General features: G+C 39.3%; 111 protein-coding genes, 2 pseudogenes, 3 riboswitches and 1 other annotated feature (2 of these 117 running past the window's edge). Of the genes and pseudogenes, 37 read left to right on the top strand and 76 right to left on the bottom strand.

What is annotated here, in order from left to right; translation table 11 throughout:
* Nucleotides 1-2,605 carry the 3' portion of a transglycosylase domain-containing protein gene (locus KSU66_RS05610; protein ID WP_329958776.1) on the top strand. Its footprint begins 350 nt before the window's first position, so 2,605 of the gene's 2,955 nt are visible here — the last part of the coding sequence; its start codon lies off the left edge, out of view; its stop codon occupies nucleotides 2,603-2,605.
* Nucleotides 2,606-2,678: 73 nt separating this feature from the next.
* Here the strand turns inward: KSU66_RS05610 and acsA (KSU66_RS05605) are convergent, their stop codons facing one another.
* Nucleotides 2,679-4,400 carry an acetate--CoA ligase gene (gene acsA, locus KSU66_RS05605; protein WP_269050434.1) on the bottom strand — a complete coding sequence of 574 codons (1,722 nt, stop codon included), beginning with the start codon at nucleotides 4,398-4,400 and terminating at the stop codon, nucleotides 2,679-2,681.
* 173 nt (nucleotides 4,401-4,573) lie between these two features.
* On the opposite strand from acsA (KSU66_RS05605), the gene KSU66_RS05600 reads away from it, so the two are divergent.
* Genes KSU66_RS05600 through KSU66_RS05590 form a run of 3 tightly spaced genes read left to right on the top strand, consistent with a single transcriptional unit; the run spans nucleotide 4,574 to nucleotide 7,037 of the window.
* Complete coding sequence (locus KSU66_RS05600; RefSeq protein ID WP_269050433.1) at nucleotides 4,574-5,206, top strand: GNAT family N-acetyltransferase; 633 nt, start codon at nucleotides 4,574-4,576, stop codon at nucleotides 5,204-5,206.
* Between the two features lie 20 nt (nucleotides 5,207-5,226).
* Nucleotides 5,227-5,874 carry an acetoin utilization AcuB family protein gene (locus tag KSU66_RS05595; protein WP_269050432.1) on the top strand — a complete coding sequence of 216 codons (648 nt, stop codon included), beginning with the start codon at nucleotides 5,227-5,229 and terminating at the stop codon, nucleotides 5,872-5,874.
* Nucleotides 5,871-7,037, top strand: coding sequence for an acetoin utilization protein AcuC (locus KSU66_RS05590; protein ID WP_269050431.1), 1,167 nt, complete (start codon nucleotides 5,871-5,873; stop codon nucleotides 7,035-7,037). Before KSU66_RS05595 ends, KSU66_RS05590 begins: the two co-directional genes overlap by 4 nt.
* A gap of 106 nt (nucleotides 7,038-7,143) precedes the next feature.
* On the opposite strand, the gene ccpA is transcribed toward KSU66_RS05590, so the two are convergent.
* The 11 genes from ccpA to KSU66_RS05535 all read right to left on the bottom strand — a co-directional run bounded on the left by ccpA (nucleotide 7,144) and on the right by KSU66_RS05535 (nucleotide 18,662).
* Nucleotides 7,144-8,142, bottom strand: a complete 999-nt coding sequence (gene ccpA / locus KSU66_RS05585; RefSeq protein WP_269050430.1) for a catabolite control protein A — start codon at nucleotides 8,140-8,142, stop codon at nucleotides 7,144-7,146.
* Nucleotides 8,143-8,229: 87 nt separating this feature from the next.
* Nucleotides 8,230-9,312: a bifunctional 3-deoxy-7-phosphoheptulonate synthase/chorismate mutase gene (locus tag KSU66_RS05580; RefSeq protein WP_269050429.1), complete on the bottom strand. Its 1,083-nt coding sequence runs from the start codon at nucleotides 9,310-9,312 to the stop codon at nucleotides 8,230-8,232.
* Nucleotides 9,313-9,620: 308 nt separating this feature from the next.
* Nucleotides 9,621-10,241 carry a YtxH domain-containing protein gene (locus KSU66_RS05575; RefSeq protein ID WP_269050428.1) on the bottom strand — a complete coding sequence of 207 codons (621 nt, stop codon included), beginning with the start codon at nucleotides 10,239-10,241 and terminating at the stop codon, nucleotides 9,621-9,623.
* A 72-nt stretch (nucleotides 10,242-10,313) separates the two neighbouring features.
* Nucleotides 10,314-10,763 (bottom strand): DUF948 domain-containing protein, encoded by a 450-nt coding sequence (locus KSU66_RS05570; protein WP_269050427.1) that lies wholly within the window; start codon nucleotides 10,761-10,763, stop codon nucleotides 10,314-10,316.
* 152 nt (nucleotides 10,764-10,915) lie between these two features.
* Nucleotides 10,916-12,229 carry a UDP-N-acetylmuramate--L-alanine ligase gene (gene murC / locus KSU66_RS05565; protein WP_269050426.1) on the bottom strand — a complete coding sequence of 438 codons (1,314 nt, stop codon included), beginning with the start codon at nucleotides 12,227-12,229 and terminating at the stop codon, nucleotides 10,916-10,918.
* Nucleotides 12,230-12,348: 119 nt separating this feature from the next.
* Nucleotides 12,349-14,805 (bottom strand): DNA translocase FtsK, encoded by a 2,457-nt coding sequence (locus KSU66_RS05560; protein WP_269050425.1) that lies wholly within the window; start codon nucleotides 14,803-14,805, stop codon nucleotides 12,349-12,351.
* 125 nt (nucleotides 14,806-14,930) lie between these two features.
* Entirely contained in the window at nucleotides 14,931-15,542 is a 612-nt protein-coding gene (gene ytpR / locus KSU66_RS05555; protein ID WP_269050424.1) for a YtpR family tRNA-binding protein, read from the bottom strand.
* Nucleotides 15,539-16,354, bottom strand: a complete 816-nt coding sequence (locus KSU66_RS05550) for a DUF1444 domain-containing protein (protein ID WP_269050423.1) — start codon at nucleotides 16,352-16,354, stop codon at nucleotides 15,539-15,541. Before KSU66_RS05550 ends, ytpR begins: the two co-directional genes overlap by 4 nt.
* A 35-nt stretch (nucleotides 16,355-16,389) precedes the next feature.
* Complete coding sequence (locus tag KSU66_RS05545) at nucleotides 16,390-16,917, bottom strand: hypothetical protein (protein ID WP_269050422.1); 528 nt, start codon at nucleotides 16,915-16,917, stop codon at nucleotides 16,390-16,392.
* 77 nt (nucleotides 16,918-16,994) lie between these two features.
* Complete coding sequence (locus KSU66_RS05540; RefSeq protein WP_269050421.1) at nucleotides 16,995-17,516, bottom strand: DUF84 family protein; 522 nt, start codon at nucleotides 17,514-17,516, stop codon at nucleotides 16,995-16,997.
* A gap of 72 nt (nucleotides 17,517-17,588) precedes the next feature.
* Entirely contained in the window at nucleotides 17,589-18,662 is a 1,074-nt protein-coding gene (locus KSU66_RS05535) for a M42 family metallopeptidase (protein WP_269050420.1), read from the bottom strand.
* 395 nt (nucleotides 18,663-19,057) lie between these two features.
* Between KSU66_RS05535 and KSU66_RS05530 the strand changes: the two genes are divergently transcribed.
* The gene (locus tag KSU66_RS05530; RefSeq protein ID WP_269050419.1) at nucleotides 19,058-19,372 is read left to right on the top strand and encodes a hypothetical protein; all 315 of its coding nucleotides are present in this window, start codon (nucleotides 19,058-19,060) and stop codon (nucleotides 19,370-19,372) included.
* A gap of 43 nt (nucleotides 19,373-19,415) precedes the next feature.
* Here the strand turns inward: KSU66_RS05530 and KSU66_RS05525 are convergent, their stop codons facing one another.
* Genes KSU66_RS05525 through dat form a run of 3 tightly spaced genes read right to left on the bottom strand, consistent with a single transcriptional unit; the run spans nucleotide 19,416 to nucleotide 21,833 of the window.
* The gene (locus tag KSU66_RS05525) at nucleotides 19,416-20,270 is read right to left on the bottom strand and encodes a YtnP family quorum-quenching lactonase (protein ID WP_269050418.1); all 855 of its coding nucleotides are present in this window, start codon (nucleotides 20,268-20,270) and stop codon (nucleotides 19,416-19,418) included.
* A 28-nt stretch (nucleotides 20,271-20,298) separates the two neighbouring features.
* The gene (trmB, locus tag KSU66_RS05520; protein ID WP_269050417.1) at nucleotides 20,299-20,946 is read right to left on the bottom strand and encodes a tRNA (guanosine(46)-N7)-methyltransferase TrmB; all 648 of its coding nucleotides are present in this window, start codon (nucleotides 20,944-20,946) and stop codon (nucleotides 20,299-20,301) included.
* A 35-nt stretch (nucleotides 20,947-20,981) separates the two neighbouring features.
* The gene (gene dat / locus KSU66_RS05515; RefSeq protein ID WP_269050416.1) at nucleotides 20,982-21,833 is read right to left on the bottom strand and encodes a D-amino-acid transaminase; all 852 of its coding nucleotides are present in this window, start codon (nucleotides 21,831-21,833) and stop codon (nucleotides 20,982-20,984) included.
* Nucleotides 21,834-22,263: 430 nt separating this feature from the next.
* Here dat and KSU66_RS05510 point away from each other — a divergent pair, with 430 nt between their 5' ends.
* Entirely contained in the window at nucleotides 22,264-22,485 is a 222-nt protein-coding gene (locus KSU66_RS05510; protein ID WP_269050567.1) for a DeoR family transcriptional regulator, read from the top strand.
* Between the two features lie 42 nt (nucleotides 22,486-22,527).
* Here KSU66_RS05510 and KSU66_RS05505 read toward each other — a convergent pair whose 3' ends face one another.
* Together KSU66_RS05505 and KSU66_RS05500 are read right to left on the bottom strand one after the other, a co-directional pair.
* Nucleotides 22,528-23,247, bottom strand: coding sequence for a pseudouridine synthase (locus KSU66_RS05505; protein WP_269050415.1), 720 nt, complete (start codon nucleotides 23,245-23,247; stop codon nucleotides 22,528-22,530).
* Between the two features lie 11 nt (nucleotides 23,248-23,258).
* Nucleotides 23,259-24,869, bottom strand: coding sequence for a putative polysaccharide biosynthesis protein (locus KSU66_RS05500; RefSeq protein WP_269050414.1), 1,611 nt, complete (start codon nucleotides 24,867-24,869; stop codon nucleotides 23,259-23,261).
* Between the two features lie 118 nt (nucleotides 24,870-24,987).
* Between KSU66_RS05500 and KSU66_RS05495 the strand changes: the two genes are divergently transcribed.
* A complete protein-coding gene (locus tag KSU66_RS05495) occupies nucleotides 24,988-26,268 on the top strand; it encodes an NAD(P)/FAD-dependent oxidoreductase (protein WP_269050566.1) in 1,281 nt (426 codons plus the stop codon).
* A 46-nt stretch (nucleotides 26,269-26,314) separates the two neighbouring features.
* Here the strand turns inward: KSU66_RS05495 and leuS are convergent, their stop codons facing one another.
* From leuS to KSU66_RS05475, 4 genes and pseudogenes are all read right to left on the bottom strand, one after another.
* On the bottom strand, nucleotides 26,315-28,732 hold the full coding sequence (leuS, locus tag KSU66_RS05490) for a leucine--tRNA ligase (protein ID WP_269050413.1): 2,418 nt from the start codon (nucleotides 28,730-28,732) through the stop codon (nucleotides 26,315-26,317).
* A gap of 47 nt (nucleotides 28,733-28,779) precedes the next feature.
* Nucleotides 28,780-28,995: a binding site (T-box leader), on the bottom strand.
* A 103-nt stretch (nucleotides 28,996-29,098) separates the two neighbouring features.
* Nucleotides 29,099-29,758 (bottom strand): 3-oxoacid CoA-transferase subunit B, encoded by a 660-nt coding sequence (locus KSU66_RS05485; RefSeq protein WP_269050412.1) that lies wholly within the window; start codon nucleotides 29,756-29,758, stop codon nucleotides 29,099-29,101.
* Nucleotides 29,759-29,783: 25 nt separating this feature from the next.
* A complete protein-coding gene (locus KSU66_RS05480) occupies nucleotides 29,784-30,470 on the bottom strand; it encodes a CoA transferase subunit A (protein ID WP_269050411.1) in 687 nt (228 codons plus the stop codon).
* Nucleotides 30,471-30,658: 188 nt separating this feature from the next.
* Nucleotides 30,659-31,379: pseudogene (locus tag KSU66_RS05475) on the bottom strand (MFS transporter).
* Nucleotides 31,380-31,499: 120 nt separating this feature from the next.
* On the opposite strand from KSU66_RS05475, the gene KSU66_RS05470 reads away from it, so the two are divergent.
* Nucleotides 31,500-32,459, top strand: coding sequence for a TIGR01212 family radical SAM protein (locus KSU66_RS05470; RefSeq protein WP_269050410.1), 960 nt, complete (start codon nucleotides 31,500-31,502; stop codon nucleotides 32,457-32,459).
* On the top strand, nucleotides 32,456-33,034 hold the full coding sequence (locus KSU66_RS05465; protein WP_269050409.1) for a tRNA (mnm(5)s(2)U34)-methyltransferase: 579 nt from the start codon (nucleotides 32,456-32,458) through the stop codon (nucleotides 33,032-33,034). Before KSU66_RS05470 ends, KSU66_RS05465 begins: the two co-directional genes overlap by 4 nt.
* 77 nt (nucleotides 33,035-33,111) lie before the next feature.
* On the opposite strand, the gene KSU66_RS05460 is transcribed toward KSU66_RS05465, so the two are convergent.
* From KSU66_RS05460 to KSU66_RS05450, 3 genes are all read right to left on the bottom strand, one after another.
* Nucleotides 33,112-33,834, bottom strand: coding sequence for an SDR family NAD(P)-dependent oxidoreductase (locus tag KSU66_RS05460; RefSeq protein ID WP_269050408.1), 723 nt, complete (start codon nucleotides 33,832-33,834; stop codon nucleotides 33,112-33,114).
* Entirely contained in the window at nucleotides 33,835-34,392 is a 558-nt protein-coding gene (locus tag KSU66_RS05455; protein WP_269050407.1) for a DUF4825 domain-containing protein, read from the bottom strand.
* Between the two features lie 169 nt (nucleotides 34,393-34,561).
* Entirely contained in the window at nucleotides 34,562-35,140 is a 579-nt protein-coding gene (locus KSU66_RS05450; RefSeq protein WP_269050406.1) for a 3D domain-containing protein, read from the bottom strand.
* Between the two features lie 123 nt (nucleotides 35,141-35,263).
* On the opposite strand from KSU66_RS05450, the gene KSU66_RS05445 reads away from it, so the two are divergent.
* The 4 genes from KSU66_RS05445 to KSU66_RS05430 all read left to right on the top strand — a co-directional run bounded on the left by KSU66_RS05445 (nucleotide 35,264) and on the right by KSU66_RS05430 (nucleotide 38,573).
* A complete protein-coding gene (locus KSU66_RS05445) occupies nucleotides 35,264-35,770 on the top strand; it encodes a GNAT family N-acetyltransferase (protein ID WP_269050405.1) in 507 nt (168 codons plus the stop codon).
* 16 nt (nucleotides 35,771-35,786) lie between these two features.
* The gene (locus tag KSU66_RS05440; protein ID WP_269050404.1) at nucleotides 35,787-36,980 is read left to right on the top strand and encodes an RtcB family protein; all 1,194 of its coding nucleotides are present in this window, start codon (nucleotides 35,787-35,789) and stop codon (nucleotides 36,978-36,980) included.
* 31 nt (nucleotides 36,981-37,011) lie between these two features.
* Complete coding sequence (locus KSU66_RS05435) at nucleotides 37,012-37,587, top strand: VanZ family protein (protein ID WP_269050403.1); 576 nt, start codon at nucleotides 37,012-37,014, stop codon at nucleotides 37,585-37,587.
* A 320-nt stretch (nucleotides 37,588-37,907) separates the two neighbouring features.
* Nucleotides 37,908-38,573 carry a GntR family transcriptional regulator gene (locus KSU66_RS05430; RefSeq protein ID WP_269050402.1) on the top strand — a complete coding sequence of 222 codons (666 nt, stop codon included), beginning with the start codon at nucleotides 37,908-37,910 and terminating at the stop codon, nucleotides 38,571-38,573.
* Between the two features lie 51 nt (nucleotides 38,574-38,624).
* On the opposite strand, the gene KSU66_RS05425 is transcribed toward KSU66_RS05430, so the two are convergent.
* The 5 genes from KSU66_RS05425 to KSU66_RS05405 all read right to left on the bottom strand — a co-directional run bounded on the left by KSU66_RS05425 (nucleotide 38,625) and on the right by KSU66_RS05405 (nucleotide 46,616).
* On the bottom strand, nucleotides 38,625-40,058 hold the full coding sequence (locus KSU66_RS05425) for a carbon starvation CstA family protein (protein ID WP_269050401.1): 1,434 nt from the start codon (nucleotides 40,056-40,058) through the stop codon (nucleotides 38,625-38,627).
* Nucleotides 40,059-40,310: 252 nt separating this feature from the next.
* Nucleotides 40,311-41,669 carry a branched-chain amino acid transport system II carrier protein gene (brnQ, locus tag KSU66_RS05420; protein WP_269050400.1) on the bottom strand — a complete coding sequence of 453 codons (1,359 nt, stop codon included), beginning with the start codon at nucleotides 41,667-41,669 and terminating at the stop codon, nucleotides 40,311-40,313.
* A 184-nt stretch (nucleotides 41,670-41,853) separates the two neighbouring features.
* Nucleotides 41,854-44,931, bottom strand: a complete 3,078-nt coding sequence (locus KSU66_RS05415; RefSeq protein ID WP_269050399.1) for an AAA family ATPase — start codon at nucleotides 44,929-44,931, stop codon at nucleotides 41,854-41,856.
* The gene (locus KSU66_RS05410; protein ID WP_269050398.1) at nucleotides 44,928-46,085 is read right to left on the bottom strand and encodes an exonuclease SbcCD subunit D; all 1,158 of its coding nucleotides are present in this window, start codon (nucleotides 46,083-46,085) and stop codon (nucleotides 44,928-44,930) included. Before KSU66_RS05410 ends, KSU66_RS05415 begins: the two co-directional genes overlap by 4 nt.
* Nucleotides 46,086-46,241: 156 nt before the next feature.
* On the bottom strand, nucleotides 46,242-46,616 hold the full coding sequence (locus KSU66_RS05405) for a nucleotide excision repair endonuclease (RefSeq protein WP_269050397.1): 375 nt from the start codon (nucleotides 46,614-46,616) through the stop codon (nucleotides 46,242-46,244).
* Nucleotides 46,617-46,991: 375 nt separating this feature from the next.
* Between KSU66_RS05405 and KSU66_RS05400 the strand changes: the two genes are divergently transcribed.
* Genes KSU66_RS05400 through KSU66_RS05390 form a run of 3 tightly spaced genes read left to right on the top strand, consistent with a single transcriptional unit; the run spans nucleotide 46,992 to nucleotide 51,037 of the window.
* Entirely contained in the window at nucleotides 46,992-48,161 is a 1,170-nt protein-coding gene (locus KSU66_RS05400) for a M20 metallopeptidase family protein (RefSeq protein ID WP_269050396.1), read from the top strand.
* A gap of 24 nt (nucleotides 48,162-48,185) precedes the next feature.
* Nucleotides 48,186-49,718 (top strand): AbgT family transporter, encoded by a 1,533-nt coding sequence (locus KSU66_RS05395; RefSeq protein WP_269050395.1) that lies wholly within the window; start codon nucleotides 48,186-48,188, stop codon nucleotides 49,716-49,718.
* A 20-nt stretch (nucleotides 49,719-49,738) separates the two neighbouring features.
* Entirely contained in the window at nucleotides 49,739-51,037 is a 1,299-nt protein-coding gene (locus tag KSU66_RS05390) for an amidohydrolase (RefSeq protein ID WP_269050394.1), read from the top strand.
* Nucleotides 51,038-51,081: 44 nt separating this feature from the next.
* On the opposite strand, the gene KSU66_RS05385 is transcribed toward KSU66_RS05390, so the two are convergent.
* Nucleotides 51,082-52,518 carry a M20 family metallopeptidase gene (locus KSU66_RS05385; RefSeq protein WP_269050393.1) on the bottom strand — a complete coding sequence of 479 codons (1,437 nt, stop codon included), beginning with the start codon at nucleotides 52,516-52,518 and terminating at the stop codon, nucleotides 51,082-51,084.
* 674 nt (nucleotides 52,519-53,192) lie between these two features.
* Here KSU66_RS05385 and KSU66_RS05380 point away from each other — a divergent pair.
* A complete protein-coding gene (locus tag KSU66_RS05380) occupies nucleotides 53,193-54,044 on the top strand; it encodes an SAM hydrolase/SAM-dependent halogenase family protein (protein ID WP_269050392.1) in 852 nt (283 codons plus the stop codon).
* 377 nt (nucleotides 54,045-54,421) lie between these two features.
* Here KSU66_RS05380 and KSU66_RS05375 read toward each other — a convergent pair whose 3' ends face one another.
* Complete coding sequence (locus tag KSU66_RS05375; protein ID WP_269050391.1) at nucleotides 54,422-54,751, bottom strand: YkvA family protein; 330 nt, start codon at nucleotides 54,749-54,751, stop codon at nucleotides 54,422-54,424.
* Nucleotides 54,752-54,840: 89 nt separating this feature from the next.
* Nucleotides 54,841-55,725: a D-alanyl-D-alanine carboxypeptidase family protein gene (locus tag KSU66_RS05370; RefSeq protein WP_269050390.1), complete on the bottom strand. Its 885-nt coding sequence runs from the start codon at nucleotides 55,723-55,725 to the stop codon at nucleotides 54,841-54,843.
* A gap of 147 nt (nucleotides 55,726-55,872) precedes the next feature.
* Here KSU66_RS05370 and KSU66_RS05365 point away from each other — a divergent pair, with 147 nt between their 5' ends.
* Nucleotides 55,873-56,484 (top strand): DUF3298 and DUF4163 domain-containing protein, encoded by a 612-nt coding sequence (locus KSU66_RS05365; RefSeq protein WP_269050389.1) that lies wholly within the window; start codon nucleotides 55,873-55,875, stop codon nucleotides 56,482-56,484.
* A gap of 58 nt (nucleotides 56,485-56,542) precedes the next feature.
* On the opposite strand, the gene KSU66_RS05360 is transcribed toward KSU66_RS05365, so the two are convergent.
* Together KSU66_RS05360 and KSU66_RS05355 are read right to left on the bottom strand one after the other, a co-directional pair.
* Nucleotides 56,543-57,091: a hypothetical protein gene (locus KSU66_RS05360; RefSeq protein WP_269050388.1), complete on the bottom strand. Its 549-nt coding sequence runs from the start codon at nucleotides 57,089-57,091 to the stop codon at nucleotides 56,543-56,545.
* Between the two features lie 68 nt (nucleotides 57,092-57,159).
* Entirely contained in the window at nucleotides 57,160-57,879 is a 720-nt protein-coding gene (locus KSU66_RS05355; protein WP_269050387.1) for an NAD-dependent deacylase, read from the bottom strand.
* Between the two features lie 131 nt (nucleotides 57,880-58,010).
* Between KSU66_RS05355 and KSU66_RS05350 the strand changes: the two genes are divergently transcribed.
* Nucleotides 58,011-58,445, top strand: a complete 435-nt coding sequence (locus KSU66_RS05350; protein WP_269050386.1) for a protein-tyrosine phosphatase family protein — start codon at nucleotides 58,011-58,013, stop codon at nucleotides 58,443-58,445.
* A gap of 55 nt (nucleotides 58,446-58,500) precedes the next feature.
* On the opposite strand, the gene KSU66_RS05345 is transcribed toward KSU66_RS05350, so the two are convergent.
* The 4 genes from KSU66_RS05345 to KSU66_RS05330 form a co-directional block, all read right to left on the bottom strand.
* Entirely contained in the window at nucleotides 58,501-60,111 is a 1,611-nt protein-coding gene (locus tag KSU66_RS05345) for a BCCT family transporter (RefSeq protein ID WP_269050385.1), read from the bottom strand.
* A gap of 136 nt (nucleotides 60,112-60,247) precedes the next feature.
* Nucleotides 60,248-61,435: an MFS transporter gene (locus KSU66_RS05340; RefSeq protein WP_269050384.1), complete on the bottom strand. Its 1,188-nt coding sequence runs from the start codon at nucleotides 61,433-61,435 to the stop codon at nucleotides 60,248-60,250.
* A 7-nt stretch (nucleotides 61,436-61,442) separates the two neighbouring features.
* Entirely contained in the window at nucleotides 61,443-61,847 is a 405-nt protein-coding gene (locus KSU66_RS05335) for a MarR family winged helix-turn-helix transcriptional regulator (protein WP_269050383.1), read from the bottom strand.
* Nucleotides 61,848-61,956: 109 nt separating this feature from the next.
* The gene (locus tag KSU66_RS05330) at nucleotides 61,957-63,132 is read right to left on the bottom strand and encodes an MFS transporter (protein ID WP_269050382.1); all 1,176 of its coding nucleotides are present in this window, start codon (nucleotides 63,130-63,132) and stop codon (nucleotides 61,957-61,959) included.
* 280 nt (nucleotides 63,133-63,412) lie between these two features.
* Here KSU66_RS05330 and KSU66_RS05325 point away from each other — a divergent pair, with 280 nt between their 5' ends.
* Nucleotides 63,413-65,266: an LTA synthase family protein gene (locus tag KSU66_RS05325; RefSeq protein ID WP_269050381.1), complete on the top strand. Its 1,854-nt coding sequence runs from the start codon at nucleotides 63,413-63,415 to the stop codon at nucleotides 65,264-65,266.
* Nucleotides 65,267-65,321: 55 nt separating this feature from the next.
* Here KSU66_RS05325 and KSU66_RS05320 read toward each other — a convergent pair whose 3' ends face one another.
* Both KSU66_RS05320 and KSU66_RS05315 read right to left on the bottom strand, forming a co-directional pair.
* Complete coding sequence (locus KSU66_RS05320) at nucleotides 65,322-66,536, bottom strand: MFS transporter (protein WP_269050380.1); 1,215 nt, start codon at nucleotides 66,534-66,536, stop codon at nucleotides 65,322-65,324.
* Nucleotides 66,537-66,714: 178 nt separating this feature from the next.
* Nucleotides 66,715-67,278 (bottom strand): annotated as a pseudogene (locus KSU66_RS05315) (methionine ABC transporter permease); the annotation flags it as partial.
* A gap of 84 nt (nucleotides 67,279-67,362) precedes the next feature.
* Between KSU66_RS05315 and KSU66_RS05310 the strand changes: the two are divergent.
* On the top strand, nucleotides 67,363-67,710 hold the full coding sequence (locus KSU66_RS05310) for a PadR family transcriptional regulator (RefSeq protein WP_269050379.1): 348 nt from the start codon (nucleotides 67,363-67,365) through the stop codon (nucleotides 67,708-67,710).
* Entirely contained in the window at nucleotides 67,697-68,716 is a 1,020-nt protein-coding gene (locus KSU66_RS05305) for a hypothetical protein (protein ID WP_269050378.1), read from the top strand. The genes KSU66_RS05310 and KSU66_RS05305 overlap by 14 nt, the downstream gene beginning before the upstream one ends.
* Nucleotides 68,717-68,765: 49 nt before the next feature.
* On the opposite strand, the gene KSU66_RS05300 is transcribed toward KSU66_RS05305, so the two are convergent.
* On the bottom strand, nucleotides 68,766-69,374 hold the full coding sequence (locus tag KSU66_RS05300) for a YitT family protein (protein WP_269050377.1): 609 nt from the start codon (nucleotides 69,372-69,374) through the stop codon (nucleotides 68,766-68,768).
* Nucleotides 69,375-69,560: 186 nt separating this feature from the next.
* Here KSU66_RS05300 and KSU66_RS05295 point away from each other — a divergent pair, with 186 nt between their 5' ends.
* The 3 genes from KSU66_RS05295 (at nucleotide 69,561) to KSU66_RS05285 (ending at nucleotide 73,047) form a co-directional block, all read left to right on the top strand.
* Nucleotides 69,561-71,159 carry a catalase gene (locus KSU66_RS05295; RefSeq protein ID WP_269050376.1) on the top strand — a complete coding sequence of 533 codons (1,599 nt, stop codon included), beginning with the start codon at nucleotides 69,561-69,563 and terminating at the stop codon, nucleotides 71,157-71,159.
* A 177-nt stretch (nucleotides 71,160-71,336) separates the two neighbouring features.
* Nucleotides 71,337-72,371, top strand: coding sequence for an ABC transporter permease (locus KSU66_RS05290; RefSeq protein WP_269050375.1), 1,035 nt, complete (start codon nucleotides 71,337-71,339; stop codon nucleotides 72,369-72,371).
* A 1-nt stretch (nucleotide 72,372) separates the two neighbouring features.
* A complete protein-coding gene (locus KSU66_RS05285) occupies nucleotides 72,373-73,047 on the top strand; it encodes an ABC transporter ATP-binding protein (RefSeq protein ID WP_269050374.1) in 675 nt (224 codons plus the stop codon).
* A gap of 85 nt (nucleotides 73,048-73,132) precedes the next feature.
* Here KSU66_RS05285 and KSU66_RS05280 read toward each other — a convergent pair whose 3' ends face one another.
* Together KSU66_RS05280 and KSU66_RS05275 are read right to left on the bottom strand one after the other, a co-directional pair.
* A complete protein-coding gene (locus KSU66_RS05280; protein WP_269050373.1) occupies nucleotides 73,133-73,819 on the bottom strand; it encodes a hypothetical protein in 687 nt (228 codons plus the stop codon).
* A 30-nt stretch (nucleotides 73,820-73,849) separates the two neighbouring features.
* A complete protein-coding gene (locus tag KSU66_RS05275) occupies nucleotides 73,850-74,056 on the bottom strand; it encodes a hypothetical protein (RefSeq protein ID WP_269050372.1) in 207 nt (68 codons plus the stop codon).
* A 48-nt stretch (nucleotides 74,057-74,104) separates the two neighbouring features.
* Here KSU66_RS05275 and KSU66_RS05270 point away from each other — a divergent pair, with 48 nt between their 5' ends.
* Entirely contained in the window at nucleotides 74,105-74,260 is a 156-nt protein-coding gene (locus KSU66_RS05270; RefSeq protein WP_269050371.1) for a hypothetical protein, read from the top strand.
* Nucleotides 74,261-74,406: 146 nt separating this feature from the next.
* Here the strand turns inward: KSU66_RS05270 and KSU66_RS05265 are convergent, their stop codons facing one another.
* From KSU66_RS05265 to KSU66_RS05240, 6 genes are all read right to left on the bottom strand, one after another.
* Nucleotides 74,407-74,961, bottom strand: coding sequence for a GyrI-like domain-containing protein (locus tag KSU66_RS05265; protein WP_269050370.1), 555 nt, complete (start codon nucleotides 74,959-74,961; stop codon nucleotides 74,407-74,409).
* A gap of 218 nt (nucleotides 74,962-75,179) precedes the next feature.
* Entirely contained in the window at nucleotides 75,180-76,403 is a 1,224-nt protein-coding gene (locus KSU66_RS05260; RefSeq protein ID WP_269050369.1) for a dicarboxylate/amino acid:cation symporter, read from the bottom strand.
* Between the two features lie 143 nt (nucleotides 76,404-76,546).
* On the bottom strand, nucleotides 76,547-77,560 hold the full coding sequence (locus KSU66_RS05255; protein WP_269050368.1) for an NADP-dependent oxidoreductase: 1,014 nt from the start codon (nucleotides 77,558-77,560) through the stop codon (nucleotides 76,547-76,549).
* 115 nt (nucleotides 77,561-77,675) lie between these two features.
* Nucleotides 77,676-78,917, bottom strand: a complete 1,242-nt coding sequence (locus tag KSU66_RS05250; RefSeq protein WP_269050565.1) for a dicarboxylate/amino acid:cation symporter — start codon at nucleotides 78,915-78,917, stop codon at nucleotides 77,676-77,678.
* A 154-nt stretch (nucleotides 78,918-79,071) separates the two neighbouring features.
* Nucleotides 79,072-79,380: a DUF4870 domain-containing protein gene (locus KSU66_RS05245; RefSeq protein ID WP_269050367.1), complete on the bottom strand. Its 309-nt coding sequence runs from the start codon at nucleotides 79,378-79,380 to the stop codon at nucleotides 79,072-79,074.
* A gap of 67 nt (nucleotides 79,381-79,447) precedes the next feature.
* Complete coding sequence (locus tag KSU66_RS05240) at nucleotides 79,448-79,681, bottom strand: hypothetical protein (RefSeq protein WP_269050366.1); 234 nt, start codon at nucleotides 79,679-79,681, stop codon at nucleotides 79,448-79,450.
* 142 nt (nucleotides 79,682-79,823) lie between these two features.
* Between KSU66_RS05240 and KSU66_RS05235 the strand changes: the two genes are divergently transcribed.
* Nucleotides 79,824-81,086, top strand: coding sequence for an erythromycin esterase family protein (locus KSU66_RS05235; protein ID WP_269050365.1), 1,263 nt, complete (start codon nucleotides 79,824-79,826; stop codon nucleotides 81,084-81,086).
* Between the two features lie 66 nt (nucleotides 81,087-81,152).
* Nucleotides 81,153-81,449 carry a hypothetical protein gene (locus KSU66_RS05230; RefSeq protein ID WP_269050364.1) on the top strand — a complete coding sequence of 99 codons (297 nt, stop codon included), beginning with the start codon at nucleotides 81,153-81,155 and terminating at the stop codon, nucleotides 81,447-81,449.
* A gap of 79 nt (nucleotides 81,450-81,528) precedes the next feature.
* Here KSU66_RS05230 and KSU66_RS05225 read toward each other — a convergent pair whose 3' ends face one another.
* Nucleotides 81,529-82,011, bottom strand: coding sequence for a PaaI family thioesterase (locus tag KSU66_RS05225; protein WP_269050363.1), 483 nt, complete (start codon nucleotides 82,009-82,011; stop codon nucleotides 81,529-81,531).
* Nucleotides 82,012-82,180: 169 nt separating this feature from the next.
* Here KSU66_RS05225 and KSU66_RS05220 point away from each other — a divergent pair, with 169 nt between their 5' ends.
* The gene (locus tag KSU66_RS05220) at nucleotides 82,181-82,630 is read left to right on the top strand and encodes a hypothetical protein (protein ID WP_269050362.1); all 450 of its coding nucleotides are present in this window, start codon (nucleotides 82,181-82,183) and stop codon (nucleotides 82,628-82,630) included.
* A 55-nt stretch (nucleotides 82,631-82,685) separates the two neighbouring features.
* Here the strand turns inward: KSU66_RS05220 and KSU66_RS05215 are convergent, their stop codons facing one another.
* Entirely contained in the window at nucleotides 82,686-83,132 is a 447-nt protein-coding gene (locus tag KSU66_RS05215; protein WP_269050361.1) for an NUDIX hydrolase, read from the bottom strand.
* Between the two features lie 138 nt (nucleotides 83,133-83,270).
* Between KSU66_RS05215 and KSU66_RS05210 the strand changes: the two genes are divergently transcribed.
* Entirely contained in the window at nucleotides 83,271-83,576 is a 306-nt protein-coding gene (locus KSU66_RS05210; RefSeq protein WP_269050360.1) for a hypothetical protein, read from the top strand.
* 97 nt (nucleotides 83,577-83,673) lie between these two features.
* A complete protein-coding gene (gene pepF, locus KSU66_RS05205) occupies nucleotides 83,674-85,488 on the top strand; it encodes an oligoendopeptidase F (RefSeq protein WP_269050359.1) in 1,815 nt (604 codons plus the stop codon).
* 411 nt (nucleotides 85,489-85,899) lie between these two features.
* Here the strand turns inward: pepF and KSU66_RS05200 are convergent, their stop codons facing one another.
* Genes KSU66_RS05200 through KSU66_RS05190 form a run of 3 tightly spaced genes read right to left on the bottom strand, consistent with a single transcriptional unit; the run spans nucleotide 85,900 to nucleotide 88,405 of the window.
* A complete protein-coding gene (locus tag KSU66_RS05200) occupies nucleotides 85,900-86,712 on the bottom strand; it encodes a MetQ/NlpA family ABC transporter substrate-binding protein (protein WP_269050358.1) in 813 nt (270 codons plus the stop codon).
* 18 nt (nucleotides 86,713-86,730) lie between these two features.
* Entirely contained in the window at nucleotides 86,731-87,402 is a 672-nt protein-coding gene (locus KSU66_RS05195) for a methionine ABC transporter permease (RefSeq protein WP_269050357.1), read from the bottom strand.
* Nucleotides 87,392-88,405, bottom strand: coding sequence for a methionine ABC transporter ATP-binding protein (locus tag KSU66_RS05190; protein WP_269050356.1), 1,014 nt, complete (start codon nucleotides 88,403-88,405; stop codon nucleotides 87,392-87,394). The genes KSU66_RS05195 and KSU66_RS05190 overlap by 11 nt, the downstream gene beginning before the upstream one ends.
* A gap of 70 nt (nucleotides 88,406-88,475) precedes the next feature.
* Nucleotides 88,476-88,587: riboswitch (SAM riboswitch) on the bottom strand.
* A gap of 180 nt (nucleotides 88,588-88,767) precedes the next feature.
* On the opposite strand from KSU66_RS05190, the gene KSU66_RS05185 reads away from it, so the two are divergent.
* On the top strand, nucleotides 88,768-89,931 hold the full coding sequence (locus KSU66_RS05185) for a pyridoxal phosphate-dependent aminotransferase (protein ID WP_269050355.1): 1,164 nt from the start codon (nucleotides 88,768-88,770) through the stop codon (nucleotides 89,929-89,931).
* An 83-nt stretch (nucleotides 89,932-90,014) separates the two neighbouring features.
* Here KSU66_RS05185 and acsA (KSU66_RS05180) read toward each other — a convergent pair whose 3' ends face one another.
* The 17 genes from acsA (KSU66_RS05180) to KSU66_RS05100 all read right to left on the bottom strand — a co-directional run bounded on the left by acsA (KSU66_RS05180) (nucleotide 90,015) and on the right by KSU66_RS05100 (nucleotide 105,001).
* Nucleotides 90,015-91,727: an acetate--CoA ligase gene (gene acsA, locus KSU66_RS05180; protein ID WP_269050354.1), complete on the bottom strand. Its 1,713-nt coding sequence runs from the start codon at nucleotides 91,725-91,727 to the stop codon at nucleotides 90,015-90,017.
* Between the two features lies 1 nt (nucleotide 91,728).
* Nucleotides 91,729-92,442 (bottom strand): ABC transporter ATP-binding protein, encoded by a 714-nt coding sequence (locus KSU66_RS05175; protein ID WP_269050353.1) that lies wholly within the window; start codon nucleotides 92,440-92,442, stop codon nucleotides 91,729-91,731.
* Nucleotides 92,443-92,456: 14 nt separating this feature from the next.
* Complete coding sequence (locus KSU66_RS05170; protein WP_269050352.1) at nucleotides 92,457-93,299, bottom strand: ABC transporter permease; 843 nt, start codon at nucleotides 93,297-93,299, stop codon at nucleotides 92,457-92,459.
* 12 nt (nucleotides 93,300-93,311) lie between these two features.
* Complete coding sequence (locus KSU66_RS05165; RefSeq protein WP_269050351.1) at nucleotides 93,312-94,301, bottom strand: aliphatic sulfonate ABC transporter substrate-binding protein; 990 nt, start codon at nucleotides 94,299-94,301, stop codon at nucleotides 93,312-93,314.
* 163 nt (nucleotides 94,302-94,464) lie between these two features.
* Nucleotides 94,465-94,577: riboswitch (SAM riboswitch) on the bottom strand.
* A gap of 114 nt (nucleotides 94,578-94,691) precedes the next feature.
* Nucleotides 94,692-95,042: a hypothetical protein gene (locus tag KSU66_RS05160; RefSeq protein ID WP_269050350.1), complete on the bottom strand. Its 351-nt coding sequence runs from the start codon at nucleotides 95,040-95,042 to the stop codon at nucleotides 94,692-94,694.
* Between the two features lie 227 nt (nucleotides 95,043-95,269).
* Nucleotides 95,270-95,593, bottom strand: coding sequence for a DUF2691 family protein (locus KSU66_RS05155; RefSeq protein ID WP_269050349.1), 324 nt, complete (start codon nucleotides 95,591-95,593; stop codon nucleotides 95,270-95,272).
* 41 nt (nucleotides 95,594-95,634) lie between these two features.
* Entirely contained in the window at nucleotides 95,635-96,078 is a 444-nt protein-coding gene (locus tag KSU66_RS05150) for a hypothetical protein (protein ID WP_269050348.1), read from the bottom strand.
* 8 nt (nucleotides 96,079-96,086) lie between these two features.
* A complete protein-coding gene (locus KSU66_RS05145; RefSeq protein WP_269050347.1) occupies nucleotides 96,087-96,434 on the bottom strand; it encodes an ASCH domain-containing protein in 348 nt (115 codons plus the stop codon).
* Nucleotides 96,435-96,606: 172 nt separating this feature from the next.
* Nucleotides 96,607-97,077 (bottom strand): 6,7-dimethyl-8-ribityllumazine synthase, encoded by a 471-nt coding sequence (ribH, locus tag KSU66_RS05140; RefSeq protein ID WP_269050346.1) that lies wholly within the window; start codon nucleotides 97,075-97,077, stop codon nucleotides 96,607-96,609.
* 12 nt (nucleotides 97,078-97,089) lie between these two features.
* A complete protein-coding gene (locus tag KSU66_RS05135; RefSeq protein WP_269050345.1) occupies nucleotides 97,090-98,283 on the bottom strand; it encodes a bifunctional 3,4-dihydroxy-2-butanone-4-phosphate synthase/GTP cyclohydrolase II in 1,194 nt (397 codons plus the stop codon).
* 14 nt (nucleotides 98,284-98,297) lie between these two features.
* Complete coding sequence (gene ribE / locus KSU66_RS05130; RefSeq protein ID WP_269050344.1) at nucleotides 98,298-98,948, bottom strand: riboflavin synthase; 651 nt, start codon at nucleotides 98,946-98,948, stop codon at nucleotides 98,298-98,300.
* 6 nt (nucleotides 98,949-98,954) lie between these two features.
* Nucleotides 98,955-100,037 carry a bifunctional diaminohydroxyphosphoribosylaminopyrimidine deaminase/5-amino-6-(5-phosphoribosylamino)uracil reductase RibD gene (gene ribD / locus KSU66_RS05125; RefSeq protein ID WP_269050343.1) on the bottom strand — a complete coding sequence of 361 codons (1,083 nt, stop codon included), beginning with the start codon at nucleotides 100,035-100,037 and terminating at the stop codon, nucleotides 98,955-98,957.
* Between the two features lie 60 nt (nucleotides 100,038-100,097).
* Nucleotides 100,098-100,245, bottom strand: a riboswitch (FMN riboswitch).
* A gap of 343 nt (nucleotides 100,246-100,588) precedes the next feature.
* Entirely contained in the window at nucleotides 100,589-101,836 is a 1,248-nt protein-coding gene (locus tag KSU66_RS05120; protein WP_269050564.1) for a glutamate-5-semialdehyde dehydrogenase, read from the bottom strand.
* Nucleotides 101,837-101,919: 83 nt separating this feature from the next.
* Nucleotides 101,920-103,020 (bottom strand): glutamate 5-kinase, encoded by a 1,101-nt coding sequence (gene proB, locus KSU66_RS05115; protein WP_269050342.1) that lies wholly within the window; start codon nucleotides 103,018-103,020, stop codon nucleotides 101,920-101,922.
* Between the two features lie 135 nt (nucleotides 103,021-103,155).
* Nucleotides 103,156-103,623: an OsmC family protein gene (locus KSU66_RS05110; RefSeq protein WP_269050341.1), complete on the bottom strand. Its 468-nt coding sequence runs from the start codon at nucleotides 103,621-103,623 to the stop codon at nucleotides 103,156-103,158.
* A 255-nt stretch (nucleotides 103,624-103,878) separates the two neighbouring features.
* Nucleotides 103,879-104,349: an S-ribosylhomocysteine lyase gene (locus KSU66_RS05105; RefSeq protein WP_269050340.1), complete on the bottom strand. Its 471-nt coding sequence runs from the start codon at nucleotides 104,347-104,349 to the stop codon at nucleotides 103,879-103,881.
* A gap of 13 nt (nucleotides 104,350-104,362) precedes the next feature.
* Nucleotides 104,363-105,001 (bottom strand): class I SAM-dependent methyltransferase, encoded by a 639-nt coding sequence (locus KSU66_RS05100; RefSeq protein WP_269050339.1) that lies wholly within the window; start codon nucleotides 104,999-105,001, stop codon nucleotides 104,363-104,365.
* Nucleotides 105,002-105,214: 213 nt separating this feature from the next.
* Between KSU66_RS05100 and KSU66_RS05095 the strand changes: the two genes are divergently transcribed.
* Nucleotides 105,215-105,802: a manganese efflux pump MntP gene (locus KSU66_RS05095; protein ID WP_269050338.1), complete on the top strand. Its 588-nt coding sequence runs from the start codon at nucleotides 105,215-105,217 to the stop codon at nucleotides 105,800-105,802.
* Between the two features lie 74 nt (nucleotides 105,803-105,876).
* On the opposite strand, the gene KSU66_RS05090 is transcribed toward KSU66_RS05095, so the two are convergent.
* The gene (locus KSU66_RS05090) at nucleotides 105,877-106,617 is read right to left on the bottom strand and encodes a FixH family protein (protein ID WP_269050337.1); all 741 of its coding nucleotides are present in this window, start codon (nucleotides 106,615-106,617) and stop codon (nucleotides 105,877-105,879) included.
* 161 nt (nucleotides 106,618-106,778) lie between these two features.
* On the opposite strand from KSU66_RS05090, the gene KSU66_RS05085 reads away from it, so the two are divergent.
* The 3 genes from KSU66_RS05085 to KSU66_RS05075 are packed head-to-tail and all read left to right on the top strand — an operon-like array spanning nucleotide 106,779 to nucleotide 109,436.
* Complete coding sequence (locus tag KSU66_RS05085) at nucleotides 106,779-107,453, top strand: response regulator transcription factor (protein ID WP_269050336.1); 675 nt, start codon at nucleotides 106,779-106,781, stop codon at nucleotides 107,451-107,453.
* A gap of 2 nt (nucleotides 107,454-107,455) precedes the next feature.
* Entirely contained in the window at nucleotides 107,456-108,862 is a 1,407-nt protein-coding gene (locus KSU66_RS05080) for a sensor histidine kinase (RefSeq protein ID WP_269050335.1), read from the top strand.
* Between the two features lie 16 nt (nucleotides 108,863-108,878).
* On the top strand, nucleotides 108,879-109,436 hold the full coding sequence (locus KSU66_RS05075) for an SCO family protein (RefSeq protein WP_269050334.1): 558 nt from the start codon (nucleotides 108,879-108,881) through the stop codon (nucleotides 109,434-109,436).
* A 32-nt stretch (nucleotides 109,437-109,468) separates the two neighbouring features.
* Here KSU66_RS05075 and KSU66_RS05070 read toward each other — a convergent pair whose 3' ends face one another.
* The 4 genes from KSU66_RS05070 to KSU66_RS05055 form a co-directional block, all read right to left on the bottom strand.
* The gene (locus KSU66_RS05070; protein ID WP_269050333.1) at nucleotides 109,469-110,242 is read right to left on the bottom strand and encodes a DUF2935 domain-containing protein; all 774 of its coding nucleotides are present in this window, start codon (nucleotides 110,240-110,242) and stop codon (nucleotides 109,469-109,471) included.
* Nucleotides 110,243-110,312: 70 nt separating this feature from the next.
* Nucleotides 110,313-112,319 carry a penicillin-binding transpeptidase domain-containing protein gene (locus KSU66_RS05065; protein WP_269050332.1) on the bottom strand — a complete coding sequence of 669 codons (2,007 nt, stop codon included), beginning with the start codon at nucleotides 112,317-112,319 and terminating at the stop codon, nucleotides 110,313-110,315.
* A gap of 100 nt (nucleotides 112,320-112,419) precedes the next feature.
* Nucleotides 112,420-113,484 carry a 23S rRNA (adenine(2503)-C(2))-methyltransferase RlmN gene (gene rlmN, locus KSU66_RS05060; RefSeq protein WP_269050331.1) on the bottom strand — a complete coding sequence of 355 codons (1,065 nt, stop codon included), beginning with the start codon at nucleotides 113,482-113,484 and terminating at the stop codon, nucleotides 112,420-112,422.
* A gap of 80 nt (nucleotides 113,485-113,564) precedes the next feature.
* Nucleotides 113,565-114,761: a CynX/NimT family MFS transporter gene (locus KSU66_RS05055; protein WP_269050330.1), complete on the bottom strand. Its 1,197-nt coding sequence runs from the start codon at nucleotides 114,759-114,761 to the stop codon at nucleotides 113,565-113,567.
* A 462-nt stretch (nucleotides 114,762-115,223) separates the two neighbouring features.
* Here KSU66_RS05055 and KSU66_RS05050 point away from each other — a divergent pair, with 462 nt between their 5' ends.
* Nucleotides 115,224-115,343: the start of a hypothetical protein gene (locus KSU66_RS05050; protein ID WP_269050329.1), read on the top strand. The gene runs 261 nt beyond the window's last position; 120 of the gene's 381 nt are visible here — the first part of the coding sequence; it begins with the start codon at nucleotides 115,224-115,226; its stop codon lies beyond the right edge, outside the window.

Genomic DNA, 115,343 nt, shown 5'->3' with positions numbered 1-115,343 from the left:
CATTGACGCGGTACTTGCTACCGAAGATGAATATTTTGAGACACATAACGGAATTGTTCCTAAAGCCATTTTTCGTGGACTGCTTCAAGACGTTACGAACTCCGATAGCCAAACCGGCGGATCGACATTAACCCAACAACTCATAAAGAACCAAATCTTAACGAATGAAGTATCCTATGAAAGAAAAGCGAAAGAAATTTTACTAGCGATGCGACTTGAACACTTCATGAGCAAAGATGAGATTCTCGAGGCATATTTGAATATTATTCCATACGGTCGTAATGTCGTTGGTCAAAACATCGCCGGAATCGAAACAGCGGCTGAAGGTCTTTTTAACGTAAAAGCAAAGGATTTAACACTACCACAAGCGGCTTATATCGCGGGTATTCCTCAAGCACCTTTTGCTTACACACCTTTTTACAGCCAAAACCAAGGGCTAAAAGAACCTGAAAATTTAAAGCCAGGCATTAATCGAATGAAAACAGTTCTTTTCCGTATGAAAGAAACAAATTACATTACAGAACAAGAATATAACGAAGCAATCGCTTATGATATCGTACAAGATTTCCGAAAACCTTCTCTACGCGCAAATGAAAGATATCCTTATTTAACGCAAGAAATCCAAAATAGAACTATTGAAGTTCTCACAAAAGTACTTGCAGAAAAAGATGGAATTGATCCTGAACGACTTAATAACGAAAAGAAAATCAAAGAAAAATATACAATTTTAGCCGAACGTTCAATGAGAATTGATGGGTATCGTATTTATTCGACAATTGATTTGGCTTTATATGACGAATGGCAAAAAATTAAAGATAATTTCCAGAACTACGGTCACACATATGTTTCAACAAAAATAGATCCTGATACAAAAGAAGATAAAGAAGTTTTAGATCCCGTACAAGTAGGTAGTATAGCGATTGAAAATAGTACCGGGAAAATCCTTGCATTTGTAGGTGGACGAGACCCTAAAATTGAGGCGATGAATCACTCAACACAATCGTTCCGCCAAAATGCATCTACGATGAAACCACTACTCGTCTACGCCCCCGCAATTGAATATGGGGTCATTGGAGCAGGAAGTCCTGTGGCAGACGTCTGGTTTGAAACGTATAAATACGGAGGTAAATACTCGCCCGTAAACTTTTTAAACAGACAACAGCTCGGCGTTATACCAGCACGAGAAGCGTTAGCGAGGTCCCAAAACGTTGCAACGACGAGATTATATGAAAAAATCATTGATAAAAGACCTGCAGACTTCTTGAAGAAGATGGATTTCTCAAGACTTATTCCGAAAGATTACGGAACTCTTACATTATCTTTAGGTTCAATTACAAATGGAGTATCCGTAGAAGAAAACACAAACGCATTTGCTACTTTCGCTAATGGCGGAAAGTTTATCGATGCGCATATGATTGACAGAATTGAAGATATGAATGGAAATATTGTTTTCCAACATGAATCCGTGCCAGTTGATGTATTTAGTCCACAAACATCTTATATCATTACAGATATGATGCGTGATGTACTCTCAAGGGGTACTGCACAAATTGCGAAACGCAACTTAAATTTCAATATTGATTTGGCAGCAAAAACCGGAACATCCCAAGGTGCCCGTGATGCTTGGCTCGTTGGATATAATCCAAACATCTCAGTTGGCGTATGGCTCGGTTATAAAGACCAAACAATGGGACTTGACGTCTATTCAAATCACTATGGGACACCAAGTGCACGAGTAAATACATTATTCGCCAAACTTATGAATGGGCTTAATGCCACATCTCCTGATGTTGTCAATGCCCAAGATAAATTCATAAGGCCAGAAGGTGTTGTAAACCGATCGTTTTGTGGTATTTCAGGTTTAGCTCCTTCAAAAGCATGTTCGGCTGCTGGACTTGTAAGGTCCGATCTTTTCAACGCAAATGCGTTCTTACCAAACAAAGCAGATGATAGTATCATTTCATCTTCGTTTGTCTCAATGAATGGCGCGAAATACCAAGCACTTCCTTCGACACCATCTGAATTCGTAGGCTCTGGTGGAGTTGGAATTAGCCAAAAGTATATCGATAGAATTCTTGCACCATTTGGCGGTAATCCAGCCTATTTATTCCCTGAAAACTCATCCTTTTCGAGAAATGTTGTTGCGGGCAGAGCATTCAATGCAGATAATGTTGCACCTGAAGCTGTTCAAGCATCGATAACGAACTCGACGATGACATGGAGTAAATCAGCATCCAATGACGTTATCGGTTATTATGTCTATACAGGAAACGGTAAAAAAGTTGCTACAATTCGAGACGGTCAATCAAATTCCTTTACGATTGGCGCTGGTTCATACTTTGTACGAGCTGTTGACATTACTGGTTTACAATCAGCACCATCGAACACAATTACGATTGAAAAAGCAGTAGAAAAAGAAGAGGACGTTAAAGAGGAAGTTACACCACCTGATTCCGAAACGCCCGTTGCTCCACCATCTGTTACACCTACACCACCCGTTACACCGCCTGTCACTCCACCCGTTGCACCAGCTCCTGGTGGCGATGATAGTGGGGATAAAACTCCACCAGACAGCGATGATAGCGACAAAGAAGATAAGGAATAAAGAAAAGAGCTTGTCCCCACACTATAAAGTGTGGGGACAAGCTCTTTTTCGCGCCTAAGCGCTTATGTTGTTTTTAGTCGTTATCCATTGTCGACAAGTCTCCCGATGGCAAGTTCAATTCCCACGCTTTTAAAACACGTCTCATGATTTTCCCGCTTCGGGTTTTAGGTAATTTATCTTTGAATTCGATTTCTCTTGGTGCTGCATGTGCAGCGAGCCCTTTCTTAACGAACTGTCGAATATCTTCTTTCAATTCGTCTGATGGCTCATACCCTTCATGCAGTGCAACAAAAGCTTTTATAATTTCTCCACGTACCGGATCTGGTTTCCCTATAACCCCGGCCTCAACAATTGCAGGATGCTCAAGAAGCTTACTTTCAACTTCAAATGGCCCTACTCTTTCACCACTTGTCATAATGACATCGTCGACACGACCTTGGAACCAATAGTACCCTTCCTCATCTACATAGCCGGAATCCCCCGTAATATACCACTCATCATTCATGAATGATGACTCATACTTTTCAGGGCTATTCCAGATTTTCCGCATCATTGCCGGCCATCCTTTTTTAATGGCGAAGTTCCCCATTTCATTTGGTGGCAATATATTTCCCTGATTGTCGATAATTGCCGCTTCAATACCCGGGACGGCTTTACCCATGGATCCTGGCTTTATCGGTAATGATTGGAAGTTACAAATCATATGCGCCCCTGTTTCAGTCATCCACCATGTGTCGTGGATTCTAAGTTTGAATGTATCAGATCCCCAACGAATGACTTCCGGATTTAACGGTTCGCCTACAGAAAGAATATGTCGCAGTGAAGACACATCAAATTTTTCAAGTTGTCCAGCTCCTGCACCCATCAACATACGGAATGCCGTCGGCGCGCTATACCAAACGGTTACGCTATACTCTTCTATAGCTTCGTACCAATTGTCTGCCGAGAATCTTCCACCAAGAACGAGAATCGTTGTCCCTACCAACATAGGGCCAAATATTCCGTATACTGTTCCCGTAACCCACCCCGGGTCTGCAGTACACCAAAAAACATCTTCGTCATTTAAATCGAGTACCCATTTTGTCGTTTGAAGTTGTTGTACCATTGCCTCTTGCACAAGTACAATGCCTTTCGGTTTTCCAGTTGAGCCAGACGTATAGTGAAGAAGTGTCGGATCTTCCCTCTCCATCCATTCAATATCGAAATGCTGTGAAGCACTAGCTAAATGCTTATTGAAATCTAATGTAGTCGAATTTTCTTCAATATCTTCGCCCACAAGGAAGATGGTTTCAAGATGTGGTAATTTTTCAACGGGAACCCGTTTTAATAGTTCAGGTGTTGTCACAATCGCTTTTGCCTCACTATCAAACAAACGATCAAAAACGGCACCTTCCATGAACGCCTCAAAAAGCGGGCCTACAATGACACCTAATTTTAAAGCGCCGAGTAATGAAAAATATAATTCTGGAGAACGTGGCATGAAAATGAACAGCCGATCCCCTTTTTCGAGTGTCGATTGGTTTTTCAAAACATTCGCTGCTTTATTCGTCATTTTTTTCATTTCATTATACGTATATGCTTCTTTTCGATTCGCATCTTTATAATAAAGTGCAACTTTGTTTTTTCGGAATGATTCTGCATGGCGATCTACCGCTTCATAAGCAATATTTACTTTTCCTGTTTCAAACCAACTGAATTCTTTTTCAACGTCTTCCCATTTAAATTGAGACGCTGTACGATCATAATCTTTCAACTGATAATTCCCTTTAACAACCGGTAACGTTCTTAATTCCATTCCTATCACCCTTTCAAAACTGCTACAAATTCTATTCTACAATATTAGAAGCTAGTTTTGTCAATTATTTTATTTTTCCAATAGATTTAAATTTGTAATAATCAATACACTTCTCCACATCCTTTTTGTTGTATACTAAAGCTATTAACACTTACTTTAAAGGCGGTGTATTATTGGAACATTCTAAAACGTATAACGCAATGGAAATTAAGCACAGAAATGGAAACATTATCGTTGAAGGACCTGTTTCACAAGAAGAGTTAAAAAAGCTGGACTTTCATGAAGATTTAATAGCGTTTAGACCTTCACCCCAACAACATAAAGCACTTATAGAAATTTCCGGGCTTCCAGAGGCAAGGATTATTATCGTGCGCGAATTAAACGAGATTGTCGGCTACGCTACATACTTATACCCGGATCCGCTTGAACGATGGTCTGAAGGTAAAATGAAAAATCTAATTGAACTTGGTGCAATCGAAATCATTCCGAAATTTCGTGGGGGCGGAGTTGGAAAAACAGTATTACAAGTTTCAATGATGGACGATGCAGTAGAGGATTATATTATTTTAACTACTGAGTATTACTGGCACTGGGATTTAAAAGGTACTAAGCTAAACGTATGGGAATATCGAAAAATGATGGAAAAAATGATGCAGGCTGGCGGGCTCGAATACTACGCAACAGATGATCCGGAAATAAGTTCACATCCAGCAAATTGCCTAATGGCAAGAATCGGAAGTAGAGTAGATCCAGAATCCATTCAACAATTTGATAGCCTGCGTTTTATGAATCGATTTATGTACTAAATTGATAGGGGGAGTTTTATATGTTAATCGAAGAAATCATGATTCGAGATGTTATTACACTTTCACCTGAAAATAGTGTAAAAGATGCACTTCAAGTAATGAGAGATAAAAAGATTCGGCATTTACCCATCGTTTCAAAAAGCGGAGAAGTTGTAGGGATTGTAACCGATCGCGATATGAAAGAAGCTGTTCCATCGGTATTTGCGGACAATGTTGATCATAATGTATATGCGATTCCTCTATCCGATGTTATGACAAAAAATCCAATACTGGGGCACCCAATGGATTTCGTCGAAGAATCGGCGGTCACTTTTTATGACAACCAAATTGGCTCGTTACCAATTGTTTCAAACAACAAACTTGTTGGTATCATTACAGAAACAGACCTTTTATACAAATATATTGAACTAACGGGTGCACACCAACCCGGCTCACAAATTGAAGTGCGGGTCCCCGATGTCCCAGGTATTCTTTTCGAAGTTTCCAAAGTTTTTCACGAACAAAAGACCAATGTCTTAAGCGTTCTTGTTTATCCCGATAAAGAAAAAAAAGCAAGTAAAATACTCGTTCTTCGAATAAAGACGATGAATCCACTTAATGTTATTGCTGGTCTAAAAGATAGTGGCTTTGATGTCTTATGGCCAAATGTACCAGGAATAGACATATGAAAAAAGATGCCGTCTTCATTTATTCAAAAGAGCAGCTAGATTATTCGTTTTCAGACACCCATCCATTTAATCAAAAAAGAATTGTTCTTACTTTAGATCTTTTGAAAAAAATAGGCGCGATAAACGAAAATAATATTATAGCCCCGCGAATGGCAACTGATGAAGAATTACTCCTTGCTCATGATTCCAAGTTTATTGAGATTGTGAAGAAGGCTGGAAAAGGAGAAATCACTTCAGATGTCGGAGAAGTTTACGGCATTGGTACGGAGGATACGCCTATTTTTGAAAATATGCACGAAGCAAGCGCCATGCTTGTCGGTGGAACCCTTACAGCCGTAGACGAAGTGATGCAAGGTCGTTCAAAATATGCGCTCAATTTAGGCGGCGGTCTTCATCATGGCTTTAAAGGACGTGCATCCGGATTTTGTGTATATAATGACAGTTCCGTTGCCATTAGATATATGCAGGAAAAGTATGGTGCGCGCGTACTTTACGTTGATACAGACGCCCATCACGGGGACGGGGTCCAATGGAGTTTTTATGATGATCCGACAGTTTGCACGCTTTCTATTCACGAAACTGGCCGCTACTTATTCCCTGGTACGGGAAGCATAACGGAACGCGGAAATGGCCAAGGTTATGGCACATCATTCAACTTCCCTATTGATGCATTTACCGAAGATGAATCATTTCTTGATGTTTATAAAAGCTCGATGACAGAAGTAGCTAATTTTTTCAAACCCGACGTTATTTTAACTCAAAATGGCGCGGATGCACATTATTTCGATCCACTTACTCATCTGTACGGAACGATGAATATTTTCGAACAAATACCACGCATTGCACGGGAAATCGCCGAGAAGCATTGCAATGGCCGCTGGATTGCCGTTGGTGGTGGTGGCTATGACATATGGCGTGTCGTTCCAAGAGCATGGGCACATATTTGGTTAACAATGACAGGGCATTCTAAGCCTTCTGGACGCCTGCCGGAAGAGTGGTTAACAAAGTGGCAAGAGCAGTCCCCTGTCCCTTTAATAGAAACGTGGCAAGACCCGGAACCGCTGTATGAATCCATCCCAAGAAAAGATGAAATTACGGAGAAGAATGCCCAAATGTTAAGCCGCGCTTTGCATTTAATAAGAAACGAACACAGTGCGAACTAAGCAAAGGCATCCCCAAGCGTCAAGCAAATTTTAGCAGGATTTTTTAACATATGTATGTAATAATAAAAATGGTACTGCCCTTTTGAATCGGGCAGTACCGTTTTTGTTATTTTACTGAATCTCGATTTTCAAATCTAAATGGCAGTATAACTTCTTCTTCTTCAACATCTTCATCATTCATTAACTTCGTTAGTAAACGCATGGCAACTGCCCCGAGGTCATAAAGAGGAACAACTACCGACGTAAGTTGTGGTCGAACAATTCTCGTTAAAATTGTATGCTCAAAACAAATAAGTTCAAAATCATCAGGTACAGAAAAACCGTCGTCTTTAATACCATTTAATACGCCAACGGCAAGATCGTCATTCCCCGCAAAAATTGCAGTAGGTCTATCGGAAAGTTGTCGAATCTGCTTCCAACTTTCATATGCACTGTCATATGTCGTCTCAATTTCAAAAACAAGATCCTCATCGATAGGAAGATTCGCTTCTTTCAACGCCCGTTCGTAACCAACTTTTTTACATTCGCGGTTAATGTCTTTCGATAATGTACCCGTGAGGAAAATAATTCGCTTATGACCATTTGAAACGAGTTTTTTTACAGCTTGATATGAAGCTTCTTCATAATCAATATTTACTGTTGCAAATTCATCTTCTTTATCCAACGTGCCAGCAAGTACGACAGGAACATCTGCTATCGACATTTCCTTTCTTGCTTCTTCAGAAATTGAGTCGCTCATAAAAATAAGGCCATCAACTTGTTTTCCAAAAAGGTCAATAAGTAACTCTACTTCCCTCTCTGCCCTTTTATCGGAATTCGACAAAATAATGTTATATTCATACATCGTTGCGACGTCGGCAATTCCACGAGAAAGTTCCGAATAAAATCTATTTGATATATCGGGAACGATAACTCCAATTGTCGTCGTTTTTTTACTTGCCAATCCCCTTGCAACCGCATTCGGTCTATAGCCAAGTCGTTCAATACAATCCATAACTCGTTTCCTCGTTGCAGGTTTCACATTCTGATTGCCGTTAACAACCCGGGACACTGTCGCCATTGAGACATTTGCTTCTCTTGCGACGTCGTAGATAGTTATAGCCATAACGCTTCCTCCTTTACTAAAGATTAAATCAATTACTAAACGATATAAAACGACGCCGGAACCATAAAAGGTCCGGCGTCGAAATCATCAGTTAGTAACGTGAGTATTCATGAATTTTAACATCTCTGCATAAAATTCGTCAAACTCTTTGAAATTCATTTGTTGCGCGGAATCAGAAAGAGCAACTGCTGGATCCGGATGTACTTCCGCCATAACACCATCTGCTCCAACTGCAATTGCAGCTTTTGCCGTAGGAATTAGTAAATCTTTTCTACCTGTTGAGTGAGTAACATCAACATAGACAGGTAGATGCGTTTCTTGTTTCAAAATCGGAACGGCTGAGATATCTAATGTATTACGAGTTGCTTTTTCGTATGTACGAATACCGCGTTCGCATAAGATAATTTGGCTATTTCCTTTTGAAATAACATACTCAGCAGCATGGATGAATTCATCAATTGTTGCTGCTAGTCCACGTTTTAATAGGACTGGCTTGTCAATTGAACCAGCCTCTTTCAATAGTTCAAAGTTTTGCATATTACGAGCGCCGATTTGAACGACATCGATATATTCAAGAGCTTCCTCGAGATGCCCTGGTGTAACAATTTCCGTTACAACCGAGAGCCCTGTTTCATTAGCTACTCGCTTCAATATTTTCAAACCTTCTAAACCAAGGCCTTGGAAATCATATGGTGAAGTACGAGGTTTGTACGCCCCGCCCCTAATCATTGTAAGTCCTTTTGCTTTAATCTCTTTAGCAACTGCTAATACTTGCTCATACGATTCAACCGCACATGGACCAAATATAAAAGATGGGTTACCATCACCTATTTTTAAACCATTAACATTCACAATTGTATCTTCTGCTTTTCTCTTACGGGAAACGAGCAATGCATTTCGCTGATCGTCTTCCTGTATTTCAAGGGCAGACATGAAAATTCCTTTAAAAATCTGTTCTAAAACGCCATTGGGAACTGGACCTTTATTCGATTCTTTTAAGAAATTAAGCATTTCTCGTTCGCGAATAGGGTCGTATCTGTTAACACCTTGCTTTTCTTTCACTTTACCAATTTCTTGAACAAGTGAAGTTCTTTCATTGATCAAATCCAATACCTTCATGTTTAAATCATCTACACGGCCACGTAACTTATCAAGATCATGCTGTTTCATTGTCCGTCTCCTCTCCTGTCCATATCATTCCTTTTCAATAGATTGGAATGTATAGTACATTTTTAGATAATAGACTCATTATAAGGATAACAATTTGAAAAGTCACGCATTACCGCACAAATTGTTTAAAATAATTCAATTCCGTCTGTAAAAACAAAAAAACATACTTCTTAGGGTCATATTTAGCATGTCGACTGAATAATTATTCGTCCCATTCCTTAACTATTATAATATAAAAGTAAAAAAGCTTGGCCGCTTATATTGAGTAGCCAAGCTTCAGTAAGCTGTATTGCGCTCTTATATAATAATTAGTTTTTTTCGTTTGTTACTGCATCTTTTAGCGCTTCCGCCGTGGCGGTTACATTTTCTTCACCATCTTCAAGAATATCTTGGGCTTTATCGGCAACTTTGTCTATAAATTCAGTAGCTTCCTCACCTTCAGAGGATGCCGTACCGTCATCCATCGGCATAGATGTTTTCGATGTCATCGATTTTACTTTATCGACAAGTTGCTCCGATTGTTCTTGGATTACTTTTGTCACTTCATCTGTTTTTCCTTTCGCCGCCACACCAAATTCTGTTGCTTTTTCTTTTGCCACAGTCGTATACTCTGTCGCTTTTCCTTTCGCCGCGGATGTATATTCCGTTGCTTTCTCTTTTGCGACGGTACTAATTTCAATCCCTTTATCTTTTAGATGCACGGCCTGTTCAGATAAGTCATCCCGCATTTCTTTCCCAGTTTTAGGAGCTAGGAAAAGTGCAGCTGCAGCCCCGATCACACCACCAACTAGTGCGCCTGCAAGGAAGCTACCTGCGCTTGAACTTTCATACTCATCGTAAAATGAATCCGTGTATCCTCGATTGACATCATAGTTATTCACATACTCTGCTTCTGTATAATTGGATTTACCATTTCGGTTTTCACTCATATTATGTTCCTCCTATTTTTTAAACATACATTTTAGTTAACATTAGTTTTAAAGTTATATTTTATCGTCCAGTTACTTTACTGGGCGATAAACGGTCCACCCAGAACTGTCCGTTTTACGTTCTTTCACCTTGTCCAAAATTCCAATAACAACGCTACTCCACTGAATTGCTTGAGCAATTTTTTCGCTATTCTTCTCTGCCTCAGTCGTTATTGAATTTGTAACGCGGTGAACAGAAGTGTTTAGTCCACTCATTGAATTGCCAACATCTTTTACAGCATCGACAACTGAATTGAGTTTTTCTGATTTTAACTGGATATCTTCTGCCAAGCTATTCGTTTTGTTCAGAAGTTCAGCCGTTTCAGTCGTTACTCCTTCAAGTTGCACAGCTAAGCCGTCCATCGTTCCTGAAACAGTTTGCAAAGTTTTCTTCACAGAGAACAAAGTCATCGACAAACTTACGCATAATATTAAAAATGCGATCGCAGCAACAATCGCCGCTATATACAACAAATTCTCCAAAACATATCCTCCTTTACAAACTAACCATAACTATTATTTACCTTATTTCTGATAAAATAAACGTTATGCTTATAGATTGTATTCGACACTATTGCACAATATCCTTCTCTATTATAAATGTTTTTTAACAAAACAGCCTAACCCGTAAAGGGTTAGGCTGTTTCATTTTCATCCAAAAATAAATTAAAAGCAATTAGATACTTTTGGATATCTCCCGCCCCCATGAACAAATAGGCCGCGCGTCCATGTTTTTCTAATAGTTCAATATTTTCAAGTTGAAGATACTTAGTATTAGGTATTTTCTGCCCCAATTCTTCAATCGTCGTGCTTCCGGCTTGTTCACGTGCTGAACTAAAAATATCACATAAATAAACGTGATCGGCTGATTTCAAGCTTGCCGCAAATTCCTCGAGCAATGCAGCCGTTCGAGTAAACGTGTGAGGTTGAAAAATCGCTACGATTTCTCGATCAGGATATTTCTGTTTTGCCGTTTGAAGCGTTGCTTTAATTTCGGTTGGATGGTGTGCATAGTCGTCCACAATAATACGATCACCGTTTTCCATAATTGAAAATCTTCTTTTCACACCATTGAAAGTTAAAAGTCGTTCCTCAACAACAGTTGCTGACACACCTTCATAATGACAAAGTGCAATTACACCAAGTGCATTCAATATTGCATGATCACCAGCAAGTAGAATTGTAAAGGTATGATAAAATTCATTGCGAACAAATACGTCAAAAGTCGTTCCTTCAGACTTTTTCACAATATTCTTTGCGGCAAAATCATTTGATTCATCAAAACCATAATAAACAATAGGTACGTTTGCTTGGATTTTCTGCAAATTGATATCATCACCACAAGCAATAATTCCTTTTTTTACACGAAGTGCCATATCACCGAAGGCATCTAGCACATCATTTAAGTCTTTAAAATAATCGGGATGATCAAAGTCAGCATTTGTCATAATTAAGTAATCCGGTTCATAAGCCAGAAAATGCCTTTTATATTCACACGCTTCAAAAACAAAATACTCCGCGTCTTCCGTCCCTTTGCCGGTACCATCACCTATTAAATAGGATGATGGTGCATGCCCCGATAATACATGTGCAAGCAATCCCGTTGTCGATGTCTTACCATGAGTGCCTGTTACTCCAACTGAAATGAAATCCTGCATATACTTCCCTAAGAAGTCATGATAGCGAACCACATTCACTCCAAGTTCTCGTGCTTTTTCAAGTTCAAGATGACTGTCAGGGAATGCATTTCCCGCAATTACTGTCATACCTGGTTTAATATTATTTTCATCAAATGGAATTACTTTTATTTCTCTTTCGTGTAAAGGGTCTTCAGTAAAAAAGTATTTTTCTACGTCTGATCCTTGTACATCATTGGCGGAATCATGCAAGATTTGTGCAAGTGAACTCATTCCTGCTCCTTTAATTCCCGTAAAATGAAACAATGTCATAATGCAACCTCCTGGGACCTTTTTGGTTCCATTTCTTCAATTCTTTAATATTCATACCCTATTATATCATCAAATATGCATTACTGAAATCAGATTAGAACAATGTAATTGTATAGTATTTATACGTTCAATTCCAACGATTCTGTAAGCCGTCCAAGATCTTTTTCAGTTAGGTACACATCTCTTGCTTTACTACCCCTTTGACCTGAAATAAATCCTTTCTTCTCCATCCGATCCATCAATTTTGCAGCACGATTATAACCTATGCTGAAATTTCGTTGCAACAGGGATGTTGAAGCGCTGTCTTGTTCGTAAATAAACAGACATGCATCTTCAAAAAGTGGATCTGAATCTTCTTCTACAACACTTGCCAATAATTCTTCTTGGCCAAATAAGTACGTGGGCGTAGCTTCACTTTGAACATGTTCTATTATACGTTCTATTTCATCATCCGTGACAAATGTCCCTTGCAATCGAACAGCAGAGGACTTCCCGTTGCCAATGTATAACATATCACCTTTTCCAAGGAGTCGTTCCGCTCCTTGGGTATCAATAATTGTACGGGAATCGATTTGCGAAGACACAGAAAAAGCAATCCGTGTCGGTATGTTCGCTTTGATCGTTCCTGTAATTACATCAACGGAAGGTCGCTGCGTTGCAATAATAAGATGGATACCACAGGCTCTAGCTTTTTGTGCGATTCGACTAATCGATACTTCGACGTCTGCGGGTGCCATCATCATTAAATCTGCAAGCTCATCAATGACAATTAAAAGATAGGGCATCTTCATTGAAAAGCGTCTACTTTCAATAGCCGCCTTATTATATCGCTCGATATCTCTAACACCAGCATGTGCAAGCAACTCGTAACGACGTTCCATTTCCCCAACCGCCCATTTCAATGCCGCAGTTGCTGCCTTTACGTCTGTAATCACTGGACTAATGAGATGTGGAATTCCATTAAACGGCGCAAGTTCTACCATTTTAGGGTCAATAAGCATCATTTTTAAGTCCGACGGCGATGCTTTATAGAGAAGGCTAACAAGTATTGAATTAATGCACACAGATTTACCAGAACCAGTTGCACCAGCAATCATTCCATGTGGCATTTTTCGAAGATCCAAAGTTAGCGGTGTTCCCGTTAAACTTAGCCCAAGTACCGCTTCAAGCGGTGAAGTGGAGTCTTGGAACTTTTTTGTCGAAATGACTTCCGAAATTCGAACGGGTCTAGTCGTTCGATTTGGAATTTCGATGCCTATCGAACTTTTCCCCGGTATTGGAGCCTGTATTCGTATATCTTCGGCAGCCAAAGCAAGTTTTAAATCATCTGTTAAGTTCCTAATTTTACTTACTTTCGTCCCTTGCCCCACTGTCAATTCAAAACGGGTTACTGTTGGTCCTTGCATCGCCTCTATAATATTCGCTTTTACAGCAAAGTGGGATAGCGCCTCTACCAATTTAGTAGACTGTGATTCCAACCATTCCGTATCTTCAATTTGAGTTTCCGGCGGAATTAGAAAGTCGATAGAAGGTAAGACGTAATGTGGTAGTTCTTCATCCATTACATCATTTTCTTTTGGAACTTTTTTTTTGACATCCACTTTTTTCTCAATCGGTTTAGGCATTTGGTTCATAATCTTTTCTTTATCAGATTTCAACATCAATACGTTAAACGGAACCGTTTTCTCTTTTTTCTTTTCGACAACTACTTCCTCAGTTAGTTGCTCATCTTCTTCGACTACTATAACTGGTTCAGTAGCAGGTATATCTCTCACTTTATCCGAGTCGCTATCTACTGCCGTAAACTCTTCTTCCACTGAATCCTCTACTAATGCTTCTAGTAACGGCTCCTCACTTTTTATCTCTTCATCAATTGATTGTATACTTTCTTCTACTGGTTGATTGAATTTAACGGGTTCAACTTGTTCCTCTTCACGGATAATCACTGGTTCAGCAACCTCTTCAGCCAATGAATAATTTTCCAACAGTTCTTGTTCAGTTTTATTCACCACAACTGGTTCATCTTTTTCAGATAAACTTACCTTTTCAACTTCTTCAATAGACGGTTTTTCACTAGGAACATTAAATCCATGAATGGGTGATGGAACAGCAGTTGGTGTAAATGGTCTGTTTGAACGCTTTTGAATAACAGTTTTCTTAGTCAGCGGCGACTCCGGTTTGACAACTTTTCTATCTGTTGAAGTTGGACCTTTCGGAAGTGCGATATCCACTCTGTATTTCGGTTCTGCACCCGCCCTAAATACTCTACCGCCTGACTGCTCACTAGGCCATCTTTCATTTTCATATAAAGGTGTTGGTTTATACAAATCTGGGTCTGTTTCTAAAACGTTTATAAGATTTTCTGGATGTTCTTTTTCAATTGTCGGCTCATTTTCATCCCAGCCATATATTTCCGAGTCAGTAATAATCGGGAAACGAAATGCTGGTTTTTCAATTCGGATTTTTTCATCTTCAATTTCATTGAAATTTGTTTCGTAGTCATCAATCTCATTATTTTCATTTTCATCTACATCATTATCAAAAAAACGGTTTAGTAATTTTTTATACCACTTCAAAACAATCACTCTTTCTACTATCAATCTTTTCATTTTAACAGTAATAAGATGATGAAATCAAATGATTACATCAAAAAGAAAAACGCACCACAAATGGCACGTTTACTTTTCGTACTTTTGAAGAATCAATCCATTCCAGTAAATGCTTCACCGATAAGTGCATTATCTTCTAATACGAGTATTCCTTGTCCTTTTTCTGCTTTTGGTAAATTAAGCTCTGTCGCTGAACAAATCATTCCAGATGAAGCAACGCCGCGTAGTTCCGCGTCACGAATTGCCATTCCAGACGGCATGACAGCCCCGACTTTTGCCACGACCACTTTCTGTCCCGCGTCAATGTTTGAAGCACCACAAACAATTTGTAATACTTCGCTTCCTACGTCGACTGTGCATACAGATAATTTATCTGCATTTGGGTGACTTTCCTTCTTCACTACATGACCAATAACGAACTTCGGCGTCAAATCTACGTCAAATTCGATGTCTACATTATTTTTAATAAGCGTTTCTTTTATTTCTGTAACAAGTGTTTCAGTCAAAGTAACTTGTCCTTCTGCATCCAATTTCATGTACGAAGACGCTTTAAATATATTAAAAGCAACTAGTTCGCTTGATGATTCATCTTGAATTAATGTGACATCTCCAATAGATTCTGTCTTAATGTCTTTCGGTCGTGCCGTCGCAAGTTGTACAAGAAGCACATCCCCAACACCATTTTCATTGTAAAATATATTCATTTTTTTCTTTCCCTTCTTGCTACACGATTTTTAGCCATAATAAAGATTGGCTCTAAGTTTCCATCTTCATAAATAAATGACAATGACGTTACTGGTACAGTCCCTGTCGTAAAGAAATGCATAGTCATTTGTGCAAGTACATCATAACCCGTGTCGTTTCTAATATCACCAATAATAAGGACATCTTGATGCGGAACGGAAACCGTCATATGACCTTCAACTTTAGCTTCCATTTCTTTCAAAAAGGAGTTATTTAAAATTCTACTTGCATCATAGCCGTCATTATTATTAACAAAATAATAGAAGTTACCGTCTACTTCGTCTTTCTTCGTCGCTGTCGGTAATGATCTTACACGGAAAAGTGCTGATTCCATAAGTTCTATTTCCGTTAAGCCCATCTTCTCTAACATGCTTTTATCAATTAAGCGGTATGTAGTACCCAAATCAAGCGCATAATAAATACGTGTTTCAACCGTATGATCTTTCATAACAAATCGATGCCCATTAGATGTTTCTTCTGGAAATGAAGTAGATCGAATAACAGGATAAATAACCGTGTCACCTTCAAAACCTTCATTATGCTCCCGCTCCATCGCCTTAAATGTCTCATCAATTGTATAAACTATTTCATCGATTGCAGCATCTTTTTTCCTCTCATATCTTGCGATTATTTCAGGAAGTGAAATATCCATTCCATTCCTCAATACTTTATGTTCGAGACGTACTTTATCCGCTCTTCTGTCAAAGTCCCACTTAAATTTTTCTGAAGGGAGACGTTTTTTCAACAATTCTACTAGTTGGCTAGAATTCATTTATTCATTTCCTCCATTCAATAATCGTACCTTATTCATTCAGAACGTTGTTTTATCGAACGGACGACTTCTACCATTCGCACTAAATTATCTTCGATTTTACTTTTTTGGGCGATTGTAGTCATTTTGACTCCACCGATACTTGCAATAAGCTCCACTTTCTCTTTATCGGCATCGTTTTTAACGACCGCTACAAAACCAAAAACACCATTTTCGTCGATTACTTCCATTTGAATGATTTCTTTACTTATATCGTCTACTAGTAATTCATAAAATAATCGACTGTCATCGGACTCATTTGGATTTACAAATAAAATAAATGTCTCGTTGTTTCGATTAAAAACGATATTTTGTGCATCCGATTTATCATTCACTTTAAATCCAGTTGGTTTATATAATTCGAGGCCTTCAATCTCTGCAGTACGATTTTTAGGTTCTGAAAGAAACTTTTCTTTTGCCGCTTTCACACCAGCTATCGACGCGTCCTCTAGCGATGCTGTACATCCTACTAATAGGAAAACAGACATCATTGATAGGAATATGAATTTCCAAGTACGGAACATTCGATTTCCCCCATTCGATAAATTTAACTCCTTTATCATTTTAATGAAGTTAAGGAGTAGTTGCAACTGTTGCGGTCTTAAGACCTTTGTTGAAAGTACTTGAATTGGCCGATAAGCAGGTTGCAAACATGCTTAAATAATTCATCTCTATCTACCGCTCCGGCAGTCAACATACCAATGGCACCTTCTTTGTTTCGAATGCCTGTCGCTTTAAAATAGTGATCGATTACAGGTCCAAGCTCTTTTCCAGCAAGCAATTCTTTCGCTATTTGTTCTGGCAATGGAATTTGTGCACCACTCGCTGTAAATTTTGTTCCATCTGGCAAGTAAATTGCTCCCCAATTACAAAGATACATCTGCCCTTCAAAAATGCGGACGCCGCCTTCCAAACCTATACCAATTGCTCCTTTTTTCATAGTACTTGCGCGCAGCGCTCGATTAATCGCACCTAGCCTCGTTTCTTCTTCACCAAATGGTTGCTCAGCAACACCAGAACCAACTTCTGAGGTCAGTATCTTTGCTTCCGGAAAATGAATAGCAAGTGTATCTTTAGCTGCTTTTATTTTCGCTTTGTTTTGCGACCCTACGATAAATTCCATTCGTATTCCCCCTCGTACTTAATAGTCAAAAACCGTCCGGCACACCAATCAGGGGTAAGGACGGTTTTTGAATTATACGTTGCTTTTAATTGTGGTCACAGTTGTTTTATCGCAAGCCTTAACTAATTTCACAAGTAATTCTTTTGCTGCCGCGTAATCATCTGTATGAATAATTGAACCCGACGTATGAATATAACGAGAACAAATTCCGACAACCGCACTTGGTACACCTTCATTCGACATATGGACTCGTCCAGCATCTGTACCACCTGGCGAAATAAAATATTGATAAGGTATATTATTTGTTTCTGCCATATCAAGGATAAATTCACGCATGCCACGATGGGTTACCATTGTCCGGTCCAAAATACGAAGTAATGTTCCCTTCCCTAGTTGGCCAAATTCATTTTTATCACCCGAAGCATCATTGGCTGGACTTGCGTCGAGCGCAAAAAACAAATCAGGGTTAATCATAGTGGCGGCCGCTTGAGCTCCACGTAAACCGACTTCTTCAAGAACATTCGCACCCGAGTATAGTGTGTTCGGGAGTTCTTCGCCATGGACTTCTTTTAACAAATCAATCGCGAGTCCACACCCATATCGGTTATCCCATGCTTTGGCTAATATTTTTTTGTCGTTTGCCATTGGTGTAAATGGACAAATAGGTACGATTTGTTGCCCCGGACGAATGCCGATTTTAACGGCGTCTTCTTTGTTATCCGCACCAATATCAATTAGCATATTTTTAATGTCCATTGGCTTATTTCTAACTTCATCACTTAATAGATGCGGCGGTATCGAACCGATCACACCAATGACAGGGCCATGAGCCGTTATAATTTCAATGCGTTGTGCCAGAAGCACTTGGCTCCACCAGCCACCTAGAGGTTGAAAACGAATCATTCCGTTGTCCGTAATCGCACTTACCATGAAACCGACTTCGTCCATATGTCCTGCCACCATAATACGAGGTCCATCAATAGGTCCGTTTCTCACGCCGAAAATACCACCGAGATTATCTTGAATGACGTCGTCCGAATACTTCTCAATTTCACTTCTCATATATTTTCGAACCGCATGCTCATTACCCGGTGCCCCAGGAAGTTCTGTCAACGTTTTAAACATCGCTAATGTTTCATTATTCATGGATTTCTCCTCCTAAAATTATCAATATCCACAAGTCACAATAAAAATCTTCACTAAAAAAGTAGGTGAAACAGCTCCCTTTCGGCGGGATCTTCGGATCACGCCATTCCCCCACAGAAGTGTCGCCTTATTCAACAATTTTCCGGGCGTGCTAAAATAAAGTGTCCCTGTTTAAAAGCCAATCCAGCGAGAGGCACCTCTCCTAGTGCCGAAACGAGCTCCAATGGGATTCTTTATTTAAACGCTATATAGTAAACAGTGTAGACGAGTTTTTTGAAATTTTCCATCTTTTTTATTTCGTTAATCTAATTATTAAATTGTCTACCTACTGTAATGTGGATTTTCATTGGGGTGTGGTACACTAAAATAAAGATAGATTTGGAGGTTGATTACGAATGGATTTGAAAAACTTTATTGCCGGTGTTCTTACTGGGGTCGCTACTGGTATTGTTGTCAGCGAATGCATTAGCCGAATGGATCGAAACGTTGCTCCAGATTCGGTTTTAGCGAATGTAAAAGATGCCTTTAAAAAAGAAGGACCTATCGATGGCTCTTGGATTGTTATGAAAACAGAACCATTTTCAAACGAAGTGATTACGATGGATGTTTATCGCGGAGGAATTTCACGCATTAAAAATGGTGAAGTTGAACAATATGAGTTCGCGGCCGATGCGTCGACTGGTACTGTCGTTGAACTTTCAAAAGCATAAATTAAAAGTCGTTCCAATGCATTTTAGCATTGGAACGACTTTTTTATTTTTCGGAACTTGTACGTTTCACGTATTCCAACATTTCTTTGCCACTCTCGTCCCATTTTACGATTCGATAAAAAGCGTCGTGATAGAAGCTAAAAAAGTAACCATTTGAAAGTGCTTCTTTCATCAGCTTTTCTTTCGCAAAAATTGAGTCCATTGGATAATCATCATAGGCAAGTACCCAAAGTGGATTTGTATGCGCATGAGTTGGCATAATATCGCCCATATGAAGTATCGTGTCACCATTGCTCGTTAGTTTAATGACGCTGTGCCCATTGCTATGGCCGCCTGTATGAATCATTTCAATACCCGGAAGGACGATTTCACTTCCTTCAAACGTTTTGATTTGATGTTCCACGGGCTCCCAGTTCTCTTTCCAATACGTATTTCTCGAACGGATATTCGGATTACGCATTTCATACCATTCCACTTGTGACACATGAATTTCAGCATTTCCGAAAACCGAAATAAGTTTCCCATCTTGCCATTTTGTTAAACCAGCCGCATGATCATTATGTAAATGCGTCATCAAAATCACATGAATATCGGCGGGTGCAAGTCCTAGTTTTTCTAGACTTTCTTCCACCATCGACTCTTCTACTACTCCAAGGTTACGCTTCATTTTATCGTCCAGCTTCCCTTTACCAATTCCAGTATCAATTAGGATGTTTTTACCCTCGTATTGAATTAAAATCGGTTCTGTAGCTAGCTCGATTAAATTTTGTTCATTTGGCTCATATTTCCTAGACCAAAGCGCTTTAGGTACAACACCGAACATTGTACCGCCATCTAGAAAAGTTACCCCACCTTTAAGCCAAGTTAATTGCATATTATGAAATTTAAATTCATCCATTTTACTTCCCCCTTTTGGAAATAATGAATTACTGTTCCCCGTATTGCGCCTCTAATCGGTAAATCGGATATCCTTTCGAAGAAAACTTCTCTTCATATTCTGTCATAATATTGTCTTCAAGATTTTCCTTATGCAAATCAAGTGATACGTAGTTTAATTTCATATTGTATTGGGACATCGTAACGAGAGAATACTCAAACAATGAACGGTTATCTGTTTTAAAATGGATTTCTCCGCCCGGTCGCAATACTGATTCATATAATTCAAGGAACATTTCCGATGTTAATCTGCGCTTTTCATGCCTTGTTTTAGGCCATGGATCAGAAAAGTTCAAATAAACACGGTCGATTTCTCCCTTATGAAAAATATTTAAAAGATCTACTCCGTTTGCACGAAAGAGCTTTAAGTTAGATGGTTTGTCCGCTTCAATTGCTTTTTCCAATGCAACGACGATTACATTGTCAAAGTGTTCAATACCGATATAATTGACATCGGGATTAGCAATCGCCATTCCGATAATAAACTGACCCATTCCTGTTCCAACTTCGATATGGATTGGATTATCATTTCCAAACAGTTTATTCCATCCGTTATTCATTTTTTCAGGTTCTGCCACGAGGACATCGGGATGTTCTGACATGTAATCCCGTGCCCATGGTTTGTTGCGAAGACGCATTCTATACACTCTTTTCTCTTCAATTTATTTCTTGTTTATTTTGTTGCAGTTACTGGAATCTTCTTATTAAATGCTTTTTGCAAACTTTTTGTGATAAGGCCTGGCGTTCCGTCCCCAATGGTATGCTCGTCTATTGTTAGTACAGGCATCACTTCTGCAGTAGTAGACGTGTAGAAAAACTCATCCATCTCCAATGCTTGTTCAAGCGTAAACTCTTTTTCACTCACCGGGATTTGTAACTCCTTGCACAAACCAAGAACTACTTGCCTTGTGATCCCGTTTAAAATAAGATTTGTGACCGGATGTGTATGAACCACACCATCTTTTATGCCAAACATATTTGTCGAAGCGCCTTCCGTTACAACCCCGTTGCGGTGAAGGATTGCCTCCGCATAACCGCCTTCATGAGCCTCCTGCTTTGCCAATACACTACCGAGCAAGTTAAGGCTTTTAATATCACAGCGGAGCCAGCGTATATCTTCGATTGACTTAATGGCTACACCTTTTTCTATATTTCCTAAAGGTCTTGGGGCTTCCACAGCATATGCAGTTACAATTGCGGGTACTGTTGGATCTGGGAATTGATGTTGCCTCGGGGAATCGCCTCGTGTTACTTGCATATAAATATGACCTACTGAAATGCTATTTTGTGCAACCAATTCCTTTGAGATATTTATTAGTTGTTCTTCAGTAAAAGGAATCGACAATTTAATTTTCATCGCGCTTTCGAATAATCGGCTTATATGCTCGCGCACGGTAAATAGTTCGCCGTTATATACTTTCACAACTTCATAAACACCGTCACCGAAGTAATACCCTCTATCATCAATAGAAATATTCAAACCATCACGTTTAGTAAATCGTCCATCCATAAAATAAAGCGTCATTGTCATTCTTCCTCCATTACTTTTTATATTCACTTACTTATAGCATATGATTATTATCTTCTTTAATCCTGTACAGTACATAGTATATCTTAACTAAATGCTTCTATGTAGGTTGACCATATGAATACATCCACAAAGTGCCGAAACAGATTCGACAGGATTCTTTATTTCAATTATATACTTTTTAATCTCTCCCTATTTTTACATGTTCACGCGCGAAAATAAAGGATAATTCATTATTTAATTTTTTCGCGTGCAAAAATTATCCATATAAGCTATAATGGAATTATCGGAATACTCAATCCGGTAATTCTGCTATTCGGGAAGGATGTGCAGCATCAGGAATAGTTTCAAAGTGCTTACGGCACCATTCATAAGTCTCATGCCCATGACTTTTTTGGAATATGACGATGAAGGAGTGATTCCACACTTGAAAGCGACCACTGATCGTATGCTTACCCGCATAAAAGGTATTTACATGTATATCCTCGAAAACGGTGTTGTAACTACCGAAAACTTAGCTAAAGAATTTGATATTACGCATCGCACTGTACAAAGGGATTTAAATGTTCTTGAGTACAACGAGCTCATTACAAGTCCCGTACGCGGTAAATGGACAACAACAACTAAAAAAGTCAAAGTACCTACGTAATAAAAAAAGAGCTGAGCCGCTCCCAGCGACTTCAGCCCTTTTTTATGCTCCCGATGTTTCAATAAGCAAATCTAATTCTTCCGTAGTCAATTCCCGGTATTCCCCTAAAGCAATCTCCTCGTCTAGAACAAGTGGACCCATCGATAGCCGTTTTAAGTAAACAACTTTTTTATCGACAGCTTCAAACATTCTTTTCACTTGATGAAATTTCCCTTCCGTAATTGTCAGTTCGATTTCAGATAGCTCAGCCGATTTAAGTATGCGAAGCTGACCGGGTTTCGTGACATATCCATCATCAAGCATAACTCCTTCAGCAAAACTAATCGCATCTTCTTCTGTCACAACTCCTGATATATGAGCGTAATACGTTTTAGGAACACCTTTTTTCGGTGACAATAAATTATGCGCAAGTTTTCCGTCATTCGTCAAGAGTAGGAAACCTTCTGTATCTTTATCCAAACGACCTACTGGGAACGGCTTAAAATGCTGTGCTTCCCCATCAAGTAAATCAATAACGGTTTGGTCTTTCGAATCTTCTGTCGCAGAAATCACACCTTGCGATTTGTTCATCATTAAGTAAATAAACTCTTTGTAAATAACCGGTTCACCTAGAATTGTTACTTTATCAACATCAGTGTTGATATGTATAGCAGGCGATTTTATCGTTTCGTCATTCACTCGTACGGCACCTTTTTTTAATAGCACTCGCACTTCTTTGCGGGTACCAAAACCCATATTGGACAATAATTTATCTAAACGCATAATACATCTCCTTAAAAACCAAGTTTACTCGTATATTTTGTTAATCGTTCGCCGAACATTTTTTGGGCAAGGCCTGTTTTCAAAGATAAATACCCGTAAACTACCGCACCAACAAATGCACATATTGCAATATATAAAAATGCATGTGCTTTGCCGTCAACTACGCTGATTGCAGTCAATCCTTTTAATGTAACAAAAACAGCAACAAGCATGACCAAATTCAATAAGCCAATGAGAATAATTCTTCTGATTACCATTTCCGATTTGTAATTCAAGGCCTTCTTAATAACTACGATATTCAACCCTACTGCAATTGTATAACCAATTGTAGTTGCTAAAATGGCACCATTTGTTTCAAACAATTTAATAAGCGGTATATTAAGCGCAAGTTTACATAATAGCCCAAGCATTGAACTAAGGACAATCCATTTATGTCGGTTAATACCTTGAAGAATGGCGGCCGTTATCGTGTATAAACCAAATAAAATTGCAACTGGTGCATAGTTTGCAAGTACTTCTGCACCCATTGCACTTTTCTCATATAGCAATTCATAAAATTCGTCCGCAAGTACAATTAGTCCAATTACAATTGGAGCCGTTAAAAAAATCATAATTTGGTAAGTCTGATCCAAAGAACGAGTAATTCCTTGTTGATCGTTTTTTGTATGATAACTTGTGATAAAAGGAATTAGTGCCATCGAAAAACCCGTCGCAATCATCACTGGAATCATCACAAGCTTATGTGTCGTAAAGTTAAGCATTGTAAAATATACATCCGTTACTTTTGCTAGCCCCATAGATCCCATCGTATCGTTAAATGTCATCATATCGACAAATTGATAGATTGGGTTAATGACCCCAACAAGAACAAATGGGAAAATATAAACAAGTAACTCCTTATATATTTCACGATATGAAATCTCCCCCGCGGGTGGACTTTTCATCAGATAACTATCGAATTCCGGCTTATACTTCCTCCAATACCAATACAGAACACCACAACTCGCAAGCGCACCTATAAACGCCGCAAATACTGCAAAGTTCACTGCGACTCTTGGAGATTCTTTCATGAAATTCACAACAACATAAGCTCCAACTAGCACGACAATAATTCGAACGATTTGTTCAATTAATTGCGAAACCGAAGTCGGCATCATTTTTTGATACCCTTGGAGGAATCCACGAACTAAACTCATAACAGGTACGACGAGTAAAGCAAAACTCACCCAACGAATGACACCCGCTATTTCCTCAATTGTAAAGATTTGCTCATCCTTTGTTCGTACACGATGGGCAATCGGTTCAGCTAAAAAGTATAAGGCTAGGAATGATAGAACACCCGTGATAGCCATAATTAGCATTCCAGATTTCATTAACTTTCGCCCGGTCGCATAATCTCCGAGCGTATTATATTTCGACACATATTTAGAAAATGCAAGTGGCAATCCCGAGATTGCGACAGATAACGCAATATTGTATGGGATGTACGCATATTGGTATAAACCAATGTTCTCTTCTCCGACAATTGCGTAAAAAGGAATTACATATAAAAGTCCAAGCGCTTTCGATAAAAATAACCCAATTGTAAGTATGGCAGTACCTTTAATAAGATTCGATGACATTTTAATCCTTCCATTCTCAATAAATCTACTTATTAGTTTAACCTCGCACGCCACTTTTCACAACGAATAACAGCCACTTGTGTATAATGAAAGAAAAATGAAAGCGTGGGTTCCAAAAATGTATGACGTAATCGTAATCGGAGCGGGTCCATCTGGATTGATGGCGTCTATCGCTGCCGCAGAGAACGGTAGAAAAGTTCTACTGCTTGAAAAAGGAAAAAAACCTGGTAACAAACTTGCCATTTCTGGAGGCGGCAGATGTAACGTAACCAATCGGTTGCCGCAAGAAGAGATCATTAAAAACATCCCTGGAAATGGTCGATTCCTTTACGGACCTTTTTCTGTATTTAATAATGAACACATTATTAACTTCTTCGAAGGTCTTGGTGTCGCCTTGAAAGAAGAAGACCACGGACGAATGTTTCCCGTATCAAACAAAGCAAAAGATGTGGTCAACGCTTTACTTACCGAAATGGATCGCCTCCATGTCGACATGAAACTTGAGACACGTGTTCAAAAACTTCTTATGAATGATGAAAAAATACTCGGTGTACGATTAGAGTCCGGTGAAGAAATTCTATCGGGTGCTGTCGTCCTTGCGGTTGGTGGAAAAGCAGTTCCCCAAACAGGTTCTACCGGTGACGGGTACCCATGGGCGGAGAAAGCTGGCCATACAATTACGGTATTATATCCGACGGAAGTACCTCTTTTGTCAAACGAACAATTCATCCTTTCAAAAGAGTTGCAAGGTCTCGCACTTCGGGATGTTGCGGTCTCTGTATTAAACGCAAAAGGAAAAATACTAATTACCCATCAAATGGACATGCTCTTTACCCATTTCGGGCTTAGCGGTCCCGCTATCTTACGCTGTAGCCAGTTTGTCGTCAAAGAGCGCATGAAAAATAAGAACCAACCTGTTGATATGCGAATCGATTCCATGCCTGATATGCATGAAGAAAAAGTTTACCAAATGCTGAATGCGAAAATAAAAGAAGATCCAAAAAAAGCAGTGAAAAATGCTTTAAAAGGAATCGTACAAGAACGATGGCTCCTTTTTTTATTCGACAGAGCTGAAATTGATCCCGCTGAAACAGGGGCGACTATGCTAGCGGAAAAAGTTCGAGCATTAGCCAAATTACTAAAAGCCTTCCCGATGACAGTAAACGGAACACAACCAATCGAAAAAGCATTCGTCACTGGCGGTGGTGTATCTGTAAAAGAAATCGTTCCAAAAACGATGGCTTCCCGTAAAAAAGACGGGCTTTACTTTTGCGGCGAAATTTTGGACATTCACGGATATACAGGCGGTTATAATATTACGTCTGCACTTGTTACAGGTAGAATTGCCGGGATGAATGCCGGCGCGTATGCGACTGACAGAAAACCAAACGGTGAATGAAAAATCCGCGGGGAGATTAATTCTAATCTCTTCCGCGGATTTTTAATTAACCAACTGCTACAATATTGACGAGTCTTCCTGGAATTCCAATAACTTTCTTCACTTCTTTTCCTTCAAGGAACTCCTTCACTCGCTCGTCATTCAATGCGACTGTTTCAAGATCTTCTTTCGAAGCATCTTTTGCCACAACGATTTTCGTACGCACTTTCCCATTAATCTGTACTGCAATTTCAACCGTTTCATCGACAAGTTTCGATTCATCGTATGTTGGCCATGATTCATATGTGATCGTATCTGTATGACCTAACATTTCCCATAACTCTTCAGACAAATGAGGAGTAACCGGCGATAGCATCTTAACAAAACCTTCAACATACTCTGTAGGAATTGAATCCACTTTGTACCCTTCATTAATGAAAACCATCAGTTGAGAGATTGCTGTATTATTACGCATTCCTTCAAAGTCTTCTGTCACTTTCTTCACAGTTTGATGATACACTTTTTCCAGTTCTCCACCAGCTTCTCCGCCGACTTTTGAACTTAACGTACCATCTTCGTTAGCAAATAGGCGCCATACTCGGTCTAAGAAACGACGAGCCCCGTCAAGACCATTTGTTGACCACGCTTTCGATGATTCTAGTGGCCCCATGAACATCTCGTAAATGCGAAGTGTATCAGCACCATGTGAGTGAACAATATCATCTGGATTGACAACATTACCTTTTGACTTCGACATTTTTTCATTGCCTTCTCCGAGGATCATCCCTTGGTTAAATAACTTCTGGAATGGTTCTTTTGTTGCAACAACGCCAATATCATAAAGTACTTTATGCCAAAATCTTGCATATAGAAGATGAAGAACCGCATGTTCTGCGCCGCCGACATATATGTCCACTGGTAACCAACGTTTCGCAAGCTCCGGATCAATAAGCATTTCATCGTTATTCGGATCTATGTAGCGAAGGTAATACCAACAGCTACCCGCCCATTGTGGCATCGTATTCGTCTCGCGGCGACCTTTCATACCCGTTTCAGGATGAACGACGTTAATCCACTCTTCGATGTTGGCAAGAGGCGATTCACCTGTTCCACTCGGTTTAATATTATCTGTAACCGGAAGTACAAGTGGTAAATCTGATTCTTCAACAGGTGTCATTGTGCCATCTTCCCAATGAATAATTGGAATCGGTTCGCCCCAATAACGCTGTCTAGAAAATAACCAATCGCGAAGACGGAACGTAACTTTCTTCTCGCCTTTTCCTTTTTCTACAAACCATTCAATCGATTTTTCGATAGCTTCATCTGTTTCAAGACCGTCTAAAAATCCGGAATTAATATGTTTTCCGTCGCCAACATAAGCTTCTTTTGAAACATCCCCACCTGCAACGACTTCGATAATTGGAAGGTTGAATTCCGTCGCAAACTCATAGTCCCGCACATCATGAGCAGGAACCGCCATAATGGCTCCAGTTCCGTATGTAGCAAGAACATAATCTGCAATCCATATTGGCATTTTATCGCCACTTGCCGGGTTAATTGCGTAAGCACCTGTAAATACGCCCGTCTTCTCTTTTGCAAGATCCGTTCGTTCCAAGTCACTCTTCATTTTCACTTCATCGAGATATTTCGCAACCGCATCTTTTTGCTCCGTTGTCGTAATTTCTTGAACAAGGCTATGTTCTGGCGCAAGAACTGCATACGTTGCACCGAAAATTGTATCTGGACGTGTTGTGAATCCATCAAATGATAAATCTGTTCCATCTATTTCGAATGTAAGCTGCGCACCTTCTGAACGACCAATCCAGTTGCGTTGCATGTCTTTCAAGCTCTCCGGCCAGTCAAGGTCATCCAAGTCTTCAAGAAGTCGATCTGCGTAATTTGTAATGCGTAGAACCCACTGGCGCATCGGACGGCGCTCAACTGGGTGCCCACCACGCTCAGACAACCCGTCAATCACTTCTTCGTTTGCAAGCACTGTACCAAGTGCGGGGCACCAGTTTACTGCAACTTCATCCACATACGCTAACCCTTTATTGTACAGCTGGATGAAAATCCATTGTGTCCATTTATAATAGCTTGGATCGGTTGTATTGATTTCACGATCCCAATCATATGAAAATCCGAGGTCATTCATTTGACGTTTAAATGTCTCGATATTTTTCGCTGTAAATTCAGCAGGATCATTTCCTGTATCCAGTGCATACTGTTCTGCTGGTAGACCAAACGCATCCCAGCCCATTGGATGAAGAACATTATATCCTTGCTTCCGTTTAAACGAACTTAAAATATCAGTTGCTATGTAGCCAAGGGGATGTCCAACATGAAGCCCAGCCCCCGACGGATATGGGAACATATCTAGTGCGTAAAATTTGGGTTTCGACGGATCATCCGTCATCTTGAACGTTTTCTCTTCTTTCCAATATTGTTGCCATTTCTTCTCAATTTGTCCGTGATTATAACTCATTACCTATTCCTCCTCATTCAAATGAAAAACTCCCGTCCCTTAACAAACTAAGGGACGAGAGTTCTATGTACTTCCCGCGGTGCCACCCAAATTGACGGTAAACCGCCCAACTTGATTCCTTAACGCGGAAAACGGCACCGGCTACTAGTTTTCACCATTGCAGACTCAAAGGCGAGTTCAATTCATCGCATCATCGGCTCCCACCCAAATACCGACTCTCTGTAGACACATTGTAATTTACTATTCCTTCTCTTCGTCAATTGCTATTATGTAATCATTTTAAGCGAACCTTTCAGAAATGACAAGCTTTTAGTGATTAATCAAAAAGAATAGAAGCCACATTCGAGTGGCTTCTGTATTTTCTTATTAGCTTACATTTTCCTTAATGTCTTTAACAATTAAATTGGCTTCTGTCGAATCAATAACATCCTGTACCGTAAAACCTTCAAACACTTCTTTTAGTTCAAGTCCTTCAGGAGTCACTTCGATAAGTGCACGTTCTGTAATAATTTTGTGTACGACATTTTTCCCTGTTAGTGGAAGTTCACATTCTTTTTTAATTTTAGCAGAACCGTCATGAGCGACGTGATCCATAATGACGATGATTTTTTTCGCACCGTGCACGAGGTCCATTGCGCCGCCCATTCCTTTTATCATCTTACCAGGAATCATCCAGTTAGCGAGATCCCCTTTTTCCGAAACTTCCATCGCTCCAAGGATAGCAACGTCAACATGCCCGCCACGAATCATTGCAAACGACTCCGCGCTCGTGAAATAAGCCGAACCGGGAATTGAAGTAACCGTTTCTTTCCCCGCATTAATCAAATCAGGATCGACTTCATCTGCCGTTGGATAAGGCCCGATTCCAAGAAGTCCATTTTCGGACTGTAATACAACTGTTTTATCTTCTGAAATATAATTCGCTACAAGCGTCGGCATACCAATACCAAGGTTTACATAGTTCCCATTTTCAATCTCTTTTTCAGCACGTTTTGCAATACGCTCTCTATAATTAACTTTTCCCACTGTAAACATTCCCCTTCCTAATTTCTTACTGAGTTGTCAAACGCTCGATTCGTTTTTCTTGTTTTGCCTGTAAAAGGCCTTGTACATAAATGCTCGGCGTGTGGATCGTTTGCGGATCAAGATCCCCTGTTTCAACGATTTCTTCTACTTCCGCAATCGTAAACTTACCTGCAGCTGCAATCATCGGATTGAAGTTCTGAGCCGTTTTATTATAAATAAGGTTCCCGAATTTATCTGCCTTCGCTGCGCGAATAAGTGAAAAGTCCGCCTGTAACGCTTCTTCAAGAACATATTCTTTCCCGTTAAATATACGAATCTCTTTGCCATCCGCAACCGTTGTACCGACACCAGCCGGCGTATAAAACGCTGGAATTCCCGCTCCACCTGCACGAATTTTCTCTGCAAGCGTCCCTTGTGGTGTCAGTTCTACTTCGATTTCACCAGAAAGTACTTGGCGTTCGAATTCTTTATTCTCACCTACATATGATCCGATCATTTTTTTAATTTGCTTTTCTTTCAATAAAAGTCCAAGTCCCCACTCGTCAACTCCGCAGTTATTTGAAATAACCGTTAAATCTTTTACCCCTTTTTCTACAAGTGCCAAAATGAGCTGTTCTGGAATCCCAACAAGCCCAAACCCTCCAACCATCAATGTTGCACCGTCTTGAATATTCGCAACTGCCTCTTTCGCAGATGAATAAATTGGTTTCATAATACATCCCCCTCTGAATCATTTGAATTTTTCTGTAATAGCTGTTCTATTCAATTAAATCAAACATAACAGAATGTTGCAATGAAATGAATGAATTATTTAAAAACCACTACATAGATTGGACTTATGTTTTCCACATAATCTTCAGCGAAGGCGCCCCCCAAGCGTCGTTAGTAGCACTCTTTAGTTCAACCTATATAATCATTACTTTCCCCGTCATAACTTATTTTTCTAAGCGGTCGGTCATAAAGAAATGTTGTGATGAATGCGAAGCTAACTACTCCTAATAATATAAAGACCATCATTTTCATGCCATATAAATCAACTAGTACGCCGCCAGCAAATGGGCCAATCATTTTACCTATCGCCGCGGCACTGTTGACAATCCCTTGATAAAAACCTTCTCTTCCTTTCGGTGCAAGTTGACTTGCTATTGTTGGAATTACAGGCCACAGGAAAATCTCGCCAAACGTTACGATAATCATCGCCACAATAAACATTTTGTGCAAGATAAATTGCGTTAAATGCTTTTCTTCCACCTTCTGGCCATAGCGTTCCAACCATTGCGTACATACTTGGAAAGACAATCCCTCCACTAAAACCAAGAAATGTTAAAAACAACACATAGTGAGGCCATCCGTGCCAAAAAACAAGACATGTTAATGCAACAAGCGAAACAACAATTCCCCAAATGATTGATTTGTACCCACCGATTCGGTCAAATAGAAATCCACCAAGTAAATTTCCAACGACACCCGCAGCGGCATTCGCCATAAGTACTAGACCAGCAACTGACAGGGATTTCCCTAGATAATCATGTATATAAATCGTATTTAAAGGCCATAAAAATGAGTTTCCGGTAACGTTGACAAGCATTCCAATAATAAGCAACCAAACCGCTTTAGGCATGCGCTCCCCCCAATCAAGTAATTAAGCCGATTGTATGCCTTTCCCTATAATCCGACAAGACTTTTGTGTGATACACCACCGACTAAACGTGGTATAATACACCTTTAGAGGAGTGAAATAGTGGACAAATTAACATTTCCATTCCCAACTGAAGGGAAACGATATTATACATGGTCTCGCCATTTGAAAGATGAGTTCGGATTCAAAGTATTTAAAGTGGCGCTTGATGCAGGGTTTGATTGCCCAAATAGGGACGGGACGGTCGCATTCGGTGGTTGTACATTTTGTAGCGTCGCTGGATCCGGTGACTTTGCGGGTGACCGTGTGGATCCGATTGATGTACAATTTGCAGAAATCAAAGCGAAAATGCAGAAAAAGTGGAAAGACGGCAAACCGATGGCTTATTTCCAAGCGTATACAAATACGCATGCGCCCCTTGCCAAGTTAAAAGAAAAATTTGAAGCGGCGCTTGCACAAGAAGGTGTGATGGGCATATCCATTGCAACCCGGCCCGATTGTCTACCCGATGATGTCGTTGAATATTTAGCAGAACTCAATGAACGTACATATTTATGGGTTGAACTTGGCCTACAAACGGTTCATGAAAAAACAGCAAATCTCGTTAACCGCGCACATGATTACCAAACGTATGTAGAAGGTGTCAACAAGCTTCGTAAACACGGAATCCGAGTATGCGCACATATTATTAACGGATTACCTCTTGAAGATCACGACATGATGATGGAGACTGCTCGGGAAGTTGCAAAACTCGATGTGCAAGGGATTAAAATCCATCTGCTCCACTTATTAAAAGGAACCCCAATGGTTAAACAATACGAAAAAGGTCATCTTGAATTTCTAAAAAAAGATGAATACATCAGCCTTGTCGCCGACCAACTTGAAATCCTCCCACCAGAAATGATTATCCACCGCATTACAGGCGACGGTCCGATTGAACTAATGATTGGCCCGATGTGGAGCGTCACAAAATGGGAAGTATTGAACGGCATCGACAAAGAGCTTGAACGTCGTGGCAGTTACCAAGGGAAACATTATGTAAAGGCGGGTCAACTAATATGAAACTACTACGCGTCCTTCCTTTTGCAAGACGTTTACTTGAGCGCACCATAGTTCCCGGCGAGATTGTTGTCGACGCAACCGCTGGAAATGGTAACGATACACAATTTTTAGCAAAGCATGTTGGCGAACACGGGCACGTCTACGCATTTGATATTCAACAAGCTGCCCTAGATTCAACTGCCCAAAGACTTGGCGAACTAAATAACCGAGTATCCCTTATTTTAGATAGTCATGATAAGGTCGAACAATACGTCAACGAAAAAATTGGCGGTGCGGTTTTCAATCTTGGCTATTTGCCGCATAGTGAAGATTTGTCAATTGTCACTAAACCAGATACGACCATTAAAGCCATCCATACACTACTTGGTATGTTAAAAAAGGGTGGTATTATCGCCATTTCTGTCTACGACGGACATGAAGGCGGCGCAGAAGAACGGGATGCACTTCTTGATTTCGTAATGAATCTTCATCAAGCAGACGTCCATGTTGTCCGTTACGAACTCATTAACCAGAAAAACAATCCCCCATTTCTCATTGCGCTTGAAAAAATGAAAGATTTCAACACACTTGACTGAAATACGATAAAAGATAAAAAAGGTGCCCAACTGAATATATTCAGTTGGGCACCTTTTTTAATGAATGTTGTATAAAATTAAAAGTTACGAATATCTGCAATCGGGCCTACTGATTTAAAGTCTTCGTTTTCCATAAACGCAATTAGTTTTTCCGCTGTTTGCTCCGCACTGCTTAATAAACCTTGCTCCTTATAATGAATGAATTGATCTAGGAGCGGAAATGCGCCTTCCCCACTTGCCCGAATCGTTTCCTGCATGCCCGTATCAATAATTCCGGGGGCAATCGAGACGATGTCTACGGGATTTGTAGAGTTCGCCTGTTCAAGTGCAACAACCCGCGAAAAGTGATCCAGCCCAGCTTTCGTCGTACAATACGTTCCCCATCCTTCATATGCATTCCGACCTGCTCCAGATGAGATGTTAACGATACGTTTCTTTCCATCAAAATCCTTTATTTTAGAAATAAATGCATTCGATAAAATCATTGGAGCAGTCAAATTAACAGCAATCGCTTGTGCGATTGCTTCCCCTTCCACTTCCCCTATCAACCCAATAGGATCGACCATTCCCGCGTTATTAATAAGTGTAAACGAAGTTGTACCTTCGCTATTTTCCTCAATCAAATTCCCAATAAGCGTAGTAAGTTTGTCCGTCTCCGCAAGATCCGTAATTACGAACTTTTCAGCACCTTCGGGTGAAGTCCTCGCAATTCCAACCACTTTCTTACCCTTTACTTGTAGTTGTTTCAACAGTTCAAACCCAATCCCTTTCGAAGCACCCGTCACAATATACAATTCCATTTAGTTTCCCCCTCCAATATACGCATCGAACCACTCAGTAAGGCGTTCTTTTTTTATAATCGGTTGTTGTACTTTTTCTTCAAATACCAGCTCATCGTTAAATGTAGAAACATCCTCATCGAACCATTCATTCACCCGCTTACGAGTCACTGTATATATATCATCTACAAATGAAAATTCAACGATTTCCATGTTTTCAATAAGAGTAAAAATCGCCGTCGCATTATACAAAATTGATTTTTCAACACGCTCTTTCCCGACACCTTCGACAGTTTCGTCATAGTTTATCCTGAATGTAAATTCGTCGGGATTCTGTTCATATAAACGAAAAACATCGCTCATAGGTAAATTATTAACTAGGTTCGTGTTGTTTCCAGAATTCCCCATATACAGATTTGCATACTCAAGCATCGAGCTAAAGTGATGTGTCTCAGGCTCAAGTTGTTCCAACTGCTTTTGTTCGGCCAATGCATCAATCTTCGGTAAATAATATACCTGCACCCATCCAAACAACAGCAATCCAACGATTAACAAACCAATACTAATCTTAAGCTTCAATCATTTTAGCCTCGCTTTCTTCAACTTAGTAATCATTCCCCAGGAAATAGACTCGGAATAGTATGAATACGGTTGATAAACTCCTATGAATATATTATATCCTACTATTAGTTACTCGGAAAGATATCCATAAAAAAACCAACTTTCCCGAAAGAAAGTTGGCAACTTATTATTCTAGTATTTTAATCTTCACGTTCTTACGGCCCCATTGGTATGCCGCACTTTTCGTTGGGATGAATACGTCAATCTTATTGCCTTTAATCGCTCCGCCTATATCCCCCGCAACTGCATATCCATATCCTTCAACATGCACTTTCGTACCAAGCTTGATCACTTTTGGGTCTACAGCGATTACTTTTAGTCCAGGATTCTTCTTTAAATTGATCCCGGTTTTCGTTATTCCTGAACATCCGTTACAATAAGCTGTATAAGCTGTTGCTGAAACTATAAATTCTTTCTGAACTTTATCAGCATCCGATCTAGATGGCGTTGTTGTTGCCGGTTTCTTAACTGGATTCTTAACCGCTTGGCCTCCAGAAGTGACTACCAATTTTTGGTTCGGATGAATTAAGTCCGATTTCAAATTATTCCAGACTTTCAAATTTGCTACTGTAGTATTATGCATTCTTGAAATTTTGTATAAACTATCACCTTTTTTAATAGTGTAAGTTGAAGAAGCTGAACTTTCATTTGCTAAACTGAAAACTAGGGCAATTGTCAAAGTTAATGTTACTAGAAATTTTTTCAATTACTCATCTCCTCATTTTTTATCTATCTCTACAATAACTGCAAATTATTACAGGAACATTACAATGAAACTTCTTTTTGTTACAATACGTCACACTATATTACAAGGAATGGAATGGGAGCTATGATTATTCGGCAAGCAACTATAAAAGATGCACACGCAGTACAAGATGTACTCATAACAAGTCAATGGTTCACCTATGAATCGCTATATTCCAAAGAATATATTCAACAATTAATCGATCAGTATTATAACTTTCATAGAATCGCAGATGAAATCCAGTTCATGAATACAAGTTGGCATGGCTACTATGTTGCGGAAATGCCCGGAAAAATTGTTGGTGTAATCGGCGGAGGGATGATTGGCGAAACCGCTGGCGAAGTATATGTCTTCTATATGAACCCAACAGTAAGAGGAATGGGAATTGGCACACGACTGCTTAACTTTTTTACCAAAATACAAAAACATACGTACGGGGCAACTGAACAATGGGTTGCTGTTGCAAAAGGAAATAATTACGCCATTCCATTTTACAAAGCACGCGGATTCATCTTTCAATGCGAAGAACCAACTTACGGATCATCCGAAACCGATTTGGACATTGCACTTAAATTCAAAAGAAAAATTTAAGAAAAGAGTGATTTAGTTGATTGAAATCCAAGGGAAATACAATAAGGCCATTGTTTTTACTGATGTAATTGAAGAAACTGCAAAACAACAAGTATATGATCTATGCAATCAGGAATTTCTTGAAAACGCCAAAATCCGTATGATGCCAGATTTACATGCCGGAAAAGGATGTACGATTGGAACGACGATGACGATTACAGATAAGATTGTTCCAAATTTCGTCGGTGTGGATCTAGGTTGTGGAATGATTTGCGTTCAGCTAGATGTAAAAAAAGAACAAATTGATTTCAAAAATCTAGATCAAGTGATTCGTAAAAACATTCCAAACGGCATGAACGTTCGGCAAAAAGCACATATAAATGCATCCGAAATCCCTTTCTCAGAAGTGCTGGCCCCTATTAATGAAGGAAGAGCCCGTGTGAGCGTCGGGACGCTTGGAGGTGGCAACCATTTTATTGAAATGAATGAAAGTAAAGATGGTAGTGTATATCTCGTTATTCATTCGGGAAGCCGGAACCTCGGCAAACAAATTTCCGAGCATTATCAACGAGTTGCCGTGGAATCATTATTAGATAATCGTAGTGAAGTCAATCGACGGATTGCCGAACTGAAAGCAGCAAATAAGCATGATGAAATTAGTAATACAATTAGAGAAATACAAAGTCAACGGCCTTCTATTTCAAAAGACATGGCCTACGTAGAAGGTGAAAATATGGAAAACTATTTACACGATGTCCATATCGCACAAAAGTTTGCGGCTATGAATCGCCAAACGATGGCTGAAGTAATTTGTAGGGAAATGGATTGGGACACTCTTTCTATTTTTGACACAATCCACAACTATGTTGATATTGAAAATATGATTCTACGAAAAGGTGCTATTTCCGCGCAAGCAGGTGAAATTGTTATTATTCCAATGAATATGCGCGATGGTTCTCTTATTTGTCGTGGTAAAGGAAATCCGGAATGGAACTATTCCGGTCCTCACGGCGCAGGTAGAATTATGAGTAGAACCCAAGCGAAACGTGAAGTAGATATTACTGAATTCGAGGATACGATGAAAAACGTCTGGAGTACTTCCGTTACGAAATCGACTGTCGATGAATCCCCATTTGCCTACAAAAAGATGGAAGACATCTTAAAACATATCGGCGAAACCGTAGATGTCCTAGACATCATTAAACCGCTTTACAATTTTAAAGCAAGCTAAGAAATAATTCAGATGAAGCAAGGTGAACTACTTGATAGCTATACTCGGTTATATTAGTACAATGCTTCCCTTCATGATCATTGCTTTGCCAATAATTATCGTCATTCGATTCACTTACTATAAAATCCGTAAAATTAAGCCATTCAATTTGGTACATGAAATCGGAGTTATCGCTTTTTCATTATTTATGATTGCGTTATTTTCACAAACGATTATGTCTTTTACGTATACAGGACCAAAAGTTACACGTTCATTTACCAATGTAAATCTCATTCCATTCCAAGTTTTCATTGATAATTACTATGCCATAACCGAATTGAACTTTTGGCAACCTTTCATCATTAACTTTTTAGGAAATATATGTATTTTTATACTTATTGGTTTTATGATTCCATTGTTATGGGGAAAATTCAATCGTTTTTGGAAAGTCGTCCTTAGCGGATTTTGCATTTCTTTTTTTATCGAAACGGTGCAACTCGGCCAGCCAAGAAGCAGCGATATTGACGATCTTTGGCTAAATACATTGGGAAGCATGGTCGGCTACGGCTTCTATTTTCTTTCAAACAAGTTCTTCACAAAATATACACGTATATTTAAAAGGGAATAAAGTATCCCACTAAAAATGCTTGGCGCTAAGGGATGCCTTCTGGAGTAGTTTTCTTAACAGGAATACCTTATTTCAGCACACCCGAAAATCGTTGAACAAGGCGACACTTCTGCGAGAATAGCGTTAGTCTCAGACCCCGCAGCGTAGCGAGAAGGCTGAGGCAACGCCCGCGGAAAGGGAGCCGGTTCAACGATTTTCTTTTTCAGTGAGAATCTTCATTTCAAGGTAAACACCATTCTCAACATGCAATATATTGCATATCATTAAAACCCATTTTCCTGTATACTAATAATAATGACATATTCAGGATGTGATAAGTAATGCCCGTACCTACCGATCATATAAAAACGAAACGAAAAACAGCAAAAGAAACCGCATTCAACCAACTTCAACAGTGGATAATCGACGGCACGCTATATCCCGGTGAAAAATTGAATGATTTAGAGCTTGCTAAGGTGTTAGGTGTAAGCAGAACTCCAATTCGCGAATCATTACAACTTCTTGAAGTGCAAGGTTTTGTCGAAATGTTCCCCGGAAAAGCGACGCAAGTAACAGGCATTGAGCGAGATTCAATTACTGACTTACTCCCTCCACTTGCTGCTTTGCAAGCTTTATCGGCTGAGCTTGCGATTCCACGACTTACCGAAGAAACGATTGCACTACTTGAAACTACAAATGAGCGATTCGCAATCGCCGTACAAACGAGAAACTACTTTTCCGCTTTAAAAATTGATGAAGAATTCCACCAGATCATCGTTGATGTGGCTAATAATCCATACATTCTATCGATGGTAGAATCGCTTCAAGCACATGTTCGAAGATTGTTTTTCCATAATTCGATTGTACTAACGAAGGAATCAATCGAAGAACATAACAAAATGATTCAATTAATGAAAGAACGTAACGGTCTAAAAGTTTCCGCAATTATGCGAGATAATTGGCTACGTGCGATTGACGAATTTCATAATTTAAAAGATGAAAAGTAAAGAAAAGCCGAATCCCTTCTTTGAAGGAATTCGGCTTTTCATATGGATTCGTTATGACCTTAATGGTACTTGATTTTTCGCAAAACCTTTGTGACGAATAATCTGTCGTACATAAAGTACAGCTACACCCGCGGTCAAAATGGACCCGATAATGAGTGATATCGAATAGTCCATATTAAAACCTTCAGGTGCATAGAAAATATACGTACAAACTACACCCGTCATGAAGAGAGCCGGAATGCCGGCAATGTAATGGGATTTCTTCGCTTTTAGTAAAAACGAAACAGCTACCCATAGCATAATTGTGGCCGATAGTTGGTTCGTCCATCCGACATAACGCCATAAAAACGTGTAGTCAATTGTTGAAAGTAAAAACATCGGCACACCCAATGCAATTGTAGCTCCAAGAACAATAATTTTTTTATCTGGATCCACCCATTTGGAAATCGATTCAGTTACAATCATTCGCGAAGAACGAAGCGCCGTGTCCCCTGTTGTAATTGGCAAGATAATTACAGATAATATCGCAAGGATTCCTCCGACTGTACCTAAAAGTGACGTTGAAATTTCGTTCACAACACCAGCTGGTCCGCCAGCTGCAAGAGCTGTTTGTAAACCGCCTGTCCCACCAAAGAACGTCATTCCAGCAGCAGCCCAAATGAGCGCAATAACGCCTTCTGCAATCATTGCACCGTAGAAGATTTTACGTCCTTCTGATTCTTTTTTCATCGTACGCGAAACGATGGGACTTTGAGTTGAATGGAAACCTGAAATTGCACCACATGAAACCGTCACCATAAGCAGTGGCCAAATCGGCAAGTCACCTGGATGCAAGTTCTCCAATGTTAAGTTCGGAATTGGTTGCCCACCAAAAAGAAGTGCAATAGCAATCGCAACCGCCATGAAAATAAGAACCGCTCCAAAAACGGGATAGATTCTCCCTATGATTTTATTGATAGGTAAAATTGCAGCTAATATAAAATAACCAAACACAAGTATAAGCGCACCCATAAAACCAATCGGTGTAATTTGTGCAATCAATTGGGCTGGTCCCGCAGTGAAGGCAGCAGCAACAAGAACCATCAACACAATGGAAATGATTGTGATTGATTTTTCAGCAAAGTTCCCTAAATACTTTCCTACAATCTTCGGGAATTGCGCACCGCCGTGTTTCAAAGACAGCATGCCTGAGAAATAGTCATGTACGCCTCCCGCAAAAATAGATCCGATAACAATCCAAATGAATGCGACCGGCCCGTACAGCGCCCCAGCAACTGCTCCGAAAACTGGACCTAGTCCCGCAATATTTAATAATTGGATAAGCCAGCCTTTCCACCAACTCATCGGTACATAATCCATTCCATCATTCACCGTGTAAGCCGGTGTTTCACGAGAATCGTTCACACCAAATGCTTTTTCAACAACTTTCGAATAAATTGCGTATCCGGCGAAAAGTAAAATCAAAGATGCTAAAAACGTTACCATTTACGCTTCCTCCTCTATGTATAAAGCAAGTCCACTGATTATTATATATTATTGGACTTATAAAACAAGTGGAACTTAATAATATATCTAAATATACAGTTCTTTATATTATTAAAAGAGTATTCCGTCTAGTATACATGTATGGAAATAAAGAATCCCGCCAAAAACAATTGGCATGTTGTTTATTTTTTTTCGAAATTCAAAAAGGACCTTCATCACTGTTTTAAAGTGATAAAGGTCCGAATTAGCGTTTTATTGAGCATGAGCTGTGGATAGTTTTTGCAAGCGAGCCACTATGCCTGTAATGAGCATGACTAGAAGAACAGGTAACAGCCATCCAATTCCCTCATTATAAAATGGCAAGAAGCGTTCATAAAATGAAATAACTGGTGACATCCAACCGAAATACGAAATCTCCAATGAATCACAAAGAGTTTTCAAACCATCGATTGTACTAATCATAAATGCAACGACTGTTGCCCCAACATATACAATTCTCGAGTGATTGAAGATTGGCGACAAAAATGTCAGTAGCATTAGTACAACTGCAAGTGGATACAAGAACATCAATACGGGAATTGAATAAGTAATGATATTCGACAATCCGAAATTCGCAACAACAAAACAAAATGTTGTAAAAAATATAACGAATACTTTATAGCTAATTTTCGGCATAATCGTATGGAAATACTCCCCACAAGCCATCATCAGACCGATACTTGTTGTCAAACACGCAAGGAGAATAATAACCGCAAGCATGACAGATCCGAACGTTCCGAAATAGTACGATGATGCACCACTTAGAACAGGTCCACCAGTCTTAAAAAGACCCATTGCCTGTGTACTCGTAGCCCCTAAGTAAGCAATTCCAACATAAAGTATCGCAAGGAATGCCGTTGCAACAGCGCCGGATTTTGCAGTAGCAACTAAAATACCTCGTTTATTTGTCACACCCATTGAACGGATTACGTTAATGACAATGATTCCGAATACGAGTGAAGCAAGTGCATCCATCGTGTTATATCCTTCTGTAAATCCTTTCATAAAGGCGCCACTAGCATAGGCTTCTTCCGGTGCCCCAATAGCTCCCATCGGTTTGATAACGACAGCTGCTAGTAAAACAAGAAGTAAAATAATAATTGCCGGTGATAGCACCTTTCCTACACGGTCCACAAGTTTTGCTGGATTTAACGATAACCATAATGTGATACCAAAAAACAGTAAAGTGAAAATAATTAACCCGACTTGCATGAAATCTTCAGAAATAAATGGTGCAATCCCGACATCAAACGCAACTGCACCTGTTCGTGGTGCCGCGAAGAATGGTCCGATTGTTAAATAAAGTAAAGATGTAAAAATAACTGCGTATACTGGATGGATACGACTTGCCAAGTCTTGTAAGTTATTACTTCCGGAAATACCTATTGCTAGAATTCCAAGAAACGGTAGGCCAACACCCGTAATTAAAAATCCAATAATAGCTGGTATAAGGTTAGTACCCGAATATTGTCCTAGTTGCGCCGGAAAAATTAAATTCCCTGCACCAAAAAATAATGCGAATAACATAGTTCCAATTATAAGATATGACTTAAACGGTAATTTCGTTTCCATAATTCCAGTTCCCCCTATGATGTTCGAAGCGTTTACGATGTGCTATATGCAATATATCGCTGAAAATAATAATACTCTTATAACATCCAAAATGCAATATATTACTCATTTTTCTATTTACTAATGTATTCAGAAAATTACCCACTCCTAGACTACTGAAAGTCGGAACGGGTAACTCATCTGTTTATTTAACTACAAACTTTGTGTGACTATGACCTTCTTTTGATTTTATCACTTCAAGAATAGCGGGAAAAGCGGCTTTTAGCTCTTCAACGTGGGAAATAACACCAATCATTCGACCCGATTTTTGAAGCTCAATGAGTGTATCGATTGCTTTATTCAATGATTCTTCATCCAATGAACCAAAACCTTCGTCGATGAACATCGTGTCTATTGAAACGCTACCTTGAAAGCTTTGGATAACATCTGCCATTCCAAGCGCAAGACAAAGCGACGTATTAAACTTCTCGCCGCCCGACAATGTTTTCACATCGCGCGTTTGACCGGTGTACGCATCATATACATCAAGACCTAATCCACTTTGCCTACCACGGACTTCTTGTCGATCACTTCGTATTAATTCAAACTGACCATTCGACATTCCTCTAAGCCGTTCGTTTGCTGATTGAATAATCCTTTCTAAATACTCGATTTGAATATATCGCTCGAATGATAACTTCAAGCCGTTTTGACCTCTGACAATGTCATAAAGATCTGTGACTTTTCCATAAGTCCGTTCAAGCCCAAGTACGTTCTCCGATGATTGGACAATTTTCTTTTTCAGTCCCAATACAGATTTTTCAAGTTCTAATGATTCATTATAATTTGCAAGGGACGACTCATACTCTTTTTTCAGTTCATTCACTGCTGCCTCAAGACCAACCAAGTCTAAAACTTCTTTACCTTCGAGCATTTTTCTAAGTTCAACTACGGCTTCGCGCAGTGAATGAAGTTGTTGTTTGAAATTAAAAATCACTTCTTTTAATGTCATCCGATCTGCTTCCGGCATTTTGGCTGCAAGATACGCTTCTTCCGTCGGAAAGGCAGATTTATGCAACGCTTCCTTGAATCGTTCTTCTGCATTGTTTCTCTTTTTTTCCGCCTCCTTAAGCGAACTTTCTGCATGCATTTTGGCCGAAGTTGACAGTATCAGTTTGCCTCTTGCTTCTTCCCGGGATTTTTGCACAATGTCCCAGTTTCGATCTAACTCAATTTTCTTCATTTCCGTTTCTGCAATCCTTTCCTGAAGGACAGCAAGTACTTGGACATCTTTTGGAATTGCTTGCAGAGTCAATCCAACAAGCGCAAGCTCTTTATCATATAAAGACTTCCGTTCGAATAACGATTGTTCCATTTCCGTTTTCTTTTTCACAAGTTCGGCCACAAGTCCAGCCTGCACTTTCAATTGATTTTTCAATTCGTTAAGTACTTTACGTGCTTTGCGAAGTTCGACTACTTCCACTTCCAGTTGCTTTTTCATCTCATATAAGGAAACACTTTCAATTTCGATTTGCAGACGTTCGATTTCTTTTAACTGATCATTCGCCTGTTCGACTGCACTGTGAAATTTTACAGCCGCCATACGATATCCACTTTCCACTTCCGCCAGTGAATCTTTTTCAACGTCCAATTGTTCCCTTGTAATGACTGTTTCCATATGATTATCCGATTTAGTAGGATGATCCATACTTCCGCATACCGGGCAGGCTTCTCCGTCGTGAAGGGATGCTGCCAACATCGCAGCTTGATTATTCAGCCACTTTTTCTCCAGTCCAACGTATTCCATTTTATGTTTTTCATAACGTTTTTCATGATCCACTTTCTCTTGTTCAAAAGTAGCCACCTTGTTTTGCATACGAATAAATCCATCGAGAACTTTACATTTTTCATTCGTTTCATTTAACAGATCTACACGCTCGTCAAATGGAATCAGTTGTTCTTCTAGATTATCAATACCCATTTTTAATGTATCAAGCTTTTCTGTTTCGATTACCGTTTCCTCGACTGTCTCAACAAATTTCGTATTCAGTCTATCGATCTCTTTTTTCATCGAATCTAGCATCGCTTCTTTTGATGCTAATTCTGAAACAGCAGGCAAGTGGTCTTTTAGTCGAATCAAGTTTTCCGCCAGTCGTTCGCGGTCCCCTTTCCGCCCTTCTTCCACTTTAAAGAGGAGTTCAGTTTCTTCCATCGTATCAGTTGCTGCCTGTAGTGCGACTGTAGCTTTTTCTAAAGAACCTGCTTTGGCAGCAACCTCTTTCTTCAACTCGCTAAACTGCATTTCAACTTCCTCAATCGCGGCTGCCCGTTCCGCCCCGGCTAACTGTTGTTCTTTTCCGTTAATAAGAGGTAGTTGTTCGGATAGTTCCGTGACAGCCGACTCTTTTTGTTCTTTTTCCTCAAATCGCTCATTCATACTTTTAGCTGCATGATAGAATTCAAGCATCTCTGCATGTTTTTTTACAATCTCTTCGTAGCTCTTTCTATCATTCACTGTTTTTTCCGCGTAATAAAGGAACTCCTCTTCCAACCCTTGAACAACTTGATTGATATTACGATGTTCATTGGAAAGCACTTCAAAAATCGATGACTCCCGCTCAGGCAATACGGATGAAACTTGACGAATATATCCTTCACTTAGCTGCATTTCACTCGTCAATTCCGCTTGTGCCGCCTCCTTTTTCACTTTCAGCTTTTCAACAATTTCACGATACGGTTCTGTTCTAAATATTTTCCGTAAAATCGCTTCTTTGTTTTCTGTATCAGACGTAAGGAATTTCTGGAACTCTCCTTGCGGCAACATAACAATTTGACTAAATTGGGCCTGTGTAAAGCCAATTAACTCTTCCGCTTTCTTGTTGATTTCCGAAATGATTTGCCGATCTACAAGAGGTATTTCGCCGTCTTCCGTTTGTTCATAAAATTCACAGCGTGCCGTTGTTTCCCTTTTGTTTCCTATTTTCACGTATGGTATTTGCCGCATGATTCGGTACATTCGGTTATGTATTTCGAACGTTAATTCAACCGCAGTCGGTGTTTCATTGTCCGCAAAATCGCTGCGCATTGCTCGAATGTCTGTCCGGTCTTCTCCGCTTGCTTGTCCGTATAATGCAAAACAAATACCGTCAAAAATCGTCGTTTTCCCCGAACCTGTCGCACCTGAAATGGCAAATAATCGATTATCCTTAAGCTCTCTGAAATCGACTGTTTCTGTTCCCTTATAAGGTCCGAATCCGGTCATCGAAAGAAGTATCGGTCTCAATTCGCATCCCTCTCTCTATGCATGACTTCATGAAGCACTTCAGCAAATAAGTTTTTCGTTTCATCGTCCGCCGCCTCACCCTTCATCTCTTCATAAAACGACTTAAATAATGTCATGTCATCTTGTTTCGCATGCTTCAACTGCCGTTCATCCTCGACAATTGAAATTGGCTTAAACAACTTCCGTTCAACATGCATGGCATTTGGATATACAGACCGAATTTTTTCCATCGGGAATAAAACCGGTGTTTCATCCAATAGTTTCACGAAGACATAATCCTCGTTTACTGCGTGAAGCAAAATGTCTTCCATTGTTCCTTCGACCGTTCGCATATCGTGCTTCGGCTTTAGTTCCCGTCTTTCAACAGTAATTTGTCCTTCGCTGTCCATTTCGACGATAAAAAAACCTTTGTTATGACGTTCCTCGGAAATCGAATACTTAAGCGGAGAGCCCGCATATCTTATTTTTTCATTCAACACATAATGTGCTTGATGTAAATGGCCAAGCGCCGTGTAATGGAATGGTTCAAAAAGATGAGCCGACACATATTCTGCTCCACCAATAGCGAGTGGACGTTCAGAATCACTTGTATTGTTTTCACTTTCCCCGTGCGGTGTTACGAATGCATGTCCGACAAAGACATGACGAGCATTTTTGTCCATCGACTTTTGAATACCATCTATTACTTTTTTCATCGCATCATTATGATTTGAAATGGTTTCGTCTTCATGGAGATGTTTCACAACAGAAGGATCTGCAAATGGAACGAGATGGAAATGGACTTCTCCGTATGCATCGCTTAATACAATTGGCTTCGTATCTTTTTGTAGTTGTCCTACGACATGGTATCCTTTTCCTTTCATTAAGCCACTTCCAAAATGAAGACGTCCGGGACTGTCATGGTTTCCTCCGATTGCAAGAATCGGTGTTTTTAATTCCATAATGATTTTTTCTAATGTTTCATCTAATAACGCCACTGCTTCTGTTGGTGGTACTGCTCGGTCATACAAGTCACCCGCAATAATTACTACGTCTGGTTTTTCTATTTTAATTGCTTCAATAAATTGTTCAAGAACAAAACGTTGATTCTCTGTCATATACACACCTTGAACGAGTTTGCCTAGATGCCAATCCGCTGTATGAAAAAATTTCAAAACGATGTCCCCTTTCGTAACGCTTTCTACTTACAATACATGACATTGCGGAAAAAATGAAACAGCTGATAGCCACTTAAATAAACGGTGGCTATCAGCTGTTTTTTATTTTTCATAAAGAAAAGCCGATTGCATAAAGCAGTCGGCCGTTTTACTTCATTCGAAAAATACTTTGTCTACGTTATATTTCGCACGTTCCGTGTTAATAATATACGTTTCATAGATTTCTCTTTCCATCGGGTCTTCAACGATAATGACGGAAATTTTATTTACTTCGTCGCGGTAATTTTTGATTGGAGATACAGTGTCTTCAAAGTGTTTTTTAACACGTTGACGCGCTTTTCGGGCTTTCCCAACAAATAATAGTTCATTTCTTTTGTTATAAAACAAAATAATGCCGCCTTTATCGCGTGGTATCTCATGAAGATCAACGAATCCGAAAAATGGTTTGATAGGTGCTACGTTTGCACTCATTTTCTGTTCACGTTGTTCAATTGTTATATCAGGAGTTGGCACTTTAATTGTAATCAATTCAACTTCACGTCCTCTTCTATTCTAAAGCTAAATAGTAACACAAAACGCGATAAAAAGCGAAGAATCGTATAGGAATTATTAGTTGCTTTCCTCTTAACGTTCCCTACGTATATTTGCTATCGTAAAAATAGTTTTTTCGAAATTCCTTGCCCTTTCAACGAGTAAGAACTTATTCGAGTTAACTTGTTATTCCGTAATTTCAGTTTCCTTAAACCCTATTCCTATCGGGTTTAGATGGAATTGAATTATTTAATTATTGTATTTCCTACTTCTATTTGTTATGTTATACTTCTCATAATTATTGGATAGTTCTCGAACCTTTAGTTTCAAACAATTGGCTATTCAATAAAATAGATAAGGAGTTTTTGAATGATGAGCATAATAAATAAAGCAAGAAAGATTCGAAGGGCTTTACATGAAAATCCCGAATTGGGTGGGAAAGAGTGGGAAACTTCAAAACGAATACAGGAAGAATTAACACAAGTCGGAATCCCATTCAAAACTGGATTTGCTAAAACCGGAGTGCTTGGAATTATTGAAGGTGGACAACCAGGTGGGACAGTTGCACTTCGTGCGGATATTGATGCACTACCAATAATGGAAAAAACGAATGTCCCATTCAAGTCAAAAGTCGACGATATCATGCACGCTTGTGGACATGATGCACATACCGCGATGCTTATCGGAACCGGTTTGAAATTACAAGAAATGAAGGATTCACTAAAAGGTAGGGTACTTCTTGTATTCCAACCAAATGAGGAATCATCACCAATTGGTGGCGCAAGACCAATGATGGACGACGGCGTATTCGCTGAATACAAACCCGATGTTATTTTCGGTCAACATGTGTGGCCGAACCTTCCTGTTGGACAAATTGGCATACGAGACAAAGAAATGATGGGTGCATCTGACACAATCTCTTTTACAATTAAAGGAGCCGGTGGCCATGCAAGTATGCCTCATCAAGGGAAAGACTCGATTGTTATTGCCGCTGAATTTATCTCTTCATTGCAATCCATTGTAAGCCGTAATACGAACCCTATTGAGTCTGCTGTCGTTACAATTGGCACAATCAATGGAGGATATCGATACAATGTCATTGCAGATGAAGTACAACTAAATGGAACCGTTCGAACATATAGCAAAGAAGTAAAAGATACGGTTAAAAGAAGAATGGCTAACTTAGTCAAAGGTTTCGAAATTGCTTATGAAGTTGAAATAGACTTTGTCTATCGAGATGGCTATGAAGCGACAGTAAACACGCCTGAATGGGCGCAGCTTGTCCGTAACCGAGTTGTTCATACATACGGAAAAGAAGCAGTTCCTGACGTAGATGCATCTATGGCCGGTGAAGACTTCTCAAGATTCCTTGAAGAAATTCCTGGGGCATTTTACTGGCTTGGTTGCGCAAAAGAAGGAACCGGCGTTCAAAAGCCCCTTCATGATCCCGAGTTTTACTTCAATGAAGATGCTTTAGAAATAGGAATTAACACAATGACAGACGTTGCAGTAAGCGCACTTCAAAAGCTTCAACAATCATAACATTTATAATTCTGGAGGTATAAAATGAATAAGAATAATAAAGAAAAACAAGGTTGGTTTATGCGGGCAATGAATTGGGTTGAAAAAGTCGGTAATAAACTGCCGGATCCATTCATGCTATTCGTATATCTAGCTGTCGCCGTCATGGTGGCATCGTTCATTTTCGCGATGTTTGACGCATCTGTAATCCACCCGGGTACACAAGAAGAATTACCGATTAAGAACTTACTATCAGGTGAAGGACTCCAATATATTCTATCGTCCATGCTTAGCAACTTCACCGGCTTTGCACCACTCGGCCTTGTTCTTGCAATGATGCTTGGTATGGGTCTTGCTGAAAAAGTCGGATTGCTAGAAACAGCTATTAAACGATCAATCATGCGTGCTCCAAAATCTATGGTCACGTATGCAATTGTTTTCACTGGAATTATGGGTAATATTGCATCAGATGCAGCAACAATACTTATCCCGCCCCTAGCGGCGATGGTTTTCTATAAATTAGGACGTCACCCAATTGCCGGGCTTTCTGCTGGATTTGCGGCTGCTGGAGCAGGATTTACCGCTAACTTATTAGTCGTTGGTACGGATGCCCTTCTTGCAGGTATTTCTACAGAAGCGGCAAAAATTATCGATCCAACATTAATCGTCACACCTGTTGACAACTGGTACTTCAATATTGTATCTGTTTTCGTCCTTACACTTGTTGGTGGACTCATTACAGAAAAAATTATTGAACCGAAGCTCGGAAAATATACTGGGAAAGCTGCCATCAATGAAATGGAAGAAGAACATCCCGCTGCGGGCAGAGGTCTACGAAATGCCGGCCTAGCTGGACTTGCCTATCTTGTTGGACTTGCCGCACTTATTTTCATGCCTGCTTCACCACTTAGAAATGAAGATGGAGGGATGATTCCTTCTCCATTCCTGACAGGAATTGTACCAATCATCATTTTCTTCTTTATTGTAATGGCTGTTGCATATGGCCGTACAGTTGGTAATATTAAAGAGTCGAAAGACATTTCCAAATATATGTCGGAATCAATGCGTGATATGTCCGGATATATCGTACTTATTTTCGCGGCTTCTCAGTTCATTGCTTACTTCAACTGGTCGAACATCGGTACTTGGATTGCAGTAAACGGTTCTGGGTTCCTTAAAGAAATCAATTTAACGGGTGTTTGGGTCATTGTTGGTTATGTAATCTTTACAGCACTTCTGAACTTCTTGATTACATCAGGTTCGGCCAAGTGGGCACTCGAAGCACCTGTATTTATCCCATTATTCATGCAACTAGGCTATCACCCAGCATTTACACAAGCGGCGTATCGTATTGCGGATTCATCGACGAATATCATTACACCATTAAATCCTTATTTCATTGTTATCTTGTCATTTATGCGAGAATACGATAAAAAAGCGGGTATGGGTACGTTGATTTCGCTGATGATCCCCTATTCACTTATATTCCTTGGAACTTGGATTATCATGCTTCTCGTATTCTTCTATGCGGGCATTCCATTTGGGCCTGGAATCACACCATTTTGGCAACCATCTTAAAAAGGAGATGAATGAATTAATTGTTTATCAAACAGTCAGTAGATAATTTGCAACACCAGTTACAACAATGGCGACGAGATTTTCACAAACATGCGGAATCTGGATTTCTAGAATTAAGAACGGCAAGCATCGTCGCAACAACTCTTGAACAACTTGGTTATGCGGTTTCTGTAGGTAAAGAGGTTATGAGTCGCGAGGATCGAATGGGGGTTCCTGCTACGGATATACTGGAACGCCATGAAAAGTGGGCGCTTGAACACGGCGCCGAGACCCGTTGGGTTGAAAAGATGACCGGTGGAATGACCGGTGTTGTCGGTATTCTTGACACAGGTAGACCCGGACCCATAGTCGCTTTCCGGGTAGACATGGACGCACTCGATATCCAAGAAGACTTGACGGATGCTCACCTTCCCTTCAAAGAAGGATTTGCTTCCGTCAACGACAATATGATGCATGCATGTGGGCATGATGGACATACGTCAATAGGGCTTGGTCTTGCAACAATACTTATGCAAGAAAAAGAAAACCTAAAGGGAACGATTAAACTTATTTTCCAACCTGCTGAAGAAGGAACTCGTGGTGCAAAATCTATGACTGAAGCTGGAGTGGTCGATGATGTTGATTACTTCATTGCGACGCATATTGGCTTAGGGATTCCTCTTGGTGAAATTGTTGCAGGTGATGGTGGGTTCCTTGCCACTACTAAATTAGATGTTGAATTTAAAGGACTTGCTTCCCATGCAGGTGGCAAACCAAACGAAGGTAAAAATGCTTTAATGGCTGCATCGACTGCTGTTTTGGGATTATACGGCATTCCACGCCATAGCGAAGGTGCTTCACGAGTCAACGTAGGTGTTTTGAACGCGGGCAGCGGACGTAATATTATTGCACCGAATGCTTTCATGAAAGTTGAAACGCGCGGTGTAACATCTGAAATTAATGACTATATACGTGAACAAGCATTTCAAGTGATCCATGGGGCAGCTGCAATGTACGGCACAACGGCAACCATCGACATTGTCGGTGAAGCAATGAGCAGTATGCCAAGCGAAGAACTTGTAAAGATTGTGGCAAATGCTGCGCGGAAATCGGAGGCTATTTCGAACGTTACCGAAATGAACTTGCAACCCTCTGGTTCAGAAGATGCAACGTATTTTATGGAACGCGTGAAAAATCGTGGTGGTCTCGCAACATATACAATCATCGGGTCTCCACTCGCGGCTGGACATCATAATGAACGATTCGATTATGATGAAAAAGTACTTTCGATTGCTGTAGACGTACTTGCACGAACCGCATTTGAACTTAGTAATAAATAACAAAAGATCCACGTCCAATTAATGGATGTGGATCTTTTTTAGCTTTATTTTTTTAAAGCTGACGGTTTTACGCCCGCCGGTATTGGGCATATATATGGTGTTTTAGCTAATTTCTTTTCATGCTCTTCTTTAATTGGTACAAGAGCCTCTGGATTATCAAGAATATGAACCGCAGTCAATGCCATTGCTTCCCCTGCACGTAGCATACCTGAATGTGCAAATGAGTTAATACCTTGTGTTGTCATCTGCCATGTATGAAGTGCTGTGCCAAGTGCCGACGTCGCCGCAGTACATTGTGCAGTAGGAACAACCCAACTGACATCGGAAACATCAGTTGACCCTGCAAGTACTTTATCAGACGCGATATATGGTGATATCGATTCACTTAAATACTTGCCTTCAAATTCATCTTCGTCACCTACATATCCGAATCCGCTCACTAAATCCAGGTGGTTATTACGCTCACCGTCCGTTAAGGAATCCCATATGTTTTTAGCATACTCTTTGTCTTCCTCTGTAGGTTCGCCGGCTCCAGCTTCCACAAGTTTTTCATATAAAACTTCTTCAAGTGCACGGTTCGGAATATAATTTGAACATGCTTTATCGAATACGATTGTCAATTCCGTTTCAGTCATTAAAGCCGCACCTTCTGCCACTTTACATACACGTTTATAAATTTCATCGACTTGACTAACTTTCGGAGCACGGATTAAATACAGCACTTCAGCATCTGCTTGTACAACATTTGGTGAATAACCGCCCGTATTCGTCACCGCATAATGCATGCGTGCGTCTGTAATCACATGCTCCCGTAAGTAGTTTACGCCAACGTTCATCAACTCAACTGCATCTAATGCACTTCGGCCTAGATGAGGTGAATTCGCAGCATGGGAAGTAATTCCTTTGAAGCGGAAATAGATTTGATAGTTCGCTAGTGACGACAAACTCATGATTGCGTTTACTGGCGAAGGATGCCATGTCAAGGCGATATCAAGGTGATTGAATACCCCTTCTCTGGTCATAAATGTTTTTCCGGATCCACCTTCTTCACCCGGACAACCGAAAAATTGCACCGTTCCAGTAATATTATGTTCTTCCATATACGCTTTCACAGCAAATGCAGAAGATAGCGCACCCGTTCCTAACAAGTTATGGCCACATCCATGCCCAACATTATCGCCTTCAAGAGGTTCAAATTCCGTCGCATTTGCTTTTTGGCTAAGGCCAGATAATGCATCAAATTCACCTAAAAAACCGATGTATGGGGCACCTTCTCCGAACGTACCGACAAATGCAGTTTCAATTCCTGCAACATTTCTATCAACTTTGAACCCTTCCGCTTCTAGCTTATCCGCTAAATAAGTTGCAGACTCAAATTCTTCAAATCTTGTTTCTGGGTGTTCCCAAATATATTTACTAATTTCTTCGAATTTCCCTCTATTTTCTTCGAGATACGTTTTAACAAATGATTTCTGCACCATAAATCTGTTCACTCCTCCAGATATTCTTACAATCTAATTGTACATGAACTTCGCAGACAATTTAAACGTTTTGCATTTATAGTTTTCTGAAAAATATTTCATCCAAGAATTTTTTAATTTCGCGACTAAATCCCCTGCCACTTCATATGCTTTTCGTCGGTATTCATTTATTAATCCCATCATTCCTTTATTGATTGGGCTTGTTTATTCCCTCATTTTCATAAGGGTAAAATCCGAATAACAGCTCGAATCTTCCGGGTTAACCCGAATATCATTATATTCAAAAGCATTTGACTTTTACTTTAGAATCATGTAAATTGTTCTATAATACTTAAAAGCGTTGAAGAGAAAAGTAAAATGTTCGGGGTTCTTAACAGAAAGCTTCAGTAGCTGAGAAGAAGCAGAAAACCTTCATTTGAAAAATGGCCTCTAAGCTCTGTGTTGAACGTGCAGCTTACTTGCATCAGTAGATATCAGCGGGAATTGGTGCCCGTTATCTATACCACAGTCTAGAATCTATCATGACAGGATTCTGTGCTTGCTGAGGTCACTTATGCAAATAAGTGATGAATAAAGGTGGTAACACGAGAAATCATCTCGTCCTTTCAATCCATTGATTGATTTGGGCGGGATTTTTCGTGTAAAAAAGTAAAATAGTAAGGAGTCGATATTCAATGACAAACGGTTTATTAGTTTTTCAATCGGATTTTGGGAAAGGGGACGGGGCAGTTAGTGCCATGCACGGAGTAGCAAACTCAGTTCAACTCGGAATTCCTATGTTTGAAATTACGCATCAAATCCCACAATACAATATTAGAGAAGCATCTTACCGCCTTTTGCAAACAGTCAGTTATTGGCCGAGCGGAACGGTATTCGTCTCGATTGTTGACCCCGGCGTCGGATCTGATCGACGTGGTGTTGTAGCGAAAACAATCGACAATCACTATATCATTACACCCGATAACGGAACTTTAACGCACTTAAAGCAGTTTATCGAAATCACGGATGTACGGGTAATTGATGAATCAAAAAATCGTCTTCCAAATTCCGGAGAATCGCATACATTCCACGGACGCGATATTTTTGCTTATACAGGAGCCCGCCTAGCGGTCGGTAAAACAACATTTGAAGACATCGGCCCTTTAGTAGATCCAGCTACAATCGTTGAGCTTCCTTTGAAAACTTCAACAATCGTCGATGAAGTCATTACGGGTATTATCGAAATTATCGATAGTCCTTTCGGCAACCTGTGGACAAATATTAGCCGGGTACAGTTCAGAGAGCTTGCAAAAAACTTTGGCGATTCCTTCGAGGTATCCATTACGCGAGATGGTCGAACAATTTACAACAGCATTTTGAAATATGGTCGTTCATTCGCGGATTCACACATCGGTGAACCTCTCGTCTATATCAATTCGCTCGACAATATCGGAATCGCTATTAACCAAGGATCTTTCGCAGATGCATACCGCGTACGTACAGGCACGAGCTGGGAAGTTGTCATTCGCAAAGCGCCGCTAAACTAACTATATAAGTTGAACTAAAGAATCCTTCTTACAACAAGGAAAGAGTGGATTTCCTTTCTTCCCTTCGGCGCTAGGGGATGCCTTCGGCTGGAGATTACGTGGAAATCATAAATTCAACCTATAATAGACATGAAAAACACCCGTAAAGTTTCTATTTACGGGTGTTTTTCATGTCTATTATAACTATCTATATATGTTGAATTAAAGATTCTGACCTGAAGCCGAATGATGATTGCTTTCCCGCTGGGTCGCCGCTCTTCACTAAAATCAACTAGGTGGCACATTCTTCAGTTCAACCCACATAGCGCTATAATAAAAAATCCACTGAATCCGCTTTGATGCTCTCGCTCAGTTTACTGGATATTCACGGCTGCAACTTATAAACCAAATAATTTCTTCGTCCGATTTTTCGCTTGCTCTTTCACTCCGTCGTCTATATGCGAAACGACTTTATACACAGCTGCCGCGATGACTGACGCATCATCCGCCAACCCAACAACCGGAACGAAATCGGGAATAAGATCCACCGGTAAAACGAGATAACTTAGCGCGCCGATAATAATCATTTTTGTAGACTTCGGAACAGCTGGATTTTTAGCCGTATAAAACAATAACAAACTAGAATAAACTGTTTGCTCCCCTATCTTTTTCCCGTACTTCATAAGCTTGTCCCAAAACTTCTCATCCGAATAGCTTTTTTCAGCCATTTCAACACCTCTTTTCGCCGACTCATTAGTTTAATTTTACACATTTTCTAGGAATCCGTCATTTTTAATGCACACTAGATTTATATCTTTCACCCTGCATAGTGATAAATTAATTCTTTCGTCAGCTCAAATCTTGGATTGGTTGTATCATCATTATCGTCGCTTGCTCCAACAACAACCGTAATCACTCTTCTTCCATTGAATATTCCAGTGCTCGCAAAACATGAACCCGCTTCGCCTGTATAACCCGTTTTCAAACCATCCAGTCCCGCCAATTCATAGGGCATGCCTTCAAGCATCAGATTCGTATTCGGCTTTTCTCCGTCCTTCGTATTTACAGATGCAAGGCTCGAAAAATCCAATATTTCGGGATGCTTGCCAATTAACTTACTCGCAATCACCGCGACATCGCGCGCAGATGACTTATTTGTTTCATTGCTCGTTTTTCCTACATGCGGCCCATCAAGTCCTGTTGAATTAAAGAAATACGTTTGTTCCAACTTAAAATAATTCGCCTGTTCATTCATAATACGAACGAAATTCTCTTCACTTCCCGCAACAATTTCGGCTAATGCAACTGCTGCATCATTCGCGGATATAACAGATGCCGCCGTAAATAATTCCCGAACCGTGTAATGTCTGCCCCTTTCCAACCGTAAATTTGCAAGTCCTGGTTTAGATGCAATCGAAAGTACAGCTTCATTTGGAGAATATAAATCATCCCAACTAATTCTTCCGTTCCTAATCGCATTTAAAGTAATATACTGCGTCATCATTTTCGTCATACTTGCAATCGCCACCGACTCGTCCCCATTTTTTTCATAAAGAACTTTTCCTGTTTCAAAATCGACCATATAAATCGATTTCGCCTCAATATCGGAATGAAACGCATCTGCCGATGACTCTTTTTCATTCAGGTCATAAATCGTTACAGCAAGTACTGCTATTAAAATTATTGCAATAATTTTTTTCATATGAATATCCTACTTTCTTGTTCATTCGTTATCTTAGCACAAGTATAGGATAAGTTTCTGAAGACTTAACAAGTGAATTTATGAAGAATTTATGAAGAATGTTAAGCATATGATTGACTAACCCTTACTATGGAAAGGAAGTTGTTGATGAATCTTCCGGTATCGATTCGAACTAAAATGCTCCCTCATGCTTCTACTGAAGTAAAGGTGTATTACCCCGTCGTTTTTAATTTACCCAATCATGGGATTCAACAAAAAATCAATCAAGCAATCGTAACGACTTTGAATAAAATACTAATTGAGCAAAGCTATTATGAGACAAGTCTAGTGGAATTACTCGCTTATTATGAACTGAAAACAAATCAGCGTGGAATTCTTAGTTTAAATTTGATTGTCTATTCGTTTACTGGTGGTGCACATGGAATGACTATTATTAAATCACTCACATTTGATACGACAACAGGAAAACAATATACGTTAAAAGAATTATTTAAACCAGAAGCTGATTACGAAAAAGAGTTATCATCCATTATTAATAAAAAGATTGTAGATTGGAATATTCAGCTGTTGGGAAAATTCGAAGGAATACGAAGTGATCAAGATTTTTATATCGCGGACACGGTTCTCGTTATCTATTTCCAACTTTATGAAATTACACCTTATGTATGGGGTTTCCCGTACTTCCCCATTCCAATTTTAGATATTGCGGATATTATTCAACCAGATGGCCCACTAGACCGGATGATGGCGTTTACTTAATTGATTTAAAAATAGCCTATCGCCAAAACGATTTTTGTTTTGGCGATAGGCTATTTTTTCATTTCGCATTTCTATTAATCCAGTACCATCTAAAAATACCTAGCAATCCGGCGACGAACACAATGCCGCCAACAATTAAGAAAGCAGTACTTTTATTTTCTACGGTCTTTGGGGCTTCAACAGGAACTTGGCCTTGACCTAGAATCGTAATATCTTCAGTACCCTTTTCAAACTCAGTCGTGCGGTCGCATATTGTACTTGAAAGCGATTGGTCACCGTACATATCAGATGCGTTGGCGTACACCAAATACTCTTTTCCTACAACAAATTCAATGCCACAACCTGCCGAATCGCTTCCCGTTGCTATCGAAACTTCTGTTTCACTTACACCTTTCCACGTTTCATTTACAGTGAAATTGACTATCTTACTGTTTGTGCCCTTGTTTTTTATTTTCGTTACTTCCCCGCTGAAAACTTCTTCTGCATTCACTAACGCTTCACGAGGAGGCGGTGGCTCTGCACATGAACAAGCCGCGACAGGTAAAGGTTTTAAAAATATGAGTAGTAAAACTAGACAGAATGGAATCAGACCAATTTTCAATTTCACGAAAACGCTCCTCTGCTTTCTTTTTACTATTAGTTCGTTAAGCAGAAGAGAAAGTTTCAGTGAAAGTATTAATTCGGAAAATACATACGATTTACTTCCGCTAACACTTCTCCAATTTTACGGTTATTTATGACAAGGTCTGCATATCGGTCAAACTGCGTTGGCTCCATATTGACGATGACAAGTTTTGCTCCTTGTTCTTTTGCAAGAAGTGGGAATTGATTTGCAGGCGTGACGGTAAGTGAGGAGCCTAAAACGATAAATAAATCTGCTTTCTCACTTTCTAAAACCGCCTTCTTAAACGGTCCTTCAGGAAGCCCTTCTCCAAATAAAATAACGGATGGACGGAGTTTCCCTCCGCAAGTACAATAGAAGCTTGCCGTTTCATACATTTCACTTCCATACTTTTTTCCGCAAGATTGGCAATGAACTGTTTGCAATGTACCGTGAAGTTCCATGACATTTTTAGATCCGGCGACGGAATGAAAACCGTCGACGTTTTGTGTAATAATCCCATTAATTAGCCCTGCTCTTTCCCATTCCGCTAAGATGTCATGCCCTTTATGTGGGATACAATCTTTCAAACCGAGAACACGTTTGCGGTAAAACTCGAAAAAATTTTCAACGTCTTTGTTCAATGCTTCAGTACTTGCAACCTGTGTAGGATCTTCTGTTTCCCAAAGCCCTGTTTTGGCTGAACGAAAATCTGGGAGTCCACTCTCCGTAGACATTCCTGCTCCTGTATAAATAATCGTACGCTTCGAATTTTGAAGTAAATTTATAAGCATATCTCATTCCCCTTTCACATCCTATATCATCAACCATATCATTCGCAGGGAATTGATTCACTTGAAGTGACACCGCGTTAATATGTTAAATGGTATACTGAATGCACTACTAACTTATAGGAGTGATATAGGTGGAAAATAAAAATTACGGTGAACTTATTCCCAATCGGATTTTCACGGGCGGCATAGATGCGATTGATGAACTTCTTGCGAACGAAAAAATCGATGTTATTTACGACTTACGTGCGGAAGTAAAAGGCCCACTCTCTAGTGATATAAGTGTACATCAACCGATTGTCGACGATGCAAAACACCAGGACGAATCTATTAAAATCGTAGTTTCAAAAGTAATCGAAGCATATAATGCAGGTAAAAATGTATATTTCCATTGCAATACAGGACGCGGACGGGCAGGAACGATTGCAACAGCAACACTCTTAGAACTTGGGCATGCACATTCAATCGATGAAGCTGAGCTGCGGGCAAAAGAAATCCGTTCAAACATCAATGTAAAACCCCAATTCAAAGAAGCGTTGAAACGGATTTATGAGTACGAAAAAAAGTAAATTAAACATTAAAAATGCCAGTCTCCAATAAATAATGGAGACTGGCATTTGTCTATTATTCCGGTTTTTTATTTCTTCTTTTTCTTCTTTTAGAAGAAGATGTTTCCGATTCCTCTAGCTCAATTTTCTTCTTCACTTCATGTTCAATTTTTTCAAACCTACTAATATCAGTAGGTCGGACAGTTATCGGTTCTTTTTTCAATAACTTTGCCATAGAAAATATAAGTAGTAGTAAAAGAACGGTGAACGGCAAAGCAGAGACGAGTGAAGCCGATTGCAATGCATCTAAACCACCTGCATAAAGTAAAACCCCAGCGATTGCTGACATAAGGAAGCCCCAAGTCATCTTAACAATCATCGGCGGGAATAAACTTCCCCTTGTCGTCATACTTGCCAATATATACGTCGCAGAATCCGCTGAAGTCACAAGAAACGTAAATATTAATAGAATTGCCAATGCGGAAGTAAATCCAGTAAACGGCATATGTTTAAACGTTTCAAAGATGGCTGAAGTAACGTCAGCATCGACTGCTTCTGCTATTTTAGTTCCATTATTTAAATCACTATAAAGTGCTGTTCCACCTAAAGTTGCAATCCACATACAAGCAAATACGGGTGGAATCACCATCACTCCAGCGATAAATTCCCTAATCGTTCTTCCTTTTGAAACGCGCGCTACAAATGCACCTACGAATGGTGACCACGCAATTGTCCATGCCCAATAGAAAATTGTCCAATCACGTACCCAGGTCCCTCCTTGATAAGGTTGCAGGCGTAGACTGTACTCGATAAAATGCGAGATATAATCACCGATTCCTAGTGTGAAGCTTTCAAGGATGAATACTTTTGGACCTACAGCGAAAAAGAATACTAACATTGCAATCGCCAATGCCAAGTTAAAGTTTCCTAAATAACGAATTCCTTTATTTAACCCTGTGGAAGTCGATAGCATATAGGCTACAAAGACGATGGCAATAATGAAAAGTTGTACTCCAAATGTACTTTTAATATTAAAGACCGATTCTAAACCACCGCCCATTTGTAAAATTCCCAATCCAAGCGATGTAGCGATTCCCATTACAGTCGCTATGACAGAAAATGAATCGATTCCAATTTTCACTTTTTTATTCGATCCAACTAGTGGTTCTAATGCTGTGGAAATAAGTCCATCCTTTTTCTTTCGAAACTGTAAAAAACCAATCACTAACCCAACGATTCCAAAAATAGCCCATTGTGAGATACCCCAGTGGAAAAATGAGTAGCCCATTGCAATCCGTGCGGCTTCTTCGGATTGTGGAACGACATCCCCAATTGGCGATGTAAAGAAATGACTCATTGGTTCTGCAACGCCCCAAAACACAAGGCCAACTCCGAATCCTGCTGAAAAAAGCATCCCAATCCAAGTGAAAAATGGATAATCCGGCCTTTCCTCATCCCCGCCAAGTCTAATGGCACCGTATTTACTAATTGCAAGTCCAACTAGAAATGCCACAATAATAAACACGATTAATAAATAAAACCAACCGAAACTTTTTGCCGTGAAGTCATATAACATTTCCGCTGCGTACCCGAACTTTGTAGGAATGACTGCCCCCAATACGACAATTAAAAAAATAACCACTGCTGAAATTGAGAATACAGGATTCTTCCAAAACTTCTTATCCAAAACAAACCGACCCCTAATGTAAATAGTTATTAACTATTTACCCTAACCCAGTTTCAAATGAAACGCAACGAATACGAAAAAACACGAATCCTTTAATAAAGGTTCATGTTTCAATAAAGATAAATGTTTTATTCAATCAACTAACTAAGTCACTCACATGTTTTTGACTCTTTCTCCGCTCTATTGCCATATATATAACAAATACAACGAAAACAAGAGCACCTGACGTTAAGTAAACATATTGATATCCGAAATGGATTGCAATGAGTCCTAGTACATAAGATCCAATCGCAAGTCCGGTATCAAAAAAAGTGAAGAATGTAGCTGTAGCGTATCCACTTCTTTCATGTTTTGTCGATTGAACCGCAAGCGTTTGAAAACTCGGGACAAGTGCACCGTATCCAAACCCGATGAATGCGCCTGCAACTAAAAATCCCACCGCGGCATCCATGTTTGCTAAAAGAACAAGACCAATGGCAAAGGATATAAAACCGGGTATGATTACATATTTAGGACCTTTCTCATCGAACAGTCTTCCCGTAAACGGACGAGTCAACAACATAACCGCCGCGAAAACAAGAAAGAACGTGCTTGCCAATGTCAAGAGCCCTTTTTCCTGTGCATAAATGGATAAGTACGACAAAACACTTGCGTAGGACAACGCAATCATACTTCCTAGTATAGCCACTGGAAGAGCCTCTTTTTCAAATAAATCCCCTATTTTTAATTTGTTTTTCACAAGACTTTTTTCTGTAATAACCCCAACTGGTGCCGATATAGACATTAACACACCCACAACCATTAACATACTCAACACGATAAACAATACATCGAATGAGTAGGATTGAATGACGTACAGTGCAATTAATGGACCTAGAACAACGGCTAAATTTGTAGACATAGTAAAATAACCAAGCCCCGCCCCCCTACGCCTAATTGGCACGATATCTGCCGCAATTGAAAGTGCAGCCGTCGTTATAATACTAAACCAAATGCCCTGAAGAAAACGCAGTACTAAAAGCACTTCAAATGGTTTGATAAAATAATAAAGAACCGTACAAACTAAATAAAGTACGAGAGCAATCCAAAGCATTTTCCGCTTTCCAGCAACATCCAAAATTTTACCTGTGAATGGTCGGACAACAATAGCGGAAAGTAAAAAAGTCGTCATCAATAAGCCCGCTTCTTCATCCGTCCGGTTTAACACACCGATTGCATAAAGAGGCAATGTAGTTACTAGACCATAAAAAACGATGAATACTGTAATATTTGTGATAAATAAACTAATAAATGGTCTTGTCCAAATAGGCTCTTTCTTTACCAAAATCTAATCACCTTTCCTTATTCATCTTTTGCAATAACGCTATAAGCATCGTTTGTTCTTCATCCGACATTTTTTTTAAAAACTCATGTTCAAATTTAATGATGGAGGCCTCGATTATTGGGAACTTAGATACCGCAACTTGTGAAAGGCGCACTACCTTTTCCCTACGGTCTCTCCCTTCTGTTGTTGTCAACCACCCTAGCTCCTCCAGCCGACCGACGGTTCGTGTAATCGTTGGAGCTTCCACATTTAAATACTTACATATATTCGTCAATGTCATTTCTTCGTGACGATGTATACAAAATAATACAGACCACTGCGCGGCAAATAAATCATGTTCTTTAAGAGTTTCATTTAACTTTTTATTCAGTATACGTGTCTTTTGAAAAATTTCATGAAATAAAGGATTCATTATTTCCTCTCCCCCCTTAGTTACCTAGGTAACTATTTAACTATACTTCTGTATCCGAAGCATGTAAAGAAAACAGGCAACCCCTTGAATATCGGGATTGCCTGTTTTATCATATTGTTAATTTTTCTGAACTTTTCCAGCGCATCGAGACAATCGTCGTAATGACAAGTACGATGAGACCGAGGATAAACGGATAAATAATATGGATATCAAACAACACTCCCGCAAGTAGTGGGCCAAGTACGTTCCCAATACTCATATATGCATTGTTCATGCCCATTGCAAATCCTTGCTCATTTCCCGCTAATTTCGAAATAAGTGTTATTAAAACAGGTCTTAATATCGATGTCGCCAGGAATATGATCATTGTAACGACAAAAAACATGAAATACGTCGATGCGAAAATGGATAATAAAAACCCGGCTGCCGCTACCGCAAGGAAAAGGCTTAACACCGCCGCTTCACCAAACTTGCGTACAATCCGGTCAACTGCAAACAATTGAATGATTACACTTATAATCCCTGTAGATGTAACAAGCACGGCAATATCTTTCGGTGTTGCACCGAATTGATTGTCCACAAAAAGACCAAGAACCGACTCATAAGCCATTAACCCGAAGCTCATAACTAATGTGATAAGGAGTGGCATAAAATAAGGCTTGTTAAATGTTTGCACAATCTCTTTTATCATTGATTCCGATTTTGCATTACTTTCTTCAACTTCCGTCCCCTTACTTTCTTTCAATAGAAGTGCTGAGAACACAACAGCAACTACTCCAACGAGTGCCGAAATCAGAAGAGGCATCTTTAAACCAAAGTCCGCCAAAAAACCACCGATTCCTGGTCCAATAACAATACCAAGAGACATTGCAGCCGATATCATACTATTTCCTTTTGCACGCTGGTCCATCGTTGTAATGTCTGCAACATAAGCAAAAATTGCCGGAATTAACAGCGCGGCACCTATCCCGCCAATTACACGGGAAAAGTATAGAACTCCAATTGAATCGGAGAAATAGAAAATGAACATAGATAGCGCTAGGCCACTAAGACCTGCAATAATCATCACTCGTCGACCATATTTGTCTGCCCACTTTCCAGCAATGGGTGACATCGCTAGTTGCGCGCCAGCAAAGATTGCAATCATTAACCCTGCCGCTTTTCCACCTTCCCCTATCGAAACGAGGTAAGCAGGTAAAATTGGAATAATAATACCAAAACTCCCTACAGCTATAAACATATTCACCATTAATATAATTAGTTTCTTTCGTTGTTCACTTGACAAAACAATTCACCCTACTTTCTAGACGCCGCATTTAATTTAAGACGACTCCTCATTATATAAAAACTTGTAGGAATAAGCTATAAATTCAACTCTACTAATTTTCAAGTTATCTTATTCAAATAATTGCATTGAACATATCTAAAGTAATTAAATACTCTTGGGCTTTTAACAACTAAGAAAACTTTTGCGCTTCTAATTCGTCTAATTATAGAAGGCTTTCTATTTTTCATATCCAAAAGTTTGTTACACTAAATATAGAACTCTTCAAGGAGGTGTCAATATGAAATCATTTATTAAAAAAATAAAATCTTTCGCAACACACCCGAGCACAATCATTTTATTATTACTTTTCATCAAGATCATTGCTTTTCGACTTGCCGTTTTTCATAATAAGTCTGTCACTCATATTGCATTTATTGAATTTCCACTATGGGCATTTATACTATGCCTCATTGTTCTATTGGCGAAAAAATATACATGGACCGGAATTTTCCTATTCAATACGATCGTGTCTATATTGTTTGTTGCAATTATTTACTACACCCGTTATTTTTCAACCATTCCCTCTTATTATGATTTACAGCAGATTTATCAATCGAATTCTGTCGGAGGAACAATCGGCCTCTTAAGTAGTCCATATGACCTATTACTTTTTCTAGATATTATACTTATACTCCCGATTGCATATTATTTTAATGCTAAGAGGATTAAATCTTCTGTTAAAGTAAATAAACGTTTAGTACTTATATTTGGAATTACTGGCCTTATTACAACGAGTCTTGCATTCAGACAACCACTTATTGATGTCTCGTATTTCGCGAAAGAAAATGGATATTTACAGTCCCAGATGGTGCAAGTTTTCACACGTGGCTTCGGTACGGCGCTTGCTTCTGACGTTAATTTATCAGAACAAGCTGTTGAAAAACTAAAAGGCAATAAGTATGTCCCTGCCAATAAGCATGAGTCTTATGGGATTGCTAAGGATCGACATGTGTTTGTCATTCAAGTCGAGTCATTGCAAGGCTTTGTCATTAACGAACAAGTTAATGGACAAGAAATTACACCGAATTTAAATGCATTGTTGAAGGATAGTACGTACTTCGATAATGTGTATCAGCAAATCGGGGCGGGTAATACTTCCGACGCAGAATGGCTTATGCATACATCCATTTATCCAGAAGGCATGGATCCGACTGTCAATGTGATTAACGGAGATCCCGTTCCTTCTTTACCTCGTACTTTGCAACAAAATGGATACGGCACAGCAACTTATCATGCAGATGACATTACCTATTGGAGCCGTGAAAAATTATATCCGGCACTCGGTTTTGATTACGTTTACACAGATAAAGAAATTCCGGCAGAACAAGAAATTGGATTTGGACCAGCAGATGAAGTATTATTCGATTTTGCTTCACAACAACTTCCATCACAATTAAAAAAACACAAAAAAATGTACTCAAATATTATTACATTAACAAGCCATACGCCATTTGAAATGCCAGAACATCTTCAATATCTTACTTTACCCGAAAGCTATGAGGACACATACGTCGGCAATTATCTTCAATCCATTAGATATACAGATGAACAAATTGGCGCATTCATTGATATGTTAAAAAGGGAAGGCATATACGATGACTCGTTACTTCTTATTTACGGGGATCATTCCGGGATTCACGGGGCTCCCGTCACTAAAGAGGATGAAGCCGTTCTTTTAAATATACTCGGTCATTCGTACAACTTACAAGATCGATTCATCGTTCCAGTCATTTTCACCGCCAGCGGACTTTTTAAAGGTGAAACGATTGATTATTTGGGTGGTCAAGTTGATCTAATGCCTACATTATTGAACTTACTTGGTCTTGAACACGATGCGCAAATGGTCGGTCATAATTTATTTCAATATAAACATAACTTGCTCGGCATGCGTTACCATTTACCCGGCAGTTCGTTCATAAATGACGACACATTATATGTTGCACCGAGCGCTAAATTACCCGCGATACTGTACAATTCAGAGACGATGAAAGAGAAATCCCGAACGAATAAAACACAACAATCCATCGACAATGCTTTAAAAATTATGAAACAGTCCGATCAAATCTTAAAATCCTATGGCAATCGAAAATAATATAAACAGCCCAATCCAGTTTAACCTCAACTGGATTGGGCTATTTATGTCTATATTATGCGTTTCCTGCAACTATCTTCTGATCTTTCGGTAAAGCTAAACCAACAAGTCCAATAATCGGTAAAAATGAAACGACAATCATCGTTTGATAGATTCCAATATCATCCATCAAAATACCAATAACAACAGAACCTATGGCACCCATACCAAATGCCAGTCCAACAGTTAAACCGGCCATCGTTCCTATTTTACTTGGCACAAGCTCTTGAGCATATACTACAGTCACTGAGAAACTTAACATAATGAAAAAACCAATGACCAATAACAACAAAATAACTGCAAACAAAGGAACGTACGGCAACAATAGACATAAAGGTATCGGCACAACAAGTGATAATATAATAGTATTTTTCCTACCTATTTTATCGGCAATCGGTCCCCCGAAAAAGGTTCCTGCCGCTCCAAGTGCCAGGAATAAGAAAATACATAACTGGCCCTGAGGAATTGTCAGCCCATACGTTTCAATTAAATGGAATATGTAAAAGTTCGTTATGTTGATTACGTAAAAGGAACGAGCAAAAATAATAACAAGCAGTAAAGTGAGCGCTACGCCTATTTGTTTTTTTGTTAAATTCTCCATTGACGATAAAATAACTCGTTTGCGATTGTTCAGTTTTTCTTGTATTAGCTGTTCCTTATACCAAGCCGAAATTTTCATTAGGATATAAATAGCAAGTGCCGCTACTAATATAAAAACTGCCGCACCTCTTTGACCAAGCGGAAGCAAAATATACGCACTTATTAAAGGTGCAAGTGCTTGCCCGGAATTTCCCCCTACTTGATAAATCGATTGGGACAATCCCCTTTTCGGACCCGCCGCCATGAATGAAACACGAGATCCTTCGGGATGGAAAACAGCTGATCCAAATCCGAGAAAAATAACAAAGACTAGAATCATCCAATATTCTGGCGCAAATGCAAGCCCCGCAATCCCGACAAGCGAAAATGTCATTCCAATAGGAAGAGCATAAGGTTTAGGTTTGCGGTCACTCAAATAACCAACAACGGGTTGTAACACCGAAGCGACCATATTCAGTGCAAAGGCGATAAGCCCTAGCTGTGTAAATGAAAGTCCCATACTTTTTTCAAGTATTGGAAACATAGCCGGAATAACAGCTTGTAACGAATCATTCAGTAAATGCACGCCCCCAATGGCGAACATTATTGGGTAAACTGGGTTTCCTACCATAGTAGAAGATTTTGTCGTCATAAAACAATCACATTCTTTCTATATTCTAAATAACAAGACTACTTCAGTATATACTAAAATAATCTACCAAAGGGTGAAAACTAGATTTCATCTTCCTTTTCAAAGGTCTTATGACTTGAATTAATTGACAATAAAAAATCCTATCATTTAAGATTGATAGGATTTTTCTTTTATTTTTCTATTTCTTATTAACTGCATGTGCAGCGCGATCCCCGATAAATTGAATTAATTGAACAATTATGATTAAAATAATTACAGTCGCAATCATGACCCCATTTTGGTAACGATAATACCCAAATTGAATCGCAAGGTTACCTATACCGCCTCCCCCCACAATTCCAGCCATTGCCGAATAGCTCAATAAACTTATGATCATAACTGTCATTCCAGAGATCACCCCTGATTTCGACTCTGGTAATAAAACTTGTCTAATGATTAGCCAAGGCGATGCCCCACATGACTCTGCCGCTTCAATTACCCCTTTGTCAATTTCACGTAAAGATGTCTCCACGAGACGTGCGAAGAACGGAATCGACGCTATTGTAAGTGGGACGCTTGCTGCTAAAGGCCCCGTCGATGTGCCAATAAGTAGTTTTGTTAACGGAATTAAAACAACAAGAAGAATAATGAATGGGATAGAACGAATAATATTTATAATCGTCCCCGCAACATTTTGCAAATACTTGTTTTGCCAAAACATTCCTTTACTCGTTACAAAAAGTCCGATTCCTAACGGAAGTCCGAAATAGTAACAATATTTAATTACATATTAATTGTAATAATATAATAGTGTACGATATACACTATAGACAAAGAGGTGATAATTATGAGCGATTTATTGAACTCCTTAACGATAGAATTACGTAGGGGAACGTTGACATTAGCTGTTTTGAGCCAATTAAGTATTCCCCAATACGGATATTCGCTCGTCCAACTTCTAGAGAAATCGGGAATTACAATCGATCAAAGTACGCTCTATCCTTTACTAAGACGACTTGAAAAACAAGAGCTCGTGACAAGTAGTTGGGATACGTCAGAAAGTAGACCACGAAAATATTACACAATAAGCCCATTTGGAATCGACACTTACAAACAGTTAAAATATGAGTGGGAAATAATGACCTGCGAACTAAATCTAGTTCTGAAAGGAGATGAAACAAATGAAACTGATTGACTTATATATCCAAGAAGTGACACGCAGATTACCCAAAAAAATGCGCAAAGATATTGCTTTGGAGCTGCGCTCAACAATTGAGGATATGCTCCCTTATATTTATTCTGAAAACGACGTGAAGCAGGAACTTGAAAAGCTTGGAGACCCTATTTCACTTGCCGCTCAATATAAAGACGAACCAATGCATCTAATTGGACCTAAGTTTTACGATATGTATAAGTCCGTTCTAAAAATGGTGTTACTTATTGCTTCTGTTGTAACAATCATCTTTTTTCTTCTTGAAAAAGTTGAATCACTTACTGGAAACGAAGTGCTTCCGCTATTCATAGTTTCTATTTTCGGGGAAGCAATATGGGTCGTTATCGACACTGCCATTCAATCCTTTTTTTGGGTGACCATTGTATTCATCATTTTAGAACGGACGATAGCCCCTACCATTCATACACCATTGACATTATCAGGTGAAAAATGGACACCAAGTGATTTAGAAAAAATATCTTATCTCCCGCATTATAAAGCTATTAAAAAAAATGAAATTTTTTTTAGCTTCCTTTGGACTGTTATTTTGGTAACCCTTTATTTCAATTCTACACGCTTAATCGGTATTTATGAATCAAGTAATGATCAGCAAGGTTTGCAATTTAAACTTCCCGTTTTTGACAACGATATTTTAATTTCTTATTGGCCACTTGTTGTATTCTATATTGTTTTGGATTTATTATTAACCATTTACAAAATGAAAACTAAAATGTCGACGTATAAACTAGCGATTAGTAATACGATTGTTCATCTGGCAGGAACTATTTCCCTACTAATTATCGTCAACACCCCAGGTATACTGAACATCGATTTCCTTACTTATATGGCTTCTATTTTCGATCAATCATTTGAACATACACGTATACTCATGACCCGTATTACATGGGGAATTGTAGTATCACTTGTCGCAATTAGTATGATCGATATAATTACAAGCTTTCTTAAAGCTAGAGCTAGCAACGAATAGAATGTGGATTAGAAAAAGGTTAATTTACCCCCACGGGTTGATTAACCTTTTATACGTCATTATAACTAGTACGGCGTCTTCCCTGCTTTGAAACAATTAGACTCGTCGTAACACCAACAAAGAACACAGTCGTATAGGACAATAATAAATGCGAAGATACAATCAACATACAACCAACCGAAACAATCACAAGATCAATACAAAAAATCACTACTCCCGGATTCAAAGCCAATTTTCTCGCAAGCATTTGTCCAAGCAAATCGAGCCCACCCATGCTAATGTCAAAACGAAACATAACTCCAACCCCCGAGCCAATAAACACCCCACCCAATGCAGCACTTAAAAATGGTGACATCATTAGATTCTCCCCAAGTATATGTAATGGATAAAATACGTCTATCATAATTGAGGAAATCAGCATTCCATGAATCCCGTTGTAGAAAAAAGAACGATAAAATACCCAAGCAAATATAAATATGGGAATACTAATCAAAAGAAATGTGAACCCCACTTTTACCCCCGTCAAATAATGAATGACTAGGCTGATCCCTAGAGCGCCCCCCTCTAATAATCTAAATGGAACAAGAAATAAATTGATGCCAACTGCGATGAAGAAACAACCGATGAAGATGATTAGTGTTTTCTTAAAAAGTTCCATTAAACCCCACCTATTCATAAGACTCTATAGATGTATATGCCCCGGGCCCCCAAGTCTTTCCGAATACAAATAAACAAAAACGCAATTAAAATAACAATAGGAATTAAATCCTTCCATTTAGTGAAGTCTATACAGGACAGATAACAACCAATAAAGATTAAACTAGTACGAATAGGAGGAAATAATTTGGAAAAAGATCCATCAAATCGAGATAAAGATGACGAAGAACAAGAAAATACATTAACAAACAGACAAGGACACCCCGTCACCGATAACCAAAACTTAAGAACTGTCGGTAATCGCGGACCTGCTATTTTAGAAAACTATGATTTCCTTGAAAAAATTAGTCATTTTGACAGAGAACGGATTCCTGAACGTGTTGTTCATGCACGCGGTGCAGGTGCCCATGGTCATTTTGAAGCATATGGAACAGCCGGAGATGAACCGATATCCAAATATACAAGAGCAAAACTTTTTCAAAAAAAAGGAAAAGTAACACCCGTTTTCGTTCGTTTTTCATCAGTCATTCACGGGGGGCACTCCCCCGAAACGCTTCGTGACCCTCGTGGATTTGCTGTGAAGTTTTATACGGAAGATGGGAACTGGGATCTTGTCGGAAATAACTTGAAAATCTTTTTCATTCGCGATGCGATTAAATTCCCCGACATGATTCACGCATTTAAACCCGATCCAATTACAAATATTCAAGATAGCGAACGTTTCTTCGACTTTTGTGCCAGTTCTCCCGAGTCATTCCATATGGTGACGTTCATTTATTCCCCTTGGGGCATACCGGCTAATTACCGGATGATGCAAGGGTCCGGTGTCAATACGTACAAATGGGTCAACAGTGAAGGGGAAGCGGTTCTCGTAAAGTATCATTGGGAACCAAAACAAGGCATAAAAAACTTAACGCAAAAAGAAGCAAGTGAAATTCAAGCAGAAAACTTTAATCATGCCACACAAGATTTGTATGACGCCATTAAAAGTAATGACTACCCCGAATGGGAACTTCTTGTCCAAATTATGAGTGACGATGAACACCCCGAACTCGATTTCGATCCTTTGGACGATACAAAGTTATGGCCTGAGGACCAGTTCCCATGGCTACCTATTGGAAAAATGACTTTAAACAAAAATCCGGAAGACTACTTCACCGAAGTTGAACAAGCCGCTTTTGGTACAGGAGTACTTGTTGATGGCCTCGACTTTTCTGATGACAAAATGCTTCAAGGACGTACTTTCTCCTACTCGGATACGCAACGGCATCGTGTTGGTGCAAACTATTTACAACTGCCGATTAATGCGCCAAAAAAGCGAGTAGCTACAAATCAAAGCGGCGGTCAAATGCAATACAAAGTAGACCGGGCACCAGGTCAAAATCCGCATATCAACTATGAACCATCCCTTTTAGGCGGATTAAAAGAGTCCATACAAAACGGCAAGGAATACACACCTTATATAGAAGGTAAATTAGTACGGCAAGCGATTGACCGACAAAGCAACACAAAACAAGCCGGTGAAACGTACCGCGCGTTCGAAAAATGGGAACAAGACGATTTAATTTCGAACTTGGTTGCAGATCTTTCAAATTGTGACCAACGAATCCAATATAAAATGATTAAACTTGCTGAAGAAGCCGATAAAGATTATGGTCGCCGCTTACAAGAGGGATTAGCAAAAGCCGCGGGTGGTGGTTCAAGTCAAAAACCTCTTGGAAATAGGGATGGCGATTTATCACCTGAAAAAGCAATTGAAAAAGGACATGACGCGGATCCTTATTAAAAATAAGTAAATGTAATACAATCCTTTTCAAAATCAAACCCCTTAACTGAAATCAGTTAAGGGGTTTGATCTTTTGAAGCGATTGTTAAGCTAAGCTAGAATTGTAATCATCTGTTCATCTTCCGTTCACCTGATACGTATAGACTTAAGTCATCAAGAAAAACGGAGGAATTAATTATGAATATCGCATGGAAAGAAATTAAGAAAAGTAAAGTTCGGTTTATGATTTTAGGTTCAATCATTTTTCTAGTTAGTTTTTTAACATTTATTATTTCCGGTTTGGCAAACGGTCTATCACAAGATAACGCAGCGTTAATTAAAGACTTACCAGATGGCCAATTTTACATGAATGCCGATGCAGACGAAACGTATAATCTATCAAGAATAGACGGTAGTGTCCAAGAAAAATTACTTACTGAACAAAAAAATGGAGTTGCGCTTTCAATTCAGATGGGCTTTCTAAATGATATGGACGACAAACAACGAAGTGTTGCCTTTGTCACTTCAACCAATTCAAAACTGTTTGAAAGTGTTGAAAATGGAGAAATTGTGTTAGATCGTTCATTAGAAAAAGCTGGGATAAAAATTGGGGATACATTAACAAACAATCAATTCAGTGGGGAATTTGTTGTCAAAGGCTTTGTTGATCAAAAAAAATATAGTCATGCACCAGTCGCTTACATTAACATGGAAAACTACAAAGAAATCTACCGTGTAAATGAAATGCATTTCGTTTTCATACCCGGAGCGGATAATGCTCAGGTCATCTCCGGATTACAAGCATTTTCGAATAAAGAGTTTTTAAATACGATTCCAAGTTATAGTGCAGAACAAATGTCTCTTAATATGATTATTTGGTTTTTAGTCGCCATTAGCGGGATGTTGTTTGCAATTTTCTTCTACATGATGAACGTTCAAAAAATCGGATTGTACGGCATTTTAAAAGCGATTGGCGTGAAAACAAGTTCGTTGTTCAAAATGATGTGGACACAAATGCTATTTATTACTGTGATTGCACTCGGGTTTTCTATTGCACTTAGCCAAGGGTTTAATATGATTGCACCTGAAGGAATGCCTTTCAGTTTAACTATTGAAACAACGATTCAACTGTCAATCATCTTCCTAATCATTGGATTTATAGGGGCCACACTTTCAGGTATTCAAATTAAAAAAATTGAACCATTACAAGCCATTCAACAAGGAGAGGTTTAATATGACGATTTTCACAATTGATGAAGTTAGAAAAACGTTTACGAACGGTGAAGTGGAAGAAGAAATATTAAAAGGAATTAATCTTTCTCTTAAAGAAGGTGAGATTACAGCTTTAGTTGGTGCCTCCGGATCAGGTAAGAGTACAATCCTTACAATAGCGGCAGGACTCCAACGTGCATCTGACGGTCAAGTAGTATTCGAGGGTGAAAATATGACTGCCATGAATCAAGAGCAAATTCGAAAAATACGAGCAAGTGAATTCGGTTTCGTTTTTCAATCCGCACACCTCGTTCCTTTTCTTACAGTGGAAGAGCAGCTTATGCTCATGTTAGACGTTTCAGAATCCAAAATGACAAAACGCGAACAAAAAAAGGAAATTGAAAAAGTACTGAAATTAATCGAAATGGATCATCGAAAAGATGCCTACCCCGCTTCCCTTTCTGGTGGAGAAAAACAGCGAGTCGCTATTGCGCGGGCAATCATTCACAAACCCAAAATGTTGTTTGCCGATGAGCCGACTGCAAGTTTAGATTCGAAAAGATCAAAAGACGTCATGGTTCTCATCCAGGAGTTAACTAAAACGTTGAACATTACAACATTAATGGTTACTCATGATGAAGAAATGCTTTCTTATGTGGATCATATCATCACAATGAAAGACGGCTTAGTCGTATAAAAAAAGGAGTCCTCTTCTATTCAAACAAAGGGCCTTAGCATTTTGCTAAGGTCTTCTTCACTTTTGAAAATTAACTTCAACAATTTTACACAATGCTAGAAAGTGTTATTTTACCTTCGTCATCCACCACAATATGCTTCCCGTCACTCATTTCAATTTCAAGCGGATACGATTTCGAGACTTTTTTGGAAAAGTACCATTTTCTATCTGGTTTCACAAGAACAATAAACGTATCACCTTTGCCTAAGAAATTCACAGAGTTAGGATTGACTTCCGTTCCGCCGCGCAATGCAATACCGAAATCTTGTAGCTGTTCCCCGACTTCCGCCACGAATGGTGTTGTTATGCCGACCTCACTTATATTCAGAAATGACGCCGTCGTCAAATCACCTAGCAAATCCCGATGTCTGCGACCTATGAGTTCAATAATATTTCCGGCTGGATCTTCAAAATACATTGAGTCGGCAGCAAAGCTTGGGAAAAACACTTCGTCTCTTCCTTCATCTCGGTTCAACGTTACTCTATCTTGCATCCAAAATTTCATCATAGAAAATTGGTTGCCGGGAATATTAATCGCGAAATGATAAAATGCGGGCTGATCCGTATATTTAAACGTAATCGTGGATTCCCCAACTTTGACAGTGAACTGCTCACCGCTCGTCTCGGAAATATCCAACTCTAAAACGCCCCCATAAAAACGTCGCAATGATTTTAGTTTATTCGTATAAAAGGTAACAGATTTGAACATGGACCCACCTCGTCTGATTTTCAACCGGGTATCGAATAAGAAACCCTTACCTCTTTATGATTCCACGGCCATGTCTACTTTTCCTTCTTTCAGTTTCTGAAGCTCGGGATGTACCTTACGTATAACAGGCGGTCTAGCAAGAATAAGAACAACGCCTATTAATAACAAGCTAGATCTTATAAGAATCCATTGCACCGGTAAAATATCGTATAAAAATTCGTAAATAACAACTCCAAGCGGCATAAGTGCCATTGTCTCCATAATTGAAAACACGCGCCCTTTGTAATCGTCATCGATAACTTTTTGGAGGTGTGCACAATAGAAACATCGGGTGAACGGATTCGAAAACTCGGAAAGCAGCAACTTGTTGCATTAATTGAGCCCTACGCTTCACGGCTAACGGAAGGCTACGAAGCTGCTCGATTACTAAAGTTATTGCAGCCAATCTTTATATCGTCTGGATAAAGAGGCTTGGCGGGCTTCATCTGATATGTCAGCTAATATCTACGATAAAATGAATATTATTCCACGACGTGCGGCTATCGGAATTGATATTTAACATACTCAAAAAACCTTCCCTAGTCGGTATAACCGCGTAGGGAAGGTTTTTATCATTTTATTAAATAAGCAATTTCAGTCGTCCATTTATTAAGATTTGGTTCTGCGACGGGATCCGTCAAATAATACTCGAAGCGTCCGCCCCATACTTCTTTTTCCATTTTCAATTCAATATCCCATTTAATATCCCGGTCACGCGCCCATTCTTCAAGAATAGCGAATGAGTCACTTAACAGATCTGGATGACCGTTATGTACAAGCGTTGCGTATTTCCCCGTTGGAATCGTTCCCGAAATGACACGATCATCTCCGAAAGTAGTACCGGCAATCGGTACACCGACTTCAAGTTTGAATTTTTCTTTCGTATCGCCTATTGTCCAGTATCTATAAAACGGTGCGCCATTCGGATGAACACCTTTACGTCCTAGCCAGCCAAAAATCTCAACGACGAGTTCATTTGCTTTATCCATTTCATGTAAATAAAGCTCTATTGGAATATAGACATAAGGTTGTCCGGCCCTAGCCTCCACCCTCGGCTTAGTTATTGTTTGTAATGTCGACTTCGAAATGTTAAATTCCCGCGTATTTTGGTTGTTGTATGTTGGCATAATAATGTCTCCCCCATCTATAAAATTGTATTTCTCTTTTGCGAAAAGAAAAAACAGTAAATGTTTGCTACTTCATAGTATGGGAATACGTATAGTAATTATTCATGAAAATAAAACTTTTTTTACTTATTTTAGCTAGGGGAAGAAACTCAGATTGATTCCATTAGTCAAAACAAAACCGCCTTCTATATTATTTCAGAAAGCGGTTTTCCAATAAATCATTTAGTAGGAACCGTTTCAATCCGATCTTTTTCAGTCCCGGCCACGACAACCGCTGCTGATGCATCCCCTACGACGTTTACCATCGTACGCATCATATCAAGAACCCGGTCAATCCCTGCGATCAGTGCGATGCCTTCGAGTGGCATATTGACCGAAGTTAACACCATTGCCAACATAATCATCCCCGCTCCTGGAACTCCAGCAGTCCCAATAGAAGCTAATATCGTTATTAAGACAACCGTTAGAAGTTGAGTGAATGACAAATTCAAGCTGTAAAATTGGGCAATAAAGATAACCGCAACCCCTTGATAAATAGCCGTACCATCCATATTAATTGTTGCACCAAGCGGAAGGACAAAACTTGAAATCTTATTTGGGACACCTAGATTTTCATTCGTATTCTTAATTGTCATAGGCAATGTGCCTGAACTGCTTGCTGTACTAAAAGCGATAAGTGCTGCAGGTGAAATCCCTTTAAAAAAAGCAAGTGGGCTCATCTTCCCCCATGTTTTCACTGCAGTCGAGTAAACAATTGCCGCGTGCAATATACAAGCAATATAGACAGCTAAGATAACTTTCAAGAGTGGAAGTAAAACCGAGAGTCCATACTGTCCAATAACGGGTGCCAGTAGACCAAGAACTCCGATTGGTGCCACTTTCATGACGATGCCGGTAATTTTGTACATCACCTCTGCAAACCCTTCGAAAAATCGGTAAACAGGCTGCGCTCTTCTTCCAACAAGCGTAATTGCTACCCCAATAAATAATGCGAAGAAAATAATTTGTAAAATGTTCCCGTTCGCTAAGGCCGTAAACGGATTTTCAGGAATAATATTTAATAATGTCGTAATTGCGCCTTGTGGTTCTTGTGCCGCCGCTTCCGGAATACTTAGCCCTTCAGTCGATATATTTACTCCCTTACCGGGTGCGATAGAAAATGCCACTGCAAGACCAATGATGATAGCAAGAGCTGTTGTCCCTAAATAGTAAGCAACTGTTTTAATTCCGATTCTGCCTAACTGTTTTGGATCGGATGTTCCTGCAACCCCTACAACAAGGGTCGATAAAATAAGCGGAGCGATGATGAATTTAATTAACCGTAAAAATAAATCCCCGAACGGTTTTAGAAAGTCGATGGAGCTTCCGAATAAACTTCCTAAAATAATAGCCAATACAAATGCGATGAAAATCTGTGTGACAAGATTAAACCTAAGTTTCAATCTTCTCTTCCTCTCATGTTATTTGCACTCTATTTTTTCTCCTACTTTATCTTATACTTCCGATTGCAAGAACATGAATCATTTAATACAAAAAAGCCGACCTTCGTATAAAATTTCAACGAAAATCGGCACCTATTATGTGATTATTCTATTTCCGATACTTTCACGACCGCTTTTCCGATGTTTCTACCTTCAAACAGATCAAGGAAAGCATCAATTGTTTGGTCAAATCCTTCTGTAACCGTTTCTTCATATTTCAACTTTCCTTCTTGTAACCAGCCTGCTAACACTTCCGTACCTTCTTGAAAACGCGATCCATAATCGCCAACCGTGAAGCCCTTCATTAATGAGCTCGTTTTAATTAGGTAACTTTGGACACGTGGCCCGATATCAATGCTTTCACTATTATAAGCAGAAATAGCTCCGCAAACCGGGATACGTGCAAACTTATTCAGCAATGGGAATACAGCATCCGCAATTTCCCCGCCAACGTTTTCAAAGTATACGTCAATCCCGTTTGGACAGGCTTTGTTCAGTGCCATTTTGACGTTCTCTGTTTTATAATTAATTGCTGCATCAAATCCTAATTCCTCTATTAGATATTTCACTTTCTCATCCGAACCAGCAATTCCTATTACATTAGCACCTTTAATTTTTGCGATTTGGCCAACAATTGAACCGACTGCACCCGCTGCTCCCGATACAACAACCGTCTCACCTTCTTTTGGTTGTCCAATGTCTAATAGGCCAAAATAAGCGGTTAACCCAGTCATCCCCAATACGCTTAAATATGCAGATGCTGGTGCGATGTTCGCATCAACTTTTCGAATCTCAGATTCCTTTGCAACTGAATAATGTTGCCAACCAAGTGAACCGATAACGATATCATTTTTCTCAAACTTAGGAGATTTTGATTCCACCACTTGCGCAATTACTCCACTTGTAATCACTGAATTCAACTTAAATGGAGGGATATAGGACTTCACATCGTTCATTCGTCCCCTTAAATAGGGATCGACTGATATATACACTGTTCGAACGAGCACTTCCCCTTCACTAGGTTCTTCTATTGGTGCCTCAATAAATTCAAAATCCTCGTTTGTTGGCAAGCCAACCGGTCTTTTAATTAATTTAATTTGTTGTTGCAATCTACTCATCCTTTCTTATCTTCTACTAAGTATACAATTACTTTCAATTACTATCCTACTATTGGATTCTTACGAAAAAAGGACTGGACAGCATAATTGCTAATCCAGTCCTTTCATTATGTGATTATGCCGTAGCTGTAGCTTTTGCCGTTTTCTTTGCAGTTTTTCTTTGCCCTTTTTTTTCTGTTCCGGCTACAACGACTGCTGCTGATGCATCTCCAATAACGTTTAAGCAAGTACGCATCATATCCAAAATTCGGTCGACTCCTGCGATGAGTGCAATCCCTTCAAGTGGTAATCCAATTGAACTTAACACCATCGTCAGCATAATCATCCCAGCTCCGGGAACTCCAGCGGTTCCAACAGAAGCCAATACTGTAGTTAAAACGACCATTAGCAATTGAGATAACGTTAAATCTAACCCATAAAATTGTGCAATGAAAACAACCGCAACACCTTGATAAATAGCAGTTCCATCCATGTTAATGGTTGCTCCAAGTGGTAAGACAAAACTTGAGACTCGATTGGGAACCCCTAAGTTTTCATTCGTATTTTTGATTGTCATCGGCAATGTGCCCGCGCTACTTGCCGTACTAAAAGCGACAAGCGCTGCTGGAGAAATCCCTTTGAAAAATGTAAGCGGATTCATTTTCCCCCAAACTCTTACAGCCGCAGAATAAACAAGTATTGCGTGTAAAATACAAGCGATGAATACAGCCATTATAATTTTCAAGAGTGGTAACAAAACGGTTAACCCATATTCACCAACGACAGGAGCAAGTAAACCAAGTACTCCAATGGGCGCGACTTTCATAATAATAGCCGTTATTTTGTACATGACTTCTGAAAAGGCTTCAAAGAAGCGATAAACAGGTTGTGCTTTTTCTCCAACAAGTGTAATTCCAATACCAATAAATAAAGCAAAGAAAATAATTTGCAATATATTTCCTTCAGCTAACGCAGTAAAGGGATTTTCAGGGATTAGATTTAAGATTGTCGTCACTGCACTTTGCGATTCTTCCGCCGCGACTTGAGGAGCTTCTAAACCTTCTGTAGAAATCGTTAAGCCCTTACCAGGTTCCATTACATACGCTACTGCAAGACCAATCATAATTGCAACAGCAGTCGTTCCTAAATAATAAGCAACTGTTTTTACTCCCATTTTACCTAACTGTTTCGTATCTGAAGTACCTGCTACTCCAACTACAAGAGTCGATAAAATTAGTGGTGCAATAATAAATTTAATTAGCCGTAAAAATAGATCGCCAAACGGTTTTAGAAAATCAATTGAGTTGCCGAAAATACTTCCTAAAATAATAGCTAAAACAAATGCGATAAAAATTTGTGTTACGAGATTTAACTTAATTTTCATGTCCATTCCCCTGTTCCTATTTGAATATTCTCCCTACCTTAAAAACTACTTTATCACATTCAATTCAGAAAAGGGACATAAATATAGTATTTCTAAATAGAGTATGGATTCTGTTAATTAAATCCACAAAATCCATAATTCCTTTCTATTATCTAACCCATAAACCAACTATCGGATAGTTGTATTCTACGTTGTTTATCGCTTTGACGATACCGATAATCGGTACAACAAACCACATAATACTGAAACCAATAATTAGTGGAATGCCAATAATTACGAATATTAGTAAGAAGGATACGAATATCAATGCACCCATCACAAGCTGAAAAAGGATGGCTTGAATTGCTAATTTCTTTATTTCAAGATCATCAATAAATAAAAACACAACAAATGGAACTAGGAAAGGAAAATAAAAAGCACTGGAATGCACCAAAATCTTCAATCCTGTCTTTTCCATATAAAAAACCTCCATCTTTTCTACTATCTTATTATACGGAAAGAAAAAGCCAAAGATTCGTTTCGGATTAAACTTTCATAATATCGCTTTGCGCTGGTGTATAATCTAATTTCATCTTTTCTAATTCAAGCTTCATTTTTTCCGTTTCTATAATAAAATTTTGTTGTTTCAATTTTTCAAGTTCAATTTCTTCGCGAATGCTCTCCCCCCTTATTTTAGCCATTCTTCTTTTATGGTCTGTAATAATTGCTGTTATTGGCACAGCCATGACAAGTCCGACTATCGCAATCGCTTCAAACATTTCAATCATCCCCTACTCATTAATAATTTAATTGTACATTATTAGGATTATCTGTCACTAATTTTACACCTATTCTAGAAGGGTATTTTTCAAGTATTTGGGCATACTTTCATCATGAAGTATCGGAACTGGAGGTCTCCAATTGAATTTTACGCTTGAAGAAGCCGTTGAAAAATATGCACTCCCTTTCGAATCAAATGATGACCTAACTCCCTTAATCGATGCGATAGGAGATGCGAAGATTGTTCTTTTAGGTGAAGCCAGTCACGGAACATCAGAATTTTATACAGTTCGAGCAAAGCTATCCAAAATGTTGATCGAACAGAAAGGTTTTACAGCGATTGCGGTTGAAGGTGATTGGCCGACATGCCGACATGTGAATCGCTACATTAAAGGCCATGAAGATGAAACTATGACTGCGCGTGATGTATTAAAAGCCTTTAACAGGTGGCCAACTTGGATGTGGGCCAATGAAGAAATTGCCGATTTAGTCGACTGGCTAAAATCATATAATAGCCTACTTGGCCCGACACAGAAAATCGGTTTTTACGGCATCGATTTATATAGCCTGTGGGAGTCGATGGAAGAAATCCTATATTATTTAACAAGGGCTGATTCTTTGGGTGTTGATCTTGAATTAGCTAAGAAGGTACTCACTTGTTTTGAACCGTTCAACCGTCTACCCGAACATTACGCAATTGCTACGGCACATCATTCACAAACATGTGCCATAGAGGTAGGAAGACTTTTTTCATCTATTGGTGCCAATGAACATCTTTATCCTACTGATTTTGAACAAAGCCTTAATTTGAAAATGAATGCATTAGTCACGAAAAATGCCGAGGCATACTATCGGACTTCAGTTCAAACCGATGAAATTTCTTGGAATATTCGCGATGGGCATATGGTCGAAGCAATCAACGAAGTAAGAAAGTTCTACGGCGAAGATACAAAAATTATCGTCTGGGAACATAACACGCATATAGGCGATGCGAGAGCGACTGCGATGAAAGACGAGGGCATGCTCAACGTAGGGCAACTTCTGCGAGAACAAAATAAAAAAGAAGATGTTTTTGCAGTCGGTTTTGGCACTCATAATGGAACAGTTGTCGCAGCTAATGAATGGGGAGTTCCTTTTGAAAAACTTGAAGTTCCTTCCGCCAAAAAAGACTCATGGGAAGATGTACTACATAAAACGGGAACTTTTAATAAGTTGCTCATTTTCAATGAGGAAAATCGCGAACACTTCACAAAGTCGATTGACCACCGGGCAATTGGAGTCGTCTACAATCCCCAATTTGAAGCACACCAAAATTATATACCATCTATCATCGGCGATCGTTACGATGCTTTTATCTTTATAAATGAAACAACAGCACTTCAACCTCTTGACACAAAACAATAAACGGGCATGACTTTGCCATTTATGAAATAATAAAGGTATCGACATTTTATAATTGGGGGAAATGCAATGAATGAATCCAATAACGAAATTATCTCTACTGTTACATATAGTACAGTTGAACGAATTATGGGTTGGTATGACCAAAAAACGAAGCGAAGTTTTCATTGTATCCATTTATATAGCGAAACAATTTCCACTGCCAAAAATACGTTCAAACTAGAGCATGTACACGATATGTCCTATAAACCTTTCTCCAGCGGTGCCGGCTTCTTCTATTTGCACACAAGCCAAGGCGTTTTCAGTTTCGAAATCGATTCTGACCCCAACAACTTCATTCATGCGTATAAAGAACTTCGTAGATGATTTGTGAACGCTTATTTCTGCCTATATGAAAAGCCGATTGCACCTAGCAATCGGCTTTTTCACATTTATTATCTTCCAGTTATTTCTTTCCAAACGCTGCTGGCATAACAACTCCAACAACTTCCCCAGTTGCACAAAGTGTCTCATCCGCGAATACTTCCACAACCACTTTCCATTTCTTCGGATGAATTTCTTCAATTTTTCCAATGGCCTTTAGTAATGCTCCTTGCGGTGTTGGTGCTAAAAAGTTCACATTCAACGAAGCCGTTACAAAACGTGGTGGTTCTTCGCCACTCCCTGGTTCATGTCCGTTTTTTCGGTGCAGTGCGAGTGCTGCGGAACCGGTCCCATGACAGTCAATAAGCGAAGCGATTAACCCACCGTAGACAAACCCCGGAATCGCTATATGTTTTTCCGATGGTTTGTATAACGTAACCGTTTGCTCCCCTTGCCAAGCTGTTCTAAAGTGGTACCCGTCTTCGTTTAAGCGTCCACAACCAAAACACCAAGCAAAATCATCTGGATATTCATCTTGAATTGCATGAACAGTATGTAGCGTCATTCAAACATCTCCCCTTTTGTAAGTGCATACAAATACAAGTATAGCATTCTGATAACCTTAATATCTATTTTTTCAGAAAGACATAAAACTTCTATTTAAATGACTGACAACACAAATCTATTCGGTACCATCTGCGTATACTAAAGAAACGTGTTGAAGGGGGAAATATATGAAATTAAGAGCATGCTTATTAATCGCTATTCTATTCGGCGGCACATATGTAATGATCCAAAACCATAACGACTATAAAGTAAAAATGTTTTCCGAAATTCTAGAATCAATGGACGACCACTTCGTATTGCTCACTTTCAATAAACCCGCCACGCCCGGTTCTGCTCCTAAACAATGGGTGACTGAAGATGAAGTAGTCGTAGAAGATCTCATAAAACACCTACAAAATTACCGCGTTCAACGATTAAAACCAGAAGAGCAACCCGAAGTATCCGACCCCGAACAATTTAGTCTCATTTTGGAAGCACAATTAGGAAACCAACTATCCATTATGGCCGAAGAAAATATCGTTATTGTAAACTCCTCACTTTATTATGAAATTGTAGATGGACCACTTGAAGCCAATTGGCTCGTTCATTTTTTTATTAGCAACCAAAACCCTAGATAAAATAATAAATGAAACAAAGGAATTTGCATCTCCTTTGCTTCATTTATTTGATTGATTAGCCGTTTTCAATTTTAGAGATAATCCGTGTCATCCCTAAGCTTATTTTTTTTGGAAGTGCATTCATTTCAAAAAACTGGACTTCTGTTGTCTCAACCCCATCTGCCGCTAGCTTCCCTCCGACGATATCCTTTGTCGCATAAACAATTGTTACAGAATAATATTTGTCCCCATTGGCCAATTTTCTAAAATCATCTTTACCTGAAACGACTGTTACTAATTCAAGTTTGCCAATTAGAATCCCAGTTTCTTCGAACACTTCTCTTCTTCCGGCTTCTTCCGCGGATTCTCCTAACTCCATAAACCCACCAGGTATTCCCCAGAAGCCGTCAAAGTTTTTCTGTAATAGAACTTTTTGGTCACGATTAATAACAATAACGCCAACCCCAGTAAGTACAAGTGGACGCTTACCAACAACCTTCCTCAAATCCTCAATATATCCCAAATTGAATCCCCTCTATACAGTTATCCAACAACAAACATAAAGAATTCACCCATCTACTATCTTATGACCACACAAAAAAAAAAATACATTTGTCGATTTGATATATACTTATTGTAGTAACAAAAGGAGCGTGCCCATATGGAGAATATATCTATCGATGAATTCATCATTAAAAAATATCAAGAAGACGAGCAAGTAATGATCCAATTATTTGTTGCATGGTGCATTAATCACAATCTCGACGCAAATAAACTGTATGCAAAAGCCTATCCCGAACAATTGGAAAATCCTGCACTGCTAAACGTAGTGGCTGAAACGGAAGACACTGAAAAAATTGAAATTGAAGATGAAACGCTACTAGATGTGTTACAAATGTTTGGCAACATCGAACTCGCCTTCGTCGTTTCAGATGAAATCGAAAAAAATGAAAAGCGCAAAAATTAGTTACCCAAGAATTCTAAACATAGTGATTCGTTTTTACATTCCTCCCAATCTACTATATAATTAGTTCGAGAAGCGTAATAAAAGGGAGAGATGAGAATTGGTTAAAAGTTTACCACTACGTTCAGAAGTAAAAATAGAAGAAACGTGGAATTTAAAGGATTTATTTGCAACTGAAGAAGATTTTAATAAAGCAGTAGCCCAACTTGAAACGAATGTAGATGCATTTCACGATCAATTTAAAGGTAAAATTACAGATTCGGCATCCGTTATTGAATCATTGAAAGGCTATGCGGTTATCTCCGAACAATTAGTTCCGGTAGGTAATTACTCTAGATTATCATTAAGCACGGATCAGACCGATGACGCATCACAAATGCGTGCAAGTGCATTCGGTTCGACTTCGGCAAAAATCGGCAGTAAACTTTCGTTTCTAAACAGTGAACTATTGGAATTACCTATTGAAACATTGGAACAATCTATAGAGGAATCCGCTGAATTTCAAAATTACTTGGAAAAACTGATTCTAAGAAAAAAATATCAATTGCATCCCGAAGTAGAAAAGACACTAGCCGCTTATTCTACTACATTCAGTGCACCGTATGAACTTTATAATACAACGAAAATGATTGATATGTCGTTTGATGATTTTGAAGTAAATGGGCAGTCTTACCCGATGAGTTATGTATCATTCGAAGGCGATTGGGAAAACGAAACAGACACGGACATTCGACGTGCCGCATTTGATTCGTTCTCAAGTAAACTAAAAGAGTATCAGCATACGACAGCAAAAACATATGATTTACATCTTCAAACTGAGAAAACAACATCTGACTTGCGTGGTTTTGATACAATTTTTGACTCGTTACTATTCAATCAAGAAGTCGACAAATCCATGTATGACCGCCAAATTGACTTAATCACGAAGGAACTCGCACCACATATGCGTAAATACGCAAAATTACTGCAAAAAGTTCATGGGTTAGATAAAATGACATTTGCCGATTTAAAAATACCTTTGGATCCGTCATATGAACCAAAAATTACAATTGAGGAATCAAAAAGATATATCGATGACGCACTCGCTGTTATGGGTGATGACTACTTGAATATGGTCGACCGTTCATATAAAGAGCGTTGGATTGACTTTGCACAAAACAAAGGGAAATCAACGGGTGCATTCTGCTCAAGTCCACACGGAAACCATCCATACATCCTTATTTCTTGGACTGGCAGTATGGAAGATGTGTTCGTCCTTGCGCACGAACTTGGACATGCGGGGCATTTCTACAATGCAAATCGTGAACAAAATGTCTTTAACGCACGTCCATCGCTTTACTTCATCGAAGCACCTTCGACAATGAACGAAATGCTCGTTGCGAATCATCTTCTTGAAAGTTCAAATGATCCTAAATTTAAACGTTGGGTCATTTCATCTATCGTTGCACGAACATACTACCATAACTTCGTTACGCATTTACTCGAAGCTGCTTACCAACGAAAAGTGTATGAGCGTATCGATGAAGGCGGAAGCGTCAACGCAGGGATTTTAAATGGATTGAAGCGAGGCGTTTTGGAAGAGTTCTGGGGGGAAGATATTAAAATTAACGAAGGTGCCGAACTGACATGGATGCGTCAACCTCATTATTACATAGGCTTATATCCATATACGTACAGCGCGGGACTAACAATCTCCACTCAAGTCTCTAAACGGATTTTGAAAGAAGGTCAGCCAGCTGTTGATGAATGGTTGGACGTATTAAAAACAGGCGGAACAAAATCTCCAGCCGAACTTGCAAAAATGGCCGGTGTAGACATTACAACGGAAAAACCGTTACGTGACACAATTGCTTACATCGGTGAACTGATTGATCAGCTTGTAGAACTGACAGAAGAAATTGAAGCAGGTCAATAAGTTATTCAAATAAGTCAAAACGAATCAATCCGTTTGTGGATTGATTCGTTTTTTGATTTCAATTTATATGAGTTAATTTCATAATAGAAGATTTAGTGTTTAAATACGAACAAGGTTGATTTCCGCTTCGAGCGGACGATTTCCGTGGCACGGCTTCAATCTCCTCGTCACTACGTTCCTGCGGGGCTTTCAGCCAAGAGAGAGTGAACTTCCTCTCTCACTGCTGTTCCCATTGGAGTCGCCGCCCTTCGCTCCAATCAACGAAACTCCTTATATTATTAATGAACAATAAAGCTTAAAACCTCATTAACATTCGTATCTTAAGTTAAAATACGGAACTATAAAATCGACTCATATAGTACAAAAAACCATCCAAGTAAAAATCACTTAGATGGTTCCCCTTTACTATACTTATTTCATCCATTCCGGTTTACCGAAACCTTCAAATTCCGCGTCAATAACTTTCTCGAATTCAGCTGATTGAATAATTTCTATAATGTCTTTTGCAAATTGTTTATCCTTATCTTCCGTTCTTACCGCAACAACGTTCCGGAATTGGTCTGGCATATTTTCTAGCGCTAATGCATCAAGTAAATTCATCTTCGCAGCGATTGCAAAGTTTCCAGGTACAGCTGCCAAGTCTGTATTTTTCACTGAAACAGGTAGCTGACCTGCTTCAATTGGTTGGAAAACCAAGTTTTTGTGATTAACTGTAACATCTTTTTCAGATGATTTGATTGGATCAACATCGCCGTCAATTTCTATTAAACCAAGTTCTTGTAACGTTAATAACGTTCGAGCAGCATTCACAGGATCGTTAGGAATTGTAATTTTTGAGCCGTCTTCAATTTCATCCAACGACTTATACTTTTCCGAATAAATGCCTAGTGGTGCTGTCGGGACACTGATTAAATCTGTTAATTCCATCTTATTTTCTTTTGCGAAGTTCTCCAAGTAAACAATATGTTGGAATAAGTTCGCATCAATCGATTTACTATTTAATGCATTATTCGGCTGAACATAATCACTAAACTCAGTAACTTCTATTTTATATCCTTTTTTCTCTAGTTCTGGAATAATCGCTTTCGTTAACATATCACTATAAGGACCGGGTGTTGCACCGAGCTTTAGTGATTTTTCATCTCCCGATTTATCTTTTCCTCCACAAGCTACGAGTACCCCCGCAAGCGCAAGTATCAAAACCTTAAAAATAAACTTTTTCATCATTTTTCTCTCCTCTAGTTAGCTTTTATCTACTGCTTTTGAAATACGATCCCCAGCAAACTGAATCGCTTGTACTAATAAAATCAAAATAACAACTGTCACAACCATAATCGTATTATCATAACGGTAATAACCGAATCGAATGGCTAAGTCTCCAATTCCCCCGCCACCGACAAACCCAGCCATAGCGGAATAGGCGACTAAACTGATTACTGTTAGTGTGAGACCTTGAATAATGCTCGATTTCGCTTCAGGTAGCAAAACATCTTTTATAATCATCCACGGCGTTGCACCAACCGCGATTGCCGCTTCAATCACGCCTTTGTCAATTTCCCGCATGGATGTTTCTACAATCCTTGCAAAGAATGGAATCGCTGCCGCGGATAACGAAACACTTGCCGCTGTCGGACCATAAGCATCCCCAACAATAAACGTTGTCAGCGGTGTAATTGCCACGAGTAAGATAATAAATGGAATCGAACGAACGACGTTGATGATAAAGCCCAAAACGGATTTGATGAAGACATTTTCCAAAAACAAATCTTTTTCCGTGACGAAAAGTAGAAGTCCAAGTGGCAACCCAATAAGTAACGCCACTCCAAATGCAATTCCAATCATATAAATCGTTTCGCCAAATGCTTTCGTTATTTCAGGTAGTAGTTCCACGATGCGTTGAAATTCAATTCCCATGCTCAATCACCTCCACTTGTGCGGCTCGGGATGACATATACGCAAGAGCCTGATCCACTTCATGCTCGTCCCCTTTTAGTTCCATTAAGAAAATGCCAAGTGGATTTTCCTGAATATATTCAATGGAACCATGTAGGAAATTCCCTTGGACATCAAATTTTTGCACGGTATCAGAAATAATTCCTTCACCGGCAATGTTTCCTTTAAACATGATTTTAACAAGGCGGCCTGTACATTTTTCTAAAATGGCAGGTGGCACATCGAATGATACAACGCTACTAATGAATTCCTTCGTTAACTCTGTTTGCGGATCTGAAAATATATTATATACAGATCCTTCCTCAACCACTTTTCCATCTTGCATAATCGCCATTCGATCACAAATCTCTTTTACTACGTTCATCTCATGTGTAATAAGAACGATTGTAATTTTTAACTCCCGATTAATTTTTTTAAGCAAGCGCAAAATAGATAACGTTGTATTTGGATCTAATGCCGATGTGGCCTCATCACAAAGTAAAACGGATGGATCATTAGCAAGTGCACGTGCAATACCAACTCGCTGCTTCTGCCCTCCACTTAGTTGTGCCGGGTACACGTCCTTTTTATCAGATAGACCTACCATTTCAAGTAGTTCTTCCACGCGTTCGCTAATCTTATTCGCGGGTGTTTTTGCCGCACGTAATGCAAAAGCGATATTTTCATAAACTGTCTTTTGACTAATTAAATAAAAGTGCTGAAAAATCATTCCAATTTTTAAACGGGCACGTCGCAAGCTTTCCCCCCGTAATTCCATCAAGTTCACATCGTCTATTAAGATTGTCCCGCTCGTTGGTTTCTCCAATAAATTCAAACACCGGATGAGCGAACTTTTTCCGGCACCTGAGTAACCGACGATTCCGAAAACTTCCCCTCTATTAATAGTAAGGGTTACGTTATCTACACCTTTTACGACTCTTTCTTTTGTGTTATATATTTTTGATACACCTTTTATTTGAATCATGAAATTCCCTTCTTTCTACAAATAAAAAGCACTTCTTTCATGATGAAAGAAGCACTGAGCAAATAATTTCAGCTTATCTTTCAGAATGGCATACACTCTGTAGGAATTGGCACCTTCCATGTATTTGACATGGGGTTGCCGGACGTCATAGGGCCTAATCCCTCAGTCTCTCACGATAAGTTCCATATGAAGTTGTAAACGTATACAATGAATCATAATACGAAACAAGAACGCTGTCAACCCTTGTCGATAATTAACTTTTCTCAAATGACTACTATTCTTGTACTTCGAGTAGACAAATAAAGCAAATGACTATAAGATTTATTAGAGATATGCAACTAATTCGAAAATGAGGTCATCAAATGGAATTTTCAAATCGATTAAAAAATTTTCCTCCACACTTTTTTACATCGCTCACTCACAAAGCTGAAAAAGCCGTTGCGGAGGGGCGAGATGTTATTAACTTAGGTCGCGGAAATCCAGACCAACCTACGCCGCCACATATTGTAAAAGCTCTACAGGAAGCCGTAGAAGACCCAGCGACACACGGGTACTCCCCATTTAGAGGAATTATGGAATTCAAACAAGCCGCCGCAGATTTTTATAAACGTGAATACAATGTCGATATCGATCCTAAAACAGAAGTCGCTGTCCTATTTGGCACCAAACCTGGATTGGTAGAACTACCTCTTGCCCTTATGAATGAAGGGGAATTACTATTGCTTCCAGACCCAGGGTATCCTGATTATTTATCGGCGGTCAGTTTGGCGAATATCACATACGATACAATGCCCTTACTTGCGGAAAATGATTTTCTCCCCGACTATAATCTTTTGACTGATGAACAGAAAAAAAATGCGAAATTGATGTACTTGAATTATCCAAACAACCCAACAAGTGCAACTGCCACGGTTCCTTTTTTCGAAGAAACCATCGCATTTGCGAAAGCTAACGATATTGCTGTCATGCATGATTTTGCTTACGGCGGCATTGGGTTTGATGGTAAGAAACCGGTTAGTTTTCTACAAGCTGAAGGTGCAAAAGATGTTGGTATTGAAATGTACACATTGTCAAAAACGTATAATATGGCTGGATGGCGAGTCGGTTTCGCTGTCGGGAATGCCAAAATCATCGAGGCCATTAGCTTGTTGCAAGACCATTTATTCATTGATATTTTCCCTGCTATTCAGCGTGCAGCAGCAGTTGCATTAACGGGAAGCCAAGACTGTGTCGTTGAGCTCGCTTCACTTTACGAAACGAGGCGCAATGTATTAATTTCCGAGTGCCATCGAATTGGTTGGAATGTAGTTGCACCAGGCGCATCCTTCTTCGCATGGTTATCTGTGCCGGAAGGACATACAAGCGAATCGTTCTCTGATTTACTGTACGAAAAAGCAGATATCATCGTTGCACCAGGACATGGTTTTGGTGAACATGGGGAAGGATACATACGCGTTGGATTATTAGAAGATGAAGATCGTTTGAGGGAAGCCATTACACGAATTGAAAAACTCAATTTGTTTTGAATTCAAAAAACAGACGAATGATTACCCATTCGTCTGTTTTCGATTTTTTAAAGTCGGACCATACCTAATCTTCTTCAAAAGGCCTAGACTTCTAAGGCTATTCTTTTTTCGGCCTCTCTTGCTTTTAATTCGCGGCGAAGGACTTTTCCGCTAATCGGAGTTTTGGGTAACTCTTTAATAAATTCAATTTCCCTCGGAGCTGCATGTGCGGCAAGCCCACTACGAACAAATAAGCGTAATTCTTCTAATAACCCATCACCTTCCTTATACTCTTTGTTTAATACAATAAACGCCTTCACGATTTCCCCTCTTACTTCATCCGGCTTTCCAATAACACCCACTTCGGCGACTGCGGGATGCTCAATAAGTTTACTTTCCACTTCGAAAGGACCGATTCGTTCTCCAGATGAGTTAATCATATCGTCGCTTCGTCCTTGGAAAAAGACATATCCGTCTTCATCAATTATTGCCAAATCACCTGAAACATACCAACTTTCGAAAGGAAAATATGTCAAAAACTTATCCGGGTCTTTCCATACTTCCTTCATTAAAGAAGGCCAGTTTGCTTTCAATGCCAATTGCCCGACAGATCCGTTATCCAGAACCTCCCCGTTATCTCCTAATATAGCTGCTTCAATTCCTGGAAATGGTCGCCCCATAGAACCTGGCTTTATCGCTTCAGATGGTAAATTAACGATTAACTGGGCACCTGTTTCTGTCATCCACCATGTATCATGAATTCGTTTGTTAAGCACATCGATTCCCCATCGAATAACTTCTGGATTCAATGGTTCACCGACACTTAAAATATGTCGGATTTTTGAAAGGTCATAATCGAACGTTAGTTTATCCCCTTCCGCCATCAGCATTCTAAATGCAGTCGGTGCGCTATACCAAACATTTACACCCGTACGCTCTAATACGTCGTACCATTCTTTCGCACCGAATCTACCTCCATGAATGACAGTTGTCACTCGATTTAGCAATGGAGCGAACACACCGTAGACGGTCCCCGTCACCCAGCCTGGATGAGCGGTGCACCAATAAATATCCTCTTCTTTTAAATCGAGTACCCATCTACCCGTTATATATTGCTGAATCATTGCTCGATGTGCATGAATAATCCCTTTAGGTTTACCTGTCGAACCGCTTGTATAATGGATATTCAATCCATGATCAAGATCTACCCATTCAATTATGTTTTCTTCTACTTCGAACTTCCTTACTTCTTCAAATAAAGAAATTTCATCTCCCTTACATAGTTCCGGTTCAGCTGTAATAAACACTGTCGTTAAAGACGGTAATTCCTTTCGGGAAACCCGTTTCACAAGTTCTGGTGATGCGATTAAAAAGGTTCCTTCGCAATCATGAATTCTTTCCTTTACCGCGTCTTCCATAAATGCTTCAAAAAGTGGCCCGACGACAGCCCCAAGCTTAATTGCTGCAAGCATAGCGATATGACAATCTGGATGCTTCGGTAAAAATACGAATACAAAGTCACCTTTTTTCACACCATGTTTTTTCAACACGGTTGCCCACTGATCAGACCTTTTTTTCAATTCACTATATGTTAGTTTGTACTCTTCATTTTCTCCAATATAATGAAGTGCAATTTGCTCACCAAATCCAGCTGCGACATGGCGGTCTACACACTCATATGCCATATTTACTTTTCCTGTTTGGGACCAACTAAAATTCGACTCTACTTCTTTCCATAAGAAATCTTCCCTTTTAGGTAATTCGGTCGTAATATTATAATTCCCCTTATTCGGAGAAATAACTGTACTGTTTGCCATTTTACTCAACCGCCTTTTCAATCTGTAGTAAATTAAGTATTTCTGATTTTTTCTCCGCAAGAAATGAACTCCCACGATCCCTTGGTTTTGTAACTTCCACTGTCAATTCAGCTTGCAGATAACCCGGTTGTCCGCCAAGAATGAAGATCCGGTCACATAAATAAAGGGCTTCGTCGATGTCATGTGTAACAATTACCATCGTTGATAAACGTTTCTTTTGAATTTTTAATAGTAAATCTTGTAATTGCATCTTGGTGAATGCATCAAGCGCACTAAAAGGTTCATCAAGAAGTAGAACATCCGGTTGTCCGATCAACGCGCGAGCGATTGCAGTTCTTTGAGCCATTCCACCTGATAAATCTTTCGGATAATAGTCCCCAAAATCAGTTAACCCGACAAGGTCCAAATATTCTTGTACTTCTTCCTTTTTTACATCTTTGTTTCCAAATAAAATATTTTCTTCGACCGTGAGCCATGGCATAAGCCGAGGCTCTTGAAATATCATGCCAATCGGTTGTTTTCCCGCCCCAGCAACTTTTATTTCTCCAACAAATTCCTTATCCAACCCAGACAATACCCGGAGAAGTGTACTTTTTCCACACCCACTTGTTCCTAAAATTCCAACGGTTTCACCTTCTTGAATAGAAAAGGATATGCTTTTGAATCCGGCAAGTCCGTTATTAAATGTTCTTGAGGCCTGTCTCACTTCCAACATATTGACCACTCCTTTTATTGTTGGTTTTGTAAATTATCTTGCCATCTTAATGCTCGAGCTTCCAACGCTTTCAATAGAGCGTCTGTTACTTTCCCCAGTATTGCAAATAAAATTATACTTGCCATTATAAGTTCAGGTGAATACGTATTCTGACCGACAACTAGTAAGTAACCAAGCCCTTGACTCGCCCCCATCAATTCTGCAGCAACTACGAACATCCAACCTAAACCGACGCCACTGCGTAAGCCTACAAGAAAAGATGGAAGAGATGCCGGTAAAATGATACGACGCACAATCTGGAATGAAGTAAAGTGATAAATCTTTCCTACTTCAATTAGCTTGCGATCAACACCTTGAATACCGGATACGATATTCAAATACACCGGAAAGAAAACACCAACAGCAATTAACACCACTTTGGATGATTCTCCAATTCCCATCCACAAAATGAATAATGGCACCCAGGCAAGAGAAGGGATTGATCTGAATGCTTGGATTAATGGATCCATAAGCTGTTCAAACCATTTGAAATAGCCTACGATCGAACCCAATACGAGCGCTGCGAAAGTCCCAGCAAAAAAACCGATAAATACTCGAAAAAAAGTAATTCCGATATGTCCCCAAAGTGTTCCTTCTTCAGCCATTTCTAGAATTTTTCGAAAAATAGTTGTAGGAGCGGGAAATACATAGGAATCTATCAAGCCAAAACGTGCCGTCGCTTCCCATACGACTAAAAGAACGATTGGTAATATCCATCCGAGTGCAAGACCTCTAAATTTATTTAAGTCTGCACGTGATTTACTAGACTCTTCACTTTTCTCTATCGAAAATTCGTTTGTTTTAGTGTTGACCGTCATACAATTCGCCCCCTATTTTGTTACGATTACTTTTTTCGCAAATCGATCAATAATTAATTCATTCACTAATTCCTCGATATCTGTATCGCTTTTAATAACATTTTCTGACTTCAGGACAGCGCCGGCCTCTTCCAGTGCCTCAATTTGTTTATCTCCGGGAATAGGATTAGAAAAATCATTCCGCTCGATGCCCTTCTTAGCCACTTCCAACTTCATATCCGCCTCTTTTGCTAATATTTCAGCAGCTTCATTTGGATTTTCTATAACCCATTTCCGCGCTTTCTCATATACCTCGATTACTTTTTCAACAACTTCCGGATTCTGTTCCGCAAATTCCGATCGTACATTCAATGTGCCATACGTATTTTTATCATGATCTCGTAAGAATAAGTTCGCCCCAGAGTCAACTTCAACTCTTGCCATATGTGGATCCAGACCAGCCCACGCATCGACTTGGCCAGTTAACAAAGCATTTGCACCATCCGCATGTTGTAAGTTCACAATTTCCAAGTCCTTCGATGACAGACCTACTTCTTGAAGTGAGCGTAAAAGGAAAATATATGGATCCGTCCCTAAAGTTGCAGCAACTTTCTTTCCTTTCAAGTCTTCAACTGATTTTATCGGTGAATCTTCCGTCGTTACAAGTGCAGTCCATTCTGGTTTCGAATAAATATATACAGACTCGATTGGAGATCCATTTGACTTTGCAATCAATGCTGCTGCCCCCGCGGTAGATCCAAAATCGACGCTTTTAGAATTTAAAAACTCCAGTGCCTTATTGCTTCCTTGGCTAAGAACCCATTCAACCTCGATGCCTTCTTTTTCAAAAGCTTCTTCTGCCCATCCGAACTCCTTTAGAGCTAAACTCGTAGGCGAGTAATAGGCATAATCCAGAACTACCTTTTTTAAATTATTCTTCTCTTCCCCTTGTGCATTTGAACAAGCCGTCATGATGAACGACGCGCCTACAATTAATAAAACAAATGTAATAATCTTCTTCATTCTAATTTCCCCCTAATAATAAGTTTTAATAAATTTGTCCTTCAAATTCTCAAACTACACTTTACCTATTCGTTCACTTGGTTTTATACTATGAAAACTCTTCTTTTTACAATTTGGATATATAAAAAGCCCCCTTCAATTAAGAAGAGGGCAGAAAATCCTCCTCTTATCTTCCAGATCCAATTGAATCTGTAGGATTTAGCACCTTTGCAGAAAAATATCCTGTTGGTTGCCGGGCTTCATAGGGCCTATTCCCTCCGCCGCTCTTGATAAGAGTACTATTTAATTTTGAATGTACAGTTTTTTCAATTAGTTAGATCATTAGGAATTATCATATACTATATTCATACATATTGTCAAATACTTTTTTCAATTTCTTTATCAAATGACTCACTTTTTCTTTTTCGTTTTGAAGTTTTCAGATGATTCGTCATCCATTTCTAATTTTCCAATAATTCTTTTTAGTTGTTTGTTTAGTAGCTCTACTTCTATACTCATCGCATTATTCTCTGATTGTTCTTTTTTCAATTCATCAATTTGACTTTGTAATTTTCCTATTTCTTGTTCCTGCTGTTTATCGGAAATTCGACCCTCTTCTATTGCAATTGCACCTCCAATAGTTTGTAAAGCATCCCCAAATGTAGATATCGCAGCACCCAAAAGTCCTATTTTAGCACCATAATCCTGTGAACTATCTTTATTTTGTAATCCTTCACCGGATAATGGATAGTTTCCCCTCAAAGTCATCGCTCCTTGATCATTTTATCCAAAGAATACTTTTTCTTTTTAATTATTATATGCAGAAAGGAATGGGGAAGGACCTTACCAATTAAGATTTAGCGGAGCGTTTTCATACCTTGAATCTTTAAGCTAGTCCTCTATTTTTGAAAGCATTAATTTCCTTATACAGGATGCCAATAACTTGGGAATCTCCTTTTACTTATTTTATATTGCGTAGTTTACAGCAATTAAAAAGCTATTAATGTTGTGCGCTTATCATTTCCATCTGTAATATACTTTACATTTTCGTAGTTGGCGCCAAGTACTTGATTGTAAAGACTTAGGATAGTCGTTTTATCTTTGGAATAGATTGTTACATACGATGAATCCACAAGAAGGAGAACAAACTGACAGTCACTCTTCAAAAAGTCTTCGTATGTCTCGATTTCTGTTGCGGATGCTACATTCTTGAAAGCTTTTAAATCCGTAAAAATTAAGTAATATTCATTTTCTGAAATCTGTTTAAAAAATTCATCACCTGGTAAAACCATAATTGAATCAAAAAAAGACATGCACCGACAAGATGCACATCCTCATTTTATGTATAACCATTTCACCAAAACATCGGTTTTTCCACCATTAGCCAAAGCATTAGAATCATAAGGCCGATGTATAACCATGACGTTCTATTCAAACGATCTAGAATGTCGTTTTTATTCATCCCCGCCTTATTAAAATTCCGAAGGACTCTTGTAAAACCTGTCGCCAAGAAAAACGCAGATACCCCCATCACAAAGACCGTTAGAATTACCCATGATGTATACCATGGCCAAGGTCCAATAATAAGGAGAGACACACCCGTGAAAACGAGGGCGTGCCCCGCATGCATGACTAGACGGATGATAACGTTGATAATAGACAAATATGCCCCTTCTACGTTCGTCCCAACGCTACGTAACCGTTTAATTAGCGGCATTAGTATAAATAATGGACCAATGGATAGTACAGCACTTAGGACATGCATGAAAACGATTATACCGTAAACTTTTGGTATCATTCAAAAAATCATTTCTGAACCGGACTGTATTCGTGTACCCATACGCTCATCGTCGGGAGCCATGGCATATTCGGATGGAATGACAAAATAGACTGCTTATAGTCTTCCATATTCGAGTAACCTTCTTGATGCGCATGTTCATCCGTCATTTCTCCAAGTGTTTGTGAGTAAATGGCATCGACTTTGAATTCTTTACCGTCCAGCACCATTATTTCACCAAGATCTGCATACACGCCATTACGTCTCGTTGCAGTTTTTTCACCACTTAGCACCTTCGCTACATCTGCTTTTATCGTAACTAGTTTTTCAATCGTACATGTTTTTTCTGGTAGTTCTACATTTTTTTGCTTACTCATTATTATCCCCCGTTTCAATTCTTACTCACCCTCCATTATAACGTTTACTAGGAACCTTTGCGAGTAATCTAATCATTTTATACTTGGTATGCTGGATGTATAGATGAAATCGAAACCAAATGAAAAGGATGCCTCCACTTCGTAATGAAAGCGGGGCATCCTTTTTTTATTTTTATTCTGAAATCTGTTTCAATAAATTCGCCATTTCAATTGCAGCAGTACCTGCATCCCAGCCTTTATTTCCGGCTTTCGTTCCAGCGCGTTCGATAGCTTGTTCAATCGTGTCTGTCGTCAAGACACCAAAAATTACGGGAATGCCTTCTTGCATATTGATGGCCGAGACGCCTTTGGCAACTTCACTGCACACAAAGTCGAAATGCGGTGTTGCTCCGCGGATGACCGTCCCTAACGTAATAACAGCATCGTATTTTCCGCTAGCTGCCATTTTCTTTGCGACAAGCGGAATTTCATAAGCCCCTGGAACCCAAGCAACATCGACGTCACTGCTCTCTACACCGTGGCGACGTAGTGCATCTTCTGCACCGCCTAATAATTTCCCCGTTATAAATTCGTTGAACCTTGCAACAACAATACCTACTTTAAGTCCTGATCCTACTAAATGTCCTTCGTATATTGTTCCCATTACAATTCCCCCTTAACTATGCAGCAAGTGCCCTAGTTTACTTTTTTTAGTTTCCATATAGATTCGGTTTTCTTCTTTTACTGGCATTTCAATTGGAAGTCGCTTTGTTATTTCAAGTCCATGTCCTGCAAGTCCCGCAATTTTTCTTGGGTTGTTTGTCAATAAATGAATCGTTTTGATTCCAAGTTCACGTAAAATTTCCGCACCGATACCATATTCACGTAAATCATCGGCAAATCCTAACTTCAAATTCGCTTCTACTGTGTCATACCCTTCTTCTTGCAACTTATAGGCTTTCATCTTATTCACAAGCCCAATGCCCCGACCTTCTTGGCGCATGTATAACAGTACACCAGTACCTGCGTCTTCAATTTGCGCAAGTGCAGCATGTAATTGAGGGCCGCAATCGCATCGACTTGAGCCGAAAACATCGCCCGTTAAGCATTCCGAATGTACTCGAACAAGGACATTTTCTGTTTCCGAAACATCACCTTTTACAAGTGCGATATGTTCACGTCCTGTCAGTTTTTCAACAAATGCAACTGCTTTAAACTCTCCAAACTCTGTCGGAAGATTAATATCAACAATCCGTTCGACAAGTTTTTCCGTTCTACGGCGATAAGCAATCAATTCTTGAATCGTTAAAATGACAAGATCCAATCGTTCAGCAAGTACTTTTAACTCTGGCCCCCTCGCCATTGTTCCGTCGCTATTCATAATTTCACAAATAACACCGACAGGTTCTGATCCCGCAAGTCTTGCAAGATCAACAGCCGCTTCGGTATGACCGGCCCGTTTTAACACTCCGCCCGCTTTCGCAATCAATGGAAAGATATGACCCGGTCTTCTAAAGTCAGATGCTTCCGCGTCTTTTCCTAACATTCCTAAAATGGTGTCAGACCGCTCGAATGCAGATATGCCTGTATGGCAAGACGCATGATCGATGCTAATTGTGAATGCGGTACCGTATGAATCACTATTATCTTCGGTCATTAACTTCAAATCGAGTTGAACAGCTTTTTCTTCTTCGACTGGCACGCAAATAAGTCCGCGACCTTCGGCTGCCATAAAGTTGATCATTTCGGGTGTTGCAAATTCAGCGAGTGCAACAAAGTCTCCTTCATTTTCGCGATCTTCATCATCTACTACGATAATCGCTTTCCCTTTTTTCAGTTCCTCAATTGCTTTTTCTGCGGTTGTATACATATTAGTCACCCTTCTTAGTTGAGAAATCCATTTGCAGTGAGTGTATCCATAGTCAACCCGCCACTTTGTTTTTCTACTTTTTTGGATATAAGACGTTCCATATATTTCGCTAGCATATCGCATTCGACGTTGACTTTATCGCCCATTCGTTTTTTTCCAAGTACTGAATCTTCTTGTGTCACCGGAATAAGAGATATGATAAACCCTTTCTCAGTCACACCAAAAACGGTAAGCGATGTTCCATCAACAGTAACCGAGCCTTTCTCGATAAAGTAATTTAAGAATTCAGAAGCGATATGAATTTCCATATAAATCGCATTTTCTTTCTGCTGAATCGAAACAATTTTCCCCGTGCCATCGACATGTCCACTTACAAAGTGTCCGCCGAATCGGCCATTTGCGGCCATTGCGCGTTCTAAATTTACGAAACTTCCCGTGCGTAATTCATGAAGCGTTGTCGCTTTTACTGTTTCAGGCATAACATCCGCTGTAAATTGGGATTGTGAATGACTAGAGACAGTTAGACAAACGCCGTTTACAGAAATGCTATCGCCTTTATTGACGTCACTAAGTACTTTCGTGCATTTGATGTTAAGTTGAAGTGAAGTCTTTCCTGGTGTAACAGATGAAACCGTACCAATTTCTTCTACAATTCCAGTAAACAAATTAAATTACTCCTCCTTTATAAACTCGGCATGTAATCGAATATCTTCACCGAATTTCTGTATATCTATAATACGAAGTAATTCACTTTCTTCCATATTGTTCCGTTGAGTATCCATAAATAAAGACGTACCATTGCCAATTAGTTTGGGAGCCATATACAAATACAGTTCATCTGCTAGGCCTTCGTTAATGAAGCTAGAATGAACTTGGCTGCCGCCTTCAACAAATAACGTCATAATTCCTTTAGTTGCTAGGCGACGTAATACTTCTTCTAAAAAATCTACTTCTTCAGAAATCGACTCAATTGTAACAAGTGGATATTCTGAAAAAACCGGTTCTTTTTTTGCGGAATCGAGTGTGAAAATGATTGTTTCTACAGCACCGTCTGTAATGACGTTAGCTGTTTTAGGTGTCCGGAGACGCCTGTCTAAAATAATACGAATTGGATTCTTTCCACCAAGGGGCAATCGGGTGGTTAGGAAAGGGTTATCTTGAAGTACGGTTTGTACGCCGACCAAAATTGCGTCATGGGTATGGCGGAGGTGATGGACATCGGTTCTTGATGCAACTGATGTAATCCATTTGCTGTCCCCAGTCTGCGTTGAAAGTCTACCGTCAAGTGTTGAGGCGGCTTTCAAGGTGACGTATGGTTTACCGTGTTTAATAAAATGAAAAAATGCTCGGTTTAACTGCTCTGCCTCTTCTTTTAAAATGCCGGTAAAAACTTCAATTCCAGCAGCTTTAAGAAGCTCTATTCCTTTGCCATTAACGGCTGGGAACGGATCAATAGACGCGATAAAAACACGGCGGATTCCTGTGGAGATCACAAGTTCCGTACAAGGTGCTGTTTTACCTGTATGAGCGCAAGGTTCGAGTGTGACGTAAAGGTCTGCACCTTTCGCTTCTGAGCCTGCCATCGTCAATGCATGCACTTCAGCATGAGGAGTCCCCGCTTTTAAGTGCGCACCTGTTCCGATAATCTGGCCATCTTTTACACAAACCGCACCGACTAGTGGATTCGGTGACGTTTGACCTTCTGCACTACGCGCCAAATCAAGAGCAATTTTCATATAATATTCATGAGTCATGGCCATTCCTCCTTTCAACAAACGAAAAGACAGAGTGGACCGAACATAGTACGTATAACTAAACAACTTCTCCCATCCAGACTATAACTGTCGGTCCTGGAATTTCACCAGCTCCACCGTCTTTCAAAAAGAAAGAACGGGTCACGGACTTACGAGCAATCGCTCGATCACCGTCGGTAAGGAATTTCACCTTGCCCCGAAGAGTTTTTTTATACGTACTGATTTCAATTTATCACATTACTTCGATTAAATCAAAAAAGTTTTATTATTTCTCCATATACAAAACTAAAAGTGTATACTCACCATCTTCACCCGTAAACTAATAGTACAATTTAGTTCCACCTTTATTTCCTTGTAATGCAAAAGTTTCTGCACCAAGCTCAATCGTTTCAAATTCATATCCATTTGATAGACCAACATGATTGAACCAATTACAAGTTGAAAGTTAAATTCACGTAAAGTTTTCAAAAATTTATTTTATAAGTTTCAAAAAACAAAAAAACGCCAAACCGAATGGCAATCGGTTTGGCATTTTTATATACTGTACTATTTTATTGGCGAATTTGTCCGTTTCCTTGAATAACAAATTTACTAGATGTCAGTGCTTCTAATCCCATAGGTCCTCTTGCATGAAGTTTTTGGGTACTAATGCCGATTTCTGCACCGTACCCAAATTCAAATCCATCTGTAAAACGAGTTGAGGCATTATGATATACTGCTGCCGCGTCTACTTTACTTAAAAATATTGCTGCATTGTTATCATCATTCGTTACAATAGACTCCGAATGCTTCGTCCCATATTTATTAATATGAGCGACTGCCTCATCTACACTCTTCACTACTTTTACACTGACAGCTAATCCTAAATACTCTGTAGACCAAGCTTCTTCAGTAGCTAGTTTTACGTAATCAGACGCCGCACTTACCGTTTCGTCGCCGAAAACGTCAACAGCATTTTTCTGAAGGACAGAAATAAGTTCTTTTCCATGTTTTGTGAACCATTTTTCATCGACAACAATCGATTCAATTGCATTACAGACAGACGGGCGTTGTAATTTAGCATTCAACACAATTTGAGTAGCCATTTCCAGCTCCGCTGTTTCATCGATGAATACATGACAGTTCCCAGCTCCCGTTTCTAATACAGGCACCGTTGACTCACGAACAACTGTGTCAATTAAATTCTTACCACCACGCGGAATCAGTACATCTAAATATTCTTTTAGTGTAAATAATTCCTTTGCCGTTTCTCTACTCGTATCTTCAATAAGCTGTACCGCGTCGACTGGAATTGTGCTCTTTTCAAGTGCTTTATGAATCGATTCAATAAGCGCTTGGTTTGAATATTTAGCCGAAGAACTTCCTCTTAAAATGGCAGCATTCCCCGTTTTCAAAGAAAGCGTTGCTGCATCAATTGTTACGTTTGGACGTGCTTCATAAATCATGCCGATAACGCCCAGTGGAACACGTTTTTTATTAATGACCAATCCATTTTCTTTCGTAATCGATTCAATCGTTTCCCCAACTGGATCTTTTAGTTGAACTAATAATTGTATGGCATCAGACATGTCTTGAATTCGCTTGTCATTTAGCATAATACGGTCAAGTACTTCGTCTGTCAGCCCATTTTCTTTTCCTGCTTGAAGATCCTTTTTATTTTCACTTAAAATATACGTTTCGTCTAATAGTAATTGTTCTGCAATTAGAATAAGTGCATCATTTTTTTCTTTCGTTGTAATCGTAACTAATTGGGAACTTACTACTTTTGCTTTCCGACCTTTAAGTTGAACTTCACTTATTGTATCTACATTACCCATCTATATTTCCTCCCTTTTTTCCTATCTCTAAGGCACCTTCGATGAATTTCACATATATTTTTTCATTATATTCTTACCCATTTGTCCCGATGAATGACCTCGACTTGGGTTGCCCCTGCTCGCCTTCCACGTTCTTCACTACGTTTTCCTATGACGTCGGCTAGGTCGGTCGAAGAATACGTTACTTCACCTTTTCCAATCAACCCATTCATACCAAAAACCTCAACAACATCACCTTTTTGAAAGCTGCCTTGGACTTTAAAAATACCCGCTGGCAATAAATTTTTGCTATTAAATAGGATAGCCTCTTCGGCACCTTGATCGACGTAAATTTTCCCCGATGACTCTGAATGCATCGCAATCCATTGTTGACTGATATTAATATTATTTCGGGTTTTATTGGAAATATATGTGCCGTCACCGTTACCTTCCAAAATTTCAATCAACTTATTTGTACCGCTTCCGCGCCCGATGAAGACAGGTACGCCTACAGATAAAGCGGTTTTCGCTGCCAATAATTTCGATTTCATGCCGCCAGTTCCAACCTTTGAACCCGTCCCTTTTGTAAATCCTAACATCTCATCCGTAATCTCTTCAAGATAATCAAACTTTTTTGCATTTGGATTATCACGGGGATTTGCATCATAAAGTCCATTGATATCTGTTAAAATAATGAGCTGATCCGCACGTATAAATCCACTAACCAATGATGACAACATATCATTATCTCCAAAAGTCAATTCTCTCACAGATACCGTGTCATTCTCATTAATAATGGGTAACATTCTGCGTTCCAATAGTTCCATAATTGTTGCATACGCATTTCTGTATCGTTCTCGGTTCGTAAAATCGTCTCGAGTCAACAAAATTTGTGCAGGCATAATGGAAAACTCGCTGAACTTATCAATGTAAGATTGTATAAGTAAACCTTGCCCAACTGCCGCCGCCGCTTGCCGACCTTTTAATGTAATCGGTCTTGAGCCGTATCCCAATTTCGCAAAACCCGCTGCAACTGCACCCGAAGAAACTAACAATACTTCATGCCCAGCCTCGCGAAGAGCCGCTACGGCATGTATATGATCATCAAACATTACTTGATCAATTTCACCTTGAGCATTTGTTAATGAACTGCTCCCAATTTTTACAACGATACGCTTTTTCTTCATTTTGCATTTCCCCTATATATGGTGTATTTATTATTATATCCGTTTATCTCATAAGTAGTATTTTACTATAAAGGAAAGGAAAAAGAAAGTCATTTGTGACTAATTATAAATACAACTGTATATTTATTCATTAGATTAGACTAATTCATTTTTATTTTTCCCTATTTCGACTGTCACTTCTAATTCCACTTTAACATTACCTTGAATCGCACGGCTAATCATACACGTTGACTCTGCTTTCTCAGCTAGTCGTTGTGCAAGCCCTATATCCCTTCTAGTTGCAGAAGACTTCAATACTATCATGGGCTTATGAATAATACGTTTATATGTAATGATGCCTTTTGTTACATCAACAATACCAACAGACTCCATCGTGAGTGCTTCTTTTTCGAGTCCACTTCGTTCCATGATTGCGGCCAATGTAATGATATAACAAGTAGCAGCGGCTCCCAGAAGCATTTCATCTGGATTCGTTCCTACCCCAGGCCCGTCCATTTCAGGCGGGATTGATACTTCTGTTTTTAAATTTCCTGACTTAATTGTTCCAACATCATTTCGTAAACCGGGCCACTCTGCTTTTAAATGGAAATAATGTTCCGCCATTCAAATCCACTCCTTTTTGAAGTGCTTATTTATCCATTATACCTTTTTTAGTGACTTATATGTGTTTGTTGCTCCTATGCGAAAAGAGCAAACCATGGATTGGCTTGCTCTACGAATTATCTTCCTTATTCCCCCGCCCAAGTTTAGATACTCGAGTTTCGCAAGAAATACGACAATTGCTTGGAGTCCGAATATGGCTAATTGCAACAACGGGCGTGTTTCCAACTAATTCTTGTACATTGCCGAACACATTCATTACGCTTCCTTAGCATATACTTGGCGCCATTCAGCTTTTTTCGAAAGCATATTTTTCGCAAGTTCCTTTGCACCTTCTAAACTGTGGCTTGCAGCCCACCCACATTGTACTTCGTTGCATGCCGGCACCTCGGTTGCCACAACCACGTCTTCCAATGTTTTTTCTAAAATGCTAAGTACTTCATCATAATCATCATGATTTATAAGAGATAAATAAAACCCCGTTTGGCAACCCATTGGGCTAATATCTACAATTTGATCCGAATGATTTCGAATATTTTCCGCCATTAGATGCTCAATTGAATGCAAGGCCGGCATTTTCATAAACTCTTTATTCGGTTGTGTAAAACGGAGATCATATTTGTACACTTCATCACCGAATGATCCTTTTTTAGTACCTGCTAAACGCACATATGGTGCGGCTACTTTTGTATGATCTAAGTTAAAGCTTTCGACGTTCATTTTCTCCATTTATATCTCTCCCCTATTGTTTAGTTGCGTCCATGAGCCAAACATAATCATTAAGTTGCTTAAAGGTAACTTCAAATCCCGCTTTTATAAATAAATTCATAAGTGCGGATACCGTTGTATAATATTCTCGTTCCAAATCATCTGCGACATTGTGATAACCCCTTGCACGTTCTTTCTTGATTTGCGCTCTTTTTGCTTCTTCCGTAGCAAATAAGGTATCCGCAAAGATAATCTTTCCGTGCGCGGGTAAAATTCCCGCATATCGCTTCAGCGCAACTCCTTTTTCCTTATCTGTTAAATGGTGAAATACGTATGTGCTCACTATCGAATCAATTTGGACTCCGTCTAATTCAAAATCTAATAAATCACCGTCTATTACTTTAATAGACGGAAAACGATTAGCCGTCATTTGGCGCATCTTGTTATTCGGTTCGATTCCAGTAACATCGTGTCCCTGTTCTAACAACTTTTCAGTTAGGTTTCCAGTGCCTGTTCCAAATTCGAGAACTGCTCCATAAGCAGATGTCGCCACTTGCAATAAGATATCCCCATAACCTTCAAACACATCTCGATATTCCGGTTCTTCTCCCGCCACAGATGTTTCGTATGAATCAATCCATTCATCAAAAATATCGACAAATTCACGTCCCATTTCAACACTCCTTTTAACAAATATACTATTCCAACAGGTTTAGTGCGAATTAGGCGTAACACCATATTTATATCACATTACTAAACGAAATACTATATTTTTTTAGATATAGGTCGTATTTATCTTTCTTTTAATTTCCCTTACGCCTACACTCGGGTTCCTCTCCGTTCATATATATAGATGATTGACAAACGATTGCAGGAGGAAATAGACATGCAATGGTTAACCATATTGTTAATAGGTGTTGCGGCCAACATCGATAATTTAGGTATTAGTGTTTCCTTTGGACTGAAATCAAATCGGATTCCACTCCTATCCAATTTGCTAATTTCCTTTATCTCTATGCTATGTGCGTTTTTTTCCATAACCGCAGGAAGCTATTTATCCGATTATTTCTCACAGTCTATCGCCAACTTTATAGGTGGCTCCCTTATTATCGGACTTGGTGTATGGTGTATAGCCACTTCTCCTGTTTTCACAAAAGGGGACTTACCCCAAAAACAAACTTCCTGCCGCCCTATATCTCCAGGAATAGAGAAAATAAAATCAATTACTTGGAAAGAATCTATTTTTTTAGGCTTCATACTTGCATTAAACTGCTTAACGATTGGTTTCGGTGCTGGAGTCACTGGAGTCCCTCCACTTTTCACTTCACTCTCAATTGGTATATTTTCCGTTATTTCCATTTCACTTGGAATAATAGTGGGCAATAAAATCGGACACACAGTTCTGGGAAGATACTTAAATACCATTGCGGGACTTTTGCTGATAATTATAGGCATCTATGAAATGATGAATTGACTTTTCGAGCTATGCCCGTTAAACACAAAAGGAACCTTCTCAATCACACATCGAGAAAGTTCCTTTTGGTTTCCTTATTTTACGACTTCAATCAAGTGTTCTTCATGCTCATGCAATTCAGCATCGTCTTCCACGTGAATCACAATATGAAATGTCTCATCTTTGGCAAACACATGCACAGCTTTATATTCGCCCGAGGGGGATTCTTCAGCATTCACCCAATCACGGTTATCTGAATCGCTTTCCGTCCAAATTTCGTAACGCACTTTTACATTTTCCAACGGATTGCCGTCAAGTTGCAAATGTACAATGAGTTCTGCTTCGTCATTCACTTTCACAACATCTAGTTCAACGAAGTCCATAGAAAATCCTTCTGTCTTATGATCATGACCCTCGACTTCTTCGTAATCTCCACCATTACCGACTGTAACCGTCTTTGTTGGCATTGTATGCATATTTCTTGCCGTCACATGCACTTGAATATGGAATAGCCCATCGTGATCAAATGTAGTTTCAGCAGAATAGATTCCCTCTTTTTCGTTGATTGAATCCACCATTATGCTTTCTGTTTTTTTGCCTTCTTCCCATATTTCAAATTCCACGAGTGACGCATCCTCAACTTTTTCTTCGCCTTGTGTAACAAGCGACTCCATTTTTATTGTTTCACTAACGTCGGCCGCCTCAGGTACTGTTAATTCTACTGCAATCGGTAAGATGACTACATCTTCTTCCTCAACTTTTTCTTCATCTTTACTGCATGCTGCCATTACTCCAAGTACAAGTATAAATAAAAACATTAAAAACTTTCTTTTCATTTCGATTCCTCCAGATTCTTATTACTTAACCAATACCCTTAAGTTCAGTATGATTATAACAAACGATTAAGAACTATTTATGAAGTAGAATCGTTTCACATAAATTTCTTATCTGTAAGCGATAATATATAAGCTATGTTAAGAAGAAACGAGGTATTGCCATGAGTCGATTTACAGTGATGATTATAGACGATGAACATCAAATGAGAGAACTTGTCAGGACTTTTCTAGAAACGGATGGATATACCGTCATCGAAGCAACTGATGGTATACACGCGCTATCATTAATTAATAAAATGCCTCCGGACCTTTTAATTGTTGATGTCATGATGCCTTATATGGACGGATTTACATTCGCCAAAGAAGTCAAGAAATCACATGATATCCCTCTTATTTTCTTGTCTGCTAAAGGAGAAGAATGGGATAAAGTTCATGGGCTTAAACTTGGGGGCGATGACTATATCGTCAAACCATTTCTCCCCGCTGAATTACTAGCAAGAGTAGAGTCCGTATTACGACGAACGTACCAAACCGGAAAATCCGTTGACATATTACAAATTGGGCCGTTGACAATCGACCGGGATGCTCATAAAGCAAGTATAAACGGAACAGTTCTTTCCTTAACATTAAAAGAATTTGGTCTTCTTGATATACTTGCACAAAACAGAGGTCGTGTTTTTTCCCGGGAACAACTACTCAGAAGTGTCTGGGGGGAAGAACATAAAAGCAGCGAGCGCACGGTCGACACACATATTAAAACATTGCGGCTGAAATTGGGACAACACGGAGATTCAATTGAAACAATTTGGGGTGTCGGCTATCGATTCGAGGTGTAATTATGAAAAAATTAAAACTTACTTTAAGTAAAAAGATTTTATTACTCCTTCTTTCTAGCATTGGATTTACAATTCTTTTCTCTTTTTTCTTCCTTCATTTTTTATACTCAGAGTTGTATTTATCGAGTATGAAAGAATCCGTTATTTATCAAGGACAGCGAACAGCTTCCCATTATCATTACGGCGAACTAAGCGACGAGATTATCGAAAAAATTCAATGGTATAACATTGTCTCGGAGTACGAAATCATCGTTGTTGATGATTTGGAACAACTTTCTTCTTATTTCCCTTATAAAATTAATATGGAAACGCTTATCGCTGCAAATGATCGTGCAGATTTAGAAAATGGGCAATATATTATGAAAGAAGGATTTGTGGAAGAGTTGGATCGTGAAATCCTAGGCGCAATCTTTCCAATTAAAGGCGAGCAAGGCCTAATCGGCTTCATTTACATTTATGTGCCTCTTGCTGCAATTCAAGACGTATTTAAGGAAAGTATTCCAATCCTTATTGTCGTTGGGACACTATTTTTCCTCATTATATTTTTAGTTGCCAACCGACTTTGGAAAGCATTATTCAAGCCACTTAAAGATCTCCAGCAACACTCATTTGAAGTGTCACGTGGCAATTATTCAAATCGACTAAAGGCCGATCATAACGATGAAATTGGACAAGTAACCGAGGCATTCAACAAAATGAGCAAATCATTGGAACAGCAGGAAGAGCGTAAAAAGGAGTTTACTTCTAATCTCGTTCATGAGTTACGAACACCCCTTACGTACATTAGTGGCTATACACAAGCATTGAAACAACTAAATGATATGTCCTCTGATGATGCTACGAATTATATAACAACAATTGAAAAAGAAACCGAACGACTTAATAAACTTATCAATGATTTGATCGAATTAAATCATCTTGAAGAAAACCTTTATGTAATTGACCATCAACCTATCGCAATCGCACAATTATTATTCGATACAATTGATTTGTTTACCATTCATCTTGATAAAAAAGAACTTAATCCTAAGTTGACAATAGAAGAAGATCTTATTATAACTGGAGATCCACAACGTCTTGAACAAGTTTTTTACAATGTCATTGACAATGCCATTAAATATTCGAGCGCGGGAAGCAAGATGTCTATTGAGTTAAAAAGAACTAGTGCGTATGTGGAGTTCAAAGTCGTGAATGAAGGGCTTTCTATTCACCAAGACGATATTGACCGCATTGGTGAACGCTTCTTTCGTACAGATAAAGCACGAAATCGAACAACCGGTGGTACTGGGCTAGGTCTTTCCATAGTAAAAGAAATTGTAAAATTACATGACGGAACGTTTTCATTAACAAGCGATCGTCTTACAGGTACAAAAGTAACAATTCGATTACCAGGATTGTTATCCGATTAGAAAAATGAGGTGCATTATGAGAAAATCACATTGGCTACTAATACTTAGTTTACTTTTTCTTTCAGCATGCGGCTCACACCCACAACAAGAAAAAACAATTGTACCTTTCACATTCACAGACCAGCATGGACAACCTTTCGGAACAGATAATTTAACTGGAACTATTTGGGTCACCAATTTCATTTTCACAAACTGTACAACAGTCTGTCCACCAATGACAATAGAAATGGCCAAGTTGCAAGAACAATTTCATGAAAAAGAGATCGATGCACAATTCGTTTCATTCACTGTCGATCCATCCGTAGACTCACCCGATGTTCTAAACGAGTATTTACAGAACTTTACTGACGACGATTCAAACTGGCATACACTTACCGGGTATTCCCAAGAGACAATTGAAACATTTGCAAGAGAACAGTTTCAAACAATGGTACAAAAACCATCGTCATCCAATCAGGTAATCCACGGAACAAACTTTTACTTAATCGATAGAAATGGGACATTTGTGAATGAATACAATTACATCGATAATTCTTATGTTGAAGAAATGATTAAAGACATACAAAAACGCTAACCCGTTGAAAAGGTTAGCGTTTTTTATATTTCTTAATTCACAACTTCGTCTTCTAGGTTCTTCCATAAGTGATGGGCTTCTCTTGCAATGTGCTCCAACAAATTCGGTGGTGCCGTTGTAACCGCAGCACAAGCTTTGATAAGCTCACTTAATTCCAATTTAAAGGCTTCCAATGCTTTCGCTTCTTTAATCACCATTTGGTTAAACGTATTTAATACTGGCGATATCTCATTACGGGGTCGGCGTATTATTGTTTTAAGTGAAATTGCCTGAAGAAACAAGTTCTCAAATTTTCTTGTCATCGCTCTTACCTGGTCATGAAGCTCATAATTGGAGGCATCTACATAATGGCTAATGAAGATTAGATGGTCTAACATTTGCCTTAGCCAAAAGTGATTTTCATGGATTGTTGCGTCCGCTGGAGAAATATAAGCCCCGGTTTCTATTAGTTTAAAGACTACTAGAGCTTCTTCCGCTTCTCGTATCATGTGGTCGAGGAGGGAAGTTGGTGTTGAGATAATAACTTCACAGTGCAATGCCTTATCCATCGTATGGACGAGCAAATCGTGGAATTCATGTGTAGAGCTTTTTGCTTCGTCAAGTATCAATCCGATATCTCCTGTTTTGGATTCCGTCTTTGCAAATATTGTCCCCATGCGGTCAACCATCTGTTGGTTGGCCCGAGCTAATGCCATTTCGTGGTGACTTATTTCCCTGTCAAAAAATTCGCCGTGCTCAAAGTTATTGCGGACCCAGAAATCAATAATTCCATATGTGTCCCTGGAATAATTATCTGTATAGGGCAAAACTCCACCTCTTTCTTGATAGTTGATAACAACCTATCCTATGCGGGGTAGTGCCCAGATGTTCTGTCGCTTATTGCCCCATGACTTCCGCGACTTTTTTCACTACGTAGCCACTTCCGCCGTTATCTTCTACACTTTCGATCATCATTGCGATGATATAAGATGTTTCCACGGTTTGGTAAGCTACGAAAAAGCCATTTTCTTTTCCGGCTTTTTCCTGTGAAGATTTCAGTTCCGTAGTCCCTGTCTTTCCAGAAACATTTACAGTTAAGTTATTTGCATCTTTGCCCGTGCCATTTGTGACAACATCTCGTAAATCCGCTTGAAGAATGGCTGCATTTTCGGGTGAAATAAGTCCCTCTTTCCACACTTCGCCTTTAGGCTCTTCTTCGAATAAAACCGGTTTAACCATCTTGCCATCATTAATAATGGGTCCATAACTTGAGGCTAAGTGGACAATATTCATTAACATTTGGCCTTGTCCGAAAGATGTATCTATAAGTTGTCCCTCTGATTCAATCGTTCCATCATTCGATATTTGTGAAGCTCGAAGTGGATAACTAAATGGAATGTCTTCTCCAAAACCGAATTTATTGAAACCATCAATTAACGTTTCCTTCCCCATATTCATTGCTTCCATAGCAAAGTAAATATTATCGGAAAAAGCAATTGCTTTTTGTAAATCGATTGGGTTCGGTGGAGTATACACCCTTGTCACACCATAATTCCCCCACGATTCGTCTTTTTTCCACCGTTTTCCTTCAATCGTATAGCCCTTATTCGGATCAATTGTCCCTGCTTCCAAACCGATTGCAGCTGTCACAGGCTTTATCGCTGATCCAGGGGCATATGTCGCTGCAAATCGGTTCAATAACGGCTGTAGCGGATTTTCAGCCAATTCATTGTACCGCGATGTACCGACACCAATCATGAATTCGTTCGGATCAAAGGCCGGTGAACTCGTCAGCACAAGTGTTTCTCCTGTTTGTGGATCAATTGCAGCTGCTGTTCCCGGTTCTCCGCCCATCGCGTTAAACGTTCTCTGCTGAAGTTCTGCATCGATTGTTAGAGTGATTGAATCGCCGTCAGACGGTGCTTTCTCAGCGAGCGTAATTTTTTCTGCCCCTAAATCTGTTTTCTCAATATATATTCGGACTCCATCTTCTCCGCGAAACCGTTCTTCAAGAAGTTGTTCCAATCCACGTTTTCCTATATAGTCTGTTTCTTTATAGCCTTGGTCTTTCACTTTCTCTAACTCATCGGCGTTAATACGACCAATATAACCCGTTAGATGAGAAAGTGATTGTCCATATGGATATTCACGCATTCCAACTTCTGCATAAGTAACGCCAGGCACTTCAATCATTTTTTCAATGATATCACTTTGGGTCGATGCAATTTGTTTAATTGGAACGAAGAGCTCTGGCTTAACCCAACTTTGACCAAGTTGCTTTGTAATAAAGTCTGGCGTCGTGCCAAGTATTTCTGCAAGTCTTTCGACATCTGCATCTGCATTAAACTTTTCTGGTACGATCCCTGCCTCGTAACCACTACCGTTAATAGCTAATGGTCGTCCATTCCGATCATACATTTCGCCACGTTGGGAAGATAATTTAGAAATGCCGACTTTATCATTTTGTGTTAAGTCTGGCAGAGTGAAAGATGGATCCCACTCAACAAACCAGTTTTCTTCTTCATCTTTCTTTTCGTAAGATAAAACAACTTTCTTTTCAAATTCAATCGGTCCCGCAATTGTTTTCATTTTTATATGAACTGAAAACTCAGGTTGCTCATCAACCTTATATTTCTTAGTTTCTTCTGGTTTCGTAAAAGTAACTTCTACGTCTGTAATATTCAAGTCGGTATAAAGTTTAGTCGTCCGATCTATGTATTCTTCCGAACCGAATGCCTCTTTCGATGCTTCACTTACATATTCCTTATACATTTTAGTAAACTCAGCCTTGTTCCATAGCCCAACGTATGTCGAAAGCCGATCTTCAGGCGTGTCTTTCTTCGAACACGCTGCGAGTATAACTAATAAGACTAGCAAAATGCTTATAAACTTCCACTTTTTCATCGGAATTACACAACCCTTTCCATTTTTAAGTATAAAAACCCGATACAACAAGTCATTATACAACTAGTTATATCGGGTTTCTTATAAAATACATATCGTTTTAGATTGCTTTTTCTTTTTTAATTTGTTTACTTCTTAGTTGGCCACAAGCTGCGTCAATATCCGTTCCTTGTTCATGACGGACTCCGCAGTTAATCCCTTTGCCTTTTAACGTTTCATAAAATGCTTTAATGGCTTCTGGTTTACTCCTACTATATTGACCATGCTCATCAACCGGATTATAAGGAATCAAATTCACATAAGACAAATGGCGTTTGTTTTGAAGTAGTTTCGCAAGCTGTCTTGCTTCTTCTACATGATCATTGACATCGTCTAGAAGAATATATTCAAATGTAATGCGACGGTTCGTCGTTTCCAAATAATAATCGATCGATGCCATGAGTTTTTCAATTGGGAACGCTTTGTTTATTTTCATAATACGTGTCCGTAGTTCGTCATTCGGGGCATGTAATGATACCGCCAAATTGATTTGTATATTTTCTTCCGCAAACTCATTTATTTTATGCGCCAGCCCACTCGTTGAGACCGTAATATGCCTTGCACCAATCGCAAGACCTTTGTTATCGTTTACTACGCGTAAGAAAGCCATCAAGTTCGTATAATTATCAAACGGTTCGCCAATTCCCATAACAACGATATGGCTAACTCGCTCGTCCAATTCTTTTAGATCTAAATGCTGTTGTACTTTCATAATTTGTTCAACAATTTCTCCACTTGTTAAATCACGGTTCTTCTTCAGTAATCCGCTCGCGCAAAAACTACAGCCAATATTACAACCGACTTGAGTCGTTACACAAACCGAATAACCATAAGGAAATTTCATTAACACCGTTTCGATTAAATTGCCATCTTGCATTTTAAACAAAAACTTAATCGTTCCATCTTCTGACTCTTGTTTAACGGACTGTTCCAACGTCTGGATGACAAAACTTTCTTCCAGCAACTCGATACAATCTTTGTTCATATTTTTCATATCCGTGAAGTTTGACACCCGTTTTTTATAAAGCCAATTCCAAATTTGCTCCGCACGAAATCTCTTTTGTCCGTTTTCCAAAAGCCATTCGGTCAACTGATCCATTGTAAGTCCATATATAGATTTCTTCATTAGTTAGTTATCCTCATTTCGAAAAAATACAATTCACTCATTATACTACGTCAATATAGAAAATGGAACAACTATTTTACTCAGGATACATACCCTTTTTTCCCGGCACCCATCCCAAATATGAAAAGAAATACAGAGACAATTACGAGTGCAATTAAAGGTATCGTCCAATTGCCCGTTGAATCTCGTAAATAACCGAATAGGAGTGGACCAAATGCCGCGAGTAGATAACCAAATGATTGTGCCATGCCCGATAGCTCTGCCGCTTCATCAGAATTTGTTGTTCGCAAGCTAAAGAACATCATCGCCAAACTAAATGAGCAACCACAAGCAATCCCTATAAATATCATCCATAAAGGAATCAAAAAAGGATCTGCAAATAACAATCCAGCAGTCCCCATTGCAAATAAAGAAGCTGTAATTGCAACTAATACGCGTTGATCTTTTAATCTGCCTGCAATAATGGGTACGATAAAAGTAAATGGTAAGACAGCAAATTGCAGAAGCGAAATCATCCAACCCGATGCGGCAGCGGTAAGTCCTTGATGCCGAAGGATTTCAGGAAACCAAGCAATAATCGAATAATAAATAAGCGATTGGAGCCCCATGAAAAAAGTGACTTTCCAAGCGAGTGGTGATCGCCATAATTGGCTAGACTTTTTTTCTTGTTCTTGACTACTATGTACCGATTTATGTTCGTGCCTGAGTTGTGGAATCCACAGAAGAATTGCAGCAATTGTTAAGAAGCCAAAAATAGCAAGAGCCCCTTGCCATCCCAACCAAGAAATTGAAGCTAGTGGAACACTTATCCCCGATGCAATGGCTGAACTTAAATTCATTGAAACGGCGTAAACGCCGGTCATTAAACCAATGCGATGGATAAAGTTTTTCTTTATTAATGCAGGAAGGAGTACATTACTAATGGCAATCGCTAAACCAATTAACAATGTTCCAACAAATAATGTTTCAATCAAGTTTACGGAACGCAGTCCTATACCAAGTGTCAAGACGAATAATGAGATGAAAATCGTATGCTCCATACCGAATCGACGAGATAATTTTGCAGCAAACGGTGAGATAAATGCAAAGGCGAGTAAAGGAAGTGTTGTTAATATACCTGCTACTGTATTTGATATTTCAAAGCTATCTCGAATCGAACTGATTAGCGTTCCAACAGCTGTAATCGGTGCCCGCAAGTTCGATGCAAGAAGAATTATTCCAATGACAAGCAATCCGATACCCGGATTAAAGTTTCGTTTTCCAACTAATTCTTTCATGATAAATCCCCCATGTCTTCTTTTATTTTTCATTCGAAGACTATGAAAAAGTATACGGAAGTTCCGCTTTAATGTCTATCTATTCAGAAACCACTTTTTGCTATTTCTTAGGATATTTCTCTTGTCGAATATGTTTTTTCTACTAATAGGATGAAATATAAAATTCTATTCGTTTTACTATATGGGTTGAACTAAAGAATGTGCTACCTAGTTGATTGTAGTGGAAAGTGGCGACTCCAGCGGGAAAAGCTTGAGCGGAAGGCCCCGCAGGAGCTTGCGGCGAGAAGACTGTAGCCAAGCCCGCAGAAAGCGTCCGCTTGGAACGGAAATCAACGGCCCGGTAAAGCAATCATCATTGGATTTTTCCGGTTAGAATCTTTAATTCAACATATATATAAAGGGTTTTAGTAGCACAACCGCCCTTTTGTTCGTTATGATAACTAAAGAAAGTAGGTGTAGCGAATGGAAAGACATTACGGAAAGTTTGGAGCTATTACAGGTTTATTAACTTTTATTTTAATGGGTGTAGGTGTGCGTAATGTATTGGGGGAAACTCTTGAACTTATGAACATTATAGCATTT

The sequence above is a fragment of the Sporosarcina sp. G11-34 genome (genome assembly GCF_026931025.1).
This window is presented reverse-complemented; position numbering and strand designations above follow the sequence as displayed.

What these genes read in the sequence shown, in the direction of transcription:
- KSU66_RS05155 (WP_269050349.1), bottom strand. Translation starts at nt 95,593, where the DNA reads ATGTCTTTTTTTGATTCAATTATGGTTTTACCAGGTGATGAATTTTTT.
- KSU66_RS05385 (WP_269050393.1), bottom strand. Translation starts at nt 52,518, where the DNA reads ATGGTGCAGAAATCATTTGTTAAAACGTATCTCGAAGAAAATAGAGGG.
- KSU66_RS05580 (WP_269050429.1), bottom strand. Translation starts at nt 9,312, where the DNA reads ATGAAACAGCATGATCTTGATAAGTTACGTGGCCGTGTAGATGATTTA.
- KSU66_RS05550 (WP_269050423.1), bottom strand. Translation starts at nt 16,354, where the DNA reads ATGAATTCTAGCCAACTAGTAGAATTGTTGAAAAAACGTCTCCCTTCA.
- KSU66_RS05445 (WP_269050405.1), top strand. Translation starts at nt 35,264, where the DNA reads ATGATTATTCGGCAAGCAACTATAAAAGATGCACACGCAGTACAAGAT.
- KSU66_RS05135 (WP_269050345.1), bottom strand. Translation starts at nt 98,283, where the DNA reads ATGTATACAACCGCAGAAAAAGCAATTGAGGAACTGAAAAAAGGGAAA.
- KSU66_RS05145 (WP_269050347.1), bottom strand. Translation starts at nt 96,434, where the DNA reads ATGAGTAAGCAAAAAAATGTAGAACTACCAGAAAAAACATGTACGATT.
- KSU66_RS05500 (WP_269050414.1), bottom strand. Translation starts at nt 24,869, where the DNA reads ATGTCATCGAATCTTATTAAAGGTACTGCCATACTTACAATTGGGTTA.
- KSU66_RS05210 (WP_269050360.1), top strand. Translation starts at nt 83,271, where the DNA reads ATGGAGAATATATCTATCGATGAATTCATCATTAAAAAATATCAAGAA.
- dat (WP_269050416.1), bottom strand. Translation starts at nt 21,833, where the DNA reads ATGACGCTTTATTTTATGGATGGACGATTTACTAAACGTGATGGTTTG.
- KSU66_RS05425 (WP_269050401.1), bottom strand. Translation starts at nt 40,058, where the DNA reads ATGGTAACGTTTTTAGCATCTTTGATTTTACTTTTCGCCGGATACGCA.
- KSU66_RS05085 (WP_269050336.1), top strand. Translation starts at nt 106,779, where the DNA reads ATGAGTCGATTTACAGTGATGATTATAGACGATGAACATCAAATGAGA.
- KSU66_RS05305 (WP_269050378.1), top strand. Translation starts at nt 67,697, where the DNA reads ATGAAACTGATTGACTTATATATCCAAGAAGTGACACGCAGATTACCC.
- KSU66_RS05055 (WP_269050330.1), bottom strand. Translation starts at nt 114,761, where the DNA reads ATGAAAGAATTAGTTGGAAAACGAAACTTTAATCCGGGTATCGGATTG.
- KSU66_RS05465 (WP_269050409.1), top strand. Translation starts at nt 32,456, where the DNA reads ATGAAACTACTACGCGTCCTTCCTTTTGCAAGACGTTTACTTGAGCGC.
- KSU66_RS05175 (WP_269050353.1), bottom strand. Translation starts at nt 92,442, where the DNA reads ATGTTGGAAGTGAGACAGGCCTCAAGAACATTTAATAACGGACTTGCC.
- KSU66_RS05200 (WP_269050358.1), bottom strand. Translation starts at nt 86,712, where the DNA reads ATGAAAAAGTTTATTTTTAAGGTTTTGATACTTGCGCTTGCGGGGGTA.
- KSU66_RS05300 (WP_269050377.1), bottom strand. Translation starts at nt 69,374, where the DNA reads ATGGAACTTTTTAAGAAAACACTAATCATCTTCATCGGTTGTTTCTTC.
- ccpA (WP_269050430.1), bottom strand. Translation starts at nt 8,142, where the DNA reads ATGGCTATAACTATCTACGACGTCGCAAGAGAAGCAAATGTCTCAATG.
- KSU66_RS05150 (WP_269050348.1), bottom strand. Translation starts at nt 96,078, where the DNA reads ATGATACCAAAAGTTTACGGTATAATCGTTTTCATGCATGTCCTAAGT.
- KSU66_RS05065 (WP_269050332.1), bottom strand. Translation starts at nt 112,319, where the DNA reads ATGAAAAAGTGGAAGTTTATAAGCATTTTGCTAGTCTTATTAGTTATA.
- KSU66_RS05460 (WP_269050408.1), bottom strand. Translation starts at nt 33,834, where the DNA reads ATGGAATTGTATATTGTGACGGGTGCTTCGAAAGGGATTGGGTTTGAA.
- KSU66_RS05285 (WP_269050374.1), top strand. Translation starts at nt 72,373, where the DNA reads ATGACGATTTTCACAATTGATGAAGTTAGAAAAACGTTTACGAACGGT.
- KSU66_RS05525 (WP_269050418.1), bottom strand. Translation starts at nt 20,270, where the DNA reads ATGGATGAATTTAAATTTCATAATATGCAATTAACTTGGCTTAAAGGT.
- KSU66_RS05590 (WP_269050431.1), top strand. Translation starts at nt 5,871, where the DNA reads ATGAAAAAAGATGCCGTCTTCATTTATTCAAAAGAGCAGCTAGATTAT.
- KSU66_RS05080 (WP_269050335.1), top strand. Translation starts at nt 107,456, where the DNA reads ATGAAAAAATTAAAACTTACTTTAAGTAAAAAGATTTTATTACTCCTT.
- KSU66_RS05185 (WP_269050355.1), top strand. Translation starts at nt 88,768, where the DNA reads ATGGAATTTTCAAATCGATTAAAAAATTTTCCTCCACACTTTTTTACA.
- leuS (WP_269050413.1), bottom strand. Translation starts at nt 28,732, where the DNA reads ATGAGTTATAATCACGGACAAATTGAGAAGAAATGGCAACAATATTGG.
- KSU66_RS05380 (WP_269050392.1), top strand. Translation starts at nt 53,193, where the DNA reads ATGACAAACGGTTTATTAGTTTTTCAATCGGATTTTGGGAAAGGGGAC.
- KSU66_RS05075 (WP_269050334.1), top strand. Translation starts at nt 108,879, where the DNA reads ATGAGAAAATCACATTGGCTACTAATACTTAGTTTACTTTTTCTTTCA.
- KSU66_RS05545 (WP_269050422.1), bottom strand. Translation starts at nt 16,917, where the DNA reads ATGTTCCGTACTTGGAAATTCATATTCCTATCAATGATGTCTGTTTTC.
- KSU66_RS05540 (WP_269050421.1), bottom strand. Translation starts at nt 17,516, where the DNA reads ATGGAATTTATCGTAGGGTCGCAAAACAAAGCGAAAATAAAAGCAGCT.
- KSU66_RS05170 (WP_269050352.1), bottom strand. Translation starts at nt 93,299, where the DNA reads ATGACGGTCAACACTAAAACAAACGAATTTTCGATAGAGAAAAGTGAA.
- KSU66_RS05400 (WP_269050396.1), top strand. Translation starts at nt 46,992, where the DNA reads ATGAGCATAATAAATAAAGCAAGAAAGATTCGAAGGGCTTTACATGAA.
- KSU66_RS05505 (WP_269050415.1), bottom strand. Translation starts at nt 23,247, where the DNA reads ATGCGTTTAGATAAATTATTGTCCAATATGGGTTTTGGTACCCGCAAA.
- KSU66_RS05220 (WP_269050362.1), top strand. Translation starts at nt 82,181, where the DNA reads ATGAAATTAAGAGCATGCTTATTAATCGCTATTCTATTCGGCGGCACA.
- KSU66_RS05240 (WP_269050366.1), bottom strand. Translation starts at nt 79,681, where the DNA reads ATGTTTGAAGCGATTGCGATAGTCGGACTTGTCATGGCTGTGCCAATA.
- KSU66_RS05595 (WP_269050432.1), top strand. Translation starts at nt 5,227, where the DNA reads ATGTTAATCGAAGAAATCATGATTCGAGATGTTATTACACTTTCACCT.
- KSU66_RS05165 (WP_269050351.1), bottom strand. Translation starts at nt 94,301, where the DNA reads ATGAAGAAGATTATTACATTTGTTTTATTAATTGTAGGCGCGTCGTTC.
- KSU66_RS05535 (WP_269050420.1), bottom strand. Translation starts at nt 18,662, where the DNA reads ATGAATAATGAAACATTAGCGATGTTTAAAACGTTGACAGAACTTCCT.
- KSU66_RS05265 (WP_269050370.1), bottom strand. Translation starts at nt 74,961, where the DNA reads ATGCCAACATACAACAACCAAAATACGCGGGAATTTAACATTTCGAAG.
- KSU66_RS05105 (WP_269050340.1), bottom strand. Translation starts at nt 104,349, where the DNA reads ATGGAGAAAATGAACGTCGAAAGCTTTAACTTAGATCATACAAAAGTA.
- KSU66_RS05480 (WP_269050411.1), bottom strand. Translation starts at nt 30,470, where the DNA reads ATGAAACCAATTTATTCATCTGCGAAAGAGGCAGTTGCGAATATTCAA.
- brnQ (WP_269050400.1), bottom strand. Translation starts at nt 41,669, where the DNA reads ATGGAAACGAAATTACCGTTTAAGTCATATCTTATAATTGGAACTATG.
- KSU66_RS05370 (WP_269050390.1), bottom strand. Translation starts at nt 55,725, where the DNA reads ATGAAAAAAATTATTGCAATAATTTTAATAGCAGTACTTGCTGTAACG.
- KSU66_RS05355 (WP_269050387.1), bottom strand. Translation starts at nt 57,879, where the DNA reads ATGCTTATAAATTTACTTCAAAATTCGAAGCGTACGATTATTTATACA.
- KSU66_RS05290 (WP_269050375.1), top strand. Translation starts at nt 71,337, where the DNA reads ATGAATATCGCATGGAAAGAAATTAAGAAAAGTAAAGTTCGGTTTATG.
- trmB (WP_269050417.1), bottom strand. Translation starts at nt 20,946, where the DNA reads ATGCGTCTTCGCAACAAACCATGGGCACGGGATTACATGTCAGAACAT.
- KSU66_RS05395 (WP_269050395.1), top strand. Translation starts at nt 48,186, where the DNA reads ATGAATAAGAATAATAAAGAAAAACAAGGTTGGTTTATGCGGGCAATG.
- murC (WP_269050426.1), bottom strand. Translation starts at nt 12,229, where the DNA reads ATGACATTGTTTCATTTTACGGGAATTAAAGGAGCAGGAATGAGTTCA.
- KSU66_RS05495 (WP_269050566.1), top strand. Translation starts at nt 24,988, where the DNA reads ATGTATGACGTAATCGTAATCGGAGCGGGTCCATCTGGATTGATGGCG.
- KSU66_RS05100 (WP_269050339.1), bottom strand. Translation starts at nt 105,001, where the DNA reads ATGGGACGTGAATTTGTCGATATTTTTGATGAATGGATTGATTCATAC.
- rlmN (WP_269050331.1), bottom strand. Translation starts at nt 113,484, where the DNA reads ATGAAGAAATCTATATATGGACTTACAATGGATCAGTTGACCGAATGG.
- KSU66_RS05530 (WP_269050419.1), top strand. Translation starts at nt 19,058, where the DNA reads ATGGATTTGAAAAACTTTATTGCCGGTGTTCTTACTGGGGTCGCTACT.
- KSU66_RS05375 (WP_269050391.1), bottom strand. Translation starts at nt 54,751, where the DNA reads ATGGCTGAAAAAAGCTATTCGGATGAGAAGTTTTGGGACAAGCTTATG.
- proB (WP_269050342.1), bottom strand. Translation starts at nt 103,020, where the DNA reads ATGAAGAAAAAGCGTATCGTTGTAAAAATTGGGAGCAGTTCATTAACA.
- KSU66_RS05365 (WP_269050389.1), top strand. Translation starts at nt 55,873, where the DNA reads ATGAATCTTCCGGTATCGATTCGAACTAAAATGCTCCCTCATGCTTCT.
- KSU66_RS05310 (WP_269050379.1), top strand. Translation starts at nt 67,363, where the DNA reads ATGAGCGATTTATTGAACTCCTTAACGATAGAATTACGTAGGGGAACG.
- KSU66_RS05225 (WP_269050363.1), bottom strand. Translation starts at nt 82,011, where the DNA reads ATGACGCTACATACTGTTCATGCAATTCAAGATGAATATCCAGATGAT.
- ytpR (WP_269050424.1), bottom strand. Translation starts at nt 15,542, where the DNA reads ATGAATATATTTTACAATGAAAATGGTGTTGGGGATGTGCTTCTTGTA.
- KSU66_RS05095 (WP_269050338.1), top strand. Translation starts at nt 105,215, where the DNA reads ATGCAATGGTTAACCATATTGTTAATAGGTGTTGCGGCCAACATCGAT.
- KSU66_RS05275 (WP_269050372.1), bottom strand. Translation starts at nt 74,056, where the DNA reads ATGGAGACAATGGCACTTATGCCGCTTGGAGTTGTTATTTACGAATTT.
- KSU66_RS05245 (WP_269050367.1), bottom strand. Translation starts at nt 79,380, where the DNA reads ATGGAAAAGACAGGATTGAAGATTTTGGTGCATTCCAGTGCTTTTTAT.
- acsA (WP_269050354.1), bottom strand. Translation starts at nt 91,727, where the DNA reads ATGGCAAACAGTACAGTTATTTCTCCGAATAAGGGGAATTATAATATT.
- KSU66_RS05575 (WP_269050428.1), bottom strand. Translation starts at nt 10,241, where the DNA reads ATGAGTGAAAACCGAAATGGTAAATCCAATTATACAGAAGCAGAGTAT.
- KSU66_RS05320 (WP_269050380.1), bottom strand. Translation starts at nt 66,536, where the DNA reads ATGACGACAAAATCTTCTACTATGGTAGGAAACCCAGTTTACCCAATA.
- KSU66_RS05110 (WP_269050341.1), bottom strand. Translation starts at nt 103,623, where the DNA reads ATGGCGGAACATTATTTCCATTTAAAAGCAGAGTGGCCCGGTTTACGA.
- KSU66_RS05430 (WP_269050402.1), top strand. Translation starts at nt 37,908, where the DNA reads ATGCCCGTACCTACCGATCATATAAAAACGAAACGAAAAACAGCAAAA.
- KSU66_RS05255 (WP_269050368.1), bottom strand. Translation starts at nt 77,560, where the DNA reads ATGAGTAGATTGCAACAACAAATTAAATTAATTAAAAGACCGGTTGGC.
- acsA (WP_269050434.1), bottom strand. Translation starts at nt 4,400, where the DNA reads ATGGAATTAAGAACGTTACCGGTTGTTAAAGGGAATTATCAGTTGAAA.
- KSU66_RS05230 (WP_269050364.1), top strand. Translation starts at nt 81,153, where the DNA reads ATGAATGAATCCAATAACGAAATTATCTCTACTGTTACATATAGTACA.
- KSU66_RS05190 (WP_269050356.1), bottom strand. Translation starts at nt 88,405, where the DNA reads ATGATTCAAATAAAAGGTGTATCAAAAATATATAACACAAAAGAAAGA.
- ribH (WP_269050346.1), bottom strand. Translation starts at nt 97,077, where the DNA reads ATGGGAACAATATACGAAGGACATTTAGTAGGATCAGGACTTAAAGTA.
- KSU66_RS05090 (WP_269050337.1), bottom strand. Translation starts at nt 106,617, where the DNA reads ATGAAAAGAAAGTTTTTAATGTTTTTATTTATACTTGTACTTGGAGTA.
- KSU66_RS05325 (WP_269050381.1), top strand. Translation starts at nt 63,413, where the DNA reads ATGAAATCATTTATTAAAAAAATAAAATCTTTCGCAACACACCCGAGC.
- KSU66_RS05335 (WP_269050383.1), bottom strand. Translation starts at nt 61,847, where the DNA reads ATGAATCCTTTATTTCATGAAATTTTTCAAAAGACACGTATACTGAAT.
- KSU66_RS05195 (WP_269050357.1), bottom strand. Translation starts at nt 87,402, where the DNA reads ATGGGAATTGAATTTCAACGCATCGTGGAACTACTACCTGAAATAACG.
- ribD (WP_269050343.1), bottom strand. Translation starts at nt 100,037, where the DNA reads ATGACTCATGAATATTATATGAAAATTGCTCTTGATTTGGCGCGTAGT.